Annotated in this window: 114 protein-coding genes, 1 tRNA gene and 1 other RNA gene (2 of these 116 cut by a window edge); 69 read left to right on the forward strand and 47 right to left on the reverse strand. The window is 69.7% G+C overall.

The annotated features are described in order from the left end of the window. The 23 genes from J3P44_RS04365 to ssrA form a co-directional block, all read left to right on the forward strand. Positions 1–2,149 carry the 3' end of an RHS repeat-associated core domain-containing protein gene (locus tag J3P44_RS04365; protein WP_255889005.1) on the forward strand. Its footprint begins 3,848 nt before the window's first position, so 2,149 of the gene's 5,997 nt are visible here — the last part of the coding sequence; the start codon falls outside the window, past its left edge; its stop codon occupies positions 2,147–2,149. Between the two features lie 90 nt (positions 2,150–2,239). Continuing rightward, positions 2,240–2,647 carry a hypothetical protein gene (locus J3P44_RS04370; RefSeq protein ID WP_255889006.1) on the forward strand — a complete coding sequence of 136 codons (408 nt, stop codon included), beginning with the start codon at positions 2,240–2,242 and terminating at the stop codon, positions 2,645–2,647. A 119-nt stretch (positions 2,648–2,766) separates the two neighbouring features. After that, a complete protein-coding gene (gene glgX, locus J3P44_RS04375; protein ID WP_255889162.1) occupies positions 2,767–4,926 on the forward strand; it encodes a glycogen debranching protein GlgX in 2,160 nt (719 codons plus the stop codon). Beyond that, positions 4,923–7,217 (forward strand): malto-oligosyltrehalose synthase, encoded by a 2,295-nt coding sequence (gene treY / locus J3P44_RS04380; protein WP_255889007.1) that lies wholly within the window; start codon positions 4,923–4,925, stop codon positions 7,215–7,217. The genes glgX and treY overlap by 4 nt, the downstream gene beginning before the upstream one ends. 1 nt (position 7,218) lies before the next feature. Continuing rightward, positions 7,219–9,000 carry a malto-oligosyltrehalose trehalohydrolase gene (treZ, locus tag J3P44_RS04385; protein ID WP_255889008.1) on the forward strand — a complete coding sequence of 594 codons (1,782 nt, stop codon included), beginning with the start codon at positions 7,219–7,221 and terminating at the stop codon, positions 8,998–9,000. 53 nt (positions 9,001–9,053) lie between these two features. Further along, the gene (locus J3P44_RS04390; RefSeq protein ID WP_255889009.1) at positions 9,054–9,836 is read left to right on the forward strand and encodes a hypothetical protein; all 783 of its coding nucleotides are present in this window, start codon (positions 9,054–9,056) and stop codon (positions 9,834–9,836) included. A gap of 110 nt (positions 9,837–9,946) precedes the next feature. After that, positions 9,947–11,062 carry a peptide chain release factor 2 gene (gene prfB, locus J3P44_RS04395; protein WP_255889010.1) on the forward strand — a complete coding sequence of 372 codons (1,116 nt, stop codon included), beginning with the start codon at positions 9,947–9,949 and terminating at the stop codon, positions 11,060–11,062. A gap of 86 nt (positions 11,063–11,148) precedes the next feature. After that, complete coding sequence (locus J3P44_RS04400; RefSeq protein ID WP_255889011.1) at positions 11,149–11,454, forward strand: hypothetical protein; 306 nt, start codon at positions 11,149–11,151, stop codon at positions 11,452–11,454. Further along, positions 11,451–12,500, forward strand: coding sequence for a hypothetical protein (locus J3P44_RS04405; protein ID WP_255889012.1), 1,050 nt, complete (start codon positions 11,451–11,453; stop codon positions 12,498–12,500). Before J3P44_RS04400 ends, J3P44_RS04405 begins: the two co-directional genes overlap by 4 nt. Beyond that, positions 12,497–13,024 carry a DUF4919 domain-containing protein gene (locus tag J3P44_RS04410; RefSeq protein ID WP_255889013.1) on the forward strand — a complete coding sequence of 176 codons (528 nt, stop codon included), beginning with the start codon at positions 12,497–12,499 and terminating at the stop codon, positions 13,022–13,024. The genes J3P44_RS04405 and J3P44_RS04410 overlap by 4 nt, the downstream gene beginning before the upstream one ends. Continuing rightward, on the forward strand, positions 13,017–14,054 hold the full coding sequence (locus J3P44_RS04415; protein ID WP_255889014.1) for a WD40 repeat domain-containing protein: 1,038 nt from the start codon (positions 13,017–13,019) through the stop codon (positions 14,052–14,054). Before J3P44_RS04410 ends, J3P44_RS04415 begins: the two co-directional genes overlap by 8 nt. Positions 14,055–14,328: 274 nt before the next feature. Further along, the gene (ftsE, locus tag J3P44_RS04420) at positions 14,329–15,018 is read left to right on the forward strand and encodes a cell division ATP-binding protein FtsE (protein WP_255889015.1); all 690 of its coding nucleotides are present in this window, start codon (positions 14,329–14,331) and stop codon (positions 15,016–15,018) included. A 60-nt stretch (positions 15,019–15,078) separates the two neighbouring features. Continuing rightward, a complete protein-coding gene (ftsX, locus tag J3P44_RS04425) occupies positions 15,079–15,990 on the forward strand; it encodes a permease-like cell division protein FtsX (RefSeq protein ID WP_255889016.1) in 912 nt (303 codons plus the stop codon). 120 nt (positions 15,991–16,110) lie between these two features. Next, the gene (locus tag J3P44_RS04430) at positions 16,111–17,349 is read left to right on the forward strand and encodes a M23 family metallopeptidase (protein ID WP_255889017.1); all 1,239 of its coding nucleotides are present in this window, start codon (positions 16,111–16,113) and stop codon (positions 17,347–17,349) included. A 47-nt stretch (positions 17,350–17,396) separates the two neighbouring features. Further along, a complete protein-coding gene (gene smpB, locus J3P44_RS04435; protein WP_255889018.1) occupies positions 17,397–17,876 on the forward strand; it encodes an SsrA-binding protein SmpB in 480 nt (159 codons plus the stop codon). Between the two features lie 5 nt (positions 17,877–17,881). Continuing rightward, the gene (locus J3P44_RS04440; protein WP_255889019.1) at positions 17,882–18,793 is read left to right on the forward strand and encodes an amidohydrolase family protein; all 912 of its coding nucleotides are present in this window, start codon (positions 17,882–17,884) and stop codon (positions 18,791–18,793) included. A 33-nt stretch (positions 18,794–18,826) separates the two neighbouring features. Then, the gene (locus J3P44_RS04445) at positions 18,827–19,960 is read left to right on the forward strand and encodes an ROK family transcriptional regulator (RefSeq protein WP_255889020.1); all 1,134 of its coding nucleotides are present in this window, start codon (positions 18,827–18,829) and stop codon (positions 19,958–19,960) included. Between the two features lie 35 nt (positions 19,961–19,995). Next, positions 19,996–21,306 carry an extracellular solute-binding protein gene (locus J3P44_RS04450; protein ID WP_255889021.1) on the forward strand — a complete coding sequence of 437 codons (1,311 nt, stop codon included), beginning with the start codon at positions 19,996–19,998 and terminating at the stop codon, positions 21,304–21,306. 167 nt (positions 21,307–21,473) lie between these two features. Continuing rightward, the gene (locus J3P44_RS04455; RefSeq protein WP_255889022.1) at positions 21,474–22,382 is read left to right on the forward strand and encodes a carbohydrate ABC transporter permease; all 909 of its coding nucleotides are present in this window, start codon (positions 21,474–21,476) and stop codon (positions 22,380–22,382) included. Next, complete coding sequence (locus J3P44_RS04460) at positions 22,382–23,221, forward strand: carbohydrate ABC transporter permease (RefSeq protein ID WP_255889023.1); 840 nt, start codon at positions 22,382–22,384, stop codon at positions 23,219–23,221. The genes J3P44_RS04455 and J3P44_RS04460 overlap by 1 nt, the downstream gene beginning before the upstream one ends. After that, entirely contained in the window at positions 23,218–24,657 is a 1,440-nt protein-coding gene (locus J3P44_RS04465) for a glycoside hydrolase family 3 N-terminal domain-containing protein (protein ID WP_255889024.1), read from the forward strand. The genes J3P44_RS04460 and J3P44_RS04465 overlap by 4 nt, the downstream gene beginning before the upstream one ends. Then, positions 24,654–25,568 (forward strand): ROK family protein, encoded by a 915-nt coding sequence (locus tag J3P44_RS04470; RefSeq protein WP_255889025.1) that lies wholly within the window; start codon positions 24,654–24,656, stop codon positions 25,566–25,568. Before J3P44_RS04465 ends, J3P44_RS04470 begins: the two co-directional genes overlap by 4 nt. Before the next feature lie 91 nt (positions 25,569–25,659). Next, positions 25,660–26,030, forward strand: a transfer-messenger RNA (tmRNA) gene (ssrA, locus tag J3P44_RS04475). A 181-nt stretch (positions 26,031–26,211) separates the two neighbouring features. Here ssrA and J3P44_RS04480 read toward each other — a convergent pair. Beyond that, positions 26,212–27,108 carry a PIG-L deacetylase family protein gene (locus J3P44_RS04480; protein WP_255889026.1) on the reverse strand — a complete coding sequence of 299 codons (897 nt, stop codon included), beginning with the start codon at positions 27,106–27,108 and terminating at the stop codon, positions 26,212–26,214. A 91-nt stretch (positions 27,109–27,199) separates the two neighbouring features. Here J3P44_RS04480 and J3P44_RS04485 point away from each other — a divergent pair, with 91 nt between their 5' ends. After that, entirely contained in the window at positions 27,200–27,844 is a 645-nt protein-coding gene (locus J3P44_RS04485; protein ID WP_255889027.1) for a PadR family transcriptional regulator, read from the forward strand. On the opposite strand, the gene J3P44_RS04490 is transcribed toward J3P44_RS04485, so the two are convergent. Genes J3P44_RS04490 through J3P44_RS04510 form a run of 5 tightly spaced genes read right to left on the reverse strand, consistent with a single transcriptional unit; the run spans position 27,841 to position 32,065 of the window. Next, the gene (locus J3P44_RS04490; RefSeq protein ID WP_255889028.1) at positions 27,841–28,407 is read right to left on the reverse strand and encodes a TerD family protein; all 567 of its coding nucleotides are present in this window, start codon (positions 28,405–28,407) and stop codon (positions 27,841–27,843) included. The two genes, J3P44_RS04485 and J3P44_RS04490, sit on opposite strands and share 4 nt — an antisense overlap. Before the next feature lie 60 nt (positions 28,408–28,467). Then, positions 28,468–28,983 (reverse strand): putative immunity protein, encoded by a 516-nt coding sequence (locus J3P44_RS04495; protein WP_255889029.1) that lies wholly within the window; start codon positions 28,981–28,983, stop codon positions 28,468–28,470. 5 nt (positions 28,984–28,988) lie between these two features. Further along, positions 28,989–29,864 (reverse strand): cobalamin-binding protein, encoded by an 876-nt coding sequence (locus tag J3P44_RS04500; RefSeq protein WP_255889030.1) that lies wholly within the window; start codon positions 29,862–29,864, stop codon positions 28,989–28,991. Between the two features lie 9 nt (positions 29,865–29,873). Further along, positions 29,874–31,334, reverse strand: a complete 1,461-nt coding sequence (locus tag J3P44_RS04505; RefSeq protein ID WP_255889031.1) for a hypothetical protein — start codon at positions 31,332–31,334, stop codon at positions 29,874–29,876. Between the two features lie 41 nt (positions 31,335–31,375). Then, positions 31,376–32,065, reverse strand: coding sequence for a hypothetical protein (locus tag J3P44_RS04510; RefSeq protein WP_255889032.1), 690 nt, complete (start codon positions 32,063–32,065; stop codon positions 31,376–31,378). Positions 32,066–32,200: 135 nt separating this feature from the next. Between J3P44_RS04510 and J3P44_RS04515 the strand changes: the two genes are divergently transcribed. Further along, positions 32,201–32,629 carry an HIT family protein gene (locus tag J3P44_RS04515; RefSeq protein WP_255889033.1) on the forward strand — a complete coding sequence of 143 codons (429 nt, stop codon included), beginning with the start codon at positions 32,201–32,203 and terminating at the stop codon, positions 32,627–32,629. Positions 32,630–32,633: 4 nt separating this feature from the next. Here the strand turns inward: J3P44_RS04515 and J3P44_RS04520 are convergent, their stop codons facing one another. Then, on the reverse strand, positions 32,634–33,704 hold the full coding sequence (locus J3P44_RS04520; RefSeq protein ID WP_255889034.1) for a phosphatase PAP2 family protein: 1,071 nt from the start codon (positions 33,702–33,704) through the stop codon (positions 32,634–32,636). Positions 33,705–33,830: 126 nt separating this feature from the next. Here J3P44_RS04520 and J3P44_RS04525 point away from each other — a divergent pair, with 126 nt between their 5' ends. Next, a complete protein-coding gene (locus J3P44_RS04525) occupies positions 33,831–34,598 on the forward strand; it encodes an SDR family NAD(P)-dependent oxidoreductase (protein WP_255889035.1) in 768 nt (255 codons plus the stop codon). 127 nt (positions 34,599–34,725) lie between these two features. Continuing rightward, on the forward strand, positions 34,726–35,745 hold the full coding sequence (locus J3P44_RS04530; RefSeq protein WP_255889036.1) for a DUF3048 domain-containing protein: 1,020 nt from the start codon (positions 34,726–34,728) through the stop codon (positions 35,743–35,745). Positions 35,746–35,761: 16 nt separating this feature from the next. Here J3P44_RS04530 and J3P44_RS04535 read toward each other — a convergent pair whose 3' ends face one another. Beyond that, positions 35,762–36,391, reverse strand: coding sequence for a TetR/AcrR family transcriptional regulator (locus J3P44_RS04535; protein WP_255889037.1), 630 nt, complete (start codon positions 36,389–36,391; stop codon positions 35,762–35,764). 122 nt (positions 36,392–36,513) lie between these two features. Here J3P44_RS04535 and J3P44_RS04540 point away from each other — a divergent pair, with 122 nt between their 5' ends. From J3P44_RS04540 to J3P44_RS04560, 5 genes are all read left to right on the forward strand, one after another. Next, positions 36,514–37,044: a hypothetical protein gene (locus tag J3P44_RS04540; protein WP_255889038.1), complete on the forward strand. Its 531-nt coding sequence runs from the start codon at positions 36,514–36,516 to the stop codon at positions 37,042–37,044. A gap of 43 nt (positions 37,045–37,087) precedes the next feature. Then, the gene (locus J3P44_RS04545) at positions 37,088–37,642 is read left to right on the forward strand and encodes a YqgE/AlgH family protein (RefSeq protein WP_255889039.1); all 555 of its coding nucleotides are present in this window, start codon (positions 37,088–37,090) and stop codon (positions 37,640–37,642) included. 23 nt (positions 37,643–37,665) lie between these two features. Beyond that, on the forward strand, positions 37,666–37,968 hold the full coding sequence (locus J3P44_RS04550) for a DUF3039 domain-containing protein (protein WP_255889040.1): 303 nt from the start codon (positions 37,666–37,668) through the stop codon (positions 37,966–37,968). Next, positions 37,965–39,743, forward strand: coding sequence for a DEAD/DEAH box helicase (locus tag J3P44_RS04555; protein WP_255889041.1), 1,779 nt, complete (start codon positions 37,965–37,967; stop codon positions 39,741–39,743). Before J3P44_RS04550 ends, J3P44_RS04555 begins: the two co-directional genes overlap by 4 nt. A gap of 78 nt (positions 39,744–39,821) precedes the next feature. Further along, complete coding sequence (locus J3P44_RS04560) at positions 39,822–40,457, forward strand: IclR family transcriptional regulator (RefSeq protein WP_255889042.1); 636 nt, start codon at positions 39,822–39,824, stop codon at positions 40,455–40,457. Positions 40,458–40,473: 16 nt separating this feature from the next. Here J3P44_RS04560 and J3P44_RS04565 read toward each other — a convergent pair whose 3' ends face one another. After that, positions 40,474–40,968: a winged helix-turn-helix transcriptional regulator gene (locus J3P44_RS04565; RefSeq protein ID WP_255889043.1), complete on the reverse strand. Its 495-nt coding sequence runs from the start codon at positions 40,966–40,968 to the stop codon at positions 40,474–40,476. A 55-nt stretch (positions 40,969–41,023) separates the two neighbouring features. Between J3P44_RS04565 and J3P44_RS04570 the strand changes: the two genes are divergently transcribed. Beyond that, positions 41,024–41,539, forward strand: coding sequence for a PaaI family thioesterase (locus J3P44_RS04570; RefSeq protein ID WP_255889044.1), 516 nt, complete (start codon positions 41,024–41,026; stop codon positions 41,537–41,539). 103 nt (positions 41,540–41,642) lie between these two features. Then, on the forward strand, positions 41,643–42,629 hold the full coding sequence (locus tag J3P44_RS04575) for a trypsin-like serine protease (protein ID WP_255889045.1): 987 nt from the start codon (positions 41,643–41,645) through the stop codon (positions 42,627–42,629). On the opposite strand, the gene J3P44_RS04580 is transcribed toward J3P44_RS04575, so the two are convergent. Beyond that, positions 42,617–43,099 (reverse strand): Lrp/AsnC family transcriptional regulator, encoded by a 483-nt coding sequence (locus J3P44_RS04580; protein WP_255889046.1) that lies wholly within the window; start codon positions 43,097–43,099, stop codon positions 42,617–42,619. The genes J3P44_RS04575 and J3P44_RS04580 overlap by 13 nt on opposite strands. 81 nt (positions 43,100–43,180) lie before the next feature. On the opposite strand from J3P44_RS04580, the gene hppD reads away from it, so the two are divergent. The 4 genes from hppD (at position 43,181) to J3P44_RS04600 (ending at position 46,300) form a co-directional block, all read left to right on the forward strand. Further along, positions 43,181–44,422 carry a 4-hydroxyphenylpyruvate dioxygenase gene (hppD, locus tag J3P44_RS04585; protein ID WP_255889047.1) on the forward strand — a complete coding sequence of 414 codons (1,242 nt, stop codon included), beginning with the start codon at positions 43,181–43,183 and terminating at the stop codon, positions 44,420–44,422. A 195-nt stretch (positions 44,423–44,617) separates the two neighbouring features. Beyond that, positions 44,618–45,250, forward strand: a complete 633-nt coding sequence (locus J3P44_RS04590) for a DUF2975 domain-containing protein (RefSeq protein WP_255889048.1) — start codon at positions 44,618–44,620, stop codon at positions 45,248–45,250. Then, the gene (locus tag J3P44_RS04595) at positions 45,250–45,492 is read left to right on the forward strand and encodes a helix-turn-helix domain-containing protein (protein ID WP_255889049.1); all 243 of its coding nucleotides are present in this window, start codon (positions 45,250–45,252) and stop codon (positions 45,490–45,492) included. The genes J3P44_RS04590 and J3P44_RS04595 overlap by 1 nt, the downstream gene beginning before the upstream one ends. 13 nt (positions 45,493–45,505) lie before the next feature. Beyond that, positions 45,506–46,300 carry a helix-hairpin-helix domain-containing protein gene (locus tag J3P44_RS04600; protein WP_255889050.1) on the forward strand — a complete coding sequence of 265 codons (795 nt, stop codon included), beginning with the start codon at positions 45,506–45,508 and terminating at the stop codon, positions 46,298–46,300. A gap of 1 nt (position 46,301) precedes the next feature. Here J3P44_RS04600 and J3P44_RS04605 read toward each other — a convergent pair whose 3' ends face one another. Continuing rightward, positions 46,302–46,901 (reverse strand): LysE/ArgO family amino acid transporter, encoded by a 600-nt coding sequence (locus J3P44_RS04605; protein WP_255889051.1) that lies wholly within the window; start codon positions 46,899–46,901, stop codon positions 46,302–46,304. 72 nt (positions 46,902–46,973) lie between these two features. Between J3P44_RS04605 and J3P44_RS04610 the strand changes: the two genes are divergently transcribed. From J3P44_RS04610 to J3P44_RS04620, 3 genes are all read left to right on the forward strand, one after another. Beyond that, positions 46,974–47,885, forward strand: a complete 912-nt coding sequence (locus J3P44_RS04610; RefSeq protein ID WP_255889052.1) for a LysR family transcriptional regulator ArgP — start codon at positions 46,974–46,976, stop codon at positions 47,883–47,885. Between the two features lie 100 nt (positions 47,886–47,985). Then, a complete protein-coding gene (locus J3P44_RS04615; RefSeq protein WP_255889053.1) occupies positions 47,986–48,792 on the forward strand; it encodes a hypothetical protein in 807 nt (268 codons plus the stop codon). Positions 48,793–48,837: 45 nt separating this feature from the next. Then, on the forward strand, positions 48,838–49,374 hold the full coding sequence (locus J3P44_RS04620; RefSeq protein WP_255889054.1) for a DUF1697 domain-containing protein: 537 nt from the start codon (positions 48,838–48,840) through the stop codon (positions 49,372–49,374). Between the two features lie 20 nt (positions 49,375–49,394). Here the strand turns inward: J3P44_RS04620 and J3P44_RS04625 are convergent, their stop codons facing one another. Both J3P44_RS04625 and J3P44_RS04630 read right to left on the reverse strand, forming a co-directional pair. After that, positions 49,395–49,970: an isochorismatase family protein gene (locus tag J3P44_RS04625; RefSeq protein WP_255889055.1), complete on the reverse strand. Its 576-nt coding sequence runs from the start codon at positions 49,968–49,970 to the stop codon at positions 49,395–49,397. Positions 49,971–50,003: 33 nt separating this feature from the next. Further along, positions 50,004–51,290, reverse strand: a complete 1,287-nt coding sequence (locus tag J3P44_RS04630; protein WP_255889163.1) for a nicotinate phosphoribosyltransferase — start codon at positions 51,288–51,290, stop codon at positions 50,004–50,006. 29 nt (positions 51,291–51,319) lie between these two features. On the opposite strand from J3P44_RS04630, the gene clpS reads away from it, so the two are divergent. From clpS to J3P44_RS04670, 8 genes are all read left to right on the forward strand, one after another. After that, positions 51,320–51,616, forward strand: coding sequence for an ATP-dependent Clp protease adapter ClpS (clpS, locus tag J3P44_RS04635; protein WP_255889056.1), 297 nt, complete (start codon positions 51,320–51,322; stop codon positions 51,614–51,616). Between the two features lies 1 nt (position 51,617). After that, entirely contained in the window at positions 51,618–52,208 is a 591-nt protein-coding gene (locus J3P44_RS04640) for a DUF2017 domain-containing protein (RefSeq protein WP_255889057.1), read from the forward strand. Between the two features lie 7 nt (positions 52,209–52,215). Then, positions 52,216–53,439: a DUF429 domain-containing protein gene (locus J3P44_RS04645; RefSeq protein WP_255889058.1), complete on the forward strand. Its 1,224-nt coding sequence runs from the start codon at positions 52,216–52,218 to the stop codon at positions 53,437–53,439. A 58-nt stretch (positions 53,440–53,497) separates the two neighbouring features. Next, positions 53,498–53,965, forward strand: a complete 468-nt coding sequence (locus J3P44_RS04650; protein ID WP_255889059.1) for a M67 family metallopeptidase — start codon at positions 53,498–53,500, stop codon at positions 53,963–53,965. Positions 53,966–53,978: 13 nt separating this feature from the next. Further along, positions 53,979–54,251, forward strand: coding sequence for a MoaD/ThiS family protein (locus J3P44_RS04655; RefSeq protein WP_255889060.1), 273 nt, complete (start codon positions 53,979–53,981; stop codon positions 54,249–54,251). Positions 54,252–54,261: 10 nt separating this feature from the next. Continuing rightward, complete coding sequence (locus J3P44_RS04660; protein WP_255889061.1) at positions 54,262–55,212, forward strand: PLP-dependent cysteine synthase family protein; 951 nt, start codon at positions 54,262–54,264, stop codon at positions 55,210–55,212. Between the two features lie 172 nt (positions 55,213–55,384). Next, positions 55,385–56,803, forward strand: coding sequence for an HNH endonuclease signature motif containing protein (locus J3P44_RS04665; protein ID WP_255889062.1), 1,419 nt, complete (start codon positions 55,385–55,387; stop codon positions 56,801–56,803). Between the two features lie 110 nt (positions 56,804–56,913). Beyond that, entirely contained in the window at positions 56,914–57,540 is a 627-nt protein-coding gene (locus J3P44_RS04670; RefSeq protein ID WP_255889063.1) for a DUF3152 domain-containing protein, read from the forward strand. 8 nt (positions 57,541–57,548) lie between these two features. Here J3P44_RS04670 and J3P44_RS04675 read toward each other — a convergent pair whose 3' ends face one another. After that, positions 57,549–58,589, reverse strand: coding sequence for an alkaline phosphatase family protein (locus J3P44_RS04675; protein ID WP_255889064.1), 1,041 nt, complete (start codon positions 58,587–58,589; stop codon positions 57,549–57,551). A 70-nt stretch (positions 58,590–58,659) separates the two neighbouring features. On the opposite strand from J3P44_RS04675, the gene J3P44_RS04680 reads away from it, so the two are divergent. Beyond that, complete coding sequence (locus J3P44_RS04680) at positions 58,660–59,904, forward strand: polysaccharide biosynthesis protein (RefSeq protein WP_255889065.1); 1,245 nt, start codon at positions 58,660–58,662, stop codon at positions 59,902–59,904. Here J3P44_RS04680 and J3P44_RS04685 read toward each other — a convergent pair. From J3P44_RS04685 to J3P44_RS04705, 5 genes are read right to left on the reverse strand one after another with little or no spacing between them, the layout of a single operon-like run. Then, the gene (locus tag J3P44_RS04685) at positions 59,891–60,601 is read right to left on the reverse strand and encodes a class I SAM-dependent methyltransferase (protein WP_255889066.1); all 711 of its coding nucleotides are present in this window, start codon (positions 60,599–60,601) and stop codon (positions 59,891–59,893) included. The genes J3P44_RS04680 and J3P44_RS04685 overlap by 14 nt on opposite strands. A 5-nt stretch (positions 60,602–60,606) precedes the next feature. Beyond that, the gene (gene rffA / locus J3P44_RS04690; protein WP_255889067.1) at positions 60,607–61,779 is read right to left on the reverse strand and encodes a dTDP-4-amino-4,6-dideoxygalactose transaminase; all 1,173 of its coding nucleotides are present in this window, start codon (positions 61,777–61,779) and stop codon (positions 60,607–60,609) included. 23 nt (positions 61,780–61,802) lie between these two features. Next, entirely contained in the window at positions 61,803–62,567 is a 765-nt protein-coding gene (locus J3P44_RS04695; protein ID WP_255889068.1) for a sulfotransferase domain-containing protein, read from the reverse strand. After that, positions 62,564–63,559 carry a glycosyltransferase family 2 protein gene (locus J3P44_RS04700; protein ID WP_255889069.1) on the reverse strand — a complete coding sequence of 332 codons (996 nt, stop codon included), beginning with the start codon at positions 63,557–63,559 and terminating at the stop codon, positions 62,564–62,566. Before J3P44_RS04700 ends, J3P44_RS04695 begins: the two co-directional genes overlap by 4 nt. Positions 63,560–63,599: 40 nt before the next feature. Continuing rightward, complete coding sequence (locus J3P44_RS04705; protein ID WP_255889070.1) at positions 63,600–65,090, reverse strand: hypothetical protein; 1,491 nt, start codon at positions 65,088–65,090, stop codon at positions 63,600–63,602. 156 nt (positions 65,091–65,246) lie between these two features. On the opposite strand from J3P44_RS04705, the gene murI reads away from it, so the two are divergent. Both murI and J3P44_RS04715 read left to right on the forward strand, forming a co-directional pair. Then, a complete protein-coding gene (gene murI, locus J3P44_RS04710; RefSeq protein WP_255889071.1) occupies positions 65,247–66,071 on the forward strand; it encodes a glutamate racemase in 825 nt (274 codons plus the stop codon). A gap of 8 nt (positions 66,072–66,079) precedes the next feature. After that, positions 66,080–66,865, forward strand: coding sequence for an MBL fold metallo-hydrolase (locus J3P44_RS04715; RefSeq protein ID WP_255889072.1), 786 nt, complete (start codon positions 66,080–66,082; stop codon positions 66,863–66,865). Between the two features lie 15 nt (positions 66,866–66,880). Here the strand turns inward: J3P44_RS04715 and J3P44_RS04720 are convergent, their stop codons facing one another. Both J3P44_RS04720 and J3P44_RS04725 read right to left on the reverse strand, forming a co-directional pair. Further along, entirely contained in the window at positions 66,881–67,531 is a 651-nt protein-coding gene (locus J3P44_RS04720; protein ID WP_255889073.1) for a response regulator, read from the reverse strand. Continuing rightward, positions 67,528–68,691, reverse strand: coding sequence for a sensor histidine kinase (locus tag J3P44_RS04725; RefSeq protein WP_255889074.1), 1,164 nt, complete (start codon positions 68,689–68,691; stop codon positions 67,528–67,530). The genes J3P44_RS04720 and J3P44_RS04725 overlap by 4 nt, the downstream gene beginning before the upstream one ends. Before the next feature lie 234 nt (positions 68,692–68,925). On the opposite strand from J3P44_RS04725, the gene rph reads away from it, so the two are divergent. Both rph and rdgB read left to right on the forward strand, forming a co-directional pair. Next, the gene (rph, locus tag J3P44_RS04730; RefSeq protein ID WP_255889075.1) at positions 68,926–69,666 is read left to right on the forward strand and encodes a ribonuclease PH; all 741 of its coding nucleotides are present in this window, start codon (positions 68,926–68,928) and stop codon (positions 69,664–69,666) included. After that, positions 69,663–70,295, forward strand: a complete 633-nt coding sequence (rdgB, locus tag J3P44_RS04735; RefSeq protein WP_255889076.1) for an RdgB/HAM1 family non-canonical purine NTP pyrophosphatase — start codon at positions 69,663–69,665, stop codon at positions 70,293–70,295. Before rph ends, rdgB begins: the two co-directional genes overlap by 4 nt. On the opposite strand, the gene J3P44_RS04740 is transcribed toward rdgB, so the two are convergent. Continuing rightward, a complete protein-coding gene (locus tag J3P44_RS04740) occupies positions 70,284–71,159 on the reverse strand; it encodes a bile acid:sodium symporter family protein (protein WP_255889077.1) in 876 nt (291 codons plus the stop codon). The genes rdgB and J3P44_RS04740 overlap by 12 nt on opposite strands. Before the next feature lie 52 nt (positions 71,160–71,211). Next, positions 71,212–71,293: transfer RNA gene (locus J3P44_RS04745), tRNA-Leu, on the reverse strand. A 144-nt stretch (positions 71,294–71,437) separates the two neighbouring features. Between J3P44_RS04745 and J3P44_RS04750 the strand changes: the two genes are divergently transcribed. The 4 genes from J3P44_RS04750 (at position 71,438) to J3P44_RS04765 (ending at position 77,129) form a co-directional block, all read left to right on the forward strand. Continuing rightward, entirely contained in the window at positions 71,438–73,768 is a 2,331-nt protein-coding gene (locus J3P44_RS04750) for an ATP-binding protein (protein WP_255889078.1), read from the forward strand. Between the two features lie 138 nt (positions 73,769–73,906). After that, positions 73,907–75,592, forward strand: a complete 1,686-nt coding sequence (locus J3P44_RS04755; protein ID WP_372496486.1) for a glycoside hydrolase family 13 protein — start codon at positions 73,907–73,909, stop codon at positions 75,590–75,592. Further along, positions 75,589–75,963, forward strand: a complete 375-nt coding sequence (locus J3P44_RS04760; RefSeq protein WP_255889080.1) for a hypothetical protein — start codon at positions 75,589–75,591, stop codon at positions 75,961–75,963. Before J3P44_RS04755 ends, J3P44_RS04760 begins: the two co-directional genes overlap by 4 nt. Before the next feature lie 191 nt (positions 75,964–76,154). Next, entirely contained in the window at positions 76,155–77,129 is a 975-nt protein-coding gene (locus tag J3P44_RS04765) for a GH12 family glycosyl hydrolase domain-containing protein (protein WP_255889081.1), read from the forward strand. 24 nt (positions 77,130–77,153) lie between these two features. Here the strand turns inward: J3P44_RS04765 and bcp are convergent, their stop codons facing one another. Together bcp and J3P44_RS04775 are read right to left on the reverse strand one after the other, a co-directional pair. Beyond that, positions 77,154–77,624: a thioredoxin-dependent thiol peroxidase gene (gene bcp / locus J3P44_RS04770; protein ID WP_255889082.1), complete on the reverse strand. Its 471-nt coding sequence runs from the start codon at positions 77,622–77,624 to the stop codon at positions 77,154–77,156. Next, positions 77,621–78,685 (reverse strand): HoxN/HupN/NixA family nickel/cobalt transporter, encoded by a 1,065-nt coding sequence (locus tag J3P44_RS04775; RefSeq protein WP_255889083.1) that lies wholly within the window; start codon positions 78,683–78,685, stop codon positions 77,621–77,623. The genes bcp and J3P44_RS04775 overlap by 4 nt, the downstream gene beginning before the upstream one ends. 92 nt (positions 78,686–78,777) lie before the next feature. Between J3P44_RS04775 and J3P44_RS04780 the strand changes: the two genes are divergently transcribed. The 4 genes from J3P44_RS04780 to J3P44_RS04795 all read left to right on the forward strand — a co-directional run bounded on the left by J3P44_RS04780 (position 78,778) and on the right by J3P44_RS04795 (position 81,606). Beyond that, complete coding sequence (locus J3P44_RS04780; RefSeq protein WP_255889084.1) at positions 78,778–79,026, forward strand: DUF3618 domain-containing protein; 249 nt, start codon at positions 78,778–78,780, stop codon at positions 79,024–79,026. Between the two features lie 17 nt (positions 79,027–79,043). Beyond that, positions 79,044–79,376: a GroES family chaperonin gene (locus tag J3P44_RS04785; protein WP_255889085.1), complete on the forward strand. Its 333-nt coding sequence runs from the start codon at positions 79,044–79,046 to the stop codon at positions 79,374–79,376. A 9-nt stretch (positions 79,377–79,385) separates the two neighbouring features. Then, positions 79,386–81,374, forward strand: coding sequence for an NAD(P)-binding domain-containing protein (locus tag J3P44_RS04790; RefSeq protein WP_255889086.1), 1,989 nt, complete (start codon positions 79,386–79,388; stop codon positions 81,372–81,374). Between the two features lie 85 nt (positions 81,375–81,459). Further along, on the forward strand, positions 81,460–81,606 hold the full coding sequence (locus J3P44_RS04795; protein ID WP_200948198.1) for a GPGG-motif small membrane protein: 147 nt from the start codon (positions 81,460–81,462) through the stop codon (positions 81,604–81,606). A 97-nt stretch (positions 81,607–81,703) separates the two neighbouring features. On the opposite strand, the gene J3P44_RS25405 is transcribed toward J3P44_RS04795, so the two are convergent. The 4 genes from J3P44_RS25405 to J3P44_RS04815 all read right to left on the reverse strand — a co-directional run bounded on the left by J3P44_RS25405 (position 81,704) and on the right by J3P44_RS04815 (position 85,860). After that, a complete protein-coding gene (locus J3P44_RS25405; protein ID WP_255889087.1) occupies positions 81,704–82,396 on the reverse strand; it encodes an ANTAR domain-containing protein in 693 nt (230 codons plus the stop codon). Positions 82,397–82,500: 104 nt separating this feature from the next. Beyond that, positions 82,501–83,238, reverse strand: coding sequence for a GAF and ANTAR domain-containing protein (locus J3P44_RS04805; RefSeq protein ID WP_255889088.1), 738 nt, complete (start codon positions 83,236–83,238; stop codon positions 82,501–82,503). Positions 83,239–83,319: 81 nt separating this feature from the next. Continuing rightward, positions 83,320–84,045, reverse strand: a complete 726-nt coding sequence (locus J3P44_RS04810) for a GAF and ANTAR domain-containing protein (protein WP_255889089.1) — start codon at positions 84,043–84,045, stop codon at positions 83,320–83,322. Between the two features lie 1,293 nt (positions 84,046–85,338). Further along, positions 85,339–85,860 (reverse strand): hypothetical protein, encoded by a 522-nt coding sequence (locus tag J3P44_RS04815; RefSeq protein ID WP_255889090.1) that lies wholly within the window; start codon positions 85,858–85,860, stop codon positions 85,339–85,341. Between the two features lie 383 nt (positions 85,861–86,243). Here J3P44_RS04815 and J3P44_RS04820 point away from each other — a divergent pair, with 383 nt between their 5' ends. From J3P44_RS04820 to J3P44_RS04835, 4 genes are all read left to right on the forward strand, one after another. Beyond that, positions 86,244–87,182, forward strand: coding sequence for a hypothetical protein (locus J3P44_RS04820; RefSeq protein WP_255889091.1), 939 nt, complete (start codon positions 86,244–86,246; stop codon positions 87,180–87,182). Between the two features lie 269 nt (positions 87,183–87,451). Beyond that, a complete protein-coding gene (locus J3P44_RS04825; RefSeq protein ID WP_255889092.1) occupies positions 87,452–88,405 on the forward strand; it encodes a hypothetical protein in 954 nt (317 codons plus the stop codon). Positions 88,406–88,762: 357 nt separating this feature from the next. Then, positions 88,763–90,199: an alkaline phosphatase family protein gene (locus tag J3P44_RS04830; RefSeq protein ID WP_255889164.1), complete on the forward strand. Its 1,437-nt coding sequence runs from the start codon at positions 88,763–88,765 to the stop codon at positions 90,197–90,199. A gap of 379 nt (positions 90,200–90,578) precedes the next feature. Further along, complete coding sequence (locus J3P44_RS04835) at positions 90,579–91,142, forward strand: hypothetical protein (RefSeq protein WP_255889093.1); 564 nt, start codon at positions 90,579–90,581, stop codon at positions 91,140–91,142. A 58-nt stretch (positions 91,143–91,200) separates the two neighbouring features. Here J3P44_RS04835 and J3P44_RS25750 read toward each other — a convergent pair whose 3' ends face one another. Then, positions 91,201–91,812 carry a GIY-YIG nuclease family protein gene (locus J3P44_RS25750; protein WP_372496477.1) on the reverse strand — a complete coding sequence of 204 codons (612 nt, stop codon included), beginning with the start codon at positions 91,810–91,812 and terminating at the stop codon, positions 91,201–91,203. Positions 91,813–92,170: 358 nt separating this feature from the next. Here J3P44_RS25750 and J3P44_RS04840 point away from each other — a divergent pair, with 358 nt between their 5' ends. Next, positions 92,171–92,836, forward strand: a complete 666-nt coding sequence (locus J3P44_RS04840; protein WP_255889094.1) for a DUF429 domain-containing protein — start codon at positions 92,171–92,173, stop codon at positions 92,834–92,836. Positions 92,837–93,154: 318 nt separating this feature from the next. Here J3P44_RS04840 and J3P44_RS04845 read toward each other — a convergent pair whose 3' ends face one another. Next, the gene (locus J3P44_RS04845; RefSeq protein WP_255889095.1) at positions 93,155–93,766 is read right to left on the reverse strand and encodes a TetR/AcrR family transcriptional regulator; all 612 of its coding nucleotides are present in this window, start codon (positions 93,764–93,766) and stop codon (positions 93,155–93,157) included. An 80-nt stretch (positions 93,767–93,846) separates the two neighbouring features. Here J3P44_RS04845 and J3P44_RS04850 point away from each other — a divergent pair, with 80 nt between their 5' ends. After that, positions 93,847–94,161 (forward strand): DMT family transporter, encoded by a 315-nt coding sequence (locus J3P44_RS04850; RefSeq protein WP_255889096.1) that lies wholly within the window; start codon positions 93,847–93,849, stop codon positions 94,159–94,161. Positions 94,162–94,690: 529 nt separating this feature from the next. On the opposite strand, the gene J3P44_RS04855 is transcribed toward J3P44_RS04850, so the two are convergent. Together J3P44_RS04855 and J3P44_RS04860 are read right to left on the reverse strand one after the other, a co-directional pair. Further along, a complete protein-coding gene (locus J3P44_RS04855; RefSeq protein WP_255889097.1) occupies positions 94,691–95,896 on the reverse strand; it encodes an IS110 family RNA-guided transposase in 1,206 nt (401 codons plus the stop codon). A 249-nt stretch (positions 95,897–96,145) separates the two neighbouring features. Continuing rightward, positions 96,146–96,958 carry a hypothetical protein gene (locus J3P44_RS04860; protein ID WP_255889098.1) on the reverse strand — a complete coding sequence of 271 codons (813 nt, stop codon included), beginning with the start codon at positions 96,956–96,958 and terminating at the stop codon, positions 96,146–96,148. A gap of 261 nt (positions 96,959–97,219) precedes the next feature. On the opposite strand from J3P44_RS04860, the gene J3P44_RS04865 reads away from it, so the two are divergent. Further along, complete coding sequence (locus J3P44_RS04865) at positions 97,220–97,450, forward strand: hypothetical protein (protein WP_255889099.1); 231 nt, start codon at positions 97,220–97,222, stop codon at positions 97,448–97,450. Between the two features lie 626 nt (positions 97,451–98,076). Here J3P44_RS04865 and J3P44_RS04870 read toward each other — a convergent pair. The 14 genes from J3P44_RS04870 to J3P44_RS04935 all read right to left on the reverse strand — a co-directional run. Beyond that, positions 98,077–98,271, reverse strand: coding sequence for a helix-turn-helix transcriptional regulator (locus tag J3P44_RS04870; protein ID WP_255889100.1), 195 nt, complete (start codon positions 98,269–98,271; stop codon positions 98,077–98,079). Between the two features lie 466 nt (positions 98,272–98,737). Continuing rightward, a complete protein-coding gene (locus tag J3P44_RS04875; protein ID WP_255889101.1) occupies positions 98,738–99,874 on the reverse strand; it encodes an IS110 family RNA-guided transposase in 1,137 nt (378 codons plus the stop codon). Between the two features lie 506 nt (positions 99,875–100,380). Next, the gene (locus J3P44_RS04880) at positions 100,381–100,758 is read right to left on the reverse strand and encodes a hypothetical protein (protein ID WP_255889102.1); all 378 of its coding nucleotides are present in this window, start codon (positions 100,756–100,758) and stop codon (positions 100,381–100,383) included. Then, the gene (locus J3P44_RS04885; RefSeq protein WP_255889103.1) at positions 100,755–101,048 is read right to left on the reverse strand and encodes a helix-turn-helix domain-containing protein; all 294 of its coding nucleotides are present in this window, start codon (positions 101,046–101,048) and stop codon (positions 100,755–100,757) included. Before J3P44_RS04885 ends, J3P44_RS04880 begins: the two co-directional genes overlap by 4 nt. A gap of 789 nt (positions 101,049–101,837) precedes the next feature. Next, positions 101,838–102,326, reverse strand: a complete 489-nt coding sequence (locus tag J3P44_RS04890) for a response regulator (RefSeq protein WP_255889104.1) — start codon at positions 102,324–102,326, stop codon at positions 101,838–101,840. 39 nt (positions 102,327–102,365) lie between these two features. Beyond that, the gene (locus tag J3P44_RS04895) at positions 102,366–103,358 is read right to left on the reverse strand and encodes a sugar kinase (protein WP_255889105.1); all 993 of its coding nucleotides are present in this window, start codon (positions 103,356–103,358) and stop codon (positions 102,366–102,368) included. 1 nt (position 103,359) lies between these two features. Beyond that, positions 103,360–104,073 (reverse strand): bifunctional 4-hydroxy-2-oxoglutarate aldolase/2-dehydro-3-deoxy-phosphogluconate aldolase, encoded by a 714-nt coding sequence (locus tag J3P44_RS04900; RefSeq protein WP_255889106.1) that lies wholly within the window; start codon positions 104,071–104,073, stop codon positions 103,360–103,362. Continuing rightward, positions 104,070–105,236 (reverse strand): glycoside hydrolase family 88 protein, encoded by a 1,167-nt coding sequence (locus J3P44_RS04905; RefSeq protein WP_255889107.1) that lies wholly within the window; start codon positions 105,234–105,236, stop codon positions 104,070–104,072. The genes J3P44_RS04900 and J3P44_RS04905 overlap by 4 nt, the downstream gene beginning before the upstream one ends. A gap of 166 nt (positions 105,237–105,402) precedes the next feature. After that, positions 105,403–106,176: an enoyl-CoA hydratase/isomerase family protein gene (locus tag J3P44_RS04910; RefSeq protein ID WP_255889108.1), complete on the reverse strand. Its 774-nt coding sequence runs from the start codon at positions 106,174–106,176 to the stop codon at positions 105,403–105,405. Next, positions 106,169–107,746: an acyl CoA:acetate/3-ketoacid CoA transferase gene (locus J3P44_RS04915; protein ID WP_255889109.1), complete on the reverse strand. Its 1,578-nt coding sequence runs from the start codon at positions 107,744–107,746 to the stop codon at positions 106,169–106,171. The genes J3P44_RS04910 and J3P44_RS04915 overlap by 8 nt, the downstream gene beginning before the upstream one ends. Positions 107,747–107,750: 4 nt before the next feature. Further along, positions 107,751–109,331, reverse strand: a complete 1,581-nt coding sequence (locus tag J3P44_RS04920) for a GMC family oxidoreductase (RefSeq protein ID WP_255889110.1) — start codon at positions 109,329–109,331, stop codon at positions 107,751–107,753. Positions 109,332–109,385: 54 nt separating this feature from the next. Further along, the gene (locus tag J3P44_RS04925; RefSeq protein WP_255889111.1) at positions 109,386–110,933 is read right to left on the reverse strand and encodes an aldehyde dehydrogenase family protein; all 1,548 of its coding nucleotides are present in this window, start codon (positions 110,931–110,933) and stop codon (positions 109,386–109,388) included. 44 nt (positions 110,934–110,977) lie between these two features. Continuing rightward, a complete protein-coding gene (locus J3P44_RS04930; RefSeq protein WP_255889112.1) occupies positions 110,978–112,222 on the reverse strand; it encodes a sugar ABC transporter permease in 1,245 nt (414 codons plus the stop codon). Further along, positions 112,219–112,291, reverse strand: the final stretch of a protein-coding gene (locus J3P44_RS04935; RefSeq protein WP_255889113.1) for an ATP-binding cassette domain-containing protein. 695 nt of this gene lie beyond the right edge of the window; the window shows 73 of its 768 coding nt (coding positions 696–768); its start codon lies beyond the right edge, outside the window; its stop codon occupies positions 112,219–112,221. The genes J3P44_RS04930 and J3P44_RS04935 overlap by 4 nt, the downstream gene beginning before the upstream one ends.

Raw genomic sequence — 112,291 nt, forward strand, 5'->3', positions numbered from 1 at the left:
CGGCCTCGGCCGGATCTCCACGGTAGAGGAGTTCCACGGGGTCGAGGCGCTCGCCCGACGGAAGACCGATTACCGCTACGACACCGCAGGACGGCTCCGCACGGTGATCGCGGACGGCAAGGGAACTGTCGACAACCAGGCGACGAGCCGCTTCACGCGCTACAGCTACGACACCCGTGAGCTCGTCCGGCTGGTCGAGTCCGGAAAGGGCTCCGCCGACCCGGACCTCAAGTCCACGACATACACCTACAACGCACGCGGGCAGCGGGCAACCGTCACCAAGGGCAACGGCAACGTCGTCACGCGCACCTATTTCGAGAGCGGTCAGACCAAGAAGACCGAGGAGATGGACGGCACGCGCCTCGTCGCGCGCCACGAGCTGACCTACAACCTCGAGGGCGACCGGAAGACCGACACCTCGACGGTCTCCAACGGCGAGTCGGGCGGCGCTGACCTCAACCAGGTCGCGACGTACACCTACACGCCGGCGCGCCAGCTGGAATCGGTCACCAAGACCGGAACCGACGCCGGCAAGAACGAGGCTTACCAGTACGACGCTGCCGGCAACACGACGTGCCAGACCATCGGCGGGACCACCACCGTCCGGAAGTACGTCCGCAATCGGCTCGACAAGAGCTGGCCGGAGGTCGCTACCTGCGACGTGACGACCGCTCCGGCAGGTGCCCTCACGCACACCTACGACTCATGGGGACGCGCCGAGCTCATCAAGAGCGGCAGCGTGGTCGCCAAGGCGTACGGCTACGACGGGTTCGACCGTCTGATCAGCGACAAGTCCTTCCCGGGCAGCGGATCCGAGGTCACGGCCTCGACGACGTACGACGCTTTCGACCGCACGATGTCGCGGGCGACCAAGGTCCAGTCGCAGGACCCGAAGACGACCCGCTTCGTCTACCTCGGTCTGTCCGACCTGGTCGCCAACGAGGAGCAGAAGAACAGCTCCGGCGCATGGGCCATCACCAAGGCGTACAGCTACGGCCCCGGTGGGGAGCACCTCTCCATGGTCGACACACCGCTCAACGGCACCGGCTCGGCCCAGACCTTCTACTACGGCACGAACCCTCACGGAGACGTCGAGACGCTCACCGACAAGGACGGCGCCACCAAGGCGACCTACCGCTACGAGGCCTTCGGCCAGCTCGACCCGAGCGGGACCACCGGCCTGGACAAGGTCATGAACGACCCGGTCCAGGACGCCGACCTGATGAACCCCTACCGCTTCAACAGCATGCGAGTCGACGGTGCGACCGGGCAGTACGACATGGGGTTCCGCAACTACGACCCGGGTCTCAACAGGTTCCTCACGCGCGACTCCTACAACGGCGCGCTTGATGACCTCGCCCTGGGTCTGGACCCGTGGACGGTCAACCGCTACGCCTTCGCGGGCGGAAACCCGGTCACGTTCAGTGAGCTCGACGGCCACCGCCCGATCGAGGAGAACGGCGACGAGGTGCAGAACCCGGGGCCGTACTTCCAGGTCAGCGCGCCTAGCTCGGCAACGAGTGGGGGCGGTGGCTCAGGATCGTTTGATACCGGAAGCACCGACAAGGGCGGAAGTTCGTTCACGCTGGACAAGAAGTCGATGGCCCAAGACGCCGCAATTGGGGCACTGCAGCAGGCGGCGAACGCATTGGGTGCTTTCAACTTGGGCACGGCAGCGGCCATCATGAGCAGCCAACACTATTGGGTGCCGACACACCGCGCAGGACCAGACCTGAAGGGCAGCAGAGCCGCAGCGTACGCCCGCTCGAACACGTGGCTGAGAGGCGCAGGGAAAGGCTTGGCAGGCGTTGGCATAGGGCTCACCTTCTACGGCGAGTGGACTCGCGACACCGACACAGAAATCTCGAACGAGGAGCGCCTGGCAGACGGGGCCATCATCTCCACCGCCGGGGCAGCTGGGGCCCTCGGGACCGGAGCAGTGATCGCGGGTTCAGCAGCTTGCGTGGGCACTCTTGTATGCGCGGCCGCTGTTGTTGTGGGTGGCGTCATGGTCAGTGCCGTCACAGGGGCGGTGCTGCATCAGAACGATGGCTGGATGACGGAGGAGGACGGGTCAGCCACCCTTCCGGACCCCGACGACATGGAAGAATCATTGATCCGGTGGGCGATACCCGGCTTGCCGTCCTGAGCGTTAGGTACGGAGATGTCACGCAACCCGGCCGAACACACAGACCAGCCCCACGTGTCCAGCTACGGGGCATCGAGCAGAGGGGACCTCATGAGAAGCGACGGGGCGGTCGACAGTTCGACCACCGGGGATCTCGATCCTCGCCGACTCCTGGCGATGGCAGTCATCTTCGTGTGCTTCTACCTCGCGATGCCTCTCATGGTCCGCGAGGCGAAGGTCCAGCCCTGGCTGTTGGTATCGGCACTCGTAGCCAGCACTGTCGCTGGCGTAGCTGTGGCAACGTTTCAATCGAAGCGAGTGGGCGCGGACCGGGGACGGTCGACGCGTTCTCCCGCCGCAACTGCCGCACGCATCGGGATGATGGGACTGATAGGCATCAGCCTGATTCTTGCGCAATCGCTGTCGATGGTCGCAGTCGGGTGGCTCGTGATCGGTGGTGCCGCACTCACGACTGGCGCAGCGGCACATGCGTGGATGAAGAAGCGCCGGAACGGGTAGCGCGGGTCCTGGGGGGTCCGCGTGACCGACTCACCGCCCACCACCTGACGGGGTGGACGAATAGAGGCCCGCCCGCGTCCGCGGGTAGCGTCACGGGGGTGACTGAGACCTGGCCCGGCATGCCCTACCCCCTCGGCGCGACCTTCGACGGGAGCGGAACCAACTTCGCGCTCTTCAGCGAGGTCGCCGAGCGCGTCGAGCTGTGCCTGTTCAACCCGGACCCCAAGAAGCGCGGGAAGTTCCGCGAGACCAGGCTCGAGGTCACCGAGGTCGACGCCTACGTGTGGCACTGCTACATCCCGACGGTCCAGCCCGGCCAGCGCTACGGATACCGCGTGCACGGTCCGTGGGACCCGACCAAGGGCCTGCGCTGCAACCCCAACAAGCTGCTGCTCGACCCCTACGCCAAGGCGACCGCCGGCGAGATCGACTGGGACCAGTCGCTGTTCGGCTATGACTTCGGCGACGAGGACTCGCGCAATGACGACGACTCCGCCGCGCACATGATTCACGGCGTCGTGATCAACCCGTTCTTCGACTGGGAGGGCGACCGCCGGCTGGCGATCCCCTACAACGAGTCGTTCATCTACGAGGCGCACGTCAAGGGCCTCACCCAGCTGCACCCTGACGTGCCCGAGGAGCAGCGCGGGACGTACGCCGGGCTCGCGCACCCAGCGATCACCGCCCACCTCACCAAGCTCGGCGTGACCGCGATCGAGCTGATGCCGGTGCACCAGTTCGTCCAGGACTCCACGCTGCTCGACCAGGGACTGCGCAACTACTGGGGCTACAACACCCTCGGCTTCTTCGCGCCGCACGCCGACTACGCGTCGAGCCAGCAGGGCCAGCAGGTCCAGGAGTTCAAGGCGATGGTCAAGGCGATGCACGCCGCCGGCATCGAGGTCATCCTCGACGTCGTCTACAACCACACCGCCGAGGGCAACCACCTCGGGCCGACGTTGAGCTTCAAGGGCATCGACAACCCGGCCTACTACCGCCTCGTCGAGGACGACCAGCGCTACTACATGGACTACACCGGGACCGGCAACACCCTCAACGTGCGCCACCCACACTCGGTGCAGCTGATCATGGACTCGTTGCGCTACTGGGTGACCGAGATGCACGTCGACGGCTTCCGCTTCGACCTCGCCGCGAGCCTCGCGCGGGAGTTCTACGACGTCGACAAGCTCTCCACCTTCTTCGAGATGGTGCAGCAGGACCCGGTCGTCAGCCAGGTCAAGCTGATCGCCGAGCCGTGGGACATCGGTCCCGGCGGCTACCAGGTCGGCGGCTTCCCGCCCCAGTGGACCGAGTGGAACGGCGCCTACCGCGACACCGTGCGCGACTTCTGGCGCGGCGAGCCCTCGCTCGGCGACTTCGCGTCACGGCTCGCGGGCTCCTCCGACCTCTACGAGCACTCGGGTCGCCGCCCGTTCGCGAGCATCAACTTCGTCACCGCCCACGACGGGTTCACCCTGCGCGACCTGGTGTCCTACAACGAGAAGCACAATGAGGCCAACGGCGAGGACAACAACGACGGCGAGAGCCACAACCGCTCGTGGAACCACGGCGTGGAGGGCCCGACCGACGACCCCGAGATCCTCGAGGCCAGGGCCCGCGAGCAGCGCAACTTCCTCGCCACGCTGCTGCTCAGCCAGGGCGTACCGATGCTGCTGCACGGTGACGAGCTCAGCCGCACGCAGCACGGCAACAACAACACCTATGCGCAGGACAGCGAGATCAGCTGGGTCCACTGGGACGACGCCGACCGGCCGCTGGTCGAGTTCACCGCCGCGGTCGCCCGGCTCCGCGCCGACCACCCGACGTTCCGCCGCAAGCGCTTCTTCGACGGCCGCACCGTCCGCACCGGGGACGGCGAGCGGCTCAACGACATCGTCTGGCTCGCCCTCGACGGCCAGCCGATGGAGGACGGCGACTGGGAGGGCTCCAAGGCGATCGGGATGTACCTCAACGGCGACGGCATCGCCGGCAAGGACGCCCGCGGCGGCACCATCACCGACGACCACTTCCTCGTCTACTTCAACGCCGACGGCCCGGCGCAGGTGACCCTGCCGCCCGAGGAGTACGCCGCGGCGTGGGACATCGTCATCGACACCGGCGGCGACCCGGACGCCGACGCGACCCTCCAGGCCGGCGGGAAGTTCGAGCTCACCACCCACAGCCTCGTCGTGCTCCGTGAGCACAGGGAGCCCGAGGCCAGCCCGGACCACTCGGTGGCTGCATCCCTTGCGGCAAGGTCGGGTACGGACGCCCCGTGACCGAGCCTGCGACCCGCGTCCCGCACAGCACCTACCGACTCCAGATCAGCCCGGACTTCGACCTCTTCGCCGCCACCCGCGTGCTGCCCTACCTGCACGCCCTCGGCGTCGACTGGGTCTACCTGTCGCCGCTGCTCGCCTCCGAGCCGGGCAGCACCCACGGCTACGACGTCGTCGCCTTCGACCACGTCGACCCCGAGCGCGGCGGCGCGGAGGGCCTCGACGCGGTGTCCGCCGAGGCTCGCCGGCTGGGCATGGGCGTGCTGGTCGACATCGTCCCCAACCACGTCGGCGTCGCGACTCCGTCGGAGGACCCCTGGTGGTGGGACGTCCTGCGGCTGGGCCGCGAGTCCGAGCACGCCAATGCCTTCGACGTCGACTGGGCCGCGGGTGACGGACGCATCCTGATCCCGGTGGTCGGGGACGACGACGAGGATGCGATCACGATCGCCGTGTCGGACTCGGGGCAGGGTGAGGTGCGCTACCACGACCAGCGCTTCCCGCTGGCCCCTGGCACGACGACGATGGAGGAGCAGCACTACGAGCTCGTCAACTGGCGCGCGGCCGACGAGGACCTCAACTACCGTCGCTTCTTCGCCGTCAACACCCTCGCCGCCGTACGCGTGGAGGACCCCGAGGTCTTCGCCGAGACCCACGTGGAGATCCGGCGCTGGTTCGACGAGGGCCTGGTCGACGGGCTGCGGGTGGACCACCCCGACGGCCTGCGCGACCCCCACCGCTACCTGGAGGACCTCGCCGCCCTCACCGGTGGTGCCTACGTCCTGGTGGAGAAGATCCTCGAGCCGGGGGAGGAGCTGCCGAAGAGCTGGGCGACCATGGGTACGACGGGCTACGACGCGCTGGCGTACGTCGACCGGGTGCTGACGGACCCCGCCGGCGAGGCGCCGCTCACCGAGCTTGAGGACAAGCTGCGCGGGGCGCCGGTCGACTGGGCGCAGATGGTGCACGACAACAAGCGCGCCGTCGCCACCGGCATCCTCCACTCGGAGGTCCTGCGGATCACGCGCGAGCTGGGCCGGGTGGTCGAGGACGCGCCCGACGAGGACCTGGTGGCCGACGCGGTCGCCGAGCTGCTGGCCTGCTTCCCGGTCTACCGCTCCTACCTGCCCGAGGGGCGCGAGCACCTCGACCAGGCCTTCGCAGCCGCCCGCGCCGCGCGACCCGACCTGGCCGCGACGTACGACGTCCTCGAGCCGGTCCTGGCCGACGGCTGGACCGCGCCGGCCCGCCGCTTCCAGCAGACCTCCGGCATGGTGATGGCCAAGGGCGTGGAGGACTGCTCCTTCTACCGCTGGTCGAGGCTGACCTCGCTCAACGAGGTCGGCGGCGACCCGTCGATCTTCACGATCGGTGTCGACGACTTCCACGAGGCGATGGCCGCCCGCCAGCGCGACTGGCCGCACTCGATGACCACGCTGTCCACCCACGACACCAAGCGTGGCGAGGACGTTCGCGCCCGGATCACCGTCCTGGCCGAGGAGCCCGCCGCCTGGGAGGAGGCGCTCACCGAGCTCCTGCGCCTCGCACCCGTGCCCGACCCGGCCTTCGGGTCGCTGCTGTGGCAGGCCGTCTTGGGCGCCTGGACCCCCGACCACCTGCCCGACCTGCCCGCGCGGCTGCACGGCTATGCCGAGAAGGCGATGCGCGAGGCCGGCGACCGCACCACGTGGACCGAGCCCGACGAGGCGTACGAGGCCGCGGTCCACGCCGCGGTCGACGCGGTCTTCGAGTCCGACGAGGTGCGCGACGTGCTGGTCGGGCTGGCGGCCCGGATCGAGGAGCCCGCGCAGGCCAACTCCCTGGCCGCCAAGCTGCTCGCCCTGACGATGCCGGGAGTGCCCGACGTCTACCAGGGCAGCGAGCTGTGGGAGACATCGCTGGTCGACCCCGACAACCGACGCCCGGTCGACTTCGAGCACCGTGCCGCCGTGCTCGCCGGCACCGGCGAGGACGATGCCGCGACCAAGCTGCACGTCACCTGCTCGGCGCTGACGCTGCGCCGAGAGCGACCCGAGCTGTTCACCACCTACACGCCGGTGAGCGCGAGCGGGACCGCGGCGGGGCACGTGGTCGCGTACGACCGGGGCGGCGCGATCACCGTCGTCACCCGGCTCCCGGCCGGCCTCGCCGCCGCCGGCGGCTGGGGCGACACCGTCCTCGACCTGCCCGAGGGGCGCTGGCACGACGTGCTGACCGGGCTCGACACCGACGGACGGCTCGCCGATCTGCTCGCCACCCACCCGGTCGCCCTCCTCGTGAGGAAGGACTGAGATGGCGCGCGGACCGTACGACGTCTGGGCCCCGCGGCCGCAGCGGATGCGGCTGGTCGTGGACGGCGACGGCGGTGGCGTGCGCGAGATGCAGCGCGGCGACGACGGCTGGTGGACGCCCGCCGAGCCGCTGCCCCCCGCCGCGAGCGACCACGAGATCGACCTCGACTACGGCTACCTCCTCGACGACGACCCCGCGCCACGCCCCGACCCGCGCTCGCGCCGCCAGCCCGGGGGAGTGCACGAGCTGTCCCGGACCTACGACCCGGCGACGTTCCGCTGGACGGACCACTCGTGGACCGGACGCCAGCTCGCCGGGTCCGTGATCTACGAGCTTCACGTCGGCACCTTCACGCCCCAGGGCGACCTCGATGCCGCCATCGGCAGGCTCGACCACCTCCGCGACATCGGGGTCGACTTCGTCGAGCTGATGCCGGTCAACGCGTTCAACGGCACCCACAACTGGGGCTACGACGGGGTCGGCTGGTTCGCGGTCCACGAGGGCTACGGCGGCCCGGACGCCTACCAGCGCTTCGTCGACGCCTGTCACGCCGCCGGGCTCGGCGTCGTCCAGGACGTCGTGCACAACCACCTCGGCCCGTCGGGCAACTACCTGCCGCTCTTCGGCCCCTACCTCAAGGACGGCCGCAACACCTGGGGCGACCTCGTCAACCTCGACGGCGAGGGGTCCGCGGAGGTCCGCCGCTACATCCTCGACAACGTCCGGATGTGGTTCGAGGACTGCCACGTCGACGCCCTGCGGCTCGACGCCGTGCACGCGCTGAGCGACACCTCGCAGGTCCACCTGCTCGAGGAGATGGCGATCGAGACCGCCGCGCTGTCGGCCCACCTGCGGCGCCCGTTGACCCTGATCGCTGAGTCCGACCTCAACGACACCACCCTGGTGCGGCCGCGGGAGGCCGGCGGCTACGGCCTCGACGCGCAGTGGAGCGACGACTTCCACCACGCCGTGCACGTCGCGCTGAGCGGCGAGACGACCGGCTACTACGCCGACTTCGAGCCGCTGGAGGCGCTCGCCAAGGTCTGCGAGCGCGGCTTCTTCCACGACGGCACCTGGTCGTCGTTCCGCGAGCGCGAGCACGGCAAGCCCGTCGACACCGAGCACATGCCCACCTGGCGGCTGGTCGTGGCCAACCAGAACCACGACCAGATCGGCAACCGCGCCCGCGGCGACCGGCTCGCCGAGCACCTCGACGACGACCAGCTGGCCTGCGCCGCCCTGCTGACCCTGGCCGGCCCGTTCACGCCGATGCTGTTCATGGGGGAGGAGTGGGCGGCCTCGACCCCGTTCCAGTTCTTCACCTCCCACGGCGAGCCGGAGCTCGGCAGGGCGACCGCCGAGGGGCGGATCGCCGAGTTCGAGAAGATGGGCTGGGACCCCGCCGAGGTGCCGGACCCGCAGGACTTCGAGACCTTCCGCCGCTCGCGCCTGGACTGGGACGAGCGGAGCACCGGGCGGCACGCCGTCGTGCTCGACTGCTATCGCCGCCTCGGGCGCCTGCGGCGTGAGCTCCCGCAGCTCACCGACCCCGCGTTCGGCTCGGTCTCCTGCTCGGTCGAGGGACGGCTGTTCACCCTGCGACGCGGTGACCTGCTCGTCGTGGTCAACACCGGCGAGGAGGCCGTCAGCCTGGACGTCGGCGAGCGCGAGGTCCTGTTCGCGACGCCGTCAGGCGTCGCCATCGAGGCCGGAGCACTGGCCGTGCCGCGACACGCCGGAACTTTGCTCGGCCCGATCACAACTTTTTCGCCGACGCCCTAGTCTCCTGTGGCAAGGGCCCCACGGGGCCATCGCACAGACACCGGGGAAATTTCATGAATCGCATCATCACCCTGACCGCTTCGGCAGCGCTGGCCCTCGGCTCGCTCGCCCTCACGTCACCGACGCAGGCCGCACCCGCGAAGGCCGACGCCTACTCCGTCACCGCCAAGATCAACAAGACCGTCGCCATCGGCAAGGAGACCACCCTCAAGGTGCGTGGCCGCGTCACGCCGAAGGCCGCCGGCGAGAAGGTGATCCTGCAGCAGCGGGTCCTGCCGAAGAAGACCTGGAAGGCGACCGGCACGGCGAAGATCAAGAGCACCGGCACCTACGTGCTCAAGGACGTCCCCTCGACCCCCGGCAAGCGCGAGTACCGCGTCGTCAAGCCGGCGTCGGACGGCCTGGCCAAGGGCATCAGCAAGGCACTGGCTGTGCAGGTCTACGCCTGGGAGAAGCTCGGCGCCCGCGCGACCGGACCCCGGACGAACCTGGTCGTCCGCGGCGCCAACATCGCCACCGACTACTACGCCTCCAGCCTGGTGAGCGGCATCTCCGGCACGCCGGCCTCGGTCGAGTACACGCTGGGTCGCAAGTGCCTGGCGCTCGAGGCGACGTACGCGCTGACGGACGACTCCGCGTCCGGCTCGTCCGGCGCGGTGACCGTCTCCACCGACGGAGCGGTCCGCGTCACCCACGCGCTGGCCATCGGCACCGTCGTGGCCGACCACGTCATCGACATCTCCAACGCCTTCCGGCTCAAGTTCGACATCTCGACGACTGCGACTCCCGCCGCCGTCGCGGCCGTCGCGACGCCCAAGGTGCTCTGCACGCGCTGATCGAGACGCACCACCAGTCCGCAGCGGCGGACGCGCCCGGGGTACAGGCCCTCGGACGCGTCCGCCGCTGCTTTCGCGCTCCTCACGGCCGCGCCGTAGTGTTGGGTCTTGTGGCAGGCATCGAGTACGACGCAGAGATCAAGCAGCTCCAGGCGACCATGAAGACCATCGGTCAGGTCCTCGACCTCGACCGGATGCGGACCGAAGTCGCCGACCTCGGCGAGCAGGTCGCCGCTCCCGACCTCTGGGACGACCAGGCCAACGCCACCCGCGTCACCGGCCGGCTGTCCGCGCTGCAGGGCGAGCTCGACCGCTTCACCGGCCTCGAGACCCGCATCGAGGACCTCGGCCTGATGGTCGAGATGGCCCAGGAGGAGGGCGACGCCGACACGCTGGCCGAGTCCGAGAAGGAGCTCGGCCGGATCAAGAAGGCCGTCGAGTCCCTCGAGATCCGCACCCTGCTCGCCGGTGAGTACGACGAGCGCGAGGCGATCGTGACGATCCGCTCCGGCGCCGGTGGCGTCGACGCCGCCGACTTCGCCGAGATGCTGATGCGGATGTACACGCGCTGGGCCGAGCAGCACAAGTACTCCGTCGAGGTCTACGACGTCTCCTACGCCGAGGAGGCGGGCATCAAGTCCGCCGAGTTCGCGATCCACGCGCCCTACGCCTACGGCACCCTCTCCGTCGAGGCGGGCACCCACCGCCTCGTGCGGATCAGCCCGTTCGACAACCAGGGCCGCCGCCAGACCTCCTTCGCGGCGGTCGAGGTCGTCCCCATGATGGAGCAGACCGACGAGGTCGAGGTCGACGAGAACGACATCCGCACCGACGTCTTCCGCTCGGGCGGCCCCGGCGGCCAGTCGGTCAACACCACCGACTCCGCCGTGCGCCTGACGCACATCCCGACCGGCATCGTCGTGTCCTGCCAGAACGAGAAGTCGCAGCTGCAGAACAAGGCGTCCGCGATGGTCGTCCTCAAGGCCAAGCTGCTCGCCAAGAAGAAGGCGGAAGAGGCCGCGCTCAAGAAGGACCTCAAGGGAGACGTCCAGGCCAGCTGGGGCGACCAGATGCGCAACTACGTCCTCAACCCCTACCAGGTCGTCAAGGACCTCCGGACCGGCCACGAGTCCGGCAACCCCAGCGCCGTGTTCGACGGCGACCTCGACGACTTCATGGAGGCCGGCATCCGCTGGCGCCGAGGTGCCGAGAAGGTCGACGCCTGACGAGGGAGTCGGTCACCGGGTTTCCGCCCGGTCCTCCTGGGTAGACGTCCTCCAACGATCGAGACGTCTAGCTTGGGGGGGTCCAGGTGTCGCAGCTGCAGGTGGCGCACGGTGAGATGCAGGACGCGGCCAACGCGGCGCAGAGCGCGGCCGCCGGTGCCAAGGGCCGGGGGTCCTCGGAGGAGCTCACCGCTGCGGCCGCCGCCATCCCGGGAGCTGCCTCGGCGGGATACCTCGGTGAGCTCGGCACGAGCTGGGACGACGACGTCGCCGCCTGGGTCACGGCGGCCGACGAGTTCGGCAGCGACCTCGCAGCCGCGGGAGAGGACTATCGACAGGTCGATGAGTCCGCGGGAGGCCTCTTCGGATGGCTGCTGGGCGGTGGGTCGTGAGCATCACCTACGGAGATGCCCAGAGGTGGCAGGCGGCACCGCTCGGGAAGGCCGGCGACAGCATCAAGGGCGACCTCGATGCACTCGAGGGATCGCGCGACCTGCTCGAGAGCCAGGGCGTACCCACCTCCTGGACAGGGACGGCGGTCACCTTCGCGGTGATCAGGCGCACGCTGCTGGTCAAGCAGCTCAACCGGCACATCGACGGCAAGCGCACCATGCAGCGCGCCCTCTACGACGCGGAGCCGATCGTGAGCGAGGTCGAGCGACTGGTCCTCGACGTCGAAGGCGAAGCACGGGCCAAGCAGTTCTCGATCAGCGATGACGGGACGGTGACCGACACCAGCACCCCGCCGACCTTCGAGAACCGCTACGTGGCCGAGGAGTGGTCCCGCGTCCGACACGAGGCCGCTCAGGCCATCGCCGACCAGGTGTCCACCATCCTGGGGCGGGTTGCCGCGGCCGACGCCACCCTCGCGGAAGGCATCCCGGCCGGCCACGTGCCGTTCGTGGACGACTACGGCGTCGCCGACCCCGCCGTCGCCGAGCAGTGGGCCTCGATGACCGACGACGAGCGGCGAGCCGTCATCGAGGAGATGATCGAGGAGCAGGCGGCCGAGGCCGGTATCCCGACCCCCTCGATCACCTGGGAGCCCGAGACGTGGGGACCGTGGGGCGAGTGCCGGGGAGGGGGCACGGAGATCGCGCTCAACGAGGGGATCCTCGACGACCCCCAGATCCTCAACACCGTCGCCCACGAGATGCGCCATGCGCGCCAGTTCGAGGCGATCGAGGACCAGGACGACTGGCACTTCCCCTGGCAGGACGACCCCTTCGACATGCACGAGGAGGACGGCATCAGCGAGGAGCAGGCGGAGGACTGGGACGAGAACTTCGACGACTACAAGTCAACCTCCGGCGGTGACACCTACGAGGAGTACTTCGAGCAACCGGTCGAGGCCGACGCTCGTCAGATCGGCAAGGAAGAGCTCGAGGCCATGACCGAGGATGAGCTCGAGCGGCTGCTCGAGGAGGGACAGGGATGACGCCCAGGACGACGTACGCCGACCTCGTGGACGGATACCTGGCCGAGCCGACCCCCGACTCGCTCGGTGCCCTCCGACGAGCCGTTCGTGCTGCACCCGGCTTCGACCCCGACCTCGGCGTCCGCACGCACGCGGGTGCGTTGCTTCGCGACGGCAAGGACGCCGAGGCCGTGACGGTGCTGGAGGAGAGCATGCCGGGGTCGCTGTTCAGCCCGAGCGCCCACGCGATGCTGGCGAACACCTTGCGTCGCACGGGTCGCGACGACGCGGCCGCCCGCCACGCGCGTCTGTCGCGGGCGGCCCTCGACAGCATCCTCTCGACCGGCGACGGTTCCCGCGAGCGACCGTGGTCGGTGCTCCGGATCAGCGACGAGTACGACGTCGTCGACAGCCTCGGCGACCGGCCGCGGAGGCAGGCCCTGCTGCGCGACGGGCTGCGCACGCTCGATCGGATCGAGTGCCAGGACGGCCGTGTGGTGCACTTCGACGTCACCGGGGTGCCCCAGGCTGTGGTCCGTGCCTGAGCATCACTTCCGGGCGGCCGTGGCCGCCCTCGTGGCCGTGCTCGTCTCGGGCTGCTCCCAGGACGAGGTGCCCACCACTGGCGCCGGCACCGGTGCTGTCGAGGGTGGGGGCACGAGCGGGAGCGTCCCCTTCGAGCTGGTGGCCACCGACCAGCTGGCGATCAGCCCCGACGGCTCGCAGGTCATCGCCGACTGCTGGAACGGCATCTGCCGCTGGGATGCGGTCGACGGCACCCTGGAGCTGCTGCCGGACCGTGGGTCGGCCGCTGTGTCGCCCGACTGGTCCAGCCTGGCGGTCGTCGGGGACGACGCCGCGATCGTGCTGGAGGACCTCGACTCGGGTGACCCGACGAGCGAGCTCGAAGGCGTGGACGACGGCGAGGTCGCCGATGGTTCACCCGTCACCGCGGTGGCCTACAGCCCCGACGGCGCCCTGGTGGCGGCCGCGTCGCTCGGCTCCGGTGGGTCCGGCACGCTTCGCGTGTGGTCGGTCGACGGCCGCGAGCAGACGGTGTTCGACACCGCCGGCGAGGTGCACCGGCTCGCCTTCTCGCCCGACGGCCAGCAGGTCGCCACGGCCGGCAACGGCCCTGTCGAGGTGCATGAAATCGGCTCCGGTGACTCCCAGGAGCTCGGCTCCGGACGGGGCGGCACGGTGGCGTGGAGCGCGGACGGGCGCCAGTTGGTCGGCCCGGGGGCTGATGGGCAGCCCGTCGTCTGGAACACGAGGACCTGGGCGCCGGCCGCCGAGCTGCGCGGCGTACGCCTTCACGAAGCGGCCTTCGCGCCCGACGACGACGTCCTCGCCCTCACGTCGCTCGACGACACCGTCGTCACGCTCTGGCCCCCCGACGCGCAGACGGCGGAGGTGCACGAGCTGGCAGGGCACTCCACCGCACCCGGCGCCGTGGCGTGGTCGCCGGACGGTGACGTCCTCTACTCGGTCGCCGCCGAGGACGGTGTGCTGGCGTGGGATCCGGAGCGCAGGACCCGAGCCGACGTGGTCTTCGAGGTCCCTGAAGATCGGTGAGCGCCAGTGCGACCACGCCTTGACGTAGGCCTCCTGGGCGATCTTCTCCGCCGCGCCGCGGTCGCCGGTGAGGGCGTACGTGCAGGCGAGCGTCCGCGGCCATGTGGCGGCGTAGAAGTCCGCGAAGTCGCTCTCGGCCCCGTGTCCCATGCGCGTCCCGTCTCCCGAGCGTCAGGTCGACGCCTCTCACCACCCAACACGCCCGGCACCCCTGGCCGGTTGCAGCCCGGCGCGCGTTTCGCGGGCCCGTGCACCCCTCACGTAGCCTCGACGCGTGATTCGCTTCGAGAAGGTGACCAAGGCCTACCCCGGCCACCCGCACCCCGCCCTCGACAACATCTCCGTCGACGTCGAGAAGGGGGAGTTCGTCTTCCTCGTCGGGTCCTCGGGCTCCGGGAAGTCGACCTTCCTGCGCCTCGTGCTGCGCGAGTACCGCCCCACCTCCGGCCGGGTCTACGTCGCGGGCAAGGAGATCAACCGCCTGGCGAGCTGGAAGGTGCCCCGGCTGCGCCGCGACATCGGCACCGTCTTCCAGGACTTCCGGCTGCTGCCCAACAAGACCGTGACCGAGAACGTCGCCTTCGCGCTCCAGGTCATCGGCAAGTCGCGCAAGGAGATCCAGGACCTCGTCCCCGAGACGCTGGAGCTGGTCGGCCTCAGCGGCAAGGGCGACCGGATGCCAGACGAGCTCTCCGGTGGTGAGCAGCAGCGCGTCGCCGTGGCTCGGGCGTTCGTCAACCGCCCGATGATCCTCATCGCCGACGAGCCCACCGGAAATCTCGACCCGACGACGTCCGTCGGGATCATGAAGCTGCTGGACCGCATCAACCGCACGGGCACGACCGTGGTGATGGCGACGCACGACTCCGGCATCGTCGACCAGATGCGCAAGCGCGTCATCGAGCTCGAGAACGGCCACGTCGTACGCGACCAGGCGCAGGGCGTCTACGGCCACCAGAACTGACCGCAGAACTGATCCCAGAACTGACCCCCGACCTCCCCCAGGATCGAGAGCCTCCCCTCCATGCAGCTTCGCTACGTCTACTCCGAGCTCGGTCAGGGCCTGCGGCGCAACCTGTCCATGCACCTCGCGGTCGTGCTCACCCTCTTCGTCTCGCTGACGCTCGTCGGCCTCGGCGTGATGTTCAACCAGCAGGCATCGAAGGCCGCCGACCACTGGGGCAACCAGCTCCAGATCACGGTCTACCTGTGCCGGGTCAACGACAGCAGCGCCGTGTGCCCCAACGCGGTGACCGACGCGCAGAAGACGGAGATCTCCCAGGTCGTCCAGGACAACCCGGAGGTCGACGACTTCCACTTCGAGTCCAGCGAGGAGGCGCTCGGCAAGGCGCGTGAGCTCTACGGCGACGAGCTGTTCTCCGGCGACAACCCGGCCATCACGGCCGAGGACATGCCACAGACGATCTGGATCACGTTGAAGGACCCCGAGCAGTACGAAGGCATCACCTCGGCCGTGCAGGGACTCGACGGCGTGTCCAAGGTGCGCGACATGCGAGAACAGGTGGCGCCGATCCTCGAGTCGATCAACATGCTCCAGTGGGTGGCGCTGGGGACAGCGGGATTCCTCGTCTTCGCCGCGCTGCTGCTGGTCGCCAACACGATCAGGCTCGCAGCCTTCGCGCGCCGCAAGGAGATCGGCATCATGCGTCTCGTGGGCGCCTCCACGCTCTACATCGCGCTGCCCTTCCTGCTCGAGGCGCTGGTCACCGCGCTCATCGGTGTCGCCCTCGCCGGCGGGGCGCTGTGGGGCTTCATGTATTTCGGCATCTCCGAGCTGTCACAGAACCGGTTGAAGTTCGTGCCGTGGATCGGATGGGGCGAGTTCAGGCTCGCCGTGGCGTCCGTCGCGGTCCTCGGTCCGCTGCTCACCTTGCTCCCGACACTCGTGTTGACGCGCAAATACCTCAAAGTCTGAGTCGCGGGGGTTAGCGTCTAGGCGTCTCCCCTCGAAGCCGTGGGGGAGGCGCCCTTCCCCGCTTCCCCAACGCAAAGGCTTCCCCCGGTGCGTCACTTCCCCCGTACCGCTCATCGCCGCATGGCCGCAGCACTGATCGTGGCCGTGTCACTGGGCGTGTCCTCCGTCGCTGTCGCGCAGGCCGACGACCTCAAGGACAAGCAGCGCCAGGTCGAGCGCGACATCAAGGGCGCGCACGACGACCTCGACTCCTCGAGCGCGCAGCTCCAGCGCGCCACCGCCCGCCTCGACGCCGCCAAGGAGCAGCTCGCCGACGCGAAGACGCGGCTGGCCACGGCCCGCGGCAAGGTGGAGGTCGCCGCGGAGCGCGACGCCGAGATGAAGGCCGAGCTCGCCGCCGCCGAGACCGCTCTCGCCGAGGCCGAGGCCGCGCTGGCCCAGGGCCGGGTCGACCGCGAGACCCAGCGGCAGAAGGTCGCCGCCACCGTGGCCGACATGTACTCCGAGGGTGACCCCGAGCTGATCGCCTTCTCCTCGCTCATCGACGCCGAGACCACCGAGGAGCTCACCCGGCGTGACGGCGTGCGCGACGTGATCGTGGGCCAGGAGGCCCGGGCGTACGACGAGCTCAGGGCCGCCGAGGTGCTCCTCGAGGTCCAGGAGCGTCAGGTCACCGAGGCTCGTGACGAAGTGGCCGCCCAGCGCGAGGCGGCGGCCGAGCACCTGGTGCTGATGCAGGAGCTGGCGGCCGAGCAGCAGGCGGCCAAGGACTCCGTGGTCGCGCTCGTCGTGGAGCGGCGAGACGCGCGGGCGGAGGCCCAGCAGGCGCGGGCCAAGGACGCCGCCAAGCTGCGCAAGCTCAAGCGGGAGCAGGACCGCATCGAGGAGATGCTGCGCAAGCGAGCGCTCGCCGCGCTCCGCCGGCAACGGGCGAAGGCCCGGTCGCAGGCGGGTGTCCCCTCGACGGGGCTGCTGGCGCGACCGGTCGACGGCTACGTCACCTCCGGCTTCGGCTACCGCACCCACCCGATCTACCACTACTGGGGCCTCCACGACGGCGTCGACTTCGGCGGCGGCTGCGGTACGCCGCTCCGGGCCGCGGCCCCCGGCCGGGTCGTGTCGTCGTACTACAGCGGCGTCTACGGCCAGCGCCTGATCATCGACAACGGCGTCATCGGCGGCATGGGCATCGCCACGATCTACAACCACGCCACCAGCTACACCGTGGGCGTGGGCGACCACGTCGCGCAGGGTCAGGTCGTCGGCTTCGAGGGCAGCACCGGCTGGTCGACTGGCTGCCACCTGCACTTCACGGTGATGGCCAACGGCAAGGCCGTCGACCCGATGAACTGGTTCTGACCCACCGCTCGGCGAACCGGCTGGACACGCTCTGGGAGAATGGCCCCATGGCGAAGGAGCAGGGCCAGAAGATGGTCGCGCAGAACAAGAAGGCGCGCCACGACTACCACATCGAGGACACGTGGGAGGCCGGCCTGGTCCTCATGGGGACCGAGGTGAAGTCGCTCCGGCTGGGCCGCGCGTCCCTCGTCGACGGCTTCGCCGAGATCGACAACGGTGAGGCCTGGCTGCTCGGCGTGCACATCCCCGAGTACAGCCAGGGCACCTGGACCAACCACGCGGCCCGCCGTCGCCGCAAGCTGCTGCTCAACCGCTCGGAGATCGACAAGATCGAGCGCAAGATCACCGACAAGGGCTACACGATCGTGCCCCTCGCGCTCTACTTCAAGGACGGCCGGGCCAAGGTCGAGATCGCGCTCGCCAAGGGCAAGAAGTCCTACGACAAGCGCCACACCCTCGCCGAGCGCACCGCCAATCGCGAGAAGGTCGAGGCGGTCCAGCGCAGGCTGAAGGGCCACCGGGATTGAGCCAGATGCCCGACGAGGCCGCGCGTGCGCGTACGTTCGCCGACGGCCTCGGCCTCCCGGGCCTGTTGGACCTCCACACCCACTTCCTGCCGCCGCGCGTGATGGCCAAGGTGCGTGCCCAGTTCGACGCCGCCGGGCCGCTGATCGGCCGCCCGTGGCCGCTGCACTACCGCGCCGAGGACGACGTCCTGGTCGAGGCCCTGCGCTCGTTCGGCGTATGCCGCTTCACCGCGCTGCCCTACGCCCACCGGCCCGGCATGGCCGAGTTCCTCAACGACTGGGCCGCCGGCTTCGCGGAGCGGGTGCCCGAGGCGGCGGTGTGCGCCACGTTCTTCCCGGAGCCCGGCGTGGCGGCGTACGTCGCCTCCCGATCCGCAGACGTCGAGGTGTGGAAGGTGCACGTCCAGGTCGGGGCGTTCACCGTCACCGACCCGCTGCTCGACGAGGCCTGGGGACTGATCGCGGCGACAGGCACCCCCGTGGTGCTGCACGCCGGTAGCGGGCCGGTGCCCACCGAGCACACCGGCCCCGGTCCGGTCGCCGCGCTCCTCGCCCGGCACCCACGGCTGCGGCTGGTGGTCGCGCACGCGGGCGCGCCCGAGTACGGCGAGTTCCTGCGTCTCGCCGAGACCCACGAGCGCGTCGCCCTCGACACGACCATGGCCTTCACGCCCTTCTTCGAGGAGATGGGCGGGGCGTACCCGCCGGCTCTGTTGCCGCGGCTGCGTGACCTGGGACTGGCCGGCAAGGTCCACCTCGGCAGCGACTTCCCCAACATCCCCTACCCCTACGCCGACCAGCTCGACGCGCTCGCCCGGCTCGGGCTGGGGGAGGACTGGCTGCGCGCCGTGTGCTGGGCGAACACGGCCGCGCTCCTGGACCAGACCGGGGAGAGGTTTCTGGGACTGGACTCTTGACGGGGGATATGTAAGTACGCTGAACTAACAAACGTGACCCCGCACACTCCAGTCGGCCGCCCGCTGCGACCGCAGGGCAAGCTCCTCCAGGAGGACGCCCGCCGGCACCACCGCTCCCTGTTGCTCCAGCACCTGTTCCGGGAGGGGCCCGCCAGCCGCGCCGACCTGGCCCGCGTCAGCGGCCTGACCCGCGTCACGGTGTCGGACCTGGTCGGGGAGATGCTGGCCGAGGGCTTCGTGTCGGAGCTCGGTGCCCCGGCCGAGAGCCGCGTCGGCAAGCCCCCCACGCTCGTCGGCCTCGCAGCCGACTCCCACCACGTCATCGGCCTCGACCTGTCCGAGACGGACCGGATGTCGGGGGCGGTGGTCAACCTCGCCGGCACGGTCCTGGCCCGCCACGAGGTGCACGTCGACGGAGCCGTGGGCGAGCAGGCGGTCCAACTCGTGCAGCAGCTGGTCGCGGAGCTGAGAGAGCTGACCGATCGCCCGCTGCTCGGCATCGGCGTCGGCAGCCCCGGTGTCGTCGACAGCGCGGGCACGGTCATCGACGCCCCCAACCTGGCCTGGACCGACACGCCCCTCGCGGCCCGGCTGGCCGAGGCCTCCGGTCTCCCGGTCTTCGTCGCCAACGACGCCAACACCGCGGTGCTGGGCGAGCACACCTTCGGCGAGTCCGGCGACGGCGGCCTGATGGTGCTGCGGGTCGGCACGGGTGTCGGCGCCGGCTTCGTGCTGGGCGGGTCCCTCCTGCACGGCCACCTCGGCGCCGCCGGCGAGATCGGCCACGTCGTGGTCGACCCCGAGGGCGAGCTGTGCGCCTGCTCGCGCACCGGTTGCCTGGAGACCCTCCTGGCGGCGCCGCGCCTCCGGCGACGCGTCGCGGAGCCCGGCGTCGACGCCCCTGCCGTGCTCTCCGAGGTCGGGACGCGACTGGGTGAGGTGCTCGCGCCCATCGTGGCCGCCCTCAACCTGCACGAGATCGTGCTCAGCGGTCCCGCGGAGCTGCTCGACGGGCCGCTGCTCGACGCGGCCGACCGGACCATCCGCGAGCGGACGATGCCGATCAGCTCGACCGCGCTCGCGGTCCGCACGTCCAAGCTCGGCGACGACGTCGTGGTCGTCGGTGCAGCCGTGCTCGTGCTCTCCGGGGAGCTGGGCGTCTCATGAGCGCCTCGTCCCCGGCCCCCAGCTCCGAAACATCGATGAGAGGACACACCGTGGTGCGCATCAAGAAGTCCATGAGCGGCGTGGCGATCGCCGCGCTCGCGCTGACGACACTCGCCGCGTGCGGCAACGAGGACGACGGCTCGTCGTCCAACGACGGCGGGGGTGCGGAGTCCGCGGACATCCGCGTCTGGCTCAACGGGACGGACACTCCGCAGGAGGCCCGCGACTGGCTCAAAGAGACCTTCGAGGACCAGAACCCCGGCTCCACGCTGACCATCGAGCAGCAGGAGTGGGACGGCCTGGTGGAGAAGCTCACCACGTCGCTGTCCAGCGAGTCCGAGACGCCCGACGTCGTCGAGATCGGCAACACGCAGGCCCCGACCTTCACCTCGGCCGGCGCCTTCGCCGACCTCACCGGCGAGCTCGACGCCCTCGGTGGCGACGACCTGCTGCCGGGCTTCGTCGACGGCGCGACCGTGGACGGCAAGACGTACGCCGTCCCCTACTACGCCGGCTCGAAGTACATCTTCTACCGCAAGGACCTCCTCGAGAAGGCCGGCCTCGAGGTGCCCACCACGCTGGACGAGTTCGTCCAGACGGCCATCGAGCTCAAGAAGGCCAACCCCAAGCCGGCCAACTTCTCCGGTTTCTGGTTCCCCGGTCAGGACTGGCGCAACGGCGCCGCGTTCGTCTGGGCCGCCGGCGGTGAGCTCGCGGTCGAGGAGGGCGGCGAGTGGACCCCGGCGCTGAGCTCGGACGAGTCGCTGGCCGGCCTGGAGATGGCGCAGCAGCTCTTCATGGGGGCCTCGGGCGCTCCCAAGGACGGCAACGAGGCCGACCCGTGGACGCCCTTCTGCGCGGGCGAGGTCGGCATGATGTCGACGCCCGGCTGGGTCAAGGGCCTGATCGAGGCCGAGGACACCGGCTGCCCCGACACCTACGCCAAGGAGATGGGCGTCTTCGCCCTCCCCGGCACCGACGCTGAGCCCGCTCCCGTCCTGATGGGCGGCTCCGACATCGCGATCGCGGCGAAGTCCCCGCACCAGGACCTGGCCCAGGAGGCGGTCGCGCTCATGCTGAGCGACGACTACCAGACGATCATGGCCGGGGCCGGCCTCACGCCCGCCAAGGAGTCGCTCGCCTCGCTCCTGGGTGACGACGAGTACGCCGCCGCGACCGTGGCCGCCGCGTCCAACGCCAAGCTCACCCCGGCCGCTCCCGGATGGGCCAACGTCGAGGGCTCGCGCGTCCTGGAGGATCTCTTCAGTGCCATCGCCCAGGGTGGTGACGTGGCCGAGCTCGCCGCGAAGGCCGACGAGCAGATGAGCGGTCAGCTGAACGGCTGACCCACCCACCGAGCCGGCACCGGCGGGGGCGGCACCAGCCGCTGCCCCCGCCGCTGCCTGCCCGGGACCCAGTCACGCCATCCAGCCACGCCATCCCGTCACGCCATCCAGCCATGCCATCCAGTCGCGCAATGATGACCGCAGCCCGACGGCCGAGAGGGGCAGAGATGACCGAGCGCACCCGCCGCACACGCGGCACCGCCCTGCCCTACCTGCTGATCGGTCCCGCCGTGCTCGCCCTGTGCCTGGCGCTCGGCTACCCGCTCCTGCGCCAGCTCGTCCTCTCCTTCCAGGAGTTCGGCCTGGCCCAGCAGTTCGGGCGCCCGCCGGAGTGGGTCGGCCTGGCGAACTACCGGGAGCTGCTGACCGACGCCTACCTGTGGCGGGTCACGGCGCGTACGGTCACCTTCTGCCTGGTCAACGCCGCGGTGACGATGGTGCTGGGCGTCGGGCTGGCGCTCGTCATGCGCGCCATGTCCACGCCGGTGCGACTGCTCACCCAGACGGGCCTGCTGCTCGCCTGGGCGATGCCGGTCGTCGCCTCGCTGACCGTGTGGCAGTGGCTCTTCGACACCCAGTACGGCGTCGTGAACTACGTGCTGACCTCGATGGGCGGCGACTTCCAAGGGCACGGGTGGCTGCTGCGTCCCCTGTCCTTCTTCTTCGTCGCGACGGTGGTCGTGGTCTGGATGAGCGTCCCGTTCGTCGCCTTCACCGTCTACGCCGCGCTCACCCAGCTTCCCGGCGAGCTGCTCGAGGCCGCCGAGATCGACGGCGCCGGGGTGGTGCAGCGCCTGCGCTACGTCATCCTGCCGACCATCCGGACGGTGCTCCTCGTCGTCGGGCTGCTGCAGATCATCTGGGACCTGCGCGTCTTCACCCAGGTCTACATCCTCCAGGAGGCCGGCGGCAGCGCCCGCGCGACCAACCTCCTCGGCACCTACATCTACCGGCTCGGCATCGGCGGCGGTGACTTCGGCACGTCGGCCGCGGTCGCGGTCTTCATGCTCGCGCTGACCGTCGTCCTGACCGCTCCGTACGTCCGGTCGATGCTGCGCCAGGAGAGGACCGTCTGATGGCGCGCACCGCTCCGCGCCCCGTGCGCTGGCTGGCCAACACAGTCGGGCTGGTCGCCTTCGCGCTGGCGACGTTCCCGGTCTACTGGATGGTCAACAGCTCCTTCCTCGACCGCAACCAGATCCGCAACCCGGTGCCGACCTGGGTGCCGTTCGGGGGAGACCTCGACAACTTCCGTACGGTCTTCGAGAGCGGGCAGTTCCTCGACGCGATGAAGATCAGCCTCATGGTCACCGGGCTCACGCTCGTGGTGGCGCTGACCTTCGCGTTCGTGGCCGCCGTCGCGGTGTCGCGCTTCCGGTTCCGGGGCCGGTTGTCCTTCATCGTCACGCTGCTGGTGATCCAGATGATCCCCGCCGAGGGCCTCTTCATCTCCCAGTACAAGATGCTCGAGACGATGGAGCTGCTCAACACCGTCGTCGGCCTGACCGTCGTCTACGTCGCCGGCGTGCTCCCCTTCACGATCTGGACGCTGCGCGGCTTCGTCGAGGGAGTGCCGTACGAGCTCGAGGAGGCCGCGATGATGGACGGCTGCACCCGCACCCAGGCCTTCTTCCGGATCACCTTCCCGCTCCTCGCGCCGGGCCTCGTCGCGACCGGCGTCTTCGGCTTCATCCAGGCATGGAACGAGTTCACCCTCGCGCTGGTGGTGATGACGCGGGAGGACCAGCGGACGCTCCCGCTGTGGCTCTCGACGTTCACCGACGTCAACCGCGGCACCGACTGGGGCGGGATCATGGCCGGCTCGACCCTCATCGCCGTACCCGTGATCGTCTTCTTCCTCCTCGTGCAGGGCCGGATGGCGAGCGGGCTGACCGCCGGGGCGGTGAAGGGATGAAGAACACCCCACGGCCGGAGGACGTGGAGTCCCTCGCGCTCCAGGTGCTGCTGCCCGGCTTCACCGGCACCGCCCTGCCCGACGACTACCGCGCGCTGCTCGAGCAGGGCCTCGGGGGGATCTGCTACTTCGGCAGCAACACCGCCGACGGCCCCGCCGCCACGGCCGCTCTCAGTGCCGCGATCCGCGGGGCCAACCCGCGGGCGGTGGTCGCTGTCGACGAGGAGGGTGGCGACGTGAGCCGCCTCCACACCAGCACCCCGAGCTCGGTGCTCGGCGCGGCAGCCCTCGGTGCGGTCGACGACCTCGAGCTGACCGAGTCGGTGGGCTGCTGGATCGGGGCGGAGCTGGCCGAGGTGGGGATCACCCTGGACCTCGGACCCGTCGCGGACGTCAACAGCAACCCCGACAACCCGGTCATCGGCACCCGCAGCTTCGGGGCCGGGCCCGCACTCGTCGCCGCCCACGCCGCGGCCTGGACCCGCGGGATCCAGTCGGCCGGCGTCGCTGCCTGCGCCAAGCACTTCCCGGGCCACGGCGACACCGCGATCGACAGCCACCTGGCGCTGCCGACGATCGAGGCGGACCTCGCGACCCTCGCGGAGCGCGAGCTCGTGCCCTTCGCGGCGGTGGTCGGAGCGGGCGTCGCGGCCGTCATGACCTCGCACATCCTGGTCCCGGCACTCGACCCCGACCGGCCCGCGACCCTCAGCCCCGCGGTCCTCGGCCTGCTGCGCGACCGGCTCGGCTTCGACGGCGTGATCGTCAGCGATGCCCTCGACATGGCGGGCGCCTCGGCGGTGCACGGTATCCCCGAGGCCGCGGTCCTCGCACTGGTGGCCGGCTGCGACCTGCTGTGCCTCGGGCCGGACCTGCCTTCCTCGATGGTCGAGGACGTACGAGCCGCCATCGCGTCGGCGGTCGGCAACGGTCGGCTCCCAGTCGTACGCCTGGCCGACGCAGCGCGACGGGTCCAGTCCATGCGCGTGCCTGCGGCTGCGGCATCGGTCGGGCCTCCGGACCAGCGCCGGCAGCGGGACGCGGTCGCCCCCACCCTCCTGGTCGAGCGTGACCTTCCCGACCTGGCGGGTGCACTCGTGGTCAGCGTCGAGACGGTCGCCAACATCGCCGTCGGAGCGGTCGCGTGGGGGATCGCCCCCGACCACCGCCTGGACCCGGCGTCCCTGGCGGACGGCCTGCCGGGCGACCTGCCGGCCGGGCCGCTGGTCGTGCAGGTCCGCGACGCGCACCGGCGTCCCGAGGTGCGAGCCTTCCTGGCGTCACTGGCGGGGGAGGGGCGCTCCGTCGTGGTCGTCGAATGGGGCTGGCCCGGGGCGTACGACGTGGGGCTTGCGAGAATCTGCGCGCGCGGGTCGTCCGGTCCGGGCGTCGCCGCAGTGGTCGATCGGTTGCGAGAGGCAGGGTGGACGCGGTGAACGCCGCACTGGCAGGGACTCGAGCGGTCGGGCTCGACATCGGTGGCACCAAGACGCACGGTGTCGTGCTGGGGGAGGACGGTGAGATCCTCGCGCAGGTCCGCGAGTCCACGCTCCCGGGCGCGGACGGGGTGCTCGCCACCGCGGGGCGGGTCTTCGAGGCGTTGCAGGACGCCACCGGTGCGCCGCTGACCTGTCGGGTCGGGGTCGGCGTGCCCGGTCTGGTCGACGTGGAGCGCGGCGTCCTCCGGCACGCGGTCAACCTCGGCGTCAACGGCGACGACCTCCCGCTGCGCGACCTGCTCGCGGAGCGCCTCGGCGTCGCGGTGGTCCTCGAGAACGACGTCAATGTCGCGGCGCTGGCCGCCCGGGCGCTGGCGGGCGCCGACGACGTGGTCTACGTCAGCGTGGGCACGGGACTGGCGGCCGGACTCGTGATCGACGGCCGGCTCCGCCGCGGGGAGCACGGCGCCGCGGGCGAGATCGGGCACGTGCCCGTGGACCCTGCCGGCTCACAGTGCGGGTGCGGGCAGACCGGCTGCCTGGAGACGATCGCCTCGGGGGGCGCCCTGGCCAAGGCCTGGCCCACGACCGACCAGCCGCCGGCCGCAGCCCTCTTCGCGGCCGCAGCCGCCGGCGACCACGCCGCCGTCGTCGTGCGCGACCGCTTCTGCTGGGGCGTGGCGAGCGCGATCCGGGTGCTCGGCCTGACGATCGACCCCGAGCGCATCGTGCTCGGTGGCGGCGTGAGCGAGGTCGGCGAACCGTTGCGCGAGGAGGTCGTACGCCAGCTGCGGGCGCTGGGGGAGGGGTCGCCCTTCCTCGCCTCCCTCGGCCTGGCCGAACGGCTCAGCATCGTGCCGCGCCACTATCCGGTCGCCGCGGTGGGCGCCGCGATCCTGGGCCGGTGAGTCCGGTCAGCAGGAATAGCGTTAGGGGGATGTCGGTTGAGACACCTAGACTGTGGATGCGGACGCAGTCTGTCTGCTTGACAACACAAGAGGGGCTGATCGGTTTCGACTTGGGACGTTAGTTCCAGGGGAAGCGGGTCGAGAAGCCAGCGTCATCTCGTAAACGATCGCTGGAAACCTATAGTTGCCAATTCTGAGCGCAACGACTTCGCTCTCGCTGCCTGAGCAGTGACCGAAGGGTCTGACCGGGCATCCGTCTCCGTCCCGGACCCAGGCCTCATCTAGGAGACTTGCTGGTCACTCTCTGTCAGGAGGGGTGACCGGGACTCAATCCTGACTGAGCCTGTCGGCGACGTGTCTGTGCGAGCGCCGGGGCCGAGAAAAGCGACATCACAGACTGCACCCGGAGAAGACCTGGTTCGACGCTCGAGGACCGGGGTTCGATTCCCCGCAGCTCCACTCACCTCTGGCCGACGTGTGCCTGCGCTTTCGCGCAGGCCACGTCGGTTCGTCATTACATGCCGCGCTTCGCGCGGCGGCGGGGGCTTCGCCACCCGCACCCCCCTGCGCCGACGGTGTGGCCGTGAGGGGCTTCGCCGGGGCGTGGCGGGGCTTCGCCACCCGCACCCCCTTGCTCCGAGGGTCAATCCCCGGTGGTGGTGCAGCTCCAGCGCGCTTCGAGGTGGTTCCACCAGCACTGACGGCCGTGCACGTGGCGTTGGGCCTCGGCGGCTTCCAGGGTCGTCGTCCTCACCTCCTTCTCCGGCGGGAGAAGGGAGTGCTCGAGCGTGGTGCCGTCCCAGCTCGGGGTGATCCGACGGGCGCGAGCCGTGTCCAGGAAGGCGTCGCGCAGGTCCGCGGGGAGGTTGTCGTACGGCGAGTCCTGGGAGGCGTGCTCGGCCATCGCGAGGGCGAGCCGTTCGCGGTGCTCGCGGACGTCGATGAGCGTGCTGATCTCGGCGTCGGGCGTGCCCAGGACGGGCTCGTCGGCGTCGCGGACGTGCTCCTTCGCGGGCTGCTCGGCGCGCATCCGCTCCACCCACTGACGCATCAGGCTCGCAGGCAGGCAGGACAGGTGCACGGTGGCGACACCGACTTCGGCCGCCGCGAGCAGGGTCGCCTCACGAATCCGTTCGTGGTCGCGGTGCCCGTCGCTGGCGTCCAGCGTGAGGACCGCGTCGGGACGGAACCGTCGCATCGACTCCGCGACCGCGGCGACGACCTCGCCGAGGTCCGCGCCGACGAGTGATCGGTCGGGCGAGGGACCGGCCATGCCGGAGTCGGCGAAGTCGAGCAGCTCGACCCCCGAGACCCCGAGCACGTCGGCGGCCAGGCCCAGCTCGGTGGCCCGGACCTCTCCGAGCTCGGTCCCGCTCCGCCCGTCGCGGTCCTCGCCTGCCTCGCCTCGGGTCGCGCAGGTCACGAAGGTGTCGAACCCGACCGCGCGGGCGTGCAAGAGCAACCCGCCGCAGCCGAACGTCTCGTCGTCGGGGTGGGCGACCACGACCTGCAACCGGGGCGCTGGGCCGCTGCTCGGCATCTCGTCTCTCCCGCTTTCGATACTGCAGATTGCAGTATGTGATGGCAGTACGAGTGTAGATACTGCAACCTGCACCATGTCAAGATGCAGTATGACCCCGGTTCGATCTCGCCCGACGACGGCCTACGCGATCCTCGGGCTGCTCGCCCTCCAACCCTGGTCCACCTACGAGCTCGCCCAGCAGGTGCAACGCAGCCTGAACTGGTTCTGGCCCCGCGCCGAGCGCCGCCTCTACGACGAGCCGAAGCGTCTCGTCGCCGACGGCCTGGCGATCTCGACGCCGGGCTTCACCGGCCAACGGCGCCGCACCGTCTACGAGATCACCGCCGCGGGACGCGACGAGCTCGCCGACTGGCTGGGACGTCCGCCCGAGCCGCGCGCCGTCGACTTCGAGGGCGTGCTCAAGGTCTTCTTCGCAGATGCCGGCTCCCGCACCGCGCTGCTCGCGACCCTGGACGAGATCGCCGCAGACGCCCGCGAACGCCTCGGACGCCTCGACGTCATGATCGACCAGGCATTGACGGACGGTGCCCGGTTTCCTGAGCGCGTCCATCTCCAGGCCGTCACGTTGCGACAGCACGTCGACGCGGAGCTGGCCGTGCTCGACTGGGCGACGTGGGCAACCGAGCAAGTCACCAGCTGGACGACCGCCAGCGACCCCGGGGACTGGGTGCCACAGGACGAGCTGGCACGCCTGCACGAACGGATCACCCTGGCCGTGGCGTCCCGTAGCTAGACGAAGGGCAGGAGCGCCTCGATGTCGTCCGTCGGCGTCTTCAGCGCGATGCCGGCACCGATCGGACGAAGCTTCCAGACCGCGCCATCGCGGAACAGCTTCGCCATGACGAGCCCAGTCTCGCGAACCCCGAGAGTCAGGGTGAACCGGGCGAGCTCCGTGCCGGTGTCGTCGACGAGCCGGCAGTAGGCGTTGCGGATGAACTCCAGCGAGTGCCCCTGGTAGCTGCTGACCATGAACAGGATCGAGTCGACCTTGGGGTAGACCCGACTCAGGTCCACGGTGATCACCTCGTCGTCGCCTTCGCCCTTGCCGGTGGTGTTGTCGCCGAGGTGGACCACCGAGCCGTCACGGGTGGCGAGGTGGTTGAAGAAGGCGAGGTCGAAGAAGGTGCCGCCGGCGAACTGCACCGCCGAGGCGTCGAGATCGATCGGCGGGGCTCCGCTCCCGATGAAGCCCGCTGTCGGGGAGTGGTCCCAGCCGACGGCCATCTGCACGTTGGTGAGGGACTCCCCGTCCTCGCCGATCAGGGTGAGCTCTTGGCCCTCGGTGAGCTCGATCACGGGTCACTCCTCCGCCTCGACGATGCTTCCGAACGTACAGGAGGGGTGGCTTGGCCATCCTCAGACGTCGAAGACGTTCCAGCAGATCTCGTTGCGCCGGCGCTGGTCCTCCAGCACGAGCTCTCGCACGGCGTCGGGGAGGCGGTCGCGCTGCCACTGGCACTCGGCCCGCCGCGCCACCGCCTCCTGCCCGGACGGTGCCGCGGCCATCGCCGCCTTGATGGCGTACGCCGCGGCGCCGAGGTCGTGCTCGGGGACGTGGGCGACAACGGCGGCCTGCCCGGCGGCGTACGCAGCGAACCGCGGGGCGCCGCGCAGGTCCCGTGCGGCACCCATGGCGTGGCCGCCGGCGGCCCGCGTCTGCATCATCGGCGTGCCCTCGCGCACCCACGAACGCGCTGCCTCGATAGCGCGCCGGGGGCGGACGTCGTCCCGCCGCGCGGCCTCGAAGAGCCCGAGGACGTGCTCGGCACACCCGGCCGCCCAGAGGGCGAGGAGGTGGTGGTCGGCGTCCGTGAGGCTGCCGCCGCGACGGATCGTGACGAGTCGCGGGTCGCGGACCTGGGGCAGGATCACGGGGGTCAGACCCGGCGGGAGTGGTCGGGCACGGCTCCGGTCCCAGGGTGCAGGATTCCGGCCAGCACCTCGACCCCGTCGACCAGCCGCGGGCCCGGTCGGGCGAAGTGGCCGTCCGCGTCGACCGCCCAGACCGGCACGTCCGGGAAGTGGTGGCGTACGTCCGCGGCGGCCAGCAGCGCGCTGCCGTCCAGGTCGAAGCCGCAGGGAGCGCAGACGACGAGGTCGGGGCGCGACGCCTCGGCCTCCTTCCACGTGATCCGGCTCGACCGGGTGCCGGCGACGCCGAGCGTGGGCTCGCCACCCGCGCGGGTGACCATCTCCGGGATCCAGTGGCCAGGTGCGAACGGCGGGTCGGTCCACTCGAGGACCAGGACCCGCGGACGCGTGCGGCCGTCCACCCGCGTGGCGACGGCGTCGAGGCGTGCCTCCAGCGAGGCGACGAGCGCCGCCGCCTCGTCGTTCCGCGCCGTCAGCCGGCCGATCTCGGTGATCGAGGCGAGCACGTCGTCCAGGGTGTGGGGGTCGATGGTGGCGACATCGGCGCGGCAGCCGAGGTAGGAGAGGGCCTCGTCGACCGTCCCCACGTCCACGGCGCACACGGCACACAGGTCCTGGGTGACGACGAGGTCGGCGTCCAGCTCGGCCAGTGCGCCGGCGTCGAGCCTGTAGAGGTCCTCCCCGGCGGCGAGCGCGGCCCCGACGAAGTCGTCGATCTCCCTGGGGGACAGGCCTTCGGGCATCGCTGACGTGGACACGACGCGCCGCTCGCGCGCGGCGCGCGGGTGGTCGCACTCGAACGTCACGCCGACCACGTCGTCGCCCGCACCGACGGCGAAGAGGATCTCCGTGGCGGACGGGATGAGCGAGACGATGCGCACGCGTGGAGCCTAGGTGAGGTGGAGGTCCACACCGGGGGGTGCCTCGAACATCGCGCGCGCCTTCTCGGGATCGATCCGGTGCGTGCCGAGGTGGTCGACGAGGAACGCCAGCCCGTGGGGGGTCAGCCAGACGTAGCGGCTGTCGCCGCACTGGCGGGAGCGGTAGCCGGCGTGGGTCTTCCATCGGTGATGTCGACGGCCGAGGGGGCCGGAGTTGTGGGAGCCGGTCTGGCACGAGGGTGAATCGGGCGGTCCGGTGTCGTCGTAGGGCGTCGGGTGGTCGTAGTCGACGCGCCTGCTGGTGGAGGCGGCGTAGGGCCAGTAGTCACCGGCGGTCCTGAGGTAGGTCTGCTCCTTGAGCGACTCGGGGTGCTCGTAGGCGGTGGAGCGCACGCGCGAGGACAGGTCGCGCACGGGTCGGACGGTCAGGCAGGTGCGGCCGAGGAGCCCGGCGAGTGCTGCCACCGGGACGGGACCCAGCCCCTCCGCACGGGCGACTGCATCGGAGCCACCGAGTGCGGCCTCGTGGAGGTGGACGTAGAGGACGGCCTTGGGGGCGAGCGCGGACAGGTCTGCCGCACGCAGGGCGTCGAGGAGATCCGCCGGGAACGCGAGAGCCCGCGAGAGAGCCGGCTCTTCGGCGCCGTCCCCGAGATCGAGGTCTAGATCGAGGTCGAGCGTCGCCTGGTCGTCAGTCGGCTCGCCGTGCGCGAGCAGGAGCTCCAAGAGCTCGGCGGGCCGCGCGAGGAAGCCGAACGCGATCGCGCGCAGCTCGTCGGCGCTCGCGTGCGGGTGTGTCGGGGCCAGGATCTCCGCGACGCGCTCGAGCGTCGCGGCCACCCAGACGGCGTCGCCGGCCTCGATGCGGGCGATGACGGTGCGGAGACCGAACTCGTCGGTGCGGCCCAGGCCGACGTAGCGGCGAGCACGCTCGGCCTCGGCACGCTCGTCGTGGAGCGCGGGGTCGGCCTCGATGATCTTCGCCTCGGCGACAGCGAGCACCCGCCCACCGGCCTCGTGGGCGATGATCCGGGCGACAGCCGCGTCCACGAGGCCCACCTGCTCGGCGGGCAGGTGACGGGAGAGCTTGGCCACCCGCCGCGCGATGAACACCTCGGCCTCGCCCGCGCACAGGACCGCCCAGGTCCGCGGGAGGCGGTGCTGCAGGTCGAGGACGTCGGCCATGGCGTTGGTGGTCGCCGTGACGCCCGTGCCACGCGCCAGTGCGATCTCGCCGAGGCAGAAGTCCTGCACTCCTGGCGTGCCGTCGCCGCCAGGGTGGACGAGCACGTCACCCAACCGCCTCGCGGTCCGACCGTCCGGCCCCTCGGTCGGGTCGCTGGAGTGAAGGGCGGCCCACTGCGCGAGCACCTCCAGATCGCGGACCTCGGCGAGCCGACGCGCGCGCACCACGTCGCTCGCCGCGGCCAGCAGGGCCGCAGGATCGAGGTCGAGGAGGGGCTCGTGCATGTGTTCGATTGTAGGCTTTGGCACCGACAACGGGCGTCCGCTCAATCGATGGCTGTGGACAGAGTTTCCGCCTCCGATGTCGCCGCTTCGGGCCCCCGGGGGCGGCCGGCGAACACGGCGTCCCCCACCAGGCAGAGCCCGCTGGCGATCGTGAGCACGCCGGAGACGGCCTCCCACCACGGCCGGGCGTCGAACGACCCGAGCGCATAGGAGAAGGCGGCGACGAAAGGCGTGGCAAGGACCAGGAGGACCGCCGCGGCGATCGCCCAGCCACGGGCGGCGGTCGTCCAGCGCACCAGCAGGATCGGGGGAACGAGAAGCCACACGTACAGGGCCAGGTCGAAGCCGGACACCTCGACGACGCTGCCCGCGACACCGCTGCGGAGCGTGACGATGCCCACCGCCAGCGTGGCCGCGACAGCGCCCACCTGAGCGACTGCGGAGAGCGGCCCCGGTCGGCGCCGGGTGAGGGCCCACGGCAACAGCGCGAAGGCGAGTGCTTGGACGATCAGGGACCACCCGGCCAGCTGGGCGGCATCGCCGACGGGCTCCCATGGGGCCATGGGCGGCAGGAAGTCGTAGAGGTGGTCCTGGCGGGTGGTGCAGAGCGCACCCTCGTGCTCGCCCCACGCGCACGCGCCGGCCCAGCGCTGCCAGGACGCGGCGTACATCAACGCCCCGGACCCAGCCAGCATCACGGCCACCCCGACCCTCAGAACCCTCGACGCCATGTGCCCCCTCAGGCTCGCCGTGTGTGAGCTGCCATCATGCTCCCTTCGACGCTCCGGGAGACCCGTTCCTCCGACGGGCTCATCAAGGGCTCGGCAAACCGCCGTCGTGCGGCCTGATTGGGCAGACTGACGCCCATGGCCGACTGCGTCTTCTGCCGGATCGTCTCCGGCGACCTGCCCGGGCACACGGTCCTCGAGACCGACGACCTCGTCGCGTTCCTCGACGCCCGGCCGGTGTTCAAGGGCCACGTCCTGCTCGTCCCGCGCACCCACATCGAGACGTTGCCCGACCTGCCCGCCGAGCTGCGCGACGGCTTCCTCGCCGCCGCCCAGCGGCTCGCGACCGCCGCCAAGGAGGGCCTCGGCGCCCAGGGCTCGTTCGTCGCGGTCAACAACACCGTCAGCCAGTCGGTGCCGCACCTGCACCTCCACGTCGTGCCGCGCACCAAGGGCGACGGCCTGCGCGGCTTCTTCTGGCCCCGCACCAAGTACGCCGGCGGCGAGGCGGAGTCGTACGCCGCACGGCTGCGCGCCGTGCTCGGGCCGGACGAGGAGGTCGGGTGAGCCGTCAGCCGCGGCGGCCGGGGACCGCCTCGACCTCGGAGTAGGCCGAGACGTCGAGGACGGCGCGGAAGGTCCACGGCTCGGGCCGTCGCCGCAAGGGGTTGCCGGTGGCCCGTGCCGCCAGCACGAACGCCGCCGCGCCGACCCCGATCCCGCCGATCACGTCCACGAAGAAGTGCCAGCCCAGGTAGATCGTCGCCACGATCGTGAGCACGAGGAAGGTCCACGCCGCGATCCGGACGAGGGAGGGGAGCCGCATCTGCTCCGCCATGAGGCAGATGGTGACCATGACCGCCACGTGCAGGGACGCGAAGGCCGCGATCGTCTGCACCGAGCCGGTGTCCCAGGGGCCGGCGAGCACCTCGATCCGGTCCTCGAGCAACATCTGGTGGACCGAGGTGTTGGGGGTGTGCGCCAGGGACTCGAACCACTCGGGCGTGGAGTAGATGGGTCCGAGGGACGGCACGGCGTAGTAGAGGACCACGCCCAGGCACCAGTCGATCGAGATCGCCGTGACGTACCACGCACCGGCGGTCGATCGGCGCGTCCACACGAGCGCGATCGCCAGGCTGGCGGGGACCAGGCCGATCCAGACGAGGTAGACCCCCGCCATCACCCAGTTGGCCCAGGTGGTGCCGAGCATCTCGTGGAGGGCGACGGCAGGATTGTTCCCGAGCCACAGCAGGCGGTCGAGGCTGGCGAGCTTGGGGTCCGCGATCCGGTCGGTGACGAAGGGCACATAGCTCTTGAGGTTGCGGAACGCGACGTAGGCGACGTACCAGGTGACCAGCCCGCTGAGCGTGAACCAGATCTGGTCACGGTTCCAGCGCTCGAGGAGCACCGCGCGGAGGGCGGCGCCCGCGGCAGCACCCCCGCGACGTACGAGCAGGACCCAGCGGGCGACGACGTCCAGCGCGACGGCCGAGGCCACGATCACCGGCAGTCGGAACCAGGTGGGCATGGACGCGCCGTCGGGGTCGCGCAGGGGCAGCTCAAAGGTCCACGCGACCAGCGTGGCCATCGCTGCCATCACGGCCGCCACCGCAGCAGCGGCCCGGAACTCCCCCCGACGCACGGGCCTAGAGTAACCAGTCGCGCCGGGGTGGACCGGACCAGTCGATCCCCGTGTCGCGCCGGAGCCCTGGATCGGTAGCCTCGGTGCCCCCTTCGATCTCTCTCTCAGATCTCTCTAGGAGTCCCCATGGGTCGGTTCGACCGACGTGTCGCCGTCATCACCGGAGCAGCGCGAGGCATCGGCTTCGGCATCGCGCAGCGCTTTGCCAGTGAGGGGGCGTCGATCGCGATCCTCGACCTCGACGAGACCGCCGCCCAGGACGCCGCCGATCGGCTGCAGCCCGTCGACGGGGCACGGGCGATCGGCGTCGGCTGCGACGTCGTCGACTCGGCCGCGGCGGAGGCCGCGGTGCAGCGTGTGGTCGACGAGCTGGGCGGGATCCACATCCTCGTCAACAACGCCGGCGTCACCCGGGACAACCTGCTCTTCAAGATGACCGAGGAGGACTGGGACCTGGTCATGGGCGTGCACCTCAAGGGCGCCTTCAACATGACCAAGGCGGCGCAGTCGCGGTTCGTGGAGCAGAAGTACGGCAAGATCCTCAACCTCTCCAGCGTCTCGGCGCTGGGCAACCGGGGGCAGGCGAACTACTCCGCGGCCAAGATGGGCGTCCAGGGCCTCACCCGCACGCTCGGCATCGAGCTCGGCCCCTTCGGCATCACCGCCAACGCGATCGCTCCCGGCTTCATCGCCACCGAGATGACCGACGCCACTGCGCGGCGCCTCAAGATGGAGCCCGAGGAGCTGCAGCGGGTCAACGCCGAGGCGACCCCCGTACGTCGCGTCGGCCAGCCCGAGGACATCGCGGCCGCGGCAGCGTTCCTGTGCAGCGACGAGGCGTCCTTCATCACTGGCCAGACGTTGTACGTCGACGGCGGCCGCAAGCTCGGCTGAGGATGGGTGACAGGCTCGGATTGGTAGGCAGTTCCTGCTGATCTACCCTGTGGCGCGCCTTCCCTGATCGGGAAGTGCGCGCCCCCACACTGCAAGGCAGAAAACCCCCGCTCGATCGGAGCCCCCCGTGCGTCACCGTCTTCACCCCTCCACGTCCAAGGCCGTCGTCGCCACGTTCGTCGCGGCCTCGCTGCTCCTCGCCGGTTGCGGGGGTGGAGACGACGAAGAGACGCCTGACGCCGCCCCGTCCGAGCCGACCTCGTCGGAGACCAGCGAGCCCCCGGAGCCGACGTACTGGCCGCTGACCGGCCTCGAGCGCAAGGGTGACGCCCCCGAGCACCCGGTGGTCGTCACCAAGGTCGACAACACCTCGTCCAGCGCTCCGCAGGTGGGTCTGGGCGCCGCGGACCTGGTCGTCGAGGAGCTCGTCGAGGGCGGCTACACCCGCCTCGCGGCGTTCTACTACTCCAAGGTCCCGGCCGCCATCGGCCCGGTCCGCTCGATGCGCGCCAGCGACATCGGCATCGTGCCGGCGGGTGCGACCGTGGTGACCAGCGGCGCGGCCCCGATCACGATCAACCGCATCAACGGTGCCGGCATCCCCTGGATCACCGAGGGAGCTGCGGGCGTCTATCGCGAGAACACGCGCTCGGCCCCCTACAACCTCTTCGCGCGCCTCGCCGACATCGCGAAGAGCCTCAAGGCCGAGAAGGAGCCGCCGCCCTACCTGCCCTGGGGCACCGAGGCCGACCTGCCCAAGGGCGTGAAGGCGCGCACCCTGACCGCCGACTTCGGCGCGCACGCGACCACCTGGCAGTTCCAGGGCGGTGGCTACGTCAACAGCAACTCCTACGCCGCCCAGGGCGACCAGTTCCCGGCCGACTCGGTACTGGTGCTGCGGGTCAAGGTCGGCGACGCCGGCTACAAGGACCCGGCCGGCTACGCCGTGCCCGAGACCAAGTTCGAGGGCAAGGGCGCCGCCGTGCTCTTCCACGGTGGCCGGGCCATCAAGGGCACCTGGACCAAGGACGGACTCAACGGGGCCATCGAGCTCTCGACCAAGGGCGGCGAGCTCACCGTGCCCGCCGGCCACGTGTGGGTGGAGCTCGTCCCGGCCGTCAACGGCAACCTCACCTTCGCCAAGTAGCTGCGGGGAGTCGGGCTCAGGCCGGGTCCGGCACCTCGACGCCCGCCTCCAGCAGCTGCTGGAGACCGGCCATGATGAAGCCGATGGCCGCCTCGACCCGCGCGGCCGCGGCTGCCGGGTCCTCGTCGACCGCCACCGACCCTCCGGCCGCCGACAGGGCGCCGAAAAAGATGCGGGTGAAGGTGTCGAGCATGTCCTCGTCGAGGTCCCAGCCGCCGGTGGTGAGCACCGAGCGCACGATCTCGCCGACGATCGCGTACGTCGACCGCTCCTCCTGCTCGCGGAACCGCTCGTGGCCGAGCACGGAGGGTCCGTCGGAGATGACGATCTGGCGGTAGGCCGGCTCCTGCACGGCGTCGAGGAAGGCGCGCAGGCCGGCCTGGGCCTTCTCCCAGGGGTCGCGGTGCCCGGCGGACGCCTCGACGATCCCGGCGGTGGCGCGCGACTCGACCCGCTCGAAGGCGGCCTCGAAGATCGCCTGCTTGCCGCTGAAGTGGTGGTAGAGCGCGCCCTTGGTGACGTCGGCGCCCGCGACGATCGCGTCGAGCGAGGTCGCGGTGTAGCCGTTCTCGGTGAAGAGCTGCTCCGCGACGTCGACGAGCGCCCCCTTGGTCGAGGCGGAGTAGCGGTGTCGCCGGGTCTTCACTGGCCTCTCTCCATGGGGCGCAGCCTAGGTGACACGGCTCACGCGCGGCGCGTTTGGCTCGTCCACCCGCGCGGGGCATACTGAGAGTACGTACCGTCGGTATGTACCCGAAGGAGACCGCCATGACCTGGACCTCCCACCACCGGCGCGGAGACGTCCTCCGCGAGGTGATCCGTGCCGCTGATGAACGGCTCGACGGCCAGCTGCCCCGCGACGTGGAGGGCGTCGCCGACACCTTCGGCGACGACCTCACCCTGCTGGGGGCGCTGACCCTGCGCTGGCACACGCGCCTGGCCGGCCACATCGAGCGCGAGCTGGCCGACCAGCCCCTCGACCTCGAGAACGCCGTCGCCCTCGCCTGGCTGAAGGCCGCCGAGGACATGCCCGGCACCCGGGCCGTCATCGACCACCACGTCGCCCACCCGACCAGCCCCGAGATGGCACGCGCCCTCTCCGTCGCGACGGAGAAGGAGCACGAGATGCTCGCCCTCATGGCCGGGCGCGCCAGCGCACCGGGAGCGGCCGCGGCCCGCGTCGGGCGCTCCATCGAGCTCGCGGCACGCGCGTCGTACGTCCCGGGCGGGCGCAGTCGCACGGCCACTGCGCAGTCCCCGTCGCTGGTGGCGCGGCTCCGGGCGGTCCTGGCCGCCTGAACGGGGGGTGTGAACCGGCCGGCGATCGGCCATGATGGACGGCATGCAGCTGGCATCGGGGATGTTGCTGGTGGCGACGCCGGAACTGCAGGACCCCAACTTCGTCGACACGGTCGTGCTGCTGCTCGACGTCAACCACGACGGCGCCCTCGGCGTCGTGCTCAACCGGCCCACCCAGGTCCTGGTCGCCGACGTCCTGGAGCCGTGGCGCGACGTGGTGGCCGAGCCGGAGGTCCTCTTCCGCGGCGGCCCCGTCGGCACGGACGGCGCGCTCGCGGTGGCGGAGGTCCGCGACCCCCAGGACACGCCCGTCGGGTGGCGTCCCGTCGCCGGCCGCATCGGCATGGTCGACCTCGACACCCCCACCGAGCTCGTCAACGGCTCGCTGACCGCGATGCGCGTGTTCGCCGGCTACGCCGGATGGGGTGCCGACCAGCTGGCGAGCGAGGTCGAGGAGGGCAGCTGGTACGTCGTCAGCGGGCAGGCCGGCGACGCGTTCCGCGGCGACACGAGCGGCCTGCGGCGCGACGTCATCCGACGGCAGCCCGGCATGCTGGCGTGGCACGTCAACCGGCCCGTCGATCCCGACATGAACTGACACGTCAACTAGGCTGGCCCATCATGAGCACCATCGGATTCTCCCCGGGCAGCCAGACGATCGAAGACCGTCAGACCGTCCCGACCGACGAAGGTGACCACGAGCGGTTCTCCCACTACGTGCCCAAGGACAAGCTCACCGAGGCGATGGTCATGGGCACCCCCGTGATCGCCCTGTGCGGCAAGGTCTGGGTGCCGTCGCGGGCACCGGAGAAGTTCCCCGTGTGCCCGGAGTGCAAGGAGATCTGGGAGTCGATGAAGCCGGGCGACAAGCCTGGCGGCTCAGGCAGTGGTTCGGGCGGGGACGACTCGGGTCCCGAGGCGTGACGGGGCGGCCTGACGCGCCGCTGCCTCCCGCGTGGCCCGACCGGGCCGCCTGGGGCACCGCGCCCTCCCTCCGTGCCTGGCAGCAGGCGGCGATGGACTCCTACCAGTCCCGCCAGCCCCGCGACTTCCTCACGGTCGCCACTCCCGGCGCCGGCAAGACCACCTTCGCCCTGACCGTCGCCGCAGACCTGCTCAGCCGGCGTGTGGTCGACCGGATCACTGTCGTGGCGCCCACCGAGCACCTCAAGACGCAGTGGGCCGAGGCGGCAGCTCGCGCCGGGATCCCGATCGACCCGGCCTACTCCGCCGGCAAGGGCCGGACCTCCGACGACTACGTCGGCATCGCGGTCACCTATGCCGGCGTCGCGGTCAACCCGCTCGCGATGCGGATCCGCACCGAGCGCTTCAAGACCCTGGTCATCCTCGACGAGATCCACCACGCCGGCGACGCGTTGTCGTGGGGTGAAGGCGTGCGCGAGGCGTTCGACCCGGCCACCCGTCGGCTCTCCCTGACCGGGACGCCGTTCCGCTCCGACATCAACCCGATCCCGTTCGTGACGTACGCGCCCGGGGACGACGGCATCCCCACGTCGGTCGCGGACTTCACCTACGGCTACGCCCACGCGCTCGCCGACCACGTCGTGCGCCCGGTGCTCTTCATGGCCTACTCCGGTGAGATGCAGTGGCGCACCCGCGCCGGCGACGAGATCGTCGCCCGGCTGGGCGAGCCGCTCACCAAGGACATGCACGCCCACGCGCTGCGTACGGCTCTCGACCCCCAGGGGTCGTGGATGCCGGCCGTGCTGGAGGCCGCCGACACGCGCCTGTCGGAGGTACGCCGCCACGTCCCGGACGCCGGCGGCATGGTCATCGCCAGCGACCAGGAGAGCGCCCGCGCCTACGCCGGGCTGCTGAAGAAGATCAGCGGAGAGTCGCCGACCGTGGTCCTGTCGGACGAGAAGGGTTCGTCGAAGAAGATCGCGACCTTCACCGAGTCGGACAAGCGCTGGCTGGTGGCCGTCCGGATGGTGTCCGAGGGCGTCGACGTCCCGCGGCTGGCCGTCGGGGTGTGGGCGACGACCACCTCGACCCCGCTGTTCTTCGCCCAGGCGGTGGGCCGCTTCGTACGCGCCCGCTCCCGCGGCGAGACCGCGTCGGTCTTCCTGCCGTCGGTGCCCCACCTGCTGGAGTTCGCCTCCGACATGGAGGCGCAGCGCGACCACGTGCTGGGCCGAAGGGTGCAGGACGAGGGCGACATCTTCGCGGCGGAGAACGACCTGCTCGCCGAGGCCAACGCGGGGGAGTCCGCCTCCGACGAGCTGGAGATGTCGTGGGAGGCGCTGGGCTCGACGGCGTCCTTCGACCACGTCCTCTACGACGGCGCGCAGTTCGGCCACTCCGGCGAGGTCCTGTCGGGCTCCGAGGAGGAGATGGACTTCCTCGGCATCCCTGGCCTGCTCGAGCCCGACCAGGTCCGCGAGCTGCTGCACTCGCGGCAGAGCGAACGCGCCCGGAAGCAGAAGTCCGAGGGAGGGGGCGACCGGATGGTCGACTCCGTCGAGCAGCTCAGCACCCACCAGCAGCTCGGGGTCCTGCGCCGCGAGCTCAACGGCCTCGTCGCCGCCTGGCACCACCGCACCGGCCAGGCGCACGGCATCACCCACTCGGCCCTCCGGAAGGAGTGCGGGGGACCGCCGGCGGCCGTGGCCAACGCCGACCAGCTGCACGAGCGGATCAACCGGATCCGCGAGTGGGCTGTGCGCCAGACGTCCTGAACCGCCGGCAGAGCACCCGGCTGAACACCCACCGGTCACGCAGGATCGCGACCACGAGTTGCTGCCATGCTTGGTCCCATGGCTTCGGAGACCTCGCAGACGCTCGACCGCGGGCTGCGCGTGCTGCGCGTGCTGGCGGAGAGCCCGGAGGGCCTCACCGTCACCGAGCTCTCCGGCCGCCTCCAGGTCAACCGCACGGTGGTCTACCGACTGATCAGCACGCTCGAGCAGCACGGACTCATCCGCCGCGACGCGCGCTCACGCCTGTTCGTCGGGCTCGGCGTGCTCCATCTCGCCAGCGCGGTCCAGCCGCTGCTGCGCGACCTGGCCGTGCCGGTGCTGCGCTCGCTCGCCGAGTCGGTCGGCTCGACCGCCCACCTCACGGTGGCCGACGGTGACGAGGCGCTGGCCCTCGCCGTCGTGGAGCCCACGTGGACCGACTTCCACGTCGCCTACCGGGTCGGCGCGCGGCACCCGCTGTCGCAGGGGGCGGCCGGCAAGGCCATCGGCCTGCTCGACGGCACCGAGCCGGCGTACGCCGTGACGAGCGGCGAGCTGCAGAGTGGTGCCCGCGGTCTGGCCGCGCCGGTGCGAGGTGTCGACGGGCTGCGCGCCAGCGTGGGTGTGGTGACCCTGGACGGGGCGATCGACGAGGGCGTCGTGGCCCCGCAGGTGATCGCCGCCGCGCGCGAGGTCGCGGACCGGTTGCGGTGAGGGGCCCCGGTGAGCGTCAGCCGCCGAACGGCTTGATGCCGGGCCCGGGCCGCGAGGCGACGTCGCGCCGCCCCGTCACCTCGTGGCCGGCGCGGCACCGGAGCACGAGGTCGACCTCGGCACCGCACCCGACGTGCTCGAACTCGACCGGCGAGCCCTCCGGGTCGGCGAGGTAGCGGTCGCCCCAGTGCCGGACCGCGACGAGGACGGGGTAGAGGTCGAAGCCCTTGTCCGTCGGTCGGTACTCGTGCCGCTCGCGCTGGCCGGGCTCGCGATAGGGGACCCGGCGAAGGATCCCCGCCTCGACGAGCAGCGCGAGCCTGTCGGTCAGGACCTGGCGGGGGATCCCGGAGTGGCGGCGCATGTCGTCGAAGCGGCGGATGCCGTTGAAGACCTCCCGGAGCACGACGAAGGTCCACCTCTCGCCGAGCACCTCCATCGCCCTTCCCACCGTGCAGTTGTCGGTCGACCACGCGAGGGCGCTCGGGGGAGGCGTGGGGGTGACGGTCATGGCGCCACCCTAGGTCTCGTTGACAGACTCAGCAAGGGGATGGGAGGCTGCGTCCATGACGCAGACCCAGCAGTTCGCGACCGAGTCCCGCACCGTCACGTGGACGACGCCGGGCCAGGCCGACCTCGGTCGGCTCCTCGAGCTCGACGGCCTGGGCCAGCTGCTGGCCATGTGCGAGGGCGAGCTGCCGCACCCGCCGATCATGGACACCCTCGGCATGACGGACCTGCGCCCCGAGCGCGGGCGGGTGGTGGTCGAGATGCCGGCCGCCGAGTTCCACTACAACCCGCTGGGCGGAGTCCACGGCGGCGTCATCTCCACGCTGCTGGACACCGCCGCGGCCTGTGCGGTGCACACCACGCTCGCGGTGGGCGAGCTCTACACCTCGCTCGACCTCGCGGTGAAGTTCCTGCGTCCGGTGACCGTCGACTCCGGGCTGCTGACCTGCGAGGGCACCGTGATCCAGCGCGGACGGCGTACGGCCCTGGCGCAGGCGCAGCTCACCGATGGCGAGGGCAGGCTCGTCGCGCACGCGACCTCGACCTGCATGATCTTTCCCGCCGGGTCGTAGCGCCTTCGGGAGGGCACTCTCCTGATCCACCCGTGCGGGGGATGACAGCGCGCGCTGGTGGGCGCTCACTGGAGGGCAAGCGAAACCCCCCGAAGGAGCACCCATGCCCATCTCGTTCCGGCAGCTCGCGGCCACCGTCTCGGCCGCCTCTCTCGCGGCCGCGGCACTGCTGGCGCCGGCCCTGCCCGCCCACGCGATCGTCGGCGGCGCGCCCGATGCAGGAGAGCACCCCTATGTGGGCCAGCTGCTCTTCTACGTCCCCGACGCCGTGGACCCGCGCTTCGAGGACCCTGGCGCCTGGTTCAAATGCACCGGCACGCTCATCGACGAGGACACCGTCGTCACGGCCGGGCACTGCACCTACGCCGTCGGCGTGGAGGGCGAGGCCCCTGCGGACCCGTTGCACGGTGGCACCGACGTCTGGTTCTCCGTGCTGCCGGCACCCGACTACTCCATCCTGAAGCCCAGCTCGACCTACGTGCCGGACCGCAACGCCCAGCGCTACACGGACTGGTCGAAGGCCCTCGACGCCAGCTCCACGTGGCACGAGGCCGAGGCGACCTTCACGCACCCGGAGTACGTCGACGCCGCGTTCCTGCTGCACGACCTCGGGGTCGTCGAGCTCAGTGAGCCAATCGTGCTCCAGGGCGACGGCACCGGGCCGGCGTACGGCACCTTGCCCCAGGAGGGCTACCTCGACCGCTACTACACCAAGTCCGCCAAGCGCACCGCGCTGTTCGAGTCCGTCGGCTACGGGCTCGAGGACAGTGGCCCCAAGTTCTCGCTCGGTGGGGACACCCGTCGCAAGGCCGACCGGAGGCTGGTCAGCTTCAAGGGCGCCTACGGCCTCCCGAACATCGCGGTGATGTTCTCCCATGCCGGTCGAGGGACGACCGGAGGCACGTGCTTCGGCGACTCCGGCGGGCCGACCTTCGACATCACCACGCCCCAGATCGCCGAGCAGAACATCATCGTCGCGGTGACGTCGTTCGGGTTGAACTCGAACTGCAACGCGGGCGGCAGCTATCGCATCGACCAGCCCGACGACCTGGAGTTCCTGATGGATCCCAGTGACCCCTACACGCCCTGACGTACGGCGGCGCGGGCCAGCGGCACCACCCGGTGCGGGATCTGCGTCGCGAGCGCGATGACGGTGGTGGACCGGTCGATGCCCGGCTCGACGAGCACCAGGTCGATGACGCGCTGGAGGTCGGCGTTGGAGCGCGCCACCACCCGTGCCCACATGTCGCCAGCGCCGGTGATCGTGTAGGCCTCGAGCACCTCGGGGATCCCCGAGAGGTGGGCCGCGACCCTGTCGTGGCCTCCCGAGTCGGCGGATCCCTGGCGGATCTCGAGCGTCAGGAACGCCATCACGGGGTAGCCGATCGCCTCCGGGGAGAGCTCCGGGCCCCAGCCGGTGATCACGCCGGCGGCCGCGAGCTTGTCGAGACGCGCCTGGACAGTGCCTCGGGCGATGCCGAGCCGACGGCTCGCCTCCAGCACGCCGAGCCGTGGCTCGGTGGCGAAGAGCTCGATCATTCTGCTGTCGATCTCATCCATGCTGGCTCCCATGGCTGTGCAAGTTGACCAGTGTTTTCGCCTACTGTTGCACACCTTGCTCGTGTTGGGCAGGGTGAGGGCATGACGACTGACATCGCCTCGACCGGTGGCGCCCTGACCGTGGACGAGATGAAGGCCGACCTCTCCCTCGAGCAGCTCCGGCAGCTCGTCGGGCTCGTGGAGTACGACGCGGACTCGGACCCGTTCCCCGTCACGGGCTGGGACGCGATCTGCTTCGTCGTCGGCAACGCCACACAGGCCGCCCACTACTACGCCTCGGCGTGGGGCATGGACCTGATCGCCTACTCGGGTCCTGAGCACGGCAACCGCGACCACAAGTCGTACGTCCTCAAGTCCGGCTCGATCAAGTTCGTGCTCAGCGGCGCCGTCGCGCCGACCAGCCCGATGATCCAGCACCACGCCAAGCACGGCGACGGCGTCGTCGACATCGCGCTCGAGGTCCCCGACGTCGACCAGTGCATCGCCCAGGCCCTCCGGGCCGGTGCCACGGTGCTGCGCCAGCCCGAGGTCCTCAGCGACGAGCACGGGTCGGTGAAGATCGCCGCGATCGCGACCTACGGCGAGACCCGTCACACGCTGGTGCAGCGCACCAACGTCCTGGGGGACGGCGAGACGTACGCCGGCCCCTACCTCCCCGGCTACGTCGCCGTCGAGCCGCGCTGGACGAAGAAGGCCGACCAGCCCAAGCGCCTTTTCCAGGCCCTCGACCACATCGTCGGCAACGTCGAGCTCGGCAAGATGGACGAGTGGGTCACCTTCTACAACAAGGTGATGGGCTTCGTGAACATGGCCGAGTTCATCGGTGACGACATCGCCACCGACTACTCCGCCCTGATGTCGAAGGTCGTCGCCAACGGCAACCACCGCGTGAAGTTCCCGCTCAACGAGCCCGCGATCGCGAAGAAGAAGTCGCAGATCGACGAGTACCTCGAGTTCTACAACGGCCCCGGGGCCCAGCACCTCGCGCTGGCGACCGGAGACATCCTCGCCAGCGTCGACGCGCTGCGCGCCAACGGCGTCGAGTTCCTCAACACCCCCGACTCCTACTACGAGGACCCCGAGCTACGGGCCCGCATCGGCGAGGTGCGGGTGCCGATCGAGGAGCTGCAGAAGCGCGGCATCCTGGTCGACCGCGACGAGGACGGCTACCTGCTCCAGATCTTCACCAAGCCGCTCGGTGACCGCCCGACCGTGTTCTTCGAGCTCATCGAGCGCCACGGCTCCCTCGGCTTCGGCAAGGGCAACTTCAAGGCCCTCTTCGAGGCCATCGAGCGCGAGCAGGACGCCCGCGGCAACCTCTGAGCGCCACTGCTGAGCTTGCGAAGCAGTGGGTCAGCGAAGAGGTTGAGGAGCGTTGGCAGGGACTGTCGCGAAGCGATGGGCCCTGCGCGCGTCTCGAAACCTTCCCCGGGCATGTCGGCGATCCGTTGGCATGTCGAAGAACGATGCCCTATCGTCTATCGATAATATCGTTCTTCGACATGCACGGGGGTCTCCATGGACAGCAGGCGCGACACTGATCCGCTCAGGACTCTCGAGGTCCTGGTCGCGTCCGTCGTCGCCGTGATGGGCCTCGTCGCCTGCCTGATGCTGGTCGGCACGGTCGCCGGTAGCGGATCGGTCCCAGGGGTAGATGCGGAGGTGTGCGCCTCCGGCTCGGGCGACGTGCCCGCATTCCGCAGGACCGCGGGCGACACGACGGGGCCGGTGGACCTCCGGGACGGGATCACCTGGCGTGCCGAGGAGGTACAGATCTGCGACCCCGACCCCGACGGCGTCATCCGGGCGCTGGCTGCGGCTGGGCTGTTGGTGTGGCTCGGTGCCCCGGTGCTCTTCTTCTGCCTGCTGTGGCGGTTGCTGCGCCGGGCCCGGCGCGAAGGGGTGTTTGCCGACCGAGTGCCTGGTGGCCTGCGGACGCTGGGCAGGATCCTGCTCGCATGGGCGGCTGTCGACTTCTTCGCCTCCGGCTTGATCGACGCCGCCCTGCTCAACCGGATGACTGACGGCACCCTCGTCCTCACGGCAGAGGTGCCCTGGCTGCCCGTGCTGCTCGGCATCGCGCTGCTCACGCTGGAGCGCGTGATGAGCCAGGCTGTCGAGATGCGCCGCGACGTCGAGGCGACCATCTGATGGCCCGACGCACGGCGCCTGCGCCGGACGACGACGAGCCGCACGGCGTGACGGTCCACCTCGACGAGGTCCTGGCGGACCGGGGGATGACCTTGACCGAGCTCGCCGAGCGGGTCGGCGTCACCGTGGTCAACCTCAGCGTCCTGAAGAACGGCCGCGCCAAGGCCGTGCGGTTCTCCACGCTGACCAAGGTGTGCCGTGTCCTGGACTGCCAGCCGGGAGACATCCTGCGGGTGGACTGACAGTCTTTGCCCCATGATGATCCGCCCTGCCGAGCTGGCCGCGATCAAGGCCGGCACGGTCGACCTGGCCTTCCGGCGGTGGGCGCGACCGCGCGTCGTCGTCGGCACCCGGATGCGCACCGCCGTGGGCCTCATCGAGGTCACCTCCGTCGAGCAGGTGAGCGTCACGAGCCTGCGCGCGGAGGACGCCCGCCGGGCCGGGGTGTCGTCGCTGGCGGCACTCAAGCAGGCGCTGGCGGCCCGGTCGTCCGACCCCGCGTGGCGGATCGGCCTGACGTACGCCGGTCCCGACCCGCGTGAGGCCCTCCGGGCGACGGTGCCCGACGCGGAGGAGATCGCCGCGATCAACGCCCGCCTGGACCGCCTCGACGCGGCGTCGTCGTACGGCGCCTGGACCCGTGCGACGCTCGACCTCATCGACCGCTTCCCGACCGTGCGCGCCCCTGACCTCGCAGCCCAGGTGGGTCGCGAGACGGCGGACTTCAAGAAGGACGTCCGCAAGCTGAAGGAGCTCGGGCTGACCGAGTCGCTGGCGATCGGCTACCTGCTCTCACCGAGGGGCGAGGCTGTGGTGGACGCTGGGCTTCCGGCGCCCCGGGTCCGTTCGCCGCGGGAGCAGGGGAGCCCGCTCCCGCGCACCATCGGGGCACCCGCGACGCGGGCCCTGCGCGAGCTCGGGGTGACGACGCTGGAGCAGGTCGCGGACTACTCGGCTGCTGACCTGGGCGCCATCCACGGCGTCGGTCCCATCGCCGTCACCCGCCTGCGGGAGGCGATGGCGGAGCAGGGCCTGGCCTACCGCCAGTGAGTCAGTGGGCCAGCAGGCCCACGCCGAGCGTGCCCATGACGACCGCGATCGCGGAGTCGAGCACGCGCCAGGCAGTGGGGCGGGCGAACAGGCCGCGCAGCAGCCGGGCGCCGTAGCCCAGGCCGAAGAACCACAGGACGCTCGCGACCAGGGTTCCGGTGAGGAACCACCACCGGTCGGTGCCGAAGCTGTTGGCGACGGTGCCGAGCATGAGCACGGCGTCGAGGTAGAAGTGCGGGTTCAGCCAGGTCAGCGCCAGGGTCAGCAGGACGGCGCGACCCGGGGTCAGCGCTGCGCCTTCTCCGGCCTCGAGCTTGCCGGGGCGCCACGCACGCATCGCCGCGTGCACCCCGAACGCGATCAGGTACAGCCCACCCGTGAGCTGGGCGACGGGCAGGACCGCCGGCCACCGCTCCAGCACGACACCGAGCCCCGCCACGCCGGCGGTGATCGCGACCACGTCGGAGACGAGGCACGTCAGCACGATGGGCAGGACGTGCTCGCCGCGGATCCCCTGACGCAGGAGGAAGGCGTTCTGCGCGCCGACGGCAACGATGAGAGCGAGTCCGGTCAGCAGACCGGTGAGTGCAACCTGGAACATGAGAGCAACGGTAGGTGCGTAATCGTCCTCAATCCAGCGAAGCATTCTGAGGAATCATTAGGATCCCTAAGTATGAAAGACATCACCCAGCTGGATCCCGTCGCCCTGCGCACCCTGTCGGTGGCCGTCCGGCTCGGCACCTTCGAGGCGACCGCCCGCGAGCTCCACGTCACCCCCTCCGCGGTGAGCCAGCGGATCAAGGCCCTGGAGACCCGGGTCGGGCGCGTGCTGCTCCACCGGGTCAAGCCCCTGGAACCCACGGAGGCCGGTCTGGTGCTGGTGCGGCTGGCCACCCAGACCGAGCTCCTGGAGCGGGAGGCGGTCGCGGAGCTGGTGGAGGAGCCCGGCAGCGACGGGACGGCGTACACCTCGTTGCCGATCGCCGTGAACGCCGATGCCCTCTACGGCTGGTTCGTCGACGCGCTCGCCGAGGTGCAGGTCCGTCACCGGGTGGTCTTCGAGGTGGTCCGCGAGGACCACACCCGCACCGCGGAGCGGCTGCGGCGCGGCGAGGTGATGGCCGCCATCACCGGCGAGCCCCGTCCGGTGCCTGGCTGCCGGGTGGTGCGGCTCGGCCGGCTGCGGTACGCCGCCGTCGCCACGCGCGAGTTCCACGCCGACCACTTCTCCGACGGCGTCGGCTCGGCGAGCCTCGCGGAGGCACCGCTCGTCGCGTTCGACCGCAGCGACTCGCTCCAGCACGACTTCGTGCGGAGGGTCACGCGTCGCCACCTGGCGCCGCCGGTCACCTACGTGCCGTCGGTGCGCGAGTTCGACCGGGCGGTGCGGGTGGGCATGGGGTGGGGACTGCTCCGGGAGTCGGACGTGACCGAAGAGCTGCGGCGAGGCGACCTCGTCGAGCTCGTGCCGGGCCGGCGACCCGAGGTGGCGCTCTACTGGCAGCACTGGCGGCTGGGCTCGTCCCTCGTCGCCGACGTCACGGACGCGGTGGTGGACGCTGCCAGGCGCTGGATGGCGACTTGAGCAGATCTTCGGTTTCCCTGACAGGTCCCTTCGACGAGATCTAGGCTGCCGAGCGATCGAGCACGGAGCTCATCGGACCGAACCGGATGGTGACACCCCTATGACACGACACAACGCCTGGTGGGCCGCGCCCCTCGCAGCCGGTCTGATCATGTCCCTCGCCGGTTGCGGCGGCTCCGGCACGGCAGCCGCCGACAAGACCGAGGACGTGACGCTCCTCGGTGAGCAGGTCCAGGGCCTCGTCAGCCAGGTCGAGAAGATGGGCATCGTCGAGTGGCACGGTCAGCTGCTGACGAAGAACCCGGACAAGGGCGGCGAGCGCGTCCTCGACCTCGAGGCCCGGTTCAGCCCGTCCACGGGCTACAGCGAGATCTCGATGAACTCCACGATCGACGGCAACGTCCAGCAGGTCGACTACCTGGTGGTGGCCAACCGCACCTACTTCAACAGTGAGGACTGGGGTCCCGGCTCCGACGACTGCTGGGTCGACATCACGGGTGACGCAGCCCGCACCTGGGGCCTGCCGGTCGAGTCCAACCCGAGCTGGCCCCTCACCGCTGCCCGCGCGCTCGGGCTCGAGGGCGAGGACGTCGCCGTGGCGATCGCCTACAAGAAGGTCCTGGCCGGCCTGCCGCGCGGCCTGTTCCCGAACGTGCCCACCTCCGTCCCCTACGACACCGAGGCCAACGCGCTCATCGCGCCTCACGGCCACCTGATCGAGGTCGAGATCGACGTGGTGAGCATGTGGAAGGACCTCCCGAAGGAGCAGCGCGCCACCGTCGACACCTCGCGCGCGGGCTGGTGGGCGATGACGATGAAGGAGTCGCAGAACGACACCAACATCGTTCCCCCCAAGCACGTCTTCAACCCGGCCGTGACGCCGCCGAGCCAGTGCAAGCGGACCTGACCGGCCGACGCCTGCGCACGCCCGTCCGGCGGGCATGATCTGAGCATGCCGACCTACGTCGCCTTCCTGCGCGCCATCAACCTCGGCGCGACGCGCAAGTTCGCCAAGGACGCCATCAAGGCCGCGACGGAGGCGGCCGGCGGCCGCGGCGTGGAGACCTACATCAACACGGGCAACGTCCGGTTGACGCACTCGGCCCGGTCGGTCGCCAAGGTCCAGCAGGCACTCGAGAAGGCGTACGCCGACGCGGCCGGCTTCGAGGTCCCGACGATCGTCTTCACCGCAGCCGACCTCGCCGCCCTCACTGCGCGGGCAGAGGAGCTGCACGCCGAGCACGAGCCCGGCGGGCAGCACTACGTGACGCTCTATCCCGCCGCTCCACCGGCCGCGGCGGTCGAGGCGGCTCACGCCCTCGCGCACGACGGCGAGAGGGTGGTCGTCGACGGTCGAGCCGCCTACGTCCTCCTCGACGGCAACATCCACACCTCGAAGGTGCTCGCCTCCAAGCAGTTCACCGCGCTCGGAAAGGGGACGGCCCGCACCATCAAGGTGCTGCGCACCATCACTGGGAAGTGGTGCTGAGCGGACGGGTCCGACCAGCCTCAGCCCAGCTCGACGCCGGCGCTCGTCATCTCGGTGAGGGCGGCGGCCGTGGTGTTCTCGGCGACCCCGGCGCAGAGCGCAGTGAGCACCCGGGTCTCGAATCCTTCCTGGGCACTGTCGAGCGCGGTCGCGCGCACGCAGTGGTCGGTCGCGATGCCGCACACGTCCACCTGTGACACCGCGCGTGCGCGCAGCCAGTCGGCGAGCGGCTCGCCCGACGACGTACGCCCCTCGAAGCCGGAGTAGGCCGCCTGGTGCTCGCCCTTGTAGAACACCTCGTCGAAGGGCTGCGGGTCGAGGTTGGGGTGGAAGCCGGCACCCTCGGTGCCGACCTTGCAGTGCACCGGCCACGACTGGGCGAAGTCGGGCTTGAGCGACCAGTGGTCGCCCGGATCGATGTGGTGGTCCTTGGTGGCCACCACCACGTCGTACGCCGGCGCGCCGGCCTCCTGGGAGGACCACCGGTGCAGGAGCTCGCCGATGTCCGCGGCCACGCGGGCACCACCGGCCACGGGGAGGGACCCGCCCTCGCAGAAGTCGTTCTGGACGTCGACCACGATCAAGGCTCGTGCCATGCCCACGAGGCTAGCGGGGGAGAGGGCCTGGCGTCAGGCGCCGACGTGGAGCGTCGGGATCACCGGCTCCCCGGCCGACATCATCGTGACCGCGCGCGGCAGCTCGGCCAGCGACGCGCGGTGGCGGGTGCGTGCCTCCTCCAACGTGGCGCGGCCCACGACCTCGCCCGCCTCGACCAGCGGGACCAGCAGCGAACGGTCGTCACCGTCGTCCTCCGGCGGCTCGCCGATGCCGACCACCTCGGCCTCCGCCGTGCCGTCGGGCGAGCGGCGGCGAAGGGCGTACTTGCGACCTCCGATCGAGATCTTGTCCGACGACTTCTTGGCCACCGAGACCAGCTCCCCGCCCTCGCCCTCGCGGGCGACGAGCTTGTAGACGAAGCCGCACGTCGGGTGCCCCGACCCGGTCACCAGCTGCGTGCCGACGCCGTAGGCGTCGACGGGCGCCGCGGCTAGTGCGGCGATCGCGTGCTCGTCGAGGTCGCTCGTCACCACGATCCGGGTGCCGGTCGCGCCGAGGCCGTCGAGCTGCTCGCGCACCTCGCGGGCGATCTCGCCGAGGTCGCCGGAGTCGAGGCGCACGGCACCGAGGCCGGTGCCGGCGACCTCCACCGCGAGGCGCACCGCCTCGGGGACGTCGTAGGTGTCCACCAGGAGGGTCGTGCCCACGCCCAGCGCCTGCACCTGGGCGCGGAAGGCGTCGGCCTCGGCGTCGTGGAGGAGGGTGAAGGAGTGGGCAGCGGTGCCGGTCGTCGGCACGCCGTACCTCGCCCGCGCGGCCAGGTTGCTGCTCGCGTCGAAGCCGGCGACGTACGCCGCCCGCGCGGCGGCGACGGCCGCCTCCTCGTGCGTGCGGCGCGAGCCCATCTCGATGCAGGGGCGACCCCCCGCGGCCAGGGTCATCCGGGACGCGGCCGAGGCGATCGCCGAGTCGTGGTTGTAGATCGAGAGCAGGACGGTCTCGAGGAGGACCGCCTCGGCGAAGGTCCCCTCCACGACCAGCAGCGGCGAGTATGGGAAGTAGGCCTCGCCCTCCGGATAGCCCCACACGTCGCCGGAGAAGCGGTAGGAGGCCAGCCACTCGAGCATGTCGGGGTCCACCACGCCCTCCAGCGAGGTGAGCGCCGCAGCATCGAAGCGGAACGACTCGATCGCGTCGAGTGCCCTCCCCACCCCGGCCACGACGCCGTAGCGGCGACCCTCCGGCAGACGGCGCGGGAACAGCTCGAACACCGCGCGCCGCTCGGCCGTGCCCGCCTGCCGCGCGGCCTGGACCATGGTGAGTTCGTAGTGGTCGGTCAGGAGCGCCGCTGAGCTCATCACGACCGACACTGTGCCACGATGGAGCCGTGTCAGCCGCCAGTCCCACAGAGGTCGAGCCGACCCTCACCCCCGATGAGATCACCTTCCTGGCCAAGCCCTGGGTGACGCTGGTCTGGGACGATCCGGTCAATCTCATGTCCTACGTCTCCTACGTCTTCCAGACCTACTTCGGCTACGAGAAGGCGAAGGCCGAGAAGCTGATGCTCGAGGTCCACAACGAGGGCAAGTCGGTCGTCTCCACCGGCACCCGCGAGGAGATGGAGCGCGACGTGCAGGCGATGCACGAGTACGGGCTGTGGGCGACCATGGAGAAGGCCTCCTGAGGTGAGCGGGTTCGAGCACCACCTGAAGTCCGACCGGGTCATCGCCACCTTCACCGGCTTCGAGGCCGATCTCCTGCGGTCCTTGGCCTCCCAGATGGTGGAGCTGCTGCGCAACGAGCGGGCCGAGCCGCCCGGGCCGACCGCGGATCCCTTCGAGGCGCTGATGTCCGAGTTCTCCGGGGCCTCGACCATTCCCGAGGACCCGGTGCTGGCGCGGCTCTTCCCGACGGCCTACCCCGACGACGACGAGGCCGCGGCCGACTTCCGCCGCTTCACCGAGGGCGGCCTGCGCGACGGCAAGGCCGCGGCGGCCGGGCTGATCATCGACACCCTCGAGGACGCCGGCCTGCCGTCCGAGCTCACCGAGGACGGCCTGGTCATCGACGTCGAGCTCACCCGAGCCGACGCCGAGGCCTGGATGCGCGCCTTCACCGACATCCGGCTGGCACTGGCGACGCGCCTCGGCGTCGAGGCCGGCGACGAGGCCTACTGGCACTCGCTGCCCGACGAGGACCCGCGCGCCCAGGCGCACGACATCTACGAGTGGGTGGGCTACCTGCAGGAGAGCGTCGTCGAGGCGCTGACCTCGTGAGGGCCGGATGAGCCCGATCCCCGACTTCATCCTCGCGATCCGCGAGAAGATCGGCAGGGACCACCCGCTGTGGCTGCCGGCGGTGACCGCGGTCGTCCGCCGCGGCGACGAGGTGCTGCTTGTCGAGCGGTCGGACGACGGCCGGTGGACGCCCGTCACCGGAATCGTCGACCCCGGTGAGGAGCCCGCCGTCGCCGCCGCCCGCGAGGTGCGGGAGGAGACCGGCGTACGCGTCCGGGTGGACAGGCTGGCCGCGACGCGCGCCCACCCCGAGACGGTCCACGTCAACGGCGACCGCGCCGCCTACCTCGACCTCACCTTCGCCTGCACCTGGCTCGAGGGCGAGGCCCACGTGGGCGACGACGAGTCCACCGCCGTGCGGTGGTGGCCGGTCGACGACCCGCCACCGATGAGCGACGTCATGCTGGCGCGGATCGATGCCGCGCTGAGCGGGGAGCGCGAGGCGCGGTTCGTCACGACGCCCGAGACCGGCCACGACGAGCCCGTGCCTCGCCGGGCCCCCGAGCCCCTCCGCCCCGACCGTCCCGTGCTCGGCGTCGACGCCTGCGCCGGTGGGTGGGTCGGCGTCCTGCTCGGCCCCGAGGGTCGACCGGCGGTCTACGTCGCCCGCTCGATCTCCGAGCTGCTGGAGCTCGTGGGGGAGACCACGCAGGTCAGCGTCGTCGCGATCGACATCCCCATCGGCCTCCCCGACGCCGGCGGTCGCCTCGCCGACGCCGAGGCCCGCCGGGTCCTCGCCGGCAAGTCGTCGTCGGTCTTCTCGACACCGGTCCGCGCCGCGCTCGAGGCCGCGTCCTACGAGGAGGGGAGGGCGGCCAACCTCGCGGCCACGGACGGTCGCACCAGCGTCAGCGCCCAGGCGTACGCCCTGCGCGAGAAGGTCCTGCAGGTCGACGCATGGGTGCGATCCGGGCCTGGCGTCCGGGTCATCGAGGTGCATCCCGAGGTGAGCTTCGCGCGGATGACGGGGGCCCCGGTCGTGGCGCGGAAGAAGGACGAAGCCGGTGTCCGGGCGCGGCGCGAGGCCCTGGCGGCCCACGGGATCCTGGCACCGCCGTGGTTCCGCGGCGCGGGGTTCGCCGAGGACGACCTGCTCGACGCCTGTGCTGCTGCCTGGTCGGCCGCGCGGCACGACCTGGGTGTCGCGGAGTCGTTCCCCGCGACCCCGGAGGTCTTCTCCGACGGCATCCCGGCAGCCATCTGGGCGTGACGGGTGCACGTGCTGAGACGGCGCCGGGTCGCACCGGTTTCCTGCCTACCCTGTGGACGTGCTGACCATCGCCCAGGAGACGTACGACGCCATCGTGGCGCACGCCAAGCGCGACCACCCCGACGAGGCGTGCGGCGTCGTCGCGGGCCCCGAGGGCAGTGACCGGGCCGAGCGGTTCATCCCGATGGTCAACGCGGCGGGCAGCCCGACCTTCTACGAGTTCGACTCCACCGAGCTCCTGGCGCTCTACAAGGACATGGACGCCCGCGACGAGGAGCCCGTCGTGATCTACCACTCGCACACCGCCACCGAGGCCTACCCCAGTCGCACCGACATCGGGCTGGCCAGCGAGCCCAACGCCCACTACGTGCTCGTCAGCACCCGCGAGTGCTTCGACGAGGACGGCGGGAATAGTGACGGCCCTGTGGAGTTCAGGTCCTACAGAATCATCGACGGTGTCGTGACCGAAGAGGACGTCGCGATCACGCCCGCCCACAAGCCCCAGCAAGAGAGCCCCCACTCATGAGGAGCAGAGCCTGATGGCCATCGAGGTCCGCATCCCCACCATCCTTCGCACCTACACCGACGGAGCCAAGGCGGTCGAGGCCAACGGGTCGACGCTCACCGCGCTCATCGACGACCTCGAGGGCAACCACCCCGGCATCAAGGGTCGGCTGATCGAGAACGGCGACCTGCGCCGCTTCGTCAACGTCTACGTCAACGACGAGGACGTGCGCTTCATCGGCGGTCTCGAGGCCGAGCTCGCCGACGGCGACCAGGTCGTGGTGCTGCCGGCCGTCGCCGGAGGATGATCTCCGGCTGATGGCCCGCTACGACGACCTGCTCGCCTCGGTCGGCAACACCCCGCTCGTGGGGCTCCCGCGGCTCTCGCCCGCGCCCGACGTACGCATCTGGGCCAAGCTGGAGGACCGCAACCCGACCGGCTCCATCAAGGACCGGCCCGCGCTCAAGATGATCGAGCAGGCGGAGAAGGACGGCACCCTGCGTCCGGGCTGCACGATCCTCGAGCCCACAAGCGGCAACACCGGCATCTCGCTGGCGATGGCGGCCAAGCTCAAGGGCTACCGCATCGTCTGCGTGATGCCCGAGAACACCTCCGAGGAGCGGCGCCAGCTGCTGCGCATGTGGGGCGCGGAGATCGTCTCCTCACCGGCCGCGGGCGGCTCGAACGAGGCCGTCCGGGTCGCCAAGAAGATTGCGGGGGAGCACCCCGACTGGGTGATGCTCTACCAGTACGGCAACGACGCCAACGCGCTCGCCCACGAGCAGGGCACGGGCCCCGAGCTGCTCGCCGACCTCCCCGAGATCACCCACTTCGTCGCCGGCCTCGGCACGACCGGCACCCTGATGGGCGTCTCTCGCTTCTTCCGCAAGACCAAGCCCGACGTGCGCATCGTCGCTGCCGAGCCCCGTTACGGCGAGCTCGTCTACGGGCTGCGCAACCTCGACGAGGGCTTCGTGCCCGAGCTCTACGACGCCTCGCTCATCGACTCACGGTTCTCCGTCGGCCCCCGCGACGCCGTACGCCGGGTGCGCGAGCTGCTCGAGCTCGAGGGCATCTTCGCCGGCATCTCCACCGGTGCGATCCTGCACGCCGCGCTCGGCCAGGCAGCCAAGGCCGTCAAGGCCGGGGAGCGGGCCGACATCGCGTTCGTCGTCGCCGACGGTGGCTGGAAGTACCTCTCCACGGGGGCCTACGAGGGCACCGTCGACGAGGCCGAGGACCGCCTCGACGGTCAGCTCTGGGCCTGACGAGGAGCCGAGGCGTGGAGGCCAAGACGTGGTCGCCCGCGTGCCCCCGTCTTCGGTGGATGAGGTGCGAGCGGAGCGAGCCTCGAAACCACGCCCGGAGCGCGGGAAGCTTGATGTTTCCTGGACTCACGGGCGGGGTCGAGTGTCAGTGGGTTTCTCTACACTCGAACACATGATCGAGACGCTGGAAGCAGGGCCCGGGACCGAGGTCGATGACCTGGGTCCCGCTGCTCTGCTCGCCTCGATCCGCTCCGCCCGCGCCGTCGAGGACGCCGCCGCTGCCCGTCAGCTCGACCTGGCGGCCCGGTGGGCCGACCTGCACCCGCCGGAGTCGATCCACCACGCGGCCACGTTCACCAGTGGCCGCGGGATCAGTCTCGAGGTCGAGGAACCCATCGCCGGGGAGGGCTGCCCCACCGTCGCGGAGTTCTGCGTCGCCGAGCTCGGCACCGTCCTGGGCATCTCCACCGTGTCGGCGAAACGGCTGATCGGGCACGCCCTGGAGCTGCGGCACCGGCTCCCTCGCCTGTGGACGCAGGTCCAGTCGGGTCGGGTCGCACCGTGGCGGGCCCGGATGGTGGCCGAAGCCACGATCCACGCCACCCCGTCCCTGACTCCTGAGGCGGCCGGGTGGGTCGACGCCCAGGTCGCTGCCGTGGCCGGACGTGTCGGGCCCGCCCAGCTCGACCGGCTGGTCGCCGAGACCATCAAGCGCTTCGAGCTCGCCGCCGACGATCCGGCGGCGGACCCGGAGGACGGTTACCTCTCGGTGGACCCGCGGCACGTCACGGTCCACGACGAGGACGTCCACTTCGCTGGCACCGTACGGATCGAGGCGGAGGTCGACCTGGCCGACGCTTTCGACGTGGACCGCGTCCTGACCCACGGCGCCGAGCTGAGGAAGGCTCTCGGCTCGACGGAGTCCCTCGACGCCCGAAGGGCTGCCGCCCTCGGTGACCTCGCGCGGACGCAGACCGCGCTCGACCTCCACACCCAAGGCAACACCGGCACGCGCGACGCGGACGGCCTGCCGGTCGCGCGAGAAGTCGTGCTGCACGCCCACTTCGACGCCCGCTCCGTCGGTGACGGGGACACGGTGTTCGGTCCGACCGGGCGGCTCGAGGAGCGTCAGCGGCTGGTGCTGCTGGAGCAGGTCCGGGCCTGGTGCGGCGACTCCCGCACGAAGGTGACGGTCCAGCCCGTCATCGACCTCAACGCTCACCTCGAGGCGCCCGGCTACGAGATCCCGGACCGGATCCGCGAGCAGGTCATTCTCCGCGACACGACCTGCGTGTTCCCGTTCTGCACTCGACCGGCGCGTGGCTGCGACGTTGACCACGTCATCGAGTACGACCACGACGCCGACACCGAAGGCAGACCCCAGCCCGGCCCCACCCTGACGCCCAACCTCGCCGCGCTCTGTCGGTTCCACCACCGCCTCAAGACCCACACCGCCTGGCACTACGACGTCATCGGACCCGGCGAGTTCGAGTGGACCAGCCCCCACGGCCACCGCTACCGCCGCGACGCCGACGGGACCACCCCACTCGACCCGCCACCAGAACCAAGCCGGCGGCCCGACCGACCATGACCCCGCCCCGCACCCCGCTGAGCTGATGCCGGCGGGGCCGCGGGCGTGCTCCGGTGAAGTGCGTGCTTGGGCCAGTCGAGTCGTCAGAGCCGGACGTCTAGGCTCCCCGCATGCCTCGGGTCGTTCGCGTCCTCGTCCTGCTCGCCGCGCTGGTCATGACGCAGCTGACCAACCCTGCCGCGGCACACGACGCGCGGGACCACCGTCGTACGCCGACCCCGGACCAGCCGACCGCCGAGGGCTACACGATCCCCGTACGCCGGCACGTCACCTACTCGGTGATCACCCGCGGTGCCGTCACCACCTCCGTCGAGGTCTTCCGGCGCCAGGCGCAGGAGACCTTCGAGGACCCGCGGGGCTGGCGCTACGGCGGCGTGGAGTTCCGCCGGGTCCGCCGGGGCGGCGACTTCACCCTCGTGCTGGCCGCGGCGCGCGCCGTACCGACCTTCTCGCCGACCTGCTCGCCGACCTGGTCGTGCCGGGTGGGGCGCTTCGTGATCATCAACCAGGAGCGGTGGAAGCACGCCTCACCGGCGTGGAACGCGGCCGGACGCTCACTGCGCGACTACCGGCACCTGGTGGTCAACCACGAGACCGGGCACTGGCTCGGGCGTGGCCACGCGTCCTGCCCGGCCGGAGGTGGGCCGGCGCCGGTGATGATGCAGCAGTCGAAGGGCACCGGCGGGTGCCGCTTCAACCCGTGGCCGCTGCCCTGGGAGGCGACGGCCATCCGCTGAGCCCGGGCTCAGCGAGCGGTGAGCCGCAGGTCCATCTCGGCGTCGAGCTCGCTGCCCTCGACGGCAGGCAGGTCGAGCAGGTCGAGCGCGAGGTTGGCGACCATGCCGTTGCGCACGGGCGGTCGCCGCATGCCGTACGTGGTCCGGCTGGTGCCCGGGTCACGGTAGGCGGGGTTGATGTCGTAGAGGTCGACCCCTCGATCGACGGCCGCACCACGCGCCATGAAGACGATGCGGTAGTTGTCGAGGACGCGGGGGTTCTTGTGCGCCGCGCCACGGCCGCCGTGGTCGCTCGTCAGCAGGATCGTGGTGCCGGCCCCGCGGACGGGGTCGGCGTTGACGGCCTTCACGACCCGGCCGACCAGGGCGTCGGACTGTCGCACCGCGCGCAGGTAGGGGCGCGACATCCAGCCGTGCGCGTGGCCGGCGGTGTCGGGCAGCGCGAGGTGGAGGAAGCGGAAGTCGCGGTCCTGGGCGAGGTCGGCGACGAGCTCGTCGACGAGCGCGGAGTTGTCGAGGTCGATGGTCGTGCGGTCGATGGCGTCGGGCCACGACCGCTGCCACAGGCTGAACTTCGTCTTCGCGGCGAACAGCGCGGTGGAGCCGCCGGCCGCGTCGACCGCGGTGAAGACCGAGGCGACGTCGTGGCCCGCGGCCGCCTGCACGGTGCTCGGGGTGGGCCGGTCGTCGTTCCAGGTGACGCCGTGACCACCGGAGGCGGCGTCGATGCGGCGGCCGGTGACCATGCCCGTGTGGTTGGGCAGGGTCACCGTCATCTCGCGCGCGGTGCGAGCGTTGGTCGTCGAGGCGCCGGCCCGCATGAAGCGGTGGAGGTTCGGCAGCTGCTTGCGGCCGAGCTTGCGCACGGCAGCGACGCTCATCCCGTCGATGGAGATCGCGAGCACCGAGTCGGCCTCGGCGGCACGCACCACTCTGGGCTCGTCGACGCTGGACGGGAGCTGCGCGGGCGCCGGGGTGCCGGCCAGCACGATGCCCGCGGAGGCGAGCAGGGAGAGGAGGGACACGGCGGCGGAGGATCGGCGGAGCACCCGGCGACCCTAACCCGATGCCGGAGTGCGGCGGGGATCGTCGGTGCTCGCTTCTGGGAGAATCCGTGCGATGCCCACCCCCAGATCGTCCTCCAGGTCGCGGGCCGCGTCGGGCCTGGCCGCCGGCTCGGTGCTGTCGGGGCTGCTCGCCTACGTCTTCTTCGCCACCAGCACGCGCGGGCTCGGTGCTGCGGAGGCCGCGCCCGTCGCGGTCCTGTGGTCCTACTGGGGGTTCGCCGCGGCGGGGCTGACGTTCCCGGTGCAGCACTGGATCACCCGCACCGCGGCGGTGTCCGGCGAGCACGCCGTCCGGGCCGCGTGGGCGACGCCGGCGCGGCTCGTGGCGGTGGTGGTCGTGCTCAGCGGGGTGGCCGCCTGGCTGCTGCGGGAGCCGTTGTTCGCCGGCGACGCCCGCTTCGCGCTGCTGATCGCGCTGGTGGGCGTCGGCGCGGCCGGCATGGGCGTCGCACGAGGCCTGCTGGCCGCACGGCGGCGCTACGCCGCGGTGGGGGCCGTGCTGGTGGCCGAGAACCTGGTGCGGTGCGTGGCGGCGATGGTGCTGGTCGTGCTGGACGTGGACGACCCGGCGGCCTACGGGGCCGCGCTGCTGGTCGGGTACGCCGCGTGTGCCGCGTGGGGCTCGGCGTGGCGGACGAGGGACACCGGTCCCGCCGTGCGGGCTGACGGCCCGGGGTCGACAGGGACCTTCCTGGGCGGCGCGGCGGGCGCCCAGGTGGTGGCGCAGGCGGTGCTCACCGGCGGTCCGGTGCTGCTCGCCGTGCTGGGCGGCTCGCCGACGGAGGTCACGGTCCTGTTCGCGGCCCTGGCGCTCTACCGGGCGCCCTACACGGTGCTGCTCGGCCAGGTCGCCCAGGCCACCGGTGCGCTGGCCCGGCTGGTCGACCAGAAGCGGCTCGACCGCCTGGCGCGGGTCGAGCGCGCGCTGCTCGCCGCGACCGTGGTGGGCGCGGCCCTCGGCGCCGCGGTGGGCGCCTGGCCCGGGCCATGGCTGGTCAGGCTCGTCTTCGGGGACGACGTACGCGTCGAGCAGGGGGTGTCGATCGCGCTCGCGGTGGGGTCGGTCCTCGCGCTCGCGACCTTGGTGCAGGGCGTCGTGCTGCTCGCGCACGGCCACCCGGAGCGCACGCTGGTCGCCTGGCTGCTCGCGCTCGTGCCTGCAGGGGCGGTCCTCGTCGCCGCGCCGGGGAGCCCGACCACGACGATCGCCACGGCGTTCGTCGTGGCCCACGGATCGGCGTGGTTGCTGCTCGTCGTCGGCAGCCACCGGGCGCGCTCGGCGCTCAGCCAGGCTTGACCGCGGCCACCAGGACCGACGACCCCCAGGGCAGGTCGCGTCGGGTGATCAGCCTGGCCTCGGTCCGGCACAGGGCACGCAGCAGCCGGTCGACGGCTGGTGCGGGACGCGGCAGTCTCCCTGCTCCGGGGTCGGGCGGACGCAGCCGTCGTACGACCCGCTCCGCGACGAACATCGGGAAGACCAGCGCGAAGGCGTGGGTGGCCCGCTCGACCTGGAGTCCCTGACGCTCGATGGCTGCGACGAGGCGGCGCCGGGTGTAGCGGCGGTGGTGTCCGGCGCGGACGTCGTGGTCGCTCCAGGCCCACTGGTAGGCGGGCACTGAGACCAGCAGCCGGCCGCCCGGCCGCAGCACGCGTGCCAGCTCCTCGACCACCCGGGCCTCGGGCTCGCAGTGCTCGATGACGTCGAACGCGGCGACCAGGTCGAACGACGCGTCGCGGAAGGGCAGGGCCAGCGCGGACGCGCAGGCATCGCGTCCCGCGACCAGCCCCCGCGGGTCGAGGTCCACGGCGACCCGGCCGGACTGCGGCAGCCAGCCAGCACTCGGCGCGTCGGCGCTGCCGACGTCGAGCACGCGCTCGGGCCGGCCCACCCAGCGCTCGAGCGCGGCACGCAGCAGGTCGTTGCGGGCGGCGAACCACCAGTAGGTCGGATCGTCGATCGAGGACGAGCCGGGCTGCTCGACCGGACGCACGCGCCTCACATCCCCGACAGCACGTCGACCAGCGCGGCGATCACCCGGTCGCAGTCGGACGCCTCGAGCTCCTGGTGGAAGGGCAGGCGCAGCAGCCGCGCACTGACGTCGGTCGAGGTCGGACACTCCCCAGGAGCGGCCGCGAACCGGCGACCGCCGTCGGAGTCGTGCAGTGGCACGTAGTGGAAGGCCGTGGGCACGCCCCTCGCCTTCATCGCCGCGATGACCTCCCCGCGTCGCTCGGCCTCCGGGAGCAGCACGTGGAAGAGGTGGTAGGCCGGCTCCCGGTCCTCCGGCACGTCGGGCAGCGCGAGCCCGAGGGCGTCCGCGTGCGGGGACAGACCGGACAGGTAGCGCTCGAAGACCGCGCGCCGGCGCCCCTGGATCACGTCGCGCTCCTCCACCTGCGCCAGCAGGATCGCCGCGAGCGGGTCGGCGAGGCCGAAGGAGGACCCGGTGTCGCGCCAGGAGTACTTGTCCACCTGTCCCTGCAGGAACGCCTGCCGGTCGGTCCCCTTGTCGTAGTGCACCCACGAGCGCGGCACGTCGGCGGGGTCGTTGAGCACGAGGGCGCCGCCCTCGCCGCAGCTGATGTTCTTGGTCTCGTGGAAGCTGAGGGTCGAGAAGCGACCGAGCGAGCCGAGCGGCTCGCCGCGCCACCGACCGAACAGGCCGTGGGCGTTGTCCTCGACCAGTGCGACGTCAGGACGCTCGGCCAGCGCCTCGCGGATGCCCGCCACGTCGCACGCGATGCCGGCGTAGTGCACCACCACCACGGCACGGACCGTCGGGCCGTGCACGGGGTCGGCCAGCAGCTCGGCGACGTGGCGCGGGTCCAGGCCCAGGGTCCGGGGCTCGATGTCGCAGAAGAGCAGCCGGGCACCCTGCCGCACGAACGCGAGCGCGGTGGTGGTGAAGGAGAAGGACGGGACGATCACGGTGTCGCCCGGCTGGAGGTCCAGCAGCATCGCGGACAGCTCGAGGGCGGCCGTGCACGACGTGGTGAGGAGCACCTCCGCGGCCCCGGTCTCGGCCTGCAGCAGCTGGCGCACCTGCCGCGAGTAGGCGCCGTTGGCGGACGCCTGTCCCCTCGTCAGCGAGTCCCGCACGTAGTCCAGCTCTGCAGGCACGAACGTCTGCACGTTGAACTCGACCTCGTCGTCCATCTGGTCGTCCATCGGCACTTCTCTGGCTCCCCTCGTCAGGCTGGCGGTCGCGCGTGGGATCCCCAGGGGAGGTCCCGGCCGAGGAGGTCGGCCAGCTCGGCGTCCGTCTCGGCGTAGTAGTCACGGAGGCGATCACGCAGGGCAGGCTCCAGCGGGCTCGCCGTGTGCGCCCGGCTGGCGTTCACGGGAGCGCCCCGCGTCGCGGGCACGTAGGTCGGGTCCAGTCCCAGCCACGCGTACGTCTCGCCGAGCGCCGCCGGGACCGCGAGCAGGTCCTCCAGGAGCTGGATCCGCACGCGGTCGCCGTGCTCCGCGAGCCAGGGTCGCAGGTGCTCCACGTAGCGGCCGCGCTCGAGGTAGGCGTACGGGGACACGGAGGCCCCGGTGCCGTCCCAGGGGAGCGGACCGGCCAGGTTGGCCTCGAGGACCTCGTTGAGCGGCCGGCTCTCCATGCCCTCCTCGGTGCTGAACGACCAGTGCGACACGGCCCGGGCGACGGGATCGCGGAGCTGCACCAGGACCAGGGGGTCGTCCAGCAGCTGTCGGGCGGCGTGGGCCGCGGCGGGGACGTCGAGATAGCTCGTCGACTTCTCCCCGAGCAGCTGTCCTGCCCGGGCGTGGGCGAAGTAGGTCGCCCGATACCACTCGACCCCCTTCGCCACGCGGACCGGGTCCAGCAGGACCTTGGGCTCCGGCCGTGCCGGCTCGGCCATCGCAACACCGGGGTGCTCGGCGAGCAGCGTGCGGAGGTACGTCGTGCCGCACCGCTGGGCTCCGGCGACCAGGAAGTGCCCGCTCACCCGGGCTGCTCCGCCGGCCCGCGCACGAGCTCAGCCACGTGCGAGGTGACGGGGTCGCTGACCGCGTTGAGGGTGCGTACGACGTACTCGCCCACGATGGAGAGCAGCGCGATGGTGAACCCGCTGAACATCGAGAGCAGCACCATGACGCTGGTCCACCCGGGCACCCTGGTGTCGGTCATCAGGCGGGAGGCCACGAGGTACACGCCGAAGAGGAAGCTGAGTCCGGCCAGGAGGAAGCCGAGCAGCGAGCCCAGCCTGAGAGGGAAGGACGAGTAGCTGAAGAGGATGGTCATCACCAGGCGGACGATGCGCACCAGGTTGTAGTTGCTGGCCCCCACGGGCCGCGGGTCGTGGCGGACGTCGACGTTGGCCCGCTGCGAGGAGTACATCAGCGCCTGACCGGTGATGTAGGGGTGCGCCGTGCGCGAGGCGACGATCCGTGCAACCACGTCGCGGCGCAGGATGCGGAAGTTGGAGACGGTGAGGTTGGCGGGCTGGCCGAAGACCCGGCGGTTGATCAGCGCGATCACCCTGCTCCCCAGTCGCCGGTAGCCCGCGGCCTGCTTGGTCTCGAAGCGCCCGAAGACGACGTCGTGCCCCTCCATCGCGCGCTCGATCAGCAGCAGGACCTGGTCGGGAGGGTTCTGCAGGTCGTCGTCCATGGTGATGACGTAGTCGCCCGTCGACTCCCGCATGCCCGCGACGTTGGCGTGGTGCTGGCCGTAGTTGGTGAGCAGGTCGATCGCCACGACGCCCGGGGTGGTGCGGGCCCTCTCCGAGATCACCGCCCAGCTCCCGTCCTGGCTGCCGTCGTTCACCAGGATCAGCTCGTGGCGCAGCCCGGCGTCACGGAGCACGGCGAGGGTCCGGTCGATCGTGGTGCCGATGATGGGTTCGCTGTTGAACACCGGGATCACCACGGAGTAGGTGAAGTCGCGTGGATCGGCCGGACCGTTGCCCGGGGACGGCCCGGTCGGGGCGGTGCTCATGGCTGGATCGTGTCACAGCCCGCGGTGGGGGTCGTACGGGTCAGCCGGCGACGGCGTCCTCGAGCCTCCTCACGGTGGCCGGGTCGAGGTCGCGGTCGACGAACCAGTACCACCCCGTGGTCGTGCCGATCTCGACGTAGTGGGCGTCCAGGGTCGGCATCAGCCAGTCGTAGCGCGCGCCCCCGCCGACCGCCACGATGGTGGGCCGCGTCCGGGAGACCCAGTCGGCATAGCCGGCCAGGCCGCCGGGCCAGGTGTCGTCGACGTACGTCTCGAGGCCGAGGCGGAACATCTGGTGCGGGGTGGGGTTGACCAGGTGGGCCAGGACCAGGGGCTGCGGTGCCTCGATCGACACCATGGTCGCGTCCGGCAGGATGTCGAGGACCTGTGCGACTTCGGCCCGCTGCGCGCGCAGGACCGGATCGTGGTCGTCGAGCGAGTAGCCGAGCCCGCCCGCCAGGAGTCCCAGGCAGGCCACGGCCGCCACCCCTGCCCCGGCGCGGCGGGGCAGCGCGTGGAGCACGAGGGCGAGGACGCACGCCAGCCCGAGCGCGGCGAACGGCGCCAGCACGAGCGCGTCCGCCCAGCCGTTGAAGGTCCGCCAGCTCCAGGCCAGTCCGGCGAGCTCGCCGGCCACCGCCGCCACCAGGGCGACGTCCCCGGCGCGCTGGGGATCGGGGGTACGCCGCCGGGCGAGGCGCCACGCCGACGGCAGCGTGGCGATGGGGAGTGCCACCAGTCCGACGGCGAACGGGTAGGTGGCGAAGTCGTACGCCTCCCGCAGCGCCTCCCACACCGCCTCCGGGTCGTCGTCGAAGCCCGGTTGGTAGGTGGCGGTCAGGTGGATCCGGATGAAGCCGTCCAGGGCCTCCGGCAGGGCGCCCGCGATCGCGAAGCCGGCGACGAAGACGAGGGTCGTCACCGCGCCCGCCACGGCGACCCTGAGCAGGGCGAGGACACGACGTCCCGGGGTCAGCAGCGCCGCGACCGCCACCGTGGCGGCACCAGGGAGGAACACCGGTTGCCAGGTCAACGTGGCCAGGGCGAGGCAGGCGCCCGCCCAGCCCCACCGGCCCCGCGCCGCGGCGACCAGCGTCAGGATGAGGAACAGCATCATGGTGGTCTTGTCGCGCGGGCCGCCCACGGCGTAGAGGACGAACGGCGGCATCATGGCCACGAAGAGCGCTGTCGCCGCGCCGACCGGGCGGGATCCGAAGACCTCGCGGCCCAGGACGTACGTGGCCCAGACGGCCGCCACCGAGACGAGCAGGAGCAGCGCCCGCATGGCGAACAGGTCGTCCAGGCCGAGGAGATCCCCGACCCAGGCGCCGGCCCCGGGCACCAGGTGGGCGAGCGGGCCCGAGCGGTTCATCACGCCGACGTAGGGCGGGACCCCGTCGGCCACCTGCTGCCCCGCGTAGGCGTAGAGCGCCAGGTCGCGGCTCAGCACGGCGTCGAAGCCGCGCAGGAGGAAGACGACGCACGCCACGAGCGCCACGGCCGGTCCGAGGGGATCGAGGCGTCGCATCACGCAGCGAGCCTAGGCAACGACGGCGCGGGCCCGGGGGTGGGCCGGGGACGGGCCGGGGACGGGCCGGGCCGCAGGACGACCGTCGCGCGGACATGTGACGGGGGCGACGCCGCCGGGCGCGTGCCATCCGTGGCCCCGACCGCCTAGCCTTTGGGCGTGCCGACCCCGCTGCCACCGACGACCGCCGACGCTCCGATCGGCATCTTCGACTCCGGGTTCGGCGGCCTGACGGTCGCCCGCTCGGTGATCGACCAGCTGCCGCACGAGTCGGTGGTCTACCTCGGCGACACGGCCCGCCAGCCCTACGGCCAGAAGCCGATCGGCGAGGTCCGCGAATACGCGCTCGAGTGCCTCGACCACCTCTACGACCAGGGCGTCAAGGCGCTGGTCATCGCGTGCAACTCCGCGAGCGCCGCGATGCTGCGCGACGCCCGCGAGCGCTACGACGTACCCGTCGTCGAGGTGATCCTCCCCGCCGCGCGCCGGGCCGCGGCCGCGACGCGCAACCAGCGGGTCGGCGTCATCTGCACCCGGGCCACCGCCAGCTCGATGGCGTACGACGACGCGTTCGCCGCCGCACCGCACCTCGAGCTGCACATCCGGGCCTGCCCGGGCTTCGTCGACTTCGTCGAGCAGGGCGTCACCGGTGGTGAGGAGCTGCTCGCCGCCGCCCACGACTACCTCGACCCGCTGGCCGCGGCGGGCGTCGACACGCTGATCCTCGGGTGCACCCACTACCCGCTGCTGACCGGCGTCATCTCCTACGTCATGGGTGACCAGGTCACCCTGGTGAGCTCGGCGGAGGAGTGCGCCAAGGACGTCTACAAGATGTTGGCGAGCACCGGGCTGATGCGCGAGGGCGGCGAGCCCGACTACACGTTCTCGACCACCGGCAGCCCCGAGGACTTCGCGACCATCGGTCGGCGCTTCCTCGGCTCCGAGCTGCTGGGAGCGAGCCAGTTCGCCGGGGGGCTGCGGTGAACCACCCGATGAGGCTGACGATCGTCGGCTGCTCGGGCTCCTACCCCGGGCCGGAGTCCCCGGCGAGCTGCTACCTCCTCGAGGCGGACCACGACGGACGCACCTGGCGGATCCTGCTCGACCTCGGCAACGGCGCGCTGGGCCAGCTGCACCGCTACGCCGACCCACTGGGCATCGACGCGGTCTTCATCAGCCACCTGCACGCCGACCACTGCCTCGACCTCTGCGGCTACTACGTGATGCGCAAGTACCACCCCGCCGGGCCGCGACCGCGGATCCCCGTGTGGGGCCCGGTGGGGACGGCCGAGCGGATGGCGCGCGCCTACGACCTGCCCGCCGACCCCGGCATGACCGAGGAGTTCGCCTTCCACGAGTACGACAGCCACGAGTACGACGGCGGGGAGCAGGGCGTCCCGATCGACGTGGGCCCGTTCCGGGTGCAGGCCACCCCCGTCGTGCACCCGGTCGCGGCGTTCGCGCTCACGGTCACCGCCGGAGGCCGCACGCTGGTCTACTCCGGCGACACCGGCCCCTGCCCGGCCCTCGACGAGGCCGCGGCCGGCGCCCACCTGCTGCTGGCCGAGGCGTCCTTCCAGAGCGCCGCCGACAACCCGCCCGACCTGCACCTGACCGGCGCCGACTGCGGACGTACGGCCTCCAAGGCGGGCGTCGAGCGGCTCGTGCTCACCCACGTCCCGCCGTGGTACGACGCGGCGGTCGCCGAGGCTGAGGCCCGCGCCGAGTGGTCGGGACCGGTCGAGCTCGCCCGCGCCGGGACGACGTACGAGGTCTGACGCTCAGGCCAGGGCTCAGACCAGGCCCGCGTCGTGCACGACCATGGCCACCTGCACCCGGTTGGTGGAGTCGAGCTTGGTCAGCAGCCGGGACACGTGGGACTTCACGGTCGGGATCGAGAGGTAGAGCTCCGAGGCGATCTCGGAGTTGCTGAGCCCCCGGCCCACGCACACGGCGACCTCGAGCTCGCGCTCGGTGAGGACCCCCAGCCGGTCGGCCGCGGTGGAGGAGCGGTCCGTCGGCATGGTGCTGCGCAGCCGTGAGACCAGGCTGCGCGTCGCGGACGGCGACAGCATCGCGTCGCCCGCCGCCACCGTCCGGATCGCGTTGACGATGTCGCCCGGCGGGGTGTCCTTGAGCAGGAACCCGTCCGCACCGGCGGCGATCGCCCGCAGCACGTGGTCGTCGGCGTCGAACGTGGTGAGCACCACGACCGCCGGCGGTGCGGCGGACTGGTGGAGCACGTGGGTCGTCTCGAGCCCGTCCATCACCGGCATCCGGATGTCCATCAGCACGACGTCGGGCTCGAGCTCGGTGACCAGCGCCAGGCCGGCCTCGCCGTTGCCGGCCTCGCCGACCACCTCGATGTCGCTCTGGCCGCCCAGCATGAGCGACAGGGCAGACCGGACCAATGGGTCGTCGTCGACCAGCAGGACCCGGATCACGCTGTCCACGGTAGCCATGCCTCCAGCACGAACTTCGAGTTCTCGGTGCGCTGGTGGAGCCGCCCGCCGCGCAGCTCGGTGCGCTCGCGCAGTCCGACCAGGCCGAGCCCGGCACCCGGCGCGCCCGTCGTCCGGTCGCCCAGCGGGTTGGCCAGCACCACCGTGATGCCCGACTCGGGGTCACCCGCGGAGCGGATCTCGACCACCGAACCGGGGGCGTGCTTGCGCACGTTGGTGATGCCCTCCTGGACGATCCGGTAGACGGTGCGGCCGGTGGCGTGCGGCACCGGGGTCGTGTCGTCGACCTCGTCGGAGAAGTCGATGTCGAGGCCGAGGGTCCGCGCCTCCTCGACGAGGGCGGGGATGTCGTCGTACGTCGGCTGCGGTCGTGCCGTGACCGGTCCGGGGTCGTCCTCGCGGAGCACGCCGAGCACGTCGCGCAGCTCGTGCAGCGCGTCGTTGGCCTGCCCTTGGATCTGGCCCAGCCCCTCGCGCAGCCGGTCGCCGTCGAGGTCGTCGCGGAACGCCAGGGCCCCCGCCTGCATGGAGACCTGGGTGATCCGGTGGGCGAGCACGTCGTGCATCTCGCGCGCGATCCTGGCCCGCTCGGTGGACCGGGCCTGCGCGACCCGCAGCTCCTGCTCCCGCTCGGCCCGCTCGGCCCGGGTGCGCAGGTTCCACATGATCTCGCGGCGCGAGCCGATGTAGAGGCCCCAGCCCATCATCCCGGTGTTGACCGCGACGTTGACCAGCGTGGTGATCACCGGGTCGTTGTCCACGAAGGGCGCGATGGTCGTGTAGGTCTGGGCGGCCACGAGGTTCGCGACGCCGACGAGCAGGACCTCCCAGGTGACCCGGCGGGTCGCCACGGACACGGCGGCCAAGGTGGCTGGGCCGGCCGCGATGCCCGACAACGCACTCATCGCCGCGACCGCCAGCGCGATCCGCACGGGCGCCCGGCGACGGAAGAAGACGAGCACGTAGGCGGCGGCGCCCAGCACGAGCTCGGCGGTGAAGAGGAGGGGATAGTCGCGACGCTCGATGCCGGCGACCGACTCCCAGACCCCCACCGAGATCACCAGGCAGAGCGCGTAGCGCCATGCGTGGGAGACCCAGGTCAGCTCGGGCTGGGTCTCGGAGAGGGTGGGACGGGTCTCCACGGCGTTCAGGGTAAGCGACCGGAATACCTACTTTGGTCGCAGTCGGGACCGCCTCACGGCCGATGTGGCCGCCGTACGAGCCCTCCACCCTTGTCCTACCACCGCGCGGAGGGAGCTGCGCGGCGTCGGGGCCGCGCAACCGGTCCCCACGGGGGAGGGGCCTGCTGCCGGGTCCGGTGGCTCACGGGGGTGACCGGACCCGGCCTCGCCCCGCCGGGGCTCTAGGGTCGTGCCATGACTTCCGCCCCCCGCGCCACGTCCCGAGAAGACGGCCGCGCCGACGACGAGCTCCGCCCGATCACCATCACCCGCAACTGGCTCGACCACGCTGCCGGGTCCGTCCTGATCGAGTTCGGCGGCACCAGGGTCCTCTGCGCCGCGTCGGCCTCAGAGGGCGTGCCGCGGTGGCGCAAGGGGTCGGGACTGGGCTGGGTCACGGCGGAGTACGCGATGCTGCCCGCCTCGACCAACACCCGCTCCGACCGCGAGTCGGTCAAGGGCAGGATCGGTGGGCGCACCCACGAGATCTCGCGCCTCATCGGCCGCTCCCTGCGGGCCGTCATCGACTACCGGGCTCTCGGCGAGAACACCATCGTGCTCGACTGCGACGTGCTGCAGGCCGACGGCGGCACCCGGACCGCAGCGATCACCGGCGCGTACGTCGCCCTCGCCGACGCCGTCGCGCACCTGCGGGCCAACGGCGCCTTGAGCGGTGAGCCGCTCACCGGCTCGGTCGCCGCGGTCAGCGTCGGCATCATCGACGGCGCTCCGCGGCTCGACCTGCCCTACGTCGAGGACGTCCGCGCCGAGACCGACATGAACGTGGTGATGACGGGGGACGGGAAGTTCGTCGAGGTGCAGGGGACCGCCGAGGGCGCGGCCTTCGACCGCGCCGAGCTCGACGCGCTGCTCGAGCTGGCCGAGAAGGGCTGCGCCGACCTGACGCGTCTCCAGCGCGAAGCGCTTGCCACATGAGGGTCTTCCTCGCCTCGCGCAACACCAAGAAGATCCTCGAGATGCAGCGGATCCTGGCCGAGCACGTCCCCGACGTCGAGGTCCTGGGCATCACCGACGTGGACGGCTACGACGAGCCGGTCGAGGACCAGCCCACCTTCGCCGGCAACGCGCTGCTCAAGGCCCGCGCCGGGGTGGCGGCGACCGGACTGCCGTCCATAGCCGACGACAGCGGACTCTGCGTCGACGCGCTCAACGGCATGCCGGGCGTGCTGTCGGCGCGGTGGGCAGGCCAGCGGCTCGGTGACAAGGAGCTGGCCGACGCCCGCAACAACGAGCTGCTGCTGGAGCAGCTCCGCGACGTGCCGGACGAGAGGCGCGGCGCCCACTTCGCGTGCGCGGTCGCATGGGTGCGGCCCGACGGGAGCGAGCGCGTCGTCGAGGGCCGGATGGACGGACGGATCGTCCGCGAGCAGCGGGGGAGCGGCGGCTTCGGCTACGACGTGGTCTTCGTCGCGCGCGAGCACGACGCGGAGGGACTCACCTCGGCCGAGCTCGAGCCGGGGGAGAAGGACCGGATCTCCCACCGCGGCCGGGCGCTGCGCGAGCTCGCGCCGTACGTGGCGGCCGACCTCACGTCAGCCGACTGACGCGCTCTCCCGGGCCGCGACCTGGCGCGAGACCCACATGCCCCACAGCGCCGCGAACACGAACATGATCAGCGAGTAGACCGCCGCCGGCACGGAGATCTCGACCTCGTCGAGCACCTCGACCGCCACGAAGATGGCGAGGGTGGCGTTGTGCACGCCGACCTCCATCGACGAGGCGATGGCCTGCGGACCGGTGACGCCGAAGGCCTTCGGGACGAAGTAGCCCGCCAGCAGGCTGATGGCGCAGAAGAGCGCGGCGATGAGGCCGACGTCAGTGAGGTACTCGCCGACGTTCTCGACCTGGTCGAGCAGGATGCCGACGACCAGGATCGCGAGGATCACGGCCGATCCGATCCGGACCGGTTTGTCCATGCGTCGCGCGAACCCCGGCGCCCGGTCGTTGACGAGCATCCCGATCCCCACGGGAAGCAGGATCAGGGCGAACACCTTGGCGATCTCGACCAGTGGCATCGTGACGTCGTCCTGCCGGTCGAACCAGGCGATGGCGAAGCCGGTGATCAGCGGCAGCGTGACGACCGCGATGACCGTGTTGATGGCCGTGAGCGTGATGTTCAGCGCGACGTCACCACGGAACAGGTGGCTGAAGAGGTTGGCGGTCGTGCCGCCCGGCGAGGCCGCGAGCAGCAGCATCCCGATGCCCAGCAGGGCGGGCAGGTCGACGAGCACGACCAGGCCGAAGCAGATCGCCGGCAGCAGCACGATCTGGCACGCCAGCGCGACCCCGACCGCCTTGGGAGCCCGGGCCACCCGCCTGAAGTCGGCGATCGTCAGGTCGAGGCCGAGCCCGAACATGATGACCGCCAGGGCGAGGGGCAGTCCGACGGTGGTCAGCGCTGAATCCATGCGCGGACTCTAGGCGCGTCGTGCCCTCCCTGAGGTCGACTCGCGCAAGGAGTGCCGAAGGCGGGAGTCGAACCCGCACGCCCGGGGGCACACGGACCTAAACCGTGCGTGTCTGCCAGTTCCACCACTTCGGCAACGGCGCCAGTCTAGGAGGCGGCGGAACGCTGGCGCGGCGGCGGGGCGGCCGTACACTGTGAGCGATCAGGGTGCGCGGGGGCGCAGGGGTGCTGAGTGATCCGATGGGCTGTCTCGGGTGGGACAGCAGGGGCGGAGTCCGCATGACAACCACGAAGTCGTCGCCATCGGGTCGCGGTGCGCTGCCCGCTGAGCTGACCAGCTTCGTCGGCCGTCGCCGTGAGCTCGCGGAGACCCGCAAGCTCCTGGCCGGCAGCCGGATCCTCACCCTGACCGGCGTGGGTGGAGTCGGCAAGACGCGCCTGGCGCTGCGGATGGCCGCCGAGGTCCGGCGCACGTTCCCCGACGGCGTCTGGTTCGTCGAGCTGGCCGCCCTGCACGACCCCCAGCTGCTCCCGAACACGGTGGCCAACACGCTCGAGCTCCGGCAGGTCTCCGCGGACCCCGCAGGAGACCTGGCGGCCTACCTGGAGGAGAAGAGGCTCCTGGTGGTGCTCGACAACTGTGAGCACCTCACCGACGCCTGCGCGATGCTGGCCAGCAAGCTGCTGGCCGCGGCCCCCGGCCTACGCATCCTGGCCACGAGCCGGCACGTGCTCGGGGTCGAGGGCGAGCAGATACTCGTCGTGCCACCCCTGTCCACACCGGACGCACAGGTGAGGGCCGGCGACGCCACGCACTACGACTCCGTCTCGCTCTTCCTGGACCGCGCCGCGGCCGTGGCGCCCGACTTCGAGCTCGCGGACGGCAACCGCGACGCCGTGGTGGAGCTGTGCCGGCGGCTCGACGGCATCCCTCTGGCGATCGAGCTGGCCGCGGTGTGGCTGCGCACCCTCTCCCCGGTGCAGATCCTGGACCGCCTCGAGGACCGCTTCCGGTTGCTCACGACCGGGCGGCGCGCTGCGCCCGCCCGGCAGCAGGCACTGGACGCGACCATCGGGTGGAGCTACGAGCTGTGCTCACCTGCGGAGCAGCTGCTGTGGGCCCGACTCTCCGTCTTCTCCGGGGGCTTCGACCTCGAGGCGGCCGAGGATGTCTGCAGCGGCGACGAGATCCAGCGCGACGACGTCCTGAACCTGGTGGCGAGCCTGGTCAACAAGTCCATCCTGGTGCGCATCCAGGCGACCGAGCACACGACCGCCTGGTACCAGATGCTCGAGACGGTGCGGCAGTACGGCGCGGCCCGGCTCGACGACGGCGAGCGGCGGGCGTTGCAGGTCCTCCACCGCGACCACTACCGGTCCCTGGCGCAGCAGTACGACGCCGAGGGCTTCGGCCCCCACCAGGCCGACTGGTTCATCCGGCTCCGGCGCGAGCAGGGCAACGTACGGGCCGCCCTGGAGTTCTGTCTCACGGACCCGGCGGAGGCCGCCGCGGCGTTCGAGATCGCCGCCCCCACCTGGAACTTCTGGTTCGCGGGGTTCCTCAGGGAGGGCTACCGCTACCTGTTGCAGGCGCTGGACCTGGCCACCGAACCGACCAGGAGCCGTGCCTATGCGTTGTGGGCCGCCAGCTACCTGGCCATGTTCGCGACGGAGTTCGACCGCAACAAGGCGATGCTGGACGAGTGCGCCGAGATCGCGGCAGGGCTCGACGACAAGCGGTTGGACGCACGCATCAAGGAGTGTCGTGGGCACGCGAGCCTCTACCAGGGCGACGTGCCGACCGCCATCGGGCTCCTGCAGGAGGCGCGCGCCGAGTTCCGGGTGGTGGGCGACCCGCTCGGCGAGTTCGACACGCTGATCCTGCTCACCGCCGCCACGTTCTTCGTCGACGACCCCCGGGTCGAGGACTTCAGCCGCGAGGCACTGGCGCTCGCGGACCGGCACGGAGCACTGTCGTCGAAGGGCTACGGACTGTGGAGCGTCGGCGTCGCCCAGTGGCGCGCCGGCAACTACGGCCGGGCGATCCGATCGCTCCGGGAGTGCGTGCGGCTCTTCCAGCCGATGCACGACCTCACCGGCATCAGCTTCGGCGTCCAGGCGCTCTCCTGGTGTGCCGCCTTCAGCGCTCCCGACGAGGCGGCCGCGCGGCTCCTCGGTTGCTCGCAGGCGGTCTGGCGGACGAGCGGGGCGAAGGTCGACGAGACCAACGCCTACGGCGCCTTCGACAAGCGGTCCGAGGACCAGGTGCGCGAGGCGCTGGGTTCCGAGCGGTACGAGGAGGCGTTCGCGGAGGGCGCGGCCTACTCCTTCGAGCAGGCGGTCTCACTCGCGCTGGGTGAGGGCCTCGATGCCGCGGGCGGCGACGAAGCCGCGCGCCGCCGCGTGCCGAGCGTGTCGGGCCTGCTGACCCGACGTGAGCGGGAGATCGCCGAGCTGCTCGCCGAGGGCCTGAGCAACAAGGAGATCGCGGCGCGGCTCGTCATCTCGCAGCGCACGGTCGAGACCCACGTCGACCACGTCCTGGGCAAGCTGGCGATCACGTCCCGCGCCCAGGTCGCCAGCTGGGTGGCCGAGCAGCAGGCTCGGTGACGCGGTTTGCGTCGCACTACGTAGCCCGCGCATCTACGTAGTCATCTCCGTACCTCTTCGGATGCCGGGGAGGTGGGGTAGGTGTGAGCGTTAACACACGCCGTTCCCCACCACCCGAGGACCCCCCCGATGTCCACCATGACCCTTGCTGCCGCTGTCCCCCCGTACAGCCGGGAGCGGTCCGGTGACAACCTCGGGTGGTGGCGGAACGGCGTCATCTACCAGGTGTACGTGCGCAGCTTCCAGGACTCCGACGGAGACGGCGTCGGCGACCTGGGTGGCGTTCGCGCCCGCCTTCCTTACCTGCGCAGCCTCGGGGTGGACGGGATCTGGCTCAACCCGTTCTACGCCTCGCCCCAGCACGACCACGGCTACGACGTCTCCGACCACATGGCCGTCCACCACGAGTACGGCGACCTGCTCGCCTTCGACCGGCTGGTCCACGACGCCCACCGCCTGGACATCAAGGTCATCGTCGACGTCGTGCCCAACCACTGCTCGATCGAGCACCCGTGGTTCACGGCCGCCGTCGCTGCCGGACCGGGCAGCCCCGAGCGCCTCCGCTTCCACTTCGCCGACGGCGCTGGTGAGCACGGCGAGCTGCCCCCCAACAACTGGCGCTCCATCTTCGGTGGACCTGCCTGGCGCCGGATCAGCGAGCCTGACGGCTCGCCCGGGCAGTGGTACCTCCACACGTTCGCCCCGGAGCAGGCCGACTTCAACTGGCGCCACCCGGAGGTCGCCGACCACTTCGAGCAGGTGCTTCGGTTCTGGCTGGACCGGGGTGTCGACGGTCTCCGCATCGACGTCGCCCACGGCCTGCACAAGCGCGACGGACTGCCTGACCACGAGTTCGCCATCGACGACGAGCTGACCGGCGACCCGGTCAACCCCTACGCCTGGAACCAGCCCGAGGTGCACGACGTCTGGCGCCGCTGGCGAGCCGTCGCCGAGGAGTACACCGACCTCACGGGTCGGGAGCGGGTCCTGGTCGGCGAGGTGGGCGTGCTGGACGCTGGCGAGCTCGCGTCGTACCAGCGCCCCGACGAGCTGCACCAGAGCTTCTTCTTCGAGTTCCTTCGCGCGCCCTGGAGCGCCGAGTCGCTGTCGCAGGTCATCGACCGGGGGCTGGGCACCGTTGCCGCGCACGACTCACCCGTGGCGTGGGTCCTCAACAACCACGACATGCCCCGATCCGTGACGCGGTACGCCGGAGGCGCCCCCGGGTTCGACGCCGGGGACGTCGACCTGGGCCTGACCCGAGGCCGGGCGGCCGCCCTGCTGATGCTCGCGCTGCCGGGCTCGGTCTACATCTACCAGGGCGAGGAGCTCGGTCTTCCCGAGGTCACCGACCTGCCCGACGACGTGCTGACGGACCCGATGTTCCACCGCACCGGTGGCGCGCGACGTGGCCGCGACGGTTGCCGGGTCCCGCTGCCCTGGGAGTCGGGGCACGACGCGTTCGGGTTCTCCCCGTCGGGCGGCCACGCCCCCACCTGGCTGCCGCAGCCCGAGTGGTTCGCCCACTACTCAGCGGATCGTCAGCTCGAGTCCGGTGAGTCCATGCTCCAGCTCTACCGCGAGGCCATCGCCCTGCGACACCGCGTCCCCGCTCTGTCCTCGGGCGACTTCCGGTGGCTGCCGACCGAGTCCGGCGTCCTCGGGTTCTCCCGTGGCGACGGCTTCGCCTGCATCGTCAACTTCTCCCCGCGTCCGGTGTGCGCGCCCCGAGGGGCGCGGCTGCTGCTCGGCAGTGACCCCGGAGTCGGGGAGAAGCTGCCCCCGGACAGTGCCGCTTGGTTCCTTCTAGAGGAGATGTCATGAGCAACCCCCCGCTGCTGCTCGGCTACATCCGTGCCGACGTGCTCAGGAGCCGGACGGAGGTCCACCGAGTGGAGGCCCAGCTCCACGCGTGCGCCGAGCGCGAGGACTTCTGCCTCGGGACCGTGTTCGTGGAGCGGGGCCGCAACCCCGGCGCGTTCCACGCCCTGATGGCCGAGGTGACCCGCGAGGAGGCCTGGGGCATCGTCGTCCCGGACCTTCGCCATGTCGGCGTCGTCGAGCAGCTCATCCTGAACAGGCACGAGGTCGGTGCCCGGCTGGCCGTCCTCACGGCCAACGTTCCCCCCCGTCCCGGTGGACCTGGCGCCGTCCAGCCTGCGCGCCAGGTCCGCCGATCCACCCCTGTGGGCTGACACCCCCTCTGGGAGCTGTCGCTGTGAGCTGACGCCCTGTGTCGGCGTCGTCCTCGCCCACCACGGCTGCACTGCCGTGTCGCTGGGCAGCGCCGGCATCGACCGGGTCGAGGCGTAGGTACCGCGCCCCCACCACAGCACTGTCCGACAACGAGTGACCACCGTGGTCACCGTAGATACAGGAGTCTGTTTTGAGACGCACCACCATCGCCGCGCTGGTCGCGGGTCTGTTCGCACTGTTCGGAGTCGTGCTCGTCGGCTTGCCCGCCTCCACGTCAGCGGCCATTCCGCGTCAGGACTTCTGCGAGGCGAAGCCCAACCACCCCAAGTGCAGGACCCCCACACCCACGCCGACCCCAACGCCGACCCCAACGCCGACCCCCACACCCACGCCCACGCCGACCCCGACGCCCACGCCGACCCCCGACCCGGGCGGCAGCGTCTGCACCAACCCGGAGTGGACCTCGTCGGAGGACGGCGCGACACACGGCTGGCAGGTCACCCCCTACGACCCGCCCAACGGCGTCGGCTTCTACGGCCAGGTCATGGTCCACAACAACATGTGGAACGCCGGCGGCTACAACGTCTCGCAGACGATGGGTGCGTGTGACTACGACTCCTGGTACGCCATCGCCACCGCTGACAACTCCCGCGGCGACGGCGCAGTGAAGACCTACCCCAACGTCCACATCGACTACGTCGACTGGGGCACCGGCTGGATGCAGCCGCTCAGCGAGTTCTCCTCGCTCAAGATGCGGTTCGCCCACGACGCACCCGAGACGGCTGGCATCTGGAACGTGGCGTTCGACGTCTGGCTCAACGGAGTCGGCGACGGTGAAGCCAATGAGCTGATGATCTGGACCGAGAACCACAACCAGCGCCCCGCGGGGACGAAGGTCGGCACGGTCACCCTCAGCGGCGTTCAGTGGGACTTCTGGAAGGGATACGCCGGCCACTACCTCGCGTTCGTCCCCACCAGCGGGGCGGCGATCCCCGCCGGTGAGCTCGAGCTCCTGGCCTTCACCAACTATCTCGCGGCCAACGGGCACATCCCCGCAAGCTCCACCATCGGGCAGCTCGACTACGGCGTCGAGGTCGTCTCCACCAACGGCGTGCCGACGAGGTTCGACTTCACCGACTTCGCTGTCACCGAGGTCCTCCGCTAGACGGCAGCGGGCGCGACCTGGGGGTCAGGCGAGTCCCAGGTCGCGCCGCAGCTTCGCGACGTGCCCGGTGGCCTTGACGTTGTACTGCGCGAGCTCGACGGTGCCGCTCTCGTCGATCACGAACGTCGAGCGGATCACGCCCTCGACCTCCTTGCCGTAGAGCAGCTTCCTCCCGTAGGCGCCGTAGGACCTGTGCGCCGCGAGGTCCTCGTCGGAGAGGAGGGTGAGGGTGAGGGCGTCGCGCTCACGGAACTTCGCCAGCTTGGCGGGCTTGTCCTTGGAGACGCCGAGCACCTCGTAGCCCGCTCCGCGCAGCGAGTCGAGGGACTCGGAGAAGTCGCACGCCTGCTTCGTGCATCCGGGGGTCATCGCCGCCGGGTAGAAGTACACGATGACCTTCTTGCCGCGCAGGCTCGAGAGGGACACCTGCTCCTCGGCGTCGCTGGTGAGGGTGAAGTCCGGTGCGGTGTCGCCGGCAGCCAGGCGGTCGGTCATGTGAGCCCCTTCTCGAACTTCTCCTCGATCCGCGCGAGGTGGTACCACGCCACGCTCGCGCCCCAGACGAGGATGAACAATGCCACGAGGCCGAAGCCGACGTGCTCCAGGTCCAGCTCGCCCGCCCAGCCGAGCACGGGCACCCACTCGGACGCGAGCTGCACCAGCAGCAGCAACCCGATGGACAGGGCGACGGTGACGGAGAGGATCGTGACGGTGAAGTTGTAGTAGATCTTGCGGATCGGCTTGAGGAACGCCCACGCGTAGGCCCGGCTCATCAGCACCCCGTCGAGCGAGTCGAACAGGACCATGCCGGCGGCGAACAGCACGGGCAGCGTCAGCACGGCGTACCAAGGGAGCGCGAACGCCGCGGTGCCACCGGCGAGCACGAGCAGCGCGATCTGCGTGGCCGTGTCGAAGCCCAGGCCCATCAGCAGCCCGACGGGGTAGAGGTGCCGGGCCCTGGTCACCCGCTTCATGGTGCGCTTGAAGATGCGGGCGAGGAAACCGCGGTTGTGCAGGTGGTGCTCCAGGTGCTCCTCGTCGAACGTGCCGGCTCGCAGGTGTCGGTAGGCGTGCACGATGCCGAGCAGGGCGCTGAGGTTCATCAGCCCGATGACGATCAGGAAGGTCCCGGCCGTGACGGTGCCCACGGTGCCCAGGCTGCCCTGGAGCAGGGAGCCCTCGTCGCGCACCGGGTCGGCGAGCGCGCGTACGCCGACGGCGAGCAGGAGGCTGAGCCCGAAGACGACGCTCGAGTGCCCGAGGCCGAACCAGAAGCCCGTCGTGGTGGCAGGGCGCCCCTCGCCGACGAGCTTGCGGGTGGTGTTGTCGATCGCGGCGATGTGGTCGGCGTCGAAGGCGTGCCGCGCCCCCAGCAGAAAGGCCGCCACGCCCAGGCCGACCCCGAAGACGCCGGCGCTGCCGACCTCGAAGCGCTGGGGGACCACGACCGCCAGGAGCACGCCCCAGCCCACGAGGTTGAGGGCGACGACGACCGCCGCCATCGCGGTCAGGTGTCGCCGGTCGGTAGGGGACCAGGCGCGGCGGGTCTTGTTCACGCGGCGATGCTATTGCATGTCATTTGCAACAAGCACCGCCGCCTGCACGAGCGCGTTGCCCGGGGGCACCGACGCGTTGGTAGCCTGCCCGGGTGACCCAGGACATGAGCGCGCTCGAGCGCGAGATCGAGGAGACGCGACAGCGACTCGCTTCGACCATCGACCAGCTCGCCCACCGCGCCCACCCCAAGACGATCGTCGGGCGGCAGGTGACGACGGTGAAGTCCCGCTTCGTCGACCTCGACACCGGTGCTCCGCGCACCGACAACATCCTCAAGGTGGCCGGCACCGTCGTCGGCGTCGTCGTCCTGCTGGCCGTCGTGCGCCGGGTCGTCCGCTGACCGCCCCCTCGACCGGCATGGTGGCCAACGGGGGCAGTGCCCCGATCAAGATGCTCCACGACCGCGTGCTCGTGGAGGTCGACAAGGACGCGGGCGAGCGCCGCTCGACAGGCGGCATCGTCATCCCCGCCACCGCGGCGATGGGTGCGAGGCGCCTGGCCTGGTCGCGGGTGATCGCGGTCGGCCCGCACGCGCGTGCGGTCGAGGTCGGCGACCGGGTGCTCTTCGATCCCGAGGACAAGGCGGAGGTCGAGGTCCACGGCGAGGTCTACGTCGTGATGCGCGAGCGTGACGTCCACGCGGTCGCGGCCGAGCGGCTCGACGGCGGCTCGACGGGGCTCTATCTCTAGGCTCTGCCCATGGCCTACCTCGTCAAGCAGTCCGACCGCGCCCCCGCGGTCACCGCGCCGGTCCCCGTCGACGAGTCGCTGCCCCGCGCGTGCGTGATCGGCGCCGGCTCGTCGGGCATCACCGCTGCCAAGCACCTCTACCTCGCAGGCATCCCCTTCGACTGCTACGAGTTGGGCAGCGACATCGGGGGGACGTGGGTGTTCGACAACTCCAACGGCCAGTCGGCCTGCTACGACAGCCTCGAGATCAACACGTCCTGCGCACGGATGGCCTACTCCGACTTCCCGATGCCGGAGGACTACCCGCCCTACGCCCGGCACGACCAGGTCCGCGACTACTTCGAGCACTACGTCGACCACTTCGGGTTCCGGCACACCATCACCTTCGACACCACGGTCGAGGACGTCTCGCGCACCGCCGACGGTCGCTGGGAGGTGCGGATCACCGGCCCGGGCGGCACCGAGACCCGGACGTACGACGCGGTGCTGGTCGCCAACGGCCACCACTGGGACCCCCGCTGGCCCGAGCCGGCCTACCCGGGGGACTTCGCCGGCGAGCAGATCCACGCCCACGACTACCGCTCCGGCGACCAGTTGCAGGGTCGTGACGTGGTCGTGGTCGGTGCCGGCAACTCCGCGATGGACATCGCCGTCGAGGCGTCCTTCACAGCGCGTACGACGACGTGGTCGGTGCGCCGGACCGAGTGGGTGCTGCGCAAGTTCTTCCTCGGCAGGCCCAGCGACCAGGTGGCGCTGCCGGGCTGGCTGCCGTGGTGGGTCACCGCCGCGCGGCTGCGGCTCGGCGCGACGGTGGCCGGCAGCATGACGAAGTACGGCCTGCCGGCCCCGACGCACAAGCCCGGTCAGTCCCACCCCGTGCAGTCGGACCAGATCCGAGCGCGCCTCGACGCCGGAGCGGTGACCGCGCGACCGGGGATCGAGCGTCTCGACGGCGACCGGGTGGTCTTCGTCGACGGCACCTCGGCCCCGGCCGACCTCATCGTGTGGGCCACCGGCTACCACGTGAGCTTCCCGTTCTTCAAGCCCGAGCTCGTCTCCGCGCAGGACAACGAGCTCCCGCTCTGGAAGCGCGCCGTCCACCCCGACCTGCCGGGTCTCTACTTCCTGGGCCTCGTGCAGGCGATCGGTGCGGTGATGCCGATCGCGGAGGCACAGTCGGCCTGGATCGCCGAGACGCTCGCCGGCCACTACGTGCCCCCCTCCGACGCCGTCATCCGCCGCCAGATGCTCGCCGACCACGAGCGCGACAAGCGGCAGTTCTACGCCTCGCCCCGGCACACGATGGAGGTCGACTTCGACCACTACCTCTGGGACCTGGAGCGCGAGCGCAAGGCGGGGCGCGCGCGCGCCACCTCGTCACGCATGTCCCGCGTCGCGCCCACCGCCACGACGCCGGTGCCCGGGGGCGGCGGCGCGCGGGTGCGGCGTACGGTCGCGCGTGGCCTGCTGCGGGCCGTCCGCTGGAAGACGGTCGGTGAGGTCCCCCAGCGCGGCGTCCTCGTCGGCGCGCCGCACACGTCCAACTGGGACTGGGTGCTGACGCTGCTCCTGGCCTGGCGCTACGGCATCACGATCAAGCTGCTGGTCAAGCAGGAGCTCTTCGTCGGCCCGCTCGGGTGGCTGCTGCGCCGCACCGGCGCCGTGAAGCTGGACCGCAAGAACCCAGCGGCCACCATCAAGCAGCTGCTGGCGGAGGCCGAGGGCGACGATCCGTGGTTGATCGGGATCGCCGCCGAGGGCACGCGCTCGCGCGGGGACTACTGGAAGTCCGGCTTCTACCGCATCGCCCGGCAGACCGGCCTGCCGATCACGCTCGCGTTCCTCGACGCGCCCTCGCGCACCGTCGGCTGGGGACCGACGTTCCACCCGACGGGCGACGTGAGCGCCGACATGGACGTGCTGCGCGAGTTCTACGCGGACAAGACCGGCTTCCGGCCGGAGGGCTTCACGCCTCCGCGGCTGCGCGAGGAGGGGTGAGTCCCGCCCTCCGAAAGGGTGTGACCGACTTTCCTGCCGGACCTCGCGGTGGCTAGGTTGAAGGGACAAACGAAGGGAGCATGACATGGCTCTGTTGCTGTGGATCCTCGCCGTCATCCTTGTGGTGTCCGGCATCGTCTCGCTGGTCAGGGGCCAGGTGCTGATGGGCATCGTTCTCATCATCGTCGGCCTGCTGGTCGGCCCGGGTGGGGTCAGCCTCTTCACCAAGTAGGCCGTCCTGGATCCGTCCAGGCCCGTCTGCACGCGTACACACCGAGAGCCGGTCCGTGAGGACCGGCTCTCGGCTTGTGCGCCACAGGGAGTGGGGGCTACTCCGGGCGCACGGGCGGGAGCCGGCGCGTGTGCACGAGTTCCTCGGAGACTTGGGTGAGCGTCCGCTGCTGCTGCCGCGCGACGCTCCGCAGGTAGTCCGACGCCCGGTCGGCGTCGTCATGGAGCCACGCCATCACCAGGCCGATGGCCTGCCCGAGGACGGCGCGTTCGGCCAGCTCGTCGTGCAGGTGCTCGATCTCGCGCAAGGCGGCCAGAGCGCTGACGACCTGGGCTGCCATCACCTCGGCGACCACGGGGGCCGCGAAGGCGACCTGGGAGTGGGTGGTCGAATAGATGTTCAGCACGCCCAGGGGCTTGTCGTCGTGCCACCGCAGAGGTGTCGCGACCTGGGACCTCAAGCCGAGCTCCGACGCCGCCGGGACGTAGCGTTGCCAACGGTCGTCTCGCTGGATGTCGGCGGCCACGACGGGGTAGGCGTTCCGAGCGCTGTCGATGCCGGGGCCCTCGCCCAAGCCGTACTGGAGCTGGTCGAGGTCGGCCACGAGGTCGCCCTCCTGCGCCAGGGTCGAGATCTCCCCGGCGTCGCCCACGACGGTGATGCTCACCTGGTCGAAATCAGGGAGCAGGCACAGCAACATCCGCGCGTTGACGGTCATCGACCGTCGTGCGTCCCTGGCCGCCACCTCGAAGCGGGGATACGACGCCACCCCGTGCGTGCCAATGATCACTGCTGGAAACCCCCGGTTGCGCGTTTCGGATATGTCGCTACCGGGTCTGGGGCGGCACCATCCAGTGAACCAGAGAAGCGCGACCAGGAGAAGAGCGGAGCGGGTCAGCTGTGCGCGGGACGCGTCAGGTCGGGCAGGCTGAGCGGGTCGGTGGTGACCGTGTAGGCCACCTTGCCCAGCCCGAGCCCACGGCTGCGGCAGTAGGCGCGCAGCCTGGCGAAGGCCTCGTCCGGGCTCTCGCCGTGGAGCTGCGCGAGCACTCCCTTGGCCTGCTCGATCACGATGCGGCTGTTCAAGGCCGCCTGCAGCTGCTCGGTCAGCAGCTCCGCACGGGTGATGGCGCGTTCCTGCAGCAGGCCGATGGTCGCGATGTCGGCCAGCGCCTGGACGACACGGACGTCAGCATCTTCCATCTGTCCCGCGTCGCTGCCGAACATGTTCAGCGCGCCGATCACCTGTCCTCGCAGGCGCATGGGGAACGCGTGGACCGACCGGAAACCGGCTGCGACGGCGTGCGGCGCGAACTGCGGCCACCGGTCCTGCGTGGTCCGGAGGTCGGTCACGATCACCGGCTCGCCGTCGCGGAAGCAGTCCTGGCACGGGCCTTCGTCGGCCTGCACCTGGAACAGCTCGAGCATCTCGGCTCTCTCCTCCGAGGCGGCCATCAGCTGGAGCCGGCCCCGGTGGTCGGCGAGCATCAAGCCGCAGATCCTGGCAGCAACCAGGTCGGAGGCGTGCGTGGTCACGCGTTGGAGGAAGTCGATCAGGTCGAACTCGTCGACGAGGGTGTCCGCGACTTCGACGAGGACCTCCGCCAACCGGTCAGACGCAATGGTTGTCATGCTTGTCGTTCCCTTCATTCGGGAAGCTGAGCCAGACCGGACGGTCTGCGGGTGCTGGTCGCGAACATGCCCAGTCCGTCATCACGCGTCCGACTCCAGGGTGAGTTTACGCGCGATGACCTCTCGGGCAACGTCGATCGCGCGCCGTTCGCGGGCGTAGGCATATGCGCGGAGTCGCATGAGTGCCTCTTCGGCGCTGATGTCGAGCTGCGCCATGATCATCCCCTGCGCCTGGTAGACCTCGAACCGGTTGCCTTGCATGTCGTCGAACAGGTCGGCGCCGCCGGACGAGGTCGCCCTGCCGCCGTCGAGCAGACCCTGCATCGCCACCTCGGCGAAGGTCAGGGCGCGCGAGAGCGCGTCGGGCGACAGGTTGCCCGTGTGCTCGCGATAGACGTCCAGCGCCCCCAGTCGGGCAGCGCCGATCTGCAGGGGGAACGCGAAGACCGCGCGTACGCCGTGGAGGTGGGCAGCGGGGGCGTACCCCGGCCACGTCGTGGCGGCGGTGGCTTCGAGATCGGGCACTAGGACCGGGCTGCGCGACGCGTAGGCGTCGATGCAGGGCCCCTCACCCATCACGAACTGGAGCTCTTCCACGAGCACGCTCATCTCGTTCGAGGCGGCGACCGGCAGGGGGTCTGTCCCCTTCGAGAGCAGGCTGATGCCCACTCCCATGGCGGGCAGGTCACGCCCGGCCGCCCGACACACGCGCTGCAGCCATCCGGCCACGGCGGGCTTGTCCTCCTCGGTCGGGGTCTCCTGCGAGATCAGCTCCCGCACACGGACCGCCTCTTCGAAGGACGTCATGGCGCGGTCCCCGAGTGGCACACCATGCTCATCTGGCCTCCCGCTCTCGGCATCTCCCCTACAGGGTCGCCGGGTCCAGGACGACAGGCATCCAACCTACAAGGGTTGGGCTGCAACAGAGAAGCCCCTCTCGCTGTCTCCAGTCGAGAGGGGCTTGCAGTACGCCATCAGGGACTCGAACCCCGAACCCGCTGAGAACTCTCTGCAGCAGTGACCGACGACGAACAGTCGCGATGATTGGCCTTCTGACCTGCAGTTTCGTCGTTTTCCGGCGTTTGTCACTCGTCGTCGTGCAAGCCCGTACCGCTGGACTTTCCGGGCACTTTGTGGGCAGTCCGGAGGATCAGACGGGCGGTCTCAGAGCCCGCTATCGCCCGCAACGTGTCGCTACTGCTCCGCCCTCGCCAAAGCGGTCCCATGGCTGAGGCTCTGGCGAGCCGCCTCGACCTGCCCGTCGTGAGCATCCCTCCCGACGAGCTGGTTCTGGCCGGCTACCTACGGGGTTCTCGCGAACACTGTCACGAAGAGCTGCCCGCCTCCAACGAGATCGCTCGCCAGCCTGGGCTACCACCGGCTAAGTCCCCAGGACTTCCGCGTCGGCAAGACCTCCGCTGGGGCCACGACGGTCATCACTTGGATCTGGGCTGGAAGGGCAACGGTAGAGACCCAATCGACTCCGCCCCGTCACGGGCATGCCGCCCAGAATGCTGCGGGAGTCGAGCGCGGTTGCATGCGAGGCGCCCTACAACTCGGCGTGCCCGTGAGCAACCAAAGTCTTGTTGTGGTGGCACAGCTCGCAAGTGGGCACCCTTGCCGCGCATCCCGCGACGGCGTGTTCAGCGATGAGGCAAGCGTTGCTTCGGCGGTAAGTGCTGAAGAACCATGGAAGCCACGTCGAGGGCCTCGGCGTAAGACATGTAGGCATCCGGATGGGTCGCGGAGCTCCCGTTCCAGAGCTTGGCGAGTGTCTCGACGCCCGGATCAGGACCCAATCGATGCAACTTTTCGGCACCCACGGCAAATCCTCTACCTGTGCTGACAGGAGCGCCGCGCATCTGGAGCGGTCCGCAGGTCGTCGACCGTCGCCCCAAGGCCCTGAGGGTCCACTCGAGCATCCGCATCCACGGGGGGCGCTCGCGGGTTTCCACCAACAGGATCATCGCAAGCTTTTCGCGGTGCATCGCTACGAGTTCGCTTGAGTCGCAAGCCCGATCGAGCGTACGGAGGCCACGCCTCGCATCTCTAGAACGGGCGTGATCAGACAGGTGCCAGAAGTACGCGTTCCGAATGGTATTAGCGGTCGTCGAATTCATCCGGAACCTCCGAACCGGCTGCTTCCCTGTTCCGGGTCACGGCCGTCGTGCTTGCGAAAGCCGCTCGAAAGACCGCTACCGAAACGGCAGCGACCACGGAGAAGATCAAGGTGAAAACGAGTTGCTCTGCGAGCCAGCCAGCGACGTTGCCATCGGCGAAGTCGACTACTAGACGCTGGACCGCTAGTCCGATGCCACACGAGGCACCGTAAGCAACGACGAACGACGCGTAGAGCGTTGGAAGGTGCCACGAGTGTCGCGGTACGTACCAAGGAAGTCCTACAAAGACCATCGGCCACAAGAGAAGGCCCGCGGCCAATGGACCAACAGCGATGACGTCAACTTTCGAAAGATGTGTCCACCCCAAGACAAACCCGGCGATCCCGGGATACAGGAATCTCCGAACGAATGCACGACGCAGCGGCCCCTCTTCGTACCAGTACCTCGCTGATATGCCCTCCGTCCCGCTGATGACGCTGGACAGCGCGAAGTAGGGACCCACGAATCGCGCGTCCCCGCGAACAATCAGAGCCAGCACAACGGCTGGCAAAAGGACCCACAACCAGGTCATCATTCCCCCAAGACTCAGTCGACATATCGGACACGACTATTCACCCGAGCTGGCGTTCTGCCGGCTCCCGCCCCGAGTCCTCCGCTCCAACGTACGAGCAATCGGCGCAGTGCGCTGGACTTTGCGGAGTCATCCTGACTGACTGACAGCGCGGCTTGGTAGCTGGCCGGACCATGAGTGGCAGGCGTGGGACTGCACCGTTCCGATGCACGGCCCCTCGGACGTAGCGCCCCACCCCTGGCCCTGCGCAAGTGTTATAGCGAAGTCATGCATCGCTAGGTCGAAAACGCACGTGCACGGGCACAATCTGCTCCATGGCGAAGCTAGTCGATTGTCCGTTCTGCGGAAAGCGCGGACCAAGGACCCGCGAGCACGTGTGGGCCCGCTGGCTACATGGCACCCACGCCGCTCGCGCCTTGCTCGAAGGCACTAACGGAGAACGCATCCCACGCGACTATCACGCACTGACAGTTCTACCGGACGGGCGCTACGAGCGGAGTTCTGAGACGCTCGGTCCCGTCGCCAAGTGGCTGCCCAACGTCACCGTGTGGGTCTGCTCCGACTGCAACAGCGGATGGATGAGCAGACTTGAGGACAACGTCAAGAGACTGCTTGGCCCGTTCGTCGAATCCGACCTCCCAGTTCGGTTGACGGTGGAGGACCTGACGACGCTGGCAACGTGGGCCACCAAGTGCTGGATGGCGTACGCACTGACCCGGCCGCGGATCAACAACCCATTCAGAGACGAGGAGTACCGCACGATGGCCTCGGCTCCCGCGCCGCTCGCGCGCAGCCGCATCTGGCTAATGCGCTCTCACTCGCCCAGCGCGCAGGTCTCCCTGGGCTTGCAATCAACCCTCGTGCACAAGGGCGTTCCAGACCTAACCACCGCACCGGACAACACGGCCTACGGGTTCCTCGCGGCGGCCGAAGTCGTGATCTTCATGACGCTCGTGCCTGCGGAGCTACCGGGCGAAGCGCTCGATGTGATGTCGCCCGACTTCCTGTGCCCGATGCCCGGGGTCCGCGAATGCTGGCCCCTTGCCCGGGCGCAGTATTTCCCCCTCGAGTCAGTCGACCACGCCGTGATTCACAGCCTGATTGAGCATCCCCGGCACCTTTTCGAAGCGATGGGGTTGCCGACGGGCGAGAGCACCCGCGAAACGGAGCATGTGTACAACGCATTCCTCAAGGGGGCCGACGCCGCCGAGTTGCGGGCGTCGTGGACGAGTCCGCTCCGGGGCGGTGAGTGACTCCTGGTGAGCGACTCTTGGTAACCAACCCGCCAGGTCGCCAACACCTGAGCACTCCAGGTCGCCGTCACTCACTCGCATGCAAGGACCCCGCTACCGCGACTGATCTCTCGTAGTGGAGTTCCGAGTTGGCCGCCGGGCGCTTGGCCCGAGTCTCGCCCCTCACTCTTTTCGCGGGGAGCCCATTCCGCCGCCTCCCAGCGTCACCTGCTAACGTCCGCTCAAGTCGAGATCGCGCCGGCGGACCGTGACCACGGAAGAATAGGCTCATGACTACGGCGGGACAAGAGAGCACGCCAACGGACGCGACGACGAAGCCTCGCGCGTTTCATGTCGGGCTAATGCGTCGAACCGGATCCACGTTCGAGTACAAGTCCGCTGCTGTCATCGGGTTGTCTCCCGACGGTGGCGTCTTCATTGCGCCGATGCAGCATGGGCCGTGGCGCTACGGCCTGTTGGAGGGCAACCTTTCGGCATTGCCGAGCAGTGCGGAAACCCCGCTTAAGCCAAAATTGCACTACCACCGATCGGGATTAGTCTACGCAACGCTGGCCGGGCAGGAATTGGAGCGCAAGAGCCTTAAACTCACACCGCTTCCGCGATTGCGCCACTCCCAGATCTTTTCTTTGCATTGCGTTCGGACATGGGAGTTGCCGACTAGGACCAAGTCGCTCAAGCTCGGGGACCAGATCACGTCGGTCACGAGATGGCCCGACGTAGCGGTCTGGACGGTGTTCGTGTTGCAGGCATCCCCGAAGTTGCGAGATCAGCTATTGATCCCGGGAGTTCCCTCCGTCGGCATGCTCGCCGGAGACAACCACACGCACGCCGTTGTTTCACTGTCTGCCTACGGGCGCGAGGCCATCTTGTTGATCACCGTGAGAAGCCATGACGGGTGGGTTGGGCTACCGGCAGTCGGCGGGACGACGGTCGCAGCACTCTCATGGCATGCCGGAGAGCCGACAAACCGCGAGGTTAGCTTCGGGTTGTGGAGTAGCCAACTGCGCAACCCGATGATCAAGTGGGAGGAATCGCTGCCAGCCAGTCTGACCCCGACGCAAACCACGAGCGTGAAGCGTCTGGAAGATGACGTCGACCGAATGGCCGACTTCACGGTGCCAGACGGTGGGCACCGATCACGCCCCCCGGTACACGGCTATAACGACTTCGCAGACACACCCTTCGCGAGGCCGTACTCCGAACAGGAGCCACCGGAGGTCTAGCAGGGCGCGTTCTGGTCACCGGTAGTAGCCGATCGAGGCTGCGTCCTTCCGCCGCGTAGCGTCGCATCAGCCTGCTGGAAATGGGGGACCTCAACCTCCCATCGCGAACCCCCAACACCTCGATGTGCACCGTTGCCGCGTTGCCCGCAGCCGTCTCGGCACCCAAGCGAAGGCGCCAAACGGGGTGCGCGTCGCGCGAGGCGGACTGCGACCTAGCGTCGTCTCGAACCGCCTCATCTGGCGATCCTGGCTTGCTGTGCAAGTCCGGGAACCACCGTGCTTTGCCCGCGTGACCTTGCGTGGAACGATGCAGAGCCCAGTCAACATCGACGGGTGCTCACGGGAGCCGGAGGCGTGATGGAGCGGGTCAAACACATAGTCGTCTTGATGCTGGAGAATCGTTCGTTTGACCACATGCTGGGGCACCTGGCTCATAACGGCCTGGATCCCATCGCGGAGTCTCATCAGAATGAGCTGGTGGTTAGAGGCCACCAATTGCCGCCATTCAAGTCACATGCGCTGAAAGGCGGTGCAGACATCACGGTCGACCCGGCGCACTCGCACCGGGAAGTCACGCGGCAACTAACTGGCAAGGTCGGAGATCTGGTCCATGACCAGATCGACATGAGCGGCTTCGTACAGAGTTACTACAAGGGCATGAAGAGCACCTATGACCGCCTGAACGTGCCGTTGTACATTGACGACGTAGCCGAGATCATGGGCTATCAGACTGCCAATACGGTTCCTGTCCTGAGTCGCATGGCCAAGCAGTTCACTACCTGCACCCGGTGGTTCTCATCCGTTCCCGGAGAGACCTTTCCTAATCGGCTGTTCGCCCACGGCGCCCAGTCCGCCGGGCGAGTAAGCAGGCTCCGGGGACGCCAGGGACTGCAGTACGAGCATTCCACGACCTTCAGCACGCTGAGTAAGCACAGAATCCCATGGGCTGTATACGCAGGCGACGTTCCCCAAGCCGCGGTGTACGCCGACCTCAACGACGCCTTCAAGAACCGCTTCAACCGACTCTCGGAGTTCTTCGACGACGTGCGACAGAACAGGTTGCCCGCTTACAGTTTCCTTGAGCCCAGGCACTTCGTCGGATGCGACAGCCAGCACCCGCCGCACGGCGTGGGACCCGGCGAACAATTGCTAGCGCGGGTGTACACGGCGCTCGTGAGCAACCGCCGAGTATGGGAGTCGGTGCTGTTCCTCGTCGTCTGGGACGAGCACGGCGGCTTCTTCGACCGAGAGAAGCCACCGCTAACCACACCCCCGATTCCAGGCCAACAAGCAGCCGATGCGACGTTCGGGTTCGACATCTTGGGGGTACGTGTACCAGCCGTAGTCGTCTCCCCGTTCGTGGAGGCCGGGTCCGTGTCCCCCACTGTCTTCGACCATTCCTGCATCGTCAGAACCGTCTTCGACGCGTTCGATATCCCTGGGCACCTGACCGAGCGTGACAAGCACGCAGCAAGTCTGCTGCCACTACTCACCCGAGAGTCACCTCGAGATCCGCCTTCACCTGCCAGACGATCACTAGTTGTCCAAGGCGACGCCGATACCATCGACGGAACTCCTCCTGTCGTCGTCTTGGACGACTTTCAGCAGTCACTTATCGAACTCGCGCATTCGTACGACGAAAGACGTTCAGCCGCCCCTACGCGGGCCCTTGCGGCGCCAGGCATGGCGCCGGGGATCGCGCTCGAGCGTTTAGTCGGCAACTTCCAGCGCGACCACCTCGGAAGCGCTGCTCGGCGCCGCGAAGAGGACGAACTCTGGGTCGCCAGTCGGTAGGGCCACGATACGTGAGCGCGTTGCCAGACAGGAAGTTCCATAGCGGGGCTTCTATAGAACTTGTGCACGCCGACCCGAATCAAGGCACGCTTCTGATAAGGCTGAAACTGCGGTGGGTGGCGAGAGCGTGGCGACCCGGGAACCAGCGAGGGTGAGGGCTGGCGGCCCTGCGAGAGTGCGGCCGACCCAGTTCTCCGCCCCATAGCGTTTGCTATGGAGTCAAACTCGCCACCCCATGCGCGACTACCAGTGCCGCACGGAAGTTGATGGCTTGCGGGGCCGTCTGTCGGCAGGCCCAAGGTGCTAGGCATCCACAATTGGTAGCCAGCACGCGTTCGGTCGTGCAATCGTGTTTACCCCAGACCCGGCGAGGTGCGCAATGTCCCCATCTTTCGTCACAGTTGTCTACCCGCTGCTACTGGCCGGGATAACGTGGACCATGGAGGGTGGATTTCTCTTTGGTTGCCTGCTCTTGGCGTTCCTCCTGGTCCTGGCTCAAGTCATCGTGGCCACGATCGAGGCCCTAAAGGCGAAAGCGGCTGCCGCGAAGGTAGCCGTGGACGAACTCAAAGACGCCGCAGCCAAGGTCAAGTCCGCTGCCGAAGGCGTTGAGCATGCAGCGGGAAAGAATATGGAAGCGGCGAAGGTGGGCCTCGATGCGGCAACTGCCCATAGGAACCTGAACGACACTAGTGACAACGCCAGGGTCGAAGAGGAGGCCAAAGAAGCCAAGACCACGGCTGACCACGCAAGCAAGGCGGCGGCCGACGCGAAGGAGAAGGCTGACGAGGCCGCGAAGACCGCACAAGAAAAGGCCGACGCCACATTGTTCGGAGCTGTGCAGAGCGTGACGGTCAAGTTGCCGCTAGTAGGCGGCGCACTTATTTTCGTCCTGCTGGGTGGACTTGGCGCCGGTCTCATCAAGTTCGCCGTCGGTGGCTGACAGACCAACGACCCTCACCGGTTAGGGCATACCGCCGCTATAGCCCGTCCCCTCGGCACTAACGGGGCAGTACCGGCAATGCTCTCGCTCGCGCTCGTTGCTCTGCACGGCGGAAACTCAGCTCCTGCCGGAAGGGCGAGCGCGCGTTCTGGTCAAGGTTCAGCGGAAGGATCAACGACTCGATGAGCCGAGTCTCGAGAAGCCACGGTGTGGGTGTCGTGACCCAGCAAACGCGTGCGTGTCTCCCCATCCACTCGGAAAGCGTTGCTTCTCCGTCCGCGAATGTCAGTCTTTGGCCCGACCCAACACGCCGCAGCGCGATGCCGATCTCGTCGGCCAAGAGTGAACCCAACGTCAGGCGCAAGGTCGAACCGGCCGCATTTCCCCGGTAGTGATACCTGATCCGGTTCCGAATGCTCTGCCGACTCGGTCTGACTCCATTCTGGCTCGGCGCCTTCGGCGAAATACCGACGTACAACAGCACCCCATCATTGGTGGTGTGACACCCCTGCAAGGGAACACCCGGCGGCGGTTCGTCGAAGTACCAGGCGTAGACGCCGGGCTCCGCGGGGACTGGTGAAGGGCGTGTGAGGACTTCTCCACGCGTCCACACAGTAACGGGGCTCAGCAGGCGACTGTTGCTGTCTACGAGGTCGAAAGGTTCCACCACGCAAACAGTCTGTCAGCCGAGGTTTGCGGTGTGCAGGTGCATGGTCGCGCCCATTGGGGTTAGCGTCAGCTGTATGCCAAACACGGTGACCCCAAGCGAACTGAGCAGGGAACTCGGCGTCGCCGCTCGCGCGATCCGGCAGTGGATGCGGGAGCAGGGATGGCAAAGCGTCCCTTACAGCCGCTGGCACCTGACGCCTGAGCAAGCTGCCGCGGTTCGTTCGCGCTTTCAGTCCTGAGATGCCTGTGCACGAAGAGGCTAAAGCCTATGCATGACGTGACCTGGGGCCTCGACGTCTCAACGAATCGAGTCAAGACGGCTGCTGTCGCCCTCGACTGGTCGACTCCCGGCGAGGCACGTGTCGTCGACGTGCTTCGTCCACCGTGCAGCCGAGATTGCACCGCTGATCTCAGTCAACAGGGAGAGCAGGTGGGCCGTCGACGTCCCCTTCGGGTGGCCGGACCTGTTCGTTGCCTTGATGAGGGACCGCCACGACGGACCTCTGCCGGCCGAGGCCGTGCCCGCAGCAGCAGCGGGTTGGGAGAATTGGCGGACTCGGCAGATCGCACAACGACTCACAGACCGGTTTCTTACCGACGACCCGCGGATCAAGACCCGCCCACTACCTGCGTCATTTCAGATGCTCGGCGCGACGGCCGCGATGTGGGTGTTGGTCGAAGCACAGCTGGTCTCTCTCGGGGTCCAGATCGACCGCGCGGGTCTCCAGGGCACGGTATGCGAAACCTATCCGTCGGCGGCTCTATCGGCTTGGGGCTTCGGGCGGGCGAAGCAGACGTGGCCTCAGTTGCAAACCAACTTTCCGTTCCTCACCGCCGACGACCACCTGTACAGCCAGTTCGTCAGCGACGACGTTTGCGACGCCCTCGTATGTGCACTTGTTGCCCGGGCCCGCGACCTCGAACTCACCATCGGTCCGCCTGAGGACGAGCTCGCAGCCGGCCGGCGAGTGGGTTGGATCCACGTAAGCTGCGAACCAAGTTCGGCGCTGGCCGCCATAGTCTGACTCGTCATCCGCGGTCCGGTCTCCCGGGACGGGTCTAGCCCTCCGCGCCTTGGCGAGGTGCGTCTATCCGCCGCTTGTGGGACGTCCGCAATGCCGAGTTCAGCGCGCCTCCGGATTTCCGGACCCAGGCGCCCGGATCCAGGCGTTCTTTCGGTTGCTCGATGATCGCTCGATCCGCATTGGCCAGCACAGAAGGTCGGGCGACCAACTCGAGCGAACGGCCTGTTCGTGTTCACCTGCTCCGCGATCCATGCCGGAATGTCGCGCACTCGGCGTCTCCGCGCCGGCTTGCCCGGCCATAGACCCAGTCGAACCAGCTCACCCGGGTTGACCGTCGAGGTGCTTCTCGGCCAGCGAGCTGACAGCCGCAGCAAGGTCAGCGACGGCGGCACCCACATCTTTGGTGCCATCGGTGTCGCCGAGGGGCAGATCCAGGCGCAACCCGACGAAGGCGGCGTCGAGCAGGATCGAGATCCTGAGCGCCGCGGGGCCATCGAGACCCGATCTCGTGAGGTGGTCGACGACGGCCGAGCGCCACTCGTTGTTCATCTCACGAACGACGCTCGCATAGGGCTCCTGGCCGAACAGGCGCAGCGCTGCTGCCTCCACGTACAAGCGATGGCATCCGTCGACTGCCGGATGCGAGACCGCAGCCCAGAGATCACGAACGGCCGCCCGCGGGTCCTCGGACCCAGGAAGGCGCGAGACATAGTCCGTTGCCCTGGCATTGGACGTCCGCAGAACCTCGGCAACGAGCGAGTCCTTGTTCCCGAATCGGTAGATGAGCATTCGGTCGCTAGTGCCCAGTGCGGCCGCCAGCGGCCTGAGGCTCAGGCCAATCAGGCCGTGCCTAATCACGTAGTCGGTGGCTGCGTCGGCCCACTCCTGGGGGGAACCCGGCGCATTCGCGGCTGCATTGGCTGACGGCATGACAACGACTGTAGCAGTCGCTACACTGCGTTGTAGCAAGTGCTACAACGCGACAGGAAGGCATGACAATGTGGGGCGCAATGGGATTGCTGGCGCTAGCCATCGGAACCGAAGTGGCTGCAACCGCAAGCCTTCCTCGCACTGAGGGTTTCCGCAGTCCGGGTTGGAGCGTCCTTGTGGTCTTGGGCTACGCCTCCTCGATCTGGCTCCTATCGCTCGTCGTGCGCGACATCCCCGTGTCCACGGCGTACGCCGTGTGGGCGGGGGCGGGTACCGCGCTGGTGGCCGTCGTGGGGGTGGTCTGGTTGGGCGAAGACTGGAACTGGGTCACGGTGACCTCCTTGGCGATGATCGTCATCGGGGTCGTGGCTCTCAACATGAGCGGCGCTCACTGACGCCCACGGCACCCGTGGGTCACCGGCTCACGAGAACTCGATCTCGCCCACCGATCACGGCCCGTAACGCGGACCATCGCCTCGGGGATCACACCTCGGCAGGCTTCTCAACAGGCGAGAAGCTGTACGCGTAGCGAATCCCCTTACGCGGTGATCGGCCGGGTGGTCCGAGCTACTTCAATGCTCACAGCGCGGCGATTGCTGCGTAATCGCCAGCGACGGTCCGAGGCCGCCTCGGCGTAGCGCTCCTCGTGGAACTGCCCGGAACTCGACGAAACTTCAAGCATCGCTGCGGTTTGGGCGAGGGTCCGTTACACCTGCTTCTACGAGGCGCTTGGGAGCTTTCGCTCACGCAGCCCGAGTGTTCCTGGGCGCCTCGACCAACTCAGACGCGTGCTTCTCGTGGCGGACGATCGAGGCGGAGGTCCGCAAGCAGCTCACCCGCGCTGATGTGCGTATGTTCTCGGTGTGCGTCACTTCGCCGCTTGTCGGCGCGTATCCGAGTTACCGGATCTGGCACCCCTCTGTGTCAAGGAGCGGTTGGAGCGAGGGTCTTCCGGGCGGCTGGTGGTCGGCGTAGCGTCGGCTGTGCGGGTCCGGGAAGTGGCTGATCCGAAGTGTCGATGAGCGGGTGTGAGTCGACCGCGCTGGATTGAAGTGTCGCCCCGCAGTGCCCTCCCGGACCCGCGTCATGGGGCTGTTGAGTGCGTTCGGCGTCGGCGACGAGTTGGCGGTAGACGACGTCGGACAGGCGTCGTTTGAGGCACCGCAACGCCTCCATCGGGGTCTTGCCGGCGGCGAGCTTGCGTCGGTAGTAGGCGCGGCCTTCGGTGTCGTGGCGGATCTGCACGATCGCTGCGACGTGAACGACGTGGTTCATCCTCCGGTTGCCCGCGCGTGAGAGTCGGTGGCGGGTCTGCTCGCCTGATGAGGCGTCGAGTGGTGCGGTGCCTGTCCAGGACGCGAACCGGTTGCGGTCGGTGAACCGGGCCACGTCGCCGACGTCGGCCAGGATCCGTGCGGCCCCGGCCGGTCCGACGCCGTAGATGTCCATCAACGTGGACCCGCGCTCGAGGACCGCGGCCTTGAGTTCGGTCTTGATCTTCTTCAGCTTGGGGTCGACCGCGAGCAGGTCGGCGATCTCCTCGGCGGCCATCCGGCGGCGGTTCTTGCCGGCGATGTCGCGGGGCCGCACGGTGGCCAGCATGGCCTTGGCCTGGGCGGCGGACAGGTCGCGTTTGCGCTGGCCAGGGAGCAGTTCGCTGAGTAGACGCTGCAGTCGGTTCACGGTCTGGACCCGTTGCCGGGCGAGCTCGTCGCGGCGGTCGGTGAGCATCCGCAGAGCCTCGAGTTCACCGTCCTCAGCCACCACCCGCAACCCCGCTGTGCGGACCGCGACGACGGCGATGGAGTGCGCGTCCAGGGCGTCGGTCTTGCGGTTGTGACCGGTGTCGAAGAGCCGCACCCGGGCCGCGAGCTTCGCCGGCACATCGACCACGCGGTCACCGGCGGCGACCAATCGCTGGGCCAGCGGACGCCCGGCACCGTTGGCTCCCTCGACCGCCCCGAGCCGGTCGGGCCACCGCTTCACATAACGCTGCATCGCGGCATACCCGGCGTTGGTGGTGTCGAACCGGCCACCGCCGAGCAGCTGCTCGTGGGTGTGGACGACCTCGATCGTCACCGACATCTTGTGGGGATCGACCCCGATGATCACGCCCTTCGTGTTGCTCATCTGCTCACCTCGTCTTCGCCTAGGAAACCGCAAGAGTCGACGAGGCGGGCAGTGCTACTACGAGCTGGGCAGACCCCTCTTGAGCCACTCCTCGTCACGGTGACCGGCGAGTCGCAGTCCAGATGAGAGCCACACCCAAGACGAAGGTGGGCAGCCGATGCGAGAGCGTCCCGCCGGACACCTGGATCGAAGTCTGGCCAGACACCGATCCTGCGGGAAGTCTCCTAGTAGCCGATGAGCGGGCAACAGCTATCGAGCCTCGACGGGTCCCGAGGGGATCGCGGACTGGGCCGCCGGCTGATGGGCCTGAACGTCCGTGTACCCCAGGTCACGGTGTGGTTCAAGGAGTCGACGCACTGCCGTCACGTCTGCGGCATCGACCCAAAGCGTCATCAAGTGCGGGTACCCGAGATTCACGGCATGCAGCTTGAATCGTTCCTTCATCTGTCGGATGAAGTCGATGCGCGCCGCGGTGAGCTCTGCATCCCAGACAGTGTCATCGACCATCAGCACGAAGCGGCCATGCTTGACCGCCACGAGATGGACGCCTTCGATCCGCCGATACCGCTCGGCAGCCGCAAGGGCGTCGTTGAGCCCACCACTCGCAAGTGTGAGGTCCACTCGGCGCCCAAGGTTGGTCTCCTGCACTCGGTACCGTGTGACAGCCGTGCCATCAGCCGTGCCGCCGCGAGTCACCACGAGGTCGTCCACCATCTCCTCCGAGACCCCGCCGCCCGTCTCTAAGGTCACTCGGGCGGCTCCCCGAAGGGAGAGTTCGAGACGCTCGACGACGCCGTCCTCGAGGGCGCCTTCATACGCCTCGACCACATCAAGGATGTTGTCCCTGGACGCGTGCGCATCCATGACGACCTTGAGGTGCATGGGGACTTGAAAGATGAACGGAAGGCCGTCACCCGGCTCCGACCACGCGTTCACCTTGGCAACACCCGGCATGTCGCCAACCCGAGCCTCCAAGGTCCCCGCGGACGTCGTCCCGCACCCGACCGCCACCACCTGGACAGCAAGCAGTGCCGCGATCAGACCCGCGCCACGAGCAGCCATGACCACATCATGGTGTTTGACCGCGCTGCAGACCGCGTTCGTGGCCGAACCGAGACCAGGTTGTGGCGCCCGCATCCATCAGACAGCGGGACGGCGTACGAGGGACCATCCGGACATGCCGCGATGAGTGCACGCATTCTCTCGTTCGGCGATCCGCACTAGCCTCAGTTCGTGTCCCAGAAGTCAGATCGTCAGCAAGCTCGCGAGGCGGTGGCGACCTACCACTAGGCGGAGCTCGCCGAACTCGTCGCGCACGTAGCCGTGGCGATTGACCGGTTCCGCAGCGGCGAACTCAAGGCCGTCGACGTCGACGAGGTCTTGTTCCAGTACTCACGCGCCGCGAAAGAACTCTGGAAGTTCTGCAACATCGGCAACGTCCAAGTGACCGCGGGCCAGCTGCACGGAGCTCCGCCGATCGACTGGTGGGAACGCGGGACACCGAGACGCGCAAGACGTCCCGTCGACGAAGTACCGACCAGCGAATTTGAGTGACCGCCACGCGGCCGAAGTGCGACATTCCGCCGCCAATGCACCTCACAGTGAGAAACCCTTGAGGTACGGGACGCCACCTGCGGTAGCCCGGAGTCCGGTGCGACGCGGATGTCAGATACGCCGTGCACCGTCCGAGCATCGGACCACCCTCGAGTCGTCAGCTCGACGCCGGACGGCTGCAGGCGTCTCCACCGGCGCGCTCACTCACCGCGTGCCGCCCAAGCGTTGAAAACGAAGTGCCACACACCTGGTGCATTCTCGGTTGCGTTTCGTCCGGCGTAATCGTCAGCGACGCCTCCGGGTCGGGAGGCTGGACCGACGCAGCCGAGCCAGTTCGTCGGCAACACTGCTCCACTTCGCGTCGCCCAATGCTCCTCGGGTGTCGCGATCGGACAGTTCGCGCAGGATCCGGCGGCAGGCGCTGGGGGAGTCCAGGACGGCGCGGACCTGATCGTCGAGACGTGCCGCTTCCTTGATGAACGTGACGGCGGTGTGGCCGGCTTCTGCAGCTCGTCGCTCCTCGGATGCCAGTCGGCGGCACGCGCTACTGCACCACCGTCGCGGCCGGCCCGCCCTGGGGCGGTCGGAGACCTGGAACGGCTTTCCGCACCGGGCGCAGGCCTTGATCATTGGTCGCGCTCCAGAGCGAGTGTCCACTCGACGACGGTGTGGGGATGCCAGCGCAGGTGCTTGCCGACACGGAAGGCCTTCGGACCGTTGCCGGTGTGTCGCCAGGCGTAGAGAGTCTGCTTGGGTACGCCGAGGTAGGCGGCGACGCGAGCGGCGTCCCAGAGGTCCTGAATGTCGAGCTCTGGGTGCATCGCTTGCGGTGCTGGCGGGGTCGTGGTCGACGGTTGCGCCTCACTTGCCGAACTTCGCTTGGCCGCCTTGCTGGCCCCAGACTGGTGCGGCTGGTCAGGCTCCGGGTTGTCCGTGGATGGAGTTTCCTCGTCCCAGAGGCCCGGTTGCTCTCGCCCGTTTCTGTCGCCGTTCATCCTCTTCGGTCTCCCTGCGCTGTCGTCCAACGTTCGTCGTCAGTCACCAAAGGCGCAGTGGAGGGGCGCAGCGATCAATCTGTCCGATTACAACGTCGAACCGGCGAGGAGCGCGCCGCTGTCTGAGCAGGGGACGCGATTTCGCCGGACGAAATCGGACCGAGAATGGGCCTCTATGTCCAGCGTCCTCGGACGCGGGTTCGGGAGTAGCCTCAAGCGCAGGTGGATGCGGTGCGAACGCTTCAGTGAAGAGCAGGATCGGGGCTGGAAGTTCTGCCACGCCGCTGGCCGTTCAGGCCGTCAGTCGTGCCTCCTTTGCGTCGCCCGCATCCACCGCCAGCGTCTCCCGACGATGCTCGTTGGTGCTCGTCAGTTTTGGTAGGTCGGTGACGTTGAAGGCGCGGGCGTCGACACGCATGCGGCGGTAGACGACGTCGGAGAGTCGTCGCTTCAGGCAGCGCAGGGCTTCGCGTCGGGTCTTGCCCTGGGCTCGTTTGGCTTCGTAGTAGCGGCGGCCTTCTGTGTCGGCGCGGATCTGGGTGATCGCGACCGTGTAGAGCGCGCGGTTGAGCTGGCGGTTCCCGCCGGGGTTGAAGCGGTGCCGCACCGTGCGCCCTGACGATGCGGGGATGGGCGCGGTGCCGTTGGCTGCGGCGAACGTGTCGCGGGTGGGATAGCGGCGTACGTCGACGACCTCGGCGATGAACCGAGCGGCGATCAGCGGGCCGATGCCGTACTCCTCGGTCAACGTGGTGCCGGTGTCCTCGACCAGTCCGGCGATGGTTTTGCGCAGCTCTTGAGCTTCGGTGTCGATGGTCAGGATCCGCTCGAGCCGGCGGCGGGAGAGGTCGGCACGGACCGCGCCGGCGCCGGTGATCTGGGCCAGTAGGTCGATGGCCTGGCGGATCCGGACCTTGGTGGTCAGCGAGCCGATCTGGTGCTGGTAGCCCGGGAGCAGGCCGGCGAGTTCGGCGTGGACGCGGTTGGCCAGGGCGGTGCGTTCAGCGATCAGCTCGTCGCGGTAGTCCAGCAGCGCCCGCATGTCCGCGGCCGGCCCGACCGTCAGCCGGACGGGTGGGAGTCCGGGTTCGCGGGCGGTGATCCGGGCGATCGCGAGCGCGTCGACAGGGTCGGTCTTGCCCTGGCCGGGCTTGCCGCGCCGCTCGCGTGAGGTCATCAACGTGGGCACCTCGACCACGGCAAGGTCCTGGTCAGGGTGCTCCAATGCGAGGTGAACGGCCACGGAGCGGCCGTAGGCGCCGGAGCCCTCGATGCCGACTCGCTGCACCTGATGGTCGGCAAGCAGAGCGGTGAGCTCGGCGAATCCAGTGTTGGTGTTCGGGAGCTCGAGGGAAGCGAGCGCGCGGCCGGCGTGGTCGATGACCGCGACCGCGAGCGTGTCCTTGTGAGTGTCGATGCCGGCGTACAAGAGGCGGTGCCTTTCGCTAACGGATGCCTGAGGTCCGCGGGGTCGGCGACGCGCAAGCATCTGCAGAACAACCGGTGGTTCTGGTGGTTCTCATGCCTCTATCGGGCGTCACCGCCGACCGGGGGGACGCCGCCGGGAGGCAACCATTCTGAGAGCCACCACCCCCGCGTAGAACGGGGGAGGGGCAGCAAGAGGTGAGCCTTCCCGGCGGCGCTGCGGCCCCGCAGGGGGTTTATGACGGACGAAACTCTGCCGCAGATGCAAGAGGTGTGTGGCACTTGGTCTGTCGCGAAAATCTGGGGGGACGCTGAGGGGGCGTGGCGGAAGGCTGGGGCGTTCGATTCGGATCGGATGCGTGAACGCTCCGGTAGCGGGTTGACCGCTTTCCGCGGTTAGGCGATCGTCCGCAGTCCGGGGAATGTAGATGAATGCTGGCCGCGCGGATTCCGAGACCTGACTCGCTAGCTGCCGGGGCGGACAAACGGTGCGCTGCTCGCTCGTGTGCGTCACCGCGCACCCCAGCGAACGGTGGGGCGGGGTTGCGGACGGGTGCGTTGGAGCTCGTCGGCCACGGGGCTCCACCGCGCGTCGCCGAGCTCCCCGGCGTCATACCGCTCGCGCAGGTCCCGCAGGACGCGCCGGCACGCGGCCGGCGACACCAGCACCGCCTGCACGTGGTCGTCGAGGGAGAGGTCGACCTGGACGTACTGCGTGGCGATCGCCCCGGCCGCCGCGGCTCGTCGTTCCTCCGATGCTGCTCGGCGGCACTTCGCCGAGCACCACCGCCGCGGTCGTCCCGGCAGTCTGGGAAGGACGTCGACGATGGGCTCCCCGCATCGCGGACAGGACCGCTTGGGCTCGTTCTGCTCGTTCGCCTCGGTCACCGTTGACGCTCGAGCTCGAGCGTCCACGCGATCACCGTCGACGCCCGCCACCGCAGGTGCTTGCCGACGCGGAAGCCGGCCGGCCCGTAACCGCTCGTGCGCCAGCAGTAGACGGTCTGCTTCGGGACGCCGAGGTAGTCGGCGACCTCGTCGATCGTCCACAGCTCGCCAGCCTCAGCAGCTGCTCGGTGCTGACGTGCGGCAACCCGTGAGCGGGCGTTGGTCACCCGGGGCTCGGGTGCCTCTCCCCAGAGCGTGGGCTGCAGTGAACTGTCGGTGTCGTCCTTCATGGCGGATTCTCCTGCGGTGTGTCTCGGCGCTAGCCGTCGTCGCTTGTCGACGGTGGGGAGAAGCAACGAAGGCTCGTGCCGATCGGACAGCTTCGGCGCCTCGAGCGTTCGACGGCGCCGGTCATCAGGACCACGAGCGAGGCCTCACCAGGTTTCGTCCGCCGAAATTCAATCCGACAGTGCATAGGGTGCGAGGGACTTGGTGAGGTCAAACGTGTGGCATTGGTCGGGTGTGTATCGGAATCGTCCGAAGTCAGTCGACCGAGGCTGCTTCTCGCTCGTGATGGGTCGGGTGCGCTGCCGTGACATTCGTGATCAGGAAAGAGGTAGCCCAGACGCAACCCACCCCCGCGACATCGGGGCCTGTGGTGCGTTGCGTCACATTGACGGGCGGCCACGCGCAGTCGCTACTACGGTTCGAGCAGAACCGCCCACGGACCCGAGACCGTGGGCGGTTCAATCCACCGGAAGTCCGGCGCCACTGCCTATGCAGGCGTAGTCATGATTGAGACCGGAGCGTTGAGGGCGAGCGCGGCATTCCTGGTAGGGCTTACCCGCCTAGCCAGCCTGGGCTTGCCCAGGTGGGCGCAGCGCACGTCGGCGGCTGCGCCTGGACGCAAGGCCGTTAGCTAAGTCCCCACCGGGGGTCTCTCTCTTACTACACGGGGGTTCGTCTCCCGACGTTGCCTCGGCCTCGTCTGGCCACGCAACTGGCTCAACAAGATCAGACGGAGAATCGTCGGCACGTTGTGACGACCAGAGGATCATGACGGTTTCCGAGGCTCGTCGCTACGGGAGGTGGCGCTCACGCTGATCTCCAGAATCGGGCGTGAACTCGGCGATGAGGTCGGTGAGGTGTTGCCGCCGGAATGGCTTGGTCAGGATATCCGTAACCCCAAGCTCCTGCAGGGTTCCGCGTCTCTCGCCGGCCCAGGCACTCACGACTACAGTGCGCATGCCCTCAGCGCGATCGGGATGAGAGTGGAGCCACCGCACGACATCCTCACCATTCATGCGCGGCATCGAAAGATCGAGCAGCATCACGTCGTACCGGTTCGCAGACAGCGCGACCGTTGCCTCGACGCCGTCCGCGGCCTCATCAGCCATGTGGCCAGACCGCTCGACCAATCGCACCATCAGTTCGCGCATGTCCTCGGTGTCGTCAACGATCAGGAAGTGCAGCTGCCTCTTCACTTCGCCGCACTTATCGCTGGAGTGCTCACCGCAGTCAGCAATGGCAAGCAGCTCGATCGGATCTGATTCGGATGTCTCGACCACCAAGGCGACCTCCGCTTCCTCATGTTCGTTCCTAACGTCTCAACGTGCGACGTCGACGCCGCCGAGCGAATTCAGGTCGCGGCGTCGGGGAAGGTTCTCGCAGTCGCCCGGCACTGAGACGGCGAGGCCGCCGACCTGGACGGCGGTGCGTAGGCGTGCGTAGAGGGAGCGGCCCGCGAGCCGATCAGCGAGGTAGCCGGCGACGAACGCGTCGCCAGCACCGACCGGATCTACCACCGGAACGTTGACCGCAGGGACGGCGTGGCTTTCCTGTCCGTCGTCGGCGAAGCAACCACGGGCGCCATCCTTGATGACGACCTCGACCACGCCGGCGTCGCGCATACCCTGGGCGGCTTCACGACTGGACCGGAACTCGGTGCCCAGTACGAGTCCGGCTTCGTCCGGGCCGGCGAACACGATGTCGGAGAGATTGAGCAGATCGCGTAGGACGGCGGCTGCATCGACGGTGCTGCTTGTCCAGAGCTTGTTGCGGAAGTTCACGTCAAAGGAGACAGTCACGCCTGCTGCCCGCGCGGTGTCGATGGTGGCGTAGGTCGCTGCCCTCGCCGACTCGCTGAGGGCGGGGGTGATGCCGGTGAAGTGCAAGATGCTTGCTGCGCGCACGGCGTCCTCGGGGATGTCATCGGGGCTAAGTCGGGAGCCAGCGCTGCCGGCGCGGTGGTAGTCGACGTGGCTGGAGCCTGCGAAGCGTTCGTGTTTGACCATGAGTCCGGTGAACGCGTTGTCACGGGTGACGTGCGTCTCGACGCCCTCGTTGCGGAGGATGGTCTCGATGAGGCTGCCGGTGGAGTCGTCCCCGAGGCGACCGAACCACGCCGCGGTCGCGTCGAGTCGTGCCGCTCCGATGGCTACGTTTGATTCGGCGCCGCCGATGCCGAGGACGAAGTTCCGTTCCAGGCCGAATCGGCCAAGCCGAGAGGCGCCGAAGAGTCCCATGGTCTCGCCAAAGGTGATGAGGGTGCCTCTCGCTTCGTTCAGAGGGATTCCCGACGTGCACGTCGACGACGTCATGTCACTGATCTCCTGCTCGGGTTTCTCGCACGGCGGCGACAGCCTTCTGAGCTCGATAGGCGAGGGCGTCGAGGTCTCCGCCGTTGAGGGCGTCACCCATGAGGGGTCCGCCGAGACCGACGGTGACGGCGCCGGCCGCGAGCCAGGTCGCGATGCTGTCGAGGCTGATGCCGCCGGTGGGCATGATGTCTAGGTGCGGCATGGGGCCGTGGAGGTCCTTTAGGTACGAGGGCCCCATGGCGTTGGCGGGGAACAGCTTGACGAGATCGGCACCGAGGCGGTCGGCGGTCTCGAACTCGGTCGGGGTGAGGGCGCCGGGGTAGACGGGGATGGAGCTCGCGTGTCCGGTCCGGATGACGCCTTCGTTGACGACGGGCGACACCAGGAACTCCGCTCCGTGGCGGATGCAGTCGATCGCTTGGGCGTGGGTGAGGACGGTTCCGGCGCCGACGACAACGTGGCCGCCAAACTCCTGCCGGATGGCCGACAGGGCGTCGAGGGCGCCATCAGCGGTCAGGGTGATTTCGAGGGCGTGGACTCCGGCGTCGGTGAGGACGCGAGCGGCGGGAATGAAGTGCTCCGCGGTGGAGGCGCGGAGCACGGCGACCACGCCTGAGCCGCGCAGCTGCTCCTTCACGGCGGCGGCACGGCTGGCGAGGGTGACGCCGCTGCGGTGGAGGCGGTCGGCGGTGAGATGGACTCGAGCCGGCATCATCGACCGCCCTCCTGGTTCTGGGCCTGGTCGGCACGGCGGATGCCGTCGAGGGCTTCGACGAGGAAGTGGTCGCCCCACATGACGCTCTCGTCGATGCCGAGTCCGTTGCGGTAGTGGTACGTCGCGTGCCGCAGGACTCCCTCGTACTCGGGGAGGTCGGCGGAGATGTATTCGGTTGAGGACAGCGTGTTCACGAGGCGGCGGGCCTGCTGGCCGTAGGGCCCGTCGACGCTGGGGCCTTCGATGGTGCGGCTGAGCAGCAGCAGACCGGCGGCGGCGATGGCACCAGCGGAGGCTTCGCGCTTGTTGTCACCGTCGGCGTCGCGGAAATCGTTCGGCGGGACTCCGTCCTCAAGGGTGTGGGCGAGGAAGTAGTCGGCTGTGCGGCGGGCGGCGTCGAGGAAGTCCTCATCGCCGGTGTGGCGGTACATGGTGGTGAACCCGTATATGGCCCATGACTGGCCGCGGGCCCAGGACGAGTCGGCGCGGGAGCCTTGGTGGGTGGCGGCTCGGAGGAACTCGCCTGTGGTGGTGTCGAACCAGCCCTCGTGAACGGTGCTGCCGTCGCCACGAACGAGGTAGCGCAGGGAGGTGCGGGTGTGGGTGACGGCAATGTCGCGGAGCTTCTGGTCGCCGGAGAGCTCGGCGGCACGCATGATGATGCCGACGTTCATCATGACGTCGATGAAGGTGCTGCCGGGGTCGACCCAGGTGCACAGGTAGCCGCCGTGCTCGCGGTACCGGCTGGCCATGCTGCGGCCGGCGGTGATGAGTACGGCCGCTGCGTGGCTGGACGGCTCGAGGTCGTACCAGCGACCCCAGCTATGGTCGAAGAGGAACCCGATGTCGTGGGTGGTGAGGTCGTGTTGGCGGGGCTCGAGGAGGAGGGAGTACTTCTCCGCTTGCTCGCGCCACCACGGGTCGCCGGTGCGCTGCGCGTGGACCCACAGTTGGCCGGTGAGGAATCCGCCGCTCCATGTGGGGGCCCACGGGTCGGCGTCGAAGACCCAGCGGCCGTTTTTGGTGTAGGTGGGCCACTCGCCGGGGTGGGTGGTGATGAGGTTGCGGACCTTCTTCGCTGCCGCGTCGAGTGCCTCGTCGATCGACAGGTGCCTGGCCGGGGGTGCGGTGGTGGCGGGTGGCGTCGAGTCGGCGGCGTTCATCGGGTGCTCCTCTGACAGTTCATGGGTCTCGGCGGGTCTTTGTCTGGTCAGTCGTCTGGGCCGTGCGGGCATGGCAGGTAGAGCGCACGTCGGTGTCGGCGCGCGTTCAGCTGGAACCCGACGCCGTGGCGTCGAGCTGGATGAGGTGCTGGGTGAGGGCTCTGGGCTAAGAGCGGCGGCTCCTGCGGTCGAGGAAGGCGCGTACGGCCGCCTTCTGGACGTCGGTGTCGCAGCAGTCGGCGACTGCGTCGGCCTCGACGACGAGTCCTTGGGCCATGCCGGCTTCGAGGCCGGTGCGGATTGCGACCTTGGCGCCGGAGACGGCGACGGGGTTGTTCTGGGCGATGCGCTGGGCCTTGTCGGTGGCCCATTCGAGTGGGTCGTCGTTGACGGCGTTGACCAAGCCGATCTCGTAGGCGCGCTGGGCGGTGATGAGGTCGCCGGTCAAGATCATCTCGGTCGCCAGGCCGCGGCCGACGAGGGCGGGGAGGCGCTGGGTTCCGCCCCAGCCCGGGATGTTGCCGAGGCTGATCTCCGGCTGCCCGACGCGTGCGCTCGGGTGGGCGACGCGGAAGTCGGTGGACATCGCGAGCTCGAGGCCGCCGCCGAGGGCGAACCCGTTGATGGCGCCGATGACGGCGACGGGGAGGCGCTCGAGGCGGTCGAAGACCTGCTGCCCGCGCAGCATCTGGGCTCGTGCTTGGTCGGCGGAGATCCCATCGAGCTCGGTGACATCGGCGCCGGCGCAGAAGGCCTTCTCTCCGGCTCCGGTGAGGACGATGGTGCGCGGCTCCCCGGCGGCGGCGCGTGCCTCGACCTCGGCGCAGAAGTCGTCGATGGCGTCGATGAGGGGCTGGTTGAGGGCGTTTCCCTTGTTGGGCCGGTTCAGGGTGGCGAGGAGGACGCCGCGGTCCTCCTCCACGGTGAGCAGATCATTCATCGACGGCTCCCTTCTGGGTTTGCGGCGCGAGGGTGAGGCCCATCGGGGGCGTGAAGTAGGAACGGGCGTCCATCTGGCGCAGGTCGGCTGCAACCTTGGGGCGGAAGTCCATGTGGGTGAGAACGTCGGCCTCGACGTCGATGCCTGGGGCGATCTCGGTGAGGGTGAGGCCGTCGGGTCGGAGCTCGAACACGGCGCGCTCGGTGACATAAATGACGCTCTGCGAGGTCTCGTGGGCGCGTTCGGCGGAGAAGCTGATCTGTTCGACCTCTTCGACGAACTTGTTCGACCCTCCAGACGGGAGGCCGATGGCCTTCTCGCCGCCGAGCTCGTAGGCGTCGCGAGTGGCGACGAAGGTGCCGACGAACACGACGCGCTGTGTGCCCTGGGAGATGTTGATGAATCCTCCGACGCCGGGTGCGCGGCCGCCGAAGCGGCCCACGTTCACGTTGCCGGCCGCGTCGACCTGTGCGAAGGACAGGACGGTGACGTCGAGTCCACCGCCGTCGTACCAGTCGAACTGGTGGCCGGCATCGATGCTCGCGGCGGGATTCACGGCCATGCCGAAGTCGCTGCCGCCGGCCGGGACGCCACCGATGTGGCCCTGCTCGACAGTGAAGGTGACCTGGTCGCCGAGCCCTTCCTCGGCGAGCACAGAGGCAACGCCGTCGGGCATGCCGAAGCCGAGGTTGATGACGTCCTGGGAGCGGACCTCGAGGGCAGCCCGTCGGGCGATGACCTTGCGGACGCTCAGCGGCATCGGGATGTGGCTGGTGGCTGGGGCACGCAGGGCGCCAGTCAGGTACGGGTCGTCCGCGGTGGCCGCTGACAGGCGCTGGTTCGGGTCGATGACGACGGCGTCGACGAGGATGCCGGGCACCCGGACGCGGCGGGGGTCCAGCGTGCCGGCATCGACGAGGTTGCGAACCTGGGCGATGACGATGCCGCCGCTGTTGCGAGCCGCCTGGGCGGCGGACAGGGTCTCGGCGAGCAGGCCCTCCCCGTCCATGACAAGGTTGCCGTCGGTGTCGCCAGTGGTGGCCCGGATGACGGAGACGTCGATGGGGAACGCCTTGGTGAACAGCCATTCGCGACCGCCGAGCTCGACGACCTCGACGAGGTCATCGACGGCGGACTCGTTGAGTCGGCCACCGCCGTGGCGCGGGTCGACGAAGGTGCCGAGGCCGACGTGGCTGACGACGCCGGGGCGTCCGGCTGCGATGTCGCGCAGGAGGTGGGAGAGGGTCCCCTGTGGGAGGCAGTAGGCCTGGATCTTTTCGGCGAACGCCATCTCCTGCATCCGCGAGGACCAGCCCCAGTGGCCGCCGATGACGCGGGCGACCATGCCCTCATGGGCGAGGAGGTCGATGCCGCCTCCCTTGCCGTCGCCCATGCCGGACACGTGGAGGACGGTCAGGCCGGTCGGTCGCTGGGTCTGCGCGAAGCACTCTTCGAGAGCCTGGAGGACCGCGGTTGGCTCGTTGACGCCTCCGCCGGAGCCGTCGATGAGGATGGTCGCGCCGCTGGGGACTAGCGCTGCGGCCTCGGAGGCTGTGAGGATCTTCGTCATCGGGTCAGCTTCCGGCCTTGACGAGGTCGGCGCCCTTTTCGGCGATCATCATGGTGGGCGCCATCGTGTTGCCGGAGACGAGCCTCGGCATGATGGAGGCGTCGATGACGCGCAGGTTTTCCAGGCCGTGGACGCGGAGCTGGTCGTCGACGACGGCCATGTCGTCGCTGCCCATCTTTGCGGTGCCGACCGGGTGGTAGTCGCACGAGGCGTACTGCCGGACGTACTTCATGATCTCTTCGTCGGTCTGGGCGTCGCCGCCAGGGAGCCGCTCGTGGGAGATGAACTCGCGTATCTCTGGCCGGGCAAGGACCTCGCGAATCGTTCGTACCTGCAGGACTGCCATTTCGCGGTCCTTCTGCTGGTCGAGGTAGTTGGGGTCGATGAGCGGTTCGGCGAGGGGGTCGGTGGATGCAAGTCGAATCGAGCCGACACTCTGCGGGCGCAGGAAGGTGGAGTTGATGGTGAATCCGTGGCTGTCGAGCTGCGTCTGACCGCCACGCACCACCGAGGCAGGAGCGATGTGGACCTGCATGTCGGGGCGGGTCTCGCCGGGGCTCATGAAGAAGCCGCCTCCCTCGACGATGACCGACGAGGCTGGGCCGCTGCGCAGGATCATCCACTTCAAGCCGGGGTTGATCATGTGCGGGAACTTCTGCAGCCCGTCGTAGCCGATCGGCTCCTTGAGGGCGGGGTGAACGTTGGTGTTGAGGTGGTCCATCAGGTTCTTCCCGACGCCGGGCAGGTTGTGGACCGGCTTCACCCCGACAGCAGACAACTCGTCGGCGTCGCCAATGCCCGAGAGCATCAGTACGCGCGGGGTGTTGATGGCGCCTGCGGACAAGATGACCTCGCGACGGGCGCGGACGATCTGTGACGAGCCGCGACCGCGCAGCTCGACGCCCGTCACCTTGCCGGCCTCCACCCGGAGGCGCATGCCGCGACTGTGGGTGCGGACCTTGAGGTTCCTACGCCTGAAGATGGGGTGTAGGAATGAGGCTGCCTGCGAGCGGCGGAGCCCCCCTCGAAATGTGACCTGGTAAAGGCCCGCGCCGTACATCGTCTCGCCGTTGAAGTCGGGGTTGTAGGGCAGGCCCCAGCCGATAGCCGCTTGGACGAACGATTTGCTCAGAATGTGCGGGTTGGTCTGGTCCGACACGGCCTGGGGGCCGCCTTGGCCGTGGTACTCGTCGAGGAGCCGGTTGTTGTCCTCGGACTTGCGGAAGTACGGCAGGACGTCTTCGTAGCTCCAGCCCTTGTTTCCTTGGTCGGCCCAGCCGTCGTAGTCCTCCCGCTGCCCGCGGATGTAGATCATGGCGTTGATGGAGCTGGACCCGCCCAAGGTCTTGCCTTGGGGGTACCAGATGCGACGGTGGTCCAGGTTCTTCTGCGGGACGGTGTGGAAACGCCAGTTCACGCGCGGGCCGAACAGGAACGGGATGCCGCCCGGGACGTGGATCATCGGGTTGAGGTCGCGGCTGCCGGCCTCAAGGAGGAGCACCCGGACCGAGGGGTCCTCGGTGAGCCGGTTGGCGAGGACACATCCGGCGGTGCCGGCGCCGACAATCACGTAGTCGTAGTCCATGGTCTTCTTCCTTGCAGGATCTTGTGGGGCTAGAGGTTGCGGGCTGGGCTGCAGTCAGGCCACCGGACCCCGAGTGTGCGGGTAGGCGTGGCGGCGCTTGCCTATGCGCGTCTGGATGCTCTTGATGTTCGTGAACTCCTCCAGACCGTGCTTGCCGCCCTCGCGGCCGTATCCGCTCTGCTTGTACCCCCCGAGCGGGAGTTGCGCGGAGCCGTCGATGGTCGTGTTGACCCAGACGGTGCCGCTGCGCAGGGCCCGGCTGACGCGGTGGGCGGTGTCGATGTTCTTGGTCCACACTGAGTTCGCGAGCCCGTAGATACTGTCGTTGGCCAGGGCGATGGCCTCGTCCTCGTTGTGGAAGCGGGTGACGCTGAGGACGGGCCCGAAGATCTCCTGCTGGAAGATCGCGGCGTTCGGGTCGACGTGGTCGAACACGGTCGGGGCAACGAACTGTCCGTTGGCGTGCACGCCGTCGGTGAGCCGCTCGCCGCCGGTGAGGAGCTTCGCGCCGCCGTCGACGCCCTGCTTGATAAAGCTGAGGACCTGGTCGAGGTGCTGGGAGTGGATGAGCGCACCGACGTCGGTGGCGTCGTCCATAGGGTCACCGACGATGAGCTTCTCGGCACGTCGGACCAGCTCGGTGAGGAACTCGTCGGCGACGGTGTCGTCAATGAGCAGCCGGGTGCCTGACACGCAGCACTCGCCCTGGTTGAACGTGATGGCGAACAGGGCTGCGTCGGCTGCGTCGTCGAGGTCGGCGTCGGCGAAGACCACGGTCGCCGCCTTGCCGCCGAGTTCGAGGGCGAGGCGCTTGAGGTTGCTCTTGGACGCCTCGATGACCTTGCGACCCGACGCGGTGGATCCGGTGAAGCTGACGTAGTCGACGCCGTGGTGCTCGGTGAGCGCCTGGCCGGCGGTGGGGCCGTAGCCGGTGACGACGTTGAGGACTCCGGCCGGCAGTCCGGCCTCCTCGCAGATGCGGGCGATCTCGCACGCCGTGCCAGAGGTGGTCTCGGCGGGCTTCACGACTGCGGTGCACCCGGCTGCGAGGGCGTAGGGGAGCTTTTGAGCGAGGATGAGGGCCGGGAAGTTCCACGGGATCACCAAGCCGGTGACGCCGACCGGCTCTCGGACGTTGACCGCGGTCAGGGTGGGGCCGAGGTTCTCAAGGGATTCACCGGTGGTCTGCCATGCCAGGCCGGCGGCGTTCTTGAAGTGGCTTACCACGCCAGCGAGGTCGCCGCGCGCGACTCTGATGGTCTTGCCGGTCTCCTGCACCTCGATGTGTGCCAGCCGCTCGACCTGGGCCTCGATGCGCTCTGCGATGCGGTAGAGCAGCTCGCCGCGCTCGGCGCCCGAGGTCTGCGACCAGGGGCCGGTGTCGAACGCCTTGCGTGCGGCAGCGACGGCCCGGTGGACGTCGGCGGCGGTGCCGTCGGCGAAGCGGGCGACGAGCTCGCCAGTGGCAGGGTTGTAGCGGTCGATGAGCTCGTCGCGGGACACCCAGGTGCCGTTGATGAAGTTCCCGTAGGTGCGGGACTCGCTCGACGCGTCCTTGCCCCTGTCGCTGCCGGCGGTCTGGGTGTCAGTGGTGCTGGTCATGAGGGCTTCTCCTGTGTGGGTTGGGTCTGCCGTAAAGACGGGGGTCAGGCTCGGCCGTGGGCCTCGCGGGACCTGCGAGCGATGGAGTCCACGATCACAGCCAGCATGAGCACTCCACCAGTGATGATGAACCGGATGTCCGAGGACAGGCTCAAGAGGGTGAGCCCGCTGGAGATCGCCGAGATGGTGAGGATGCCGAGCAGGGCCGACCAGACGTTGCCGCGTCCGCCGAAGAGGCTCGTGCCGCCGATGACGGCTGCGGCGATGGCATTGAGGTTGGTGTCGCCAGTTCCACTGCTGATGGAGGCGGTTGCGAGCCGTCCGGCGGCCAGGAGTCCGCCGAGGGCAGCGAGGGCGGAGCACGCGATGAACACGGACATGTAGACGGCCGTGACTTTCAGGCCGGCCCGTCGGGCGGCCTCGACGGAGCCACCGACGGCGTAGACCGAGCGGCCCCAGCGGGTGCGCTGAAGGAGGAAATCGAAGATGACGACGAGGGCGAGGAACAGCACGAAGGAGGCACCGACACCGCGGGTGTCGTTGAGGTACCACAGTGCGGCTTCGGCGGCGACGAGAAGCCCGGCGGCGGTGATGAGGGTGCCGGTCATGGAGCCGGTCGAGAGGTGGGCGGCGGCACGACGGCGCGCACGGGCGAAGCGAGATGCGACCCACCCGGCGACCGCGACCGCTGCCAGCACATAAGAGGCGACTGGCGGGAGAAAAGTGGCCTGAGTGAATTTCACGATGCCGGACTCGAAGGGGATGTTGATTGACCCATTCGTACCGAGGATGCGCAGCTGCAGTCCGAGCAGGGCAAGAAGGCCCGCGAGGGTGATGACGAAGCTGGGAACCGAGAACTTCACGAAGATAAAGCCGTAGAGCGCACCGACGGCGATACCGGCGATGAGGGCGACGGCCATGGCGACCGGCACGGACCAGCCGTGCTGGGTGAGCCCGACGCCGAGGATGGCACTAGCCAGCCCGCTCATGGAGCCGACCGAGAGGTCGATCTGGGCGACGAGGAGGACAAGCACGATGCCGATGGCGATGGTGCCTACGGCCGCGGACTCGAGCAGCAGGTTGGTGAGGTTGGCGCTGGAGAGGAAGAACGGGTTCAACGCCTGGAAGACGACGCAGATGATGACCAGGCCGATGATGACCGGCAGGGAGCCAACATCGCCGGAGCGGATGCGGTTCCAGGTGACGCTGAGCCAGCCTCGGACACCGCTGTGCATGATCAGCCGCTCATCTGCGAGGTCCAGCGAGGTCGGGGTCTGCGTGTCGGTCATGACTGGGTCTCCATCTTGGCTCGTTCGGCTACCGCGGCCGCGCGGCGGGTGACGGCGCTGTCGGTGGCG

The sequence above is a fragment of the Nocardioides astragali genome, from assembly GCF_024436375.1.
Taxonomy (GTDB): Bacteria; Actinomycetota; Actinomycetes; order Propionibacteriales; family Nocardioidaceae; genus Nocardioides; species Nocardioides astragali.

Excerpts from the sequence above, each read along its gene's own strand:
- J3P44_RS04370 (WP_255889006.1), top strand. The coding sequence starts at position 2,240 with ATGAGAAGCGACGGGGCGGTCGACAGTTCGACCACCGGGGATCTCGAT.
- glgX (WP_255889162.1), top strand. The coding sequence starts at position 2,767 with ATGCCCTACCCCCTCGGCGCGACCTTCGACGGGAGCGGAACCAACTTC.
- treZ (WP_255889008.1), top strand. The coding sequence starts at position 7,219 with ATGGCGCGCGGACCGTACGACGTCTGGGCCCCGCGGCCGCAGCGGATG.
- J3P44_RS04390 (WP_255889009.1), top strand. The coding sequence starts at position 9,054 with ATGAATCGCATCATCACCCTGACCGCTTCGGCAGCGCTGGCCCTCGGC.
- J3P44_RS04410 (WP_255889013.1), top strand. The coding sequence starts at position 12,497 with ATGACGCCCAGGACGACGTACGCCGACCTCGTGGACGGATACCTGGCC.
- ftsX (WP_255889016.1), top strand. The coding sequence starts at position 15,079 with ATGCAGCTTCGCTACGTCTACTCCGAGCTCGGTCAGGGCCTGCGGCGC.
- J3P44_RS04430 (WP_255889017.1), top strand. The coding sequence starts at position 16,111 with ATGGCCGCAGCACTGATCGTGGCCGTGTCACTGGGCGTGTCCTCCGTC.
- smpB (WP_255889018.1), top strand. The coding sequence starts at position 17,397 with ATGGCGAAGGAGCAGGGCCAGAAGATGGTCGCGCAGAACAAGAAGGCG.
- J3P44_RS04440 (WP_255889019.1), top strand. The coding sequence starts at position 17,882 with ATGCCCGACGAGGCCGCGCGTGCGCGTACGTTCGCCGACGGCCTCGGC.
- J3P44_RS04450 (WP_255889021.1), top strand. The coding sequence starts at position 19,996 with ATGAGAGGACACACCGTGGTGCGCATCAAGAAGTCCATGAGCGGCGTG.
- J3P44_RS04455 (WP_255889022.1), top strand. The coding sequence starts at position 21,474 with ATGACCGAGCGCACCCGCCGCACACGCGGCACCGCCCTGCCCTACCTG.
- J3P44_RS04460 (WP_255889023.1), top strand. The coding sequence starts at position 22,382 with ATGGCGCGCACCGCTCCGCGCCCCGTGCGCTGGCTGGCCAACACAGTC.
- J3P44_RS04465 (WP_255889024.1), top strand. The coding sequence starts at position 23,218 with ATGAAGAACACCCCACGGCCGGAGGACGTGGAGTCCCTCGCGCTCCAG.
- J3P44_RS04480 (WP_255889026.1), bottom strand. The coding sequence starts at position 27,108 with ATGCCGAGCAGCGGCCCAGCGCCCCGGTTGCAGGTCGTGGTCGCCCAC.
- J3P44_RS04485 (WP_255889027.1), top strand. The coding sequence starts at position 27,200 with ATGACCCCGGTTCGATCTCGCCCGACGACGGCCTACGCGATCCTCGGG.
- J3P44_RS04505 (WP_255889031.1), bottom strand. The coding sequence starts at position 31,334 with ATGCACGAGCCCCTCCTCGACCTCGATCCTGCGGCCCTGCTGGCCGCG.
- J3P44_RS04510 (WP_255889032.1), bottom strand. The coding sequence starts at position 32,065 with ATGGCGTCGAGGGTTCTGAGGGTCGGGGTGGCCGTGATGCTGGCTGGG.
- J3P44_RS04515 (WP_255889033.1), top strand. The coding sequence starts at position 32,201 with ATGGCCGACTGCGTCTTCTGCCGGATCGTCTCCGGCGACCTGCCCGGG.
- J3P44_RS04525 (WP_255889035.1), top strand. The coding sequence starts at position 33,831 with ATGGGTCGGTTCGACCGACGTGTCGCCGTCATCACCGGAGCAGCGCGA.
- J3P44_RS04540 (WP_255889038.1), top strand. The coding sequence starts at position 36,514 with ATGACCTGGACCTCCCACCACCGGCGCGGAGACGTCCTCCGCGAGGTG.
- J3P44_RS04545 (WP_255889039.1), top strand. The coding sequence starts at position 37,088 with ATGCAGCTGGCATCGGGGATGTTGCTGGTGGCGACGCCGGAACTGCAG.
- J3P44_RS04550 (WP_255889040.1), top strand. The coding sequence starts at position 37,666 with ATGAGCACCATCGGATTCTCCCCGGGCAGCCAGACGATCGAAGACCGT.
- J3P44_RS04560 (WP_255889042.1), top strand. The coding sequence starts at position 39,822 with ATGGCTTCGGAGACCTCGCAGACGCTCGACCGCGGGCTGCGCGTGCTG.
- J3P44_RS04565 (WP_255889043.1), bottom strand. The coding sequence starts at position 40,968 with ATGACCGTCACCCCCACGCCTCCCCCGAGCGCCCTCGCGTGGTCGACC.
- J3P44_RS04570 (WP_255889044.1), top strand. The coding sequence starts at position 41,024 with ATGACGCAGACCCAGCAGTTCGCGACCGAGTCCCGCACCGTCACGTGG.
- J3P44_RS04575 (WP_255889045.1), top strand. The coding sequence starts at position 41,643 with ATGCCCATCTCGTTCCGGCAGCTCGCGGCCACCGTCTCGGCCGCCTCT.
- J3P44_RS04580 (WP_255889046.1), bottom strand. The coding sequence starts at position 43,099 with ATGGATGAGATCGACAGCAGAATGATCGAGCTCTTCGCCACCGAGCCA.
- hppD (WP_255889047.1), top strand. The coding sequence starts at position 43,181 with ATGACGACTGACATCGCCTCGACCGGTGGCGCCCTGACCGTGGACGAG.
- J3P44_RS04590 (WP_255889048.1), top strand. The coding sequence starts at position 44,618 with ATGGACAGCAGGCGCGACACTGATCCGCTCAGGACTCTCGAGGTCCTG.
- J3P44_RS04595 (WP_255889049.1), top strand. The coding sequence starts at position 45,250 with ATGGCCCGACGCACGGCGCCTGCGCCGGACGACGACGAGCCGCACGGC.
- J3P44_RS04600 (WP_255889050.1), top strand. The coding sequence starts at position 45,506 with ATGATGATCCGCCCTGCCGAGCTGGCCGCGATCAAGGCCGGCACGGTC.
- J3P44_RS04605 (WP_255889051.1), bottom strand. The coding sequence starts at position 46,901 with ATGTTCCAGGTTGCACTCACCGGTCTGCTGACCGGACTCGCTCTCATC.
- J3P44_RS04610 (WP_255889052.1), top strand. The coding sequence starts at position 46,974 with ATGAAAGACATCACCCAGCTGGATCCCGTCGCCCTGCGCACCCTGTCG.
- J3P44_RS04615 (WP_255889053.1), top strand. The coding sequence starts at position 47,986 with ATGACACGACACAACGCCTGGTGGGCCGCGCCCCTCGCAGCCGGTCTG.
- J3P44_RS04620 (WP_255889054.1), top strand. The coding sequence starts at position 48,838 with ATGCCGACCTACGTCGCCTTCCTGCGCGCCATCAACCTCGGCGCGACG.
- J3P44_RS04625 (WP_255889055.1), bottom strand. The coding sequence starts at position 49,970 with ATGGCACGAGCCTTGATCGTGGTCGACGTCCAGAACGACTTCTGCGAG.
- J3P44_RS04630 (WP_255889163.1), bottom strand. The coding sequence starts at position 51,290 with ATGAGCTCAGCGGCGCTCCTGACCGACCACTACGAACTCACCATGGTC.
- J3P44_RS04645 (WP_255889058.1), top strand. The coding sequence starts at position 52,216 with ATGAGCCCGATCCCCGACTTCATCCTCGCGATCCGCGAGAAGATCGGC.
- J3P44_RS04655 (WP_255889060.1), top strand. The coding sequence starts at position 53,979 with ATGGCCATCGAGGTCCGCATCCCCACCATCCTTCGCACCTACACCGAC.
- J3P44_RS04660 (WP_255889061.1), top strand. The coding sequence starts at position 54,262 with ATGGCCCGCTACGACGACCTGCTCGCCTCGGTCGGCAACACCCCGCTC.
- J3P44_RS04665 (WP_255889062.1), top strand. The coding sequence starts at position 55,385 with ATGATCGAGACGCTGGAAGCAGGGCCCGGGACCGAGGTCGATGACCTG.
- J3P44_RS04670 (WP_255889063.1), top strand. The coding sequence starts at position 56,914 with ATGCCTCGGGTCGTTCGCGTCCTCGTCCTGCTCGCCGCGCTGGTCATG.
- J3P44_RS04680 (WP_255889065.1), top strand. The coding sequence starts at position 58,660 with ATGCCCACCCCCAGATCGTCCTCCAGGTCGCGGGCCGCGTCGGGCCTG.
- rffA (WP_255889067.1), bottom strand. The coding sequence starts at position 61,779 with ATGGACGACCAGATGGACGACGAGGTCGAGTTCAACGTGCAGACGTTC.
- J3P44_RS04700 (WP_255889069.1), bottom strand. The coding sequence starts at position 63,559 with ATGAGCACCGCCCCGACCGGGCCGTCCCCGGGCAACGGTCCGGCCGAT.
- J3P44_RS04715 (WP_255889072.1), top strand. The coding sequence starts at position 66,080 with ATGAGGCTGACGATCGTCGGCTGCTCGGGCTCCTACCCCGGGCCGGAG.
- rph (WP_255889075.1), top strand. The coding sequence starts at position 68,926 with ATGACTTCCGCCCCCCGCGCCACGTCCCGAGAAGACGGCCGCGCCGAC.
- rdgB (WP_255889076.1), top strand. The coding sequence starts at position 69,663 with ATGAGGGTCTTCCTCGCCTCGCGCAACACCAAGAAGATCCTCGAGATG.
- J3P44_RS04740 (WP_255889077.1), bottom strand. The coding sequence starts at position 71,159 with ATGGATTCAGCGCTGACCACCGTCGGACTGCCCCTCGCCCTGGCGGTC.
- J3P44_RS04750 (WP_255889078.1), top strand. The coding sequence starts at position 71,438 with ATGACAACCACGAAGTCGTCGCCATCGGGTCGCGGTGCGCTGCCCGCT.
- J3P44_RS04755 (WP_372496486.1), top strand. The coding sequence starts at position 73,907 with ATGACCCTTGCTGCCGCTGTCCCCCCGTACAGCCGGGAGCGGTCCGGT.
- J3P44_RS04760 (WP_255889080.1), top strand. The coding sequence starts at position 75,589 with ATGAGCAACCCCCCGCTGCTGCTCGGCTACATCCGTGCCGACGTGCTC.
- bcp (WP_255889082.1), bottom strand. The coding sequence starts at position 77,624 with ATGACCGACCGCCTGGCTGCCGGCGACACCGCACCGGACTTCACCCTC.
- J3P44_RS04785 (WP_255889085.1), top strand. The coding sequence starts at position 79,044 with ATGGTGGCCAACGGGGGCAGTGCCCCGATCAAGATGCTCCACGACCGC.
- J3P44_RS04790 (WP_255889086.1), top strand. The coding sequence starts at position 79,386 with ATGGCCTACCTCGTCAAGCAGTCCGACCGCGCCCCCGCGGTCACCGCG.
- J3P44_RS04795 (WP_200948198.1), top strand. The coding sequence starts at position 81,460 with ATGGCTCTGTTGCTGTGGATCCTCGCCGTCATCCTTGTGGTGTCCGGC.
- J3P44_RS04805 (WP_255889088.1), bottom strand. The coding sequence starts at position 83,238 with ATGACAACCATTGCGTCTGACCGGTTGGCGGAGGTCCTCGTCGAAGTC.
- J3P44_RS04810 (WP_255889089.1), bottom strand. The coding sequence starts at position 84,045 with ATGACGTCCTTCGAAGAGGCGGTCCGTGTGCGGGAGCTGATCTCGCAG.
- J3P44_RS04820 (WP_255889091.1), top strand. The coding sequence starts at position 86,244 with ATGGCGAAGCTAGTCGATTGTCCGTTCTGCGGAAAGCGCGGACCAAGG.
- J3P44_RS04825 (WP_255889092.1), top strand. The coding sequence starts at position 87,452 with ATGACTACGGCGGGACAAGAGAGCACGCCAACGGACGCGACGACGAAG.
- J3P44_RS04830 (WP_255889164.1), top strand. The coding sequence starts at position 88,763 with ATGGAGCGGGTCAAACACATAGTCGTCTTGATGCTGGAGAATCGTTCG.
- J3P44_RS04835 (WP_255889093.1), top strand. The coding sequence starts at position 90,579 with ATGTCCCCATCTTTCGTCACAGTTGTCTACCCGCTGCTACTGGCCGGG.
- J3P44_RS04845 (WP_255889095.1), bottom strand. The coding sequence starts at position 93,766 with ATGCCGTCAGCCAATGCAGCCGCGAATGCGCCGGGTTCCCCCCAGGAG.
- J3P44_RS04850 (WP_255889096.1), top strand. The coding sequence starts at position 93,847 with ATGGGATTGCTGGCGCTAGCCATCGGAACCGAAGTGGCTGCAACCGCA.
- J3P44_RS04855 (WP_255889097.1), bottom strand. The coding sequence starts at position 95,896 with ATGAGCAACACGAAGGGCGTGATCATCGGGGTCGATCCCCACAAGATG.
- J3P44_RS04860 (WP_255889098.1), bottom strand. The coding sequence starts at position 96,958 with ATGGCTGCTCGTGGCGCGGGTCTGATCGCGGCACTGCTTGCTGTCCAG.
- J3P44_RS04870 (WP_255889100.1), bottom strand. The coding sequence starts at position 98,271 with ATGCACCCAGAGCTCGACATTCAGGACCTCTGGGACGCCGCTCGCGTC.
- J3P44_RS04885 (WP_255889103.1), bottom strand. The coding sequence starts at position 101,048 with ATGAAGGACGACACCGACAGTTCACTGCAGCCCACGCTCTGGGGAGAG.
- J3P44_RS04895 (WP_255889105.1), bottom strand. The coding sequence starts at position 103,358 with ATGACGTCGTCGACGTGCACGTCGGGAATCCCTCTGAACGAAGCGAGA.
- J3P44_RS04900 (WP_255889106.1), bottom strand. The coding sequence starts at position 104,073 with ATGATGCCGGCTCGAGTCCATCTCACCGCCGACCGCCTCCACCGCAGC.
- J3P44_RS04905 (WP_255889107.1), bottom strand. The coding sequence starts at position 105,236 with ATGAACGCCGCCGACTCGACGCCACCCGCCACCACCGCACCCCCGGCC.
- J3P44_RS04910 (WP_255889108.1), bottom strand. The coding sequence starts at position 106,176 with ATGAATGATCTGCTCACCGTGGAGGAGGACCGCGGCGTCCTCCTCGCC.
- J3P44_RS04915 (WP_255889109.1), bottom strand. The coding sequence starts at position 107,746 with ATGACGAAGATCCTCACAGCCTCCGAGGCCGCAGCGCTAGTCCCCAGC.
- J3P44_RS04920 (WP_255889110.1), bottom strand. The coding sequence starts at position 109,331 with ATGGACTACGACTACGTGATTGTCGGCGCCGGCACCGCCGGATGTGTC.
- J3P44_RS04925 (WP_255889111.1), bottom strand. The coding sequence starts at position 110,933 with ATGACCAGCACCACTGACACCCAGACCGCCGGCAGCGACAGGGGCAAG.
- J3P44_RS04930 (WP_255889112.1), bottom strand. The coding sequence starts at position 112,222 with ATGACCGACACGCAGACCCCGACCTCGCTGGACCTCGCAGATGAGCGG.